This is a genomic window from Blautia sp. HCP3S3_G3 (genome assembly GCF_052063365.1).
Classification (GTDB): domain Bacteria; phylum Bacillota; class Clostridia; order Lachnospirales; family Lachnospiraceae; genus Blautia_A.
On sequence record NZ_JBQHXR010000001.1, the window covers coordinates 461,373 to 576,715 of the forward strand.

Genomic DNA, 115,343 nt, shown 5'->3' on the forward strand with positions numbered 1-115,343 from the left:
GCGGGAATCTGCATCAATGCTCCGGCTGAAGAAATGACATACGAACAGTGGCTGAAGGTCATCAATATTAACTTGAACGGTATTTTCCTGACAGATATTGCAGCAGGAAAATATATGCTGGAAAATGGCGGCGGTTCCATTATCAATACTGCTTCCATGTCTGCACATATCGTCAATGTACCGCAGCCGCAGTGTGCTTACAACGCTTCCAAGGCAGGCGTGATCCAGCTGACAAAATCCCTGGCAATTGAATGGGCAAAACGCGGTGTACGTGTAAACTGCATCAGCCCGGGATATATCGGAACAGAACTGACACTGAATTCTCCGTCTCTGAAACCGCTGATCGAGCAGTGGAATGCAATGGCACCTATGGGCCGTATGGGAAAACCGGAAGAACTGGAGTCCATCTGTGTATACCTTGCAGGAGACACCAGCAGCTTTACTACAGGATCTGACTTTGTAATTGACGGAGCATTTACCTGCTTCTGATAAGAGTAAGTCCTGAATCATAAAATGAAGAAAAAAGAGTCCGGAAAAAGATTCTGAAAAAATTCCGGAAAGAGAAATCTTTTTATTATCGTATATGTGACCTCTTTGATTATGGAGTGTATTACATATAAAGAAAGAGCCGATGCAAAAGCAGAAATTTTCTGCTGATGCATTGGCTCTTTCATTTCATGTGGCTGGTACATCGAACACGCTCTAGTTATTGTAATTGTTTTGCTGTACTTCAAACACGCTCTAGGAAAGAAGCTCCCGTACCATTTCCGGATCAAAGACAACTTTGGGCACATGATTGACTTCAATCTGATAAAGGGCGTTTGCTGCCATGTGTTCTGCGGCCTGTTCAAGATCACGGATACCGGATGTCTCTGCATAGATTTCAATCACTGTATCCAGTGCATCATCAGGAACCACACATTCTTCTTCTTTCAGACCCATACGTTTCAGGATTTTCGGAAGGGCAAATCTGGAAAAGATGATTTTCTTCTCCTCCGGTGTATAATCCGGGATTTCGATTACTGCAAAACGTGACATCAGAGGTGCGCTGATCTGACTCTTGTCATTGGCCGTTGCGATGGGATAGACTCCGAAGGTTGGAATCATACATTCCATATAATTATCGGTAAATCCAAGGTTGTCCAGAAGCGTCAGAAGAACGTCTGCAGGATTTCCATTTCCTTTACCGGAAGAGGCTTTGTCCAGTTCGTTGATGATAAAAACAAGATTGGATTCCCCTGCCATGGAAAAGGCTTCCATAATGATACCGGGTTTGGCATTGGCATAAATACGGGAGCTTCCGGTAAGCTGCTCCGGATCGTTGATGGAACTCATGTCAAGCGTAGTCCACGGAAGCTTCAGGATGCGCGCAACCGCGTAGGCAATCTGGGATTTTCCGGTTCCCGCTGGTCCTACCAGAAGAAGTCCGTAGGCGGGAAGGGTATGGGTACGGTTGATCTGAATAATGGTTTCGATGATGCGCTGTTTTACACGTTCCATTCCATAAAGTTCTTCGTCCAGGATCCGGCGTGCCTCCACCGGGTCAATGGATTCAAAATAGTCATTTTTCCACTGGATATTCATCATGATGGAAAGAGCTCGCTGTGCATGACGCCGTTCTTCCGGAGTTACTTCGTGGGAACGCGCAACTGCAAGATTTCTTCTTGCCCAGAGACGTACATTTTCGGGAAGGGTTTTTCCGGCACAGGTGATAAAGTCGGTGATACTCTGAAGACTTGTCAGTTTCATATCATCTCCAATTTCGTCCTGGTCGTCATCTTCGGCTTCTTCCGAAGGGGCACTGCTTGCCAGAAGCCGGTCGATCATATACTGAAGAAAACCGTCTTCTGCAGAAAGCTTGGTTCCGCCTCCAAAAGCGATTTCACGGATTTTGTATACGGCATATCCGTCCGGACGGTTGGCACCGGAGAGACGGACACTGATATGATTTTCGCCAATCCACTTGATCAGGCTGACAAAACGTGCGTCAAGCTGAAGAATGTCTGCACTGACAGTTCCTCCTTCCTCGTTGAATTCAAAGGCAGTCCGGCTGCCGGGATTGCTGAAAACACCGCAGGAATGGTGCTTCCATGGCTGAATATGGTTGTCCAGAATAAGGATCGGCTTTTCCGGTGAAGTGACAGAATCATTGGTTCGAAATGTCGTATAGGTACATATAGAATTATTTCTGTTGTCTGTTTTGGTATCAGGGGTGTTTCTGAAATCAAATACTGGCATAATTAGTATACTCCTTTGCTGTGATTGCCTGTACAGAGAATAACTGTTCCGGCGATGTGTGAATGATTGATCGATGTACTGGTCAGCTGTTATTCTTTGTGCCGGCTTATACAAGACTATCGGATACATCATACCATATTTCTCCATAATTGTGCATATTTTTATCACAAAAGTAAATGAGAGAATGTTTACACAAAAGAAAATAAGAGTATGTTTACAGAGAATATTATGTGAGGGTCATGCACGCAGGCAAGGGAATCCCGATGCAACGAAAAAACAGCAGAGAGTCTCTATTGTCATACGGGTGCCATTTCCTGTATAATTTACCGTGAAGTGAAAGAAGGAGTGAAAAGATCCATGTACGATTACATTACAACATACACAGGAATTCATTTTGTACCGACGAAACCCGAAATCAGTGCCATAAAGATTGAAGATATTGCACATGCCCTGTCTCTGATCTGCAGAGGCAACGGGCATGTGAAAACCTTTTTTTCCGTAGGGCAGCATTGTGTGAACTGTGCTCTAGAGGCAGAAAAACGGGGATATTCCAGACGTCTGATACTGGCGTGTCTTTTGCACGATGCCAGTGAAGCGTATATGTCTGACGTTCCAAGACCGTTTAAGCAGCATTTGAAAGATTATATTGCATCAGAAAACAGGCTTCTGGATATGATCTATACGAAATATCTGGGAGAACCTCTTACGGAAGAAGAACAGCATCAGCTGAAGGTGATTGATGATGACCTTCTTTATTATGATCTGAGAGAACTTCTGAATGAACCGTCAGAAGGGCCGGAACCAGAGCTGAAGATTTCTTTGTCTTATGATTTCAGACCATTTGAGGAAGTGGAGAATGAATATCTGAAATTGTTTTACAGATATTTTGAGGAAGCAGAGGACAAGCCGTCGGGAGAGGTATTTGCGGATGAGGAAAACCCGTCTGTTGACCGGGAGGGAGGCAGGGAATCATGAAATTTCTTCATTTATCAGATCTTCATATTGGAAAGCGATTGAATGAATTTTCCATGCTGGAAGACCAGAAATATATCTTATCGCAGATTCTGGAAATCCTTGACCGGGAGAATGCGGATGGTGTGATTTTGGCAGGAGATATTTATGACAAACCGATTCCTTCTGTGGAGGCAGTGCAGCTTTTTGACAGTTTCCTTACCAGACTTGCAGACCGAAAAGTGCCTGTTTTCGCTGTGAGCGGAAATCATGATTCTGTGGAAAGGGTATCTTTTGGCGCTCAGCTGATGGAAAACAGAGGGGTTTATATTTCCAGAGTTTACGATGGAACGTTAAAGAAAATAGAAATGAGCGATAAAAACGGAGAAGTGTGTATCTGGCTTCTTCCGTTTATCAAACCGTCTTCTGTCCGCCATGTGCTTGAAGAAGAGGAGATCTCGACCTATCAGGATGCGCTGAAAACTGTAATGGAGCATATTTCTGTGGATACAGACAAAAGAAATATCCTGGTTGCTCATCAGTTTGTGACAGGTGCCAGCCGGTGTGAATCGGAAGAAGTACTTGTGGGCGGAGTAGATCAGGTGGATGTGTCGCTGTTTGAAAAATTTGACTATGTAGCTCTTGGACATTTGCACACACCGCAGCATGTCGGAAGGGAAACCGTGCGCTATTGCGGGACTCCACTGAAATATTCTTTTTCAGAAACAGATCAGGAAAAGTCGGTGACGGTGGTGGAACTTGGACAAAAGGGCAGTATCGTGATACGGACGATTCCGCTTCATCCGATTCGGGATATGCGTAAAATACGCGGTACTTATCTTGAGGTGACAGAAAAGTCATTTTATGAGGGAACAAACACCAGAGATTATCTTCATATTACCTTGACAGACGAGGAAGACATTCCGGATGGAATGCAGAAACTGAGAATCATTTATCCGAATCTGATGAAACTGGAATATGATAACCGCAGAACCAGTGAAAACCGTTCCATTGAGGAAAACACAGCGGCTGTACAGAAAACAGAACTGGAGATTTTCGAGGAATTTTTTGAAATTCAGAATAATCAGCCGATGAGTGAACAGCAGCGTCTTCTGGTACAGCAGCTGATCCAGGAGATTCAGGAAGGACAGGAAAGGGGGAAGGATAACAGATGAAGCCGCAGAAACTGATTATCAGCGCGTTCGGTCCGTATGCGGACAAAACGGAAATTGATTTTGAAAAACTGGGGAATCACGGACTTTTTCTGATAACCGGAGATACGGGTGCGGGAAAAACAACCATATTTGATGCGATTGCTTTTGCATTGTATGGAGAAGCCAGCGGCGAGGTGCGGGAATCCGGGATGTTTCGCAGCAAATATGCGGATCCGCAGACCCCGACCTATGTGGAACTGCATTTTTTGTATCAGGGTAAATGCTATATTGTCAAACGAAATCCAGAGTATCAGAGACCAAAAGGGAGAGGAACCGGATTTACCCTCCAGAGAGGGGACGCGGAACTGATCTATCCGGATGAGAGGCAGCCGGTTACCAAATCCCGGGAAGTGACCAGAGCCGTTACGGAACTGATTGGACTGGATTATCAGCAGTTTACGCAGATCGCTATGATCGCGCAGGGAGATTTTCATAAACTGCTTCTTGCAGGAACTTCCCAGAGAAGCGAGATTTTTCGGCAGATTTTCCATACGGGACTTTTTCAGGAACTGCAGTACCGGTTAAAAGATGCAGAAAAAAAGAGCAGCAAAAATTATAGTGAGACCAGACGAAGCATCAGCCAGTATCTGAGCGGAATTTCCTGTGAAGAAGATTCCGTGTTTTATCAAGAACTGGAAGAGCTGAAAAAAACAGGCTTTGAGGGGACTGTGGTGCGCGGGCTTGCTCTGCTGGATTCGCTGCTTGGGGAAGAACAAAAGGCTTTGAAAGAGTTTGAAGCTGAACTGAATATGCTGGAGGAAAAAGTACAGGAAGAAGATCAGCTTCTGGGTAAGGCCAGGCAGAACCGGGAGCTTCATGAGGAACTGGAAAGATGCCAGAGAAAACTGGAGGCTCTGAAACCGGAACTGGAAAAAACAGAGAAAGCGAGAGAGGAAGCAGTGAGAGCTTCTTCGGTAATGGGAGAACTGGAGGAACAGATCCGGGTAGAAACAGAGAAACGGATGAGATACCGGAAACTGGAAGAAAGTATAGAAGCATCCGGAAAAAAAGAAGCCAGTGTGAATGTTCTTGCTCAGAAAAAAGAAAAAATCCGCGTTCAGAAACAGGAACAATCGGAAAAAACCGAACAGCAAAAAAAGACACTCGCATCTTATGGAAGTGTCGGTGAAGAAAAAGAACGTCTGAACTATCAGAAACAAAAACTGGAAAACTATGCAGAAGAAGTCCGCAGTGCAAAAACGCATCTGAAAGAAATGGAAAAGAAGCAGGAACAGCTGAAGGATATTCGGAAAAAAATTGCGGAATGCAGAAAAACCCGGGAAATTTTGCAGGCTGAAATTTTTGCACTGAAAAATGCAGGCGAGGAAGAAATTGAATATCGTCATCAGAAAGAAGAAACGGAGCATTATATCCGTAAATTCCGTACACTTGAAAAAGAGTGGAAAGGAGCTGACTCTGCACAGAAAAGGACGGAAGAAAAATTAAACGGTTTTTTGCGGGAGGAGAAAATTCTCCGGGAAAAATATCAGGAGCATCTGGCGGAAAAAGAAAAAATCGGAAATGTGCAGATTCGGCTGATGCAGACAGAAAAACAGTTGGAACTGCTCCATATACGGAGAAATGATCTTAAGAATCTGTCAGAAAGTCTGCAGTCTTTCTTTTTGCAGGAAACACAGTGCAGGCAGGTGCAGAGGGAATATGAACGTGTTTCTTCAGAGACAGAAAGGCTCAGGGAAGAGTATTACGGTCTGGAAAAACAATTTCTGGACGCACAGGCAGGGGTGCTGGCACAGCATCTGAAAGAAGGAGAACCGTGTCCGGTCTGTGGTGCGGTACACCATCCGTCTCCGGCCGGTCTGACCGGAACAGTTTTGAAAAAAGAGGAGCTTGATGCCAGAAAAAAACAGCTCTATACATCGGATGCCAGAATGCACAAATTAAGCAGTGAGGCTGGCAGCCGGAAAGAGCAGCTGAAAAAGATGAAAGAAGATCTGCTTCAGAAAGCAGGCGTATTCTGGAAGGATCCATGCTGGGAGAAAATAGAGACAGAACTGGAAACAGCAGCCCGGAAATTAGTGGAAGAAGAAAACAGTCTTCAGCAGGAAAAAAGCATAGAAGAACAGAACCTGAAGAGAGAGCAGGAACTGACAGCGATTCTGGAAGAGGAAGAGGCGAAGCAGAAAACACTTCAGGAAAATCTGCAAAATGTGAAACAGTCTATGGCTATTGCGGGAGAGCAGAAAAGAGAAAAAGAGGCACAGCTTAAGCAGACCGTTCTGGAATACGCGGGAAAATCGGAAAGTTTGCGTATGGTTAACGAAATGTCTGAAGATGAAAAAGGAAATCTGCAGCCAGGAGAATTACTGGAACGGATTCAGAAAAAACTGTCAGAAGAGATGGACGTCAGGGAGAAGCTTTTGCAGGAAGCGTGCAGAAGAAAACAGGAACTGGAGGACAAAAAGCGCAGACAGGAGCAGATGGAACAGGAGCAGGAGCAGCTGGATAGCAGAAGAGGGGTCGTTCAACGTGAGAATGATGACTTGTCAGGACGTTTGCGAATGATTGAAAAAAAGGTGGTGGAAGGAACATGGGAAATTTTAAAATCCGATACTTGCCTTCCAGAACTTTCAGAAGAAATACCATCGGAAAAATGGTGGAGATTTGTGGAAAAAGCAGACATGCTTGGGACAGAACAGTTGCAGAAAAACGCCGAAGAACTGGAAAATAACAGAAAAAAACTTGCCGAAAAGATGGCTCTGGAGGAACAGATTCCTGAAGGAGAACGGAAAATCAGCAGGATGGAAAAAGAAGTACAGGAAATCGATCTCACGCTTGCAGGACTGCAGATGGAAATCAAAAAAATGGCCGAAGAACAGGATCATTTGAAGCGGATACTTGGAGAAAGTACAAAAGAGGATATTGAGAGACGCATTATGCAGGCGGAAGTAGAGAAAAAACATCTTATGGAAACGCTGCAGGAAGCGGAAAATGCTTACCAGGAAAACAGGATGAAAGAAACGGAGCTTTGCTCTGCCGTAAGAACCTTGTCCGGACAGATTCGGGAAGTGAAAGAACTGGATGAGGAGGAAATTCAGGAACGAAAAAACAGATATCTGGAACGAAAACGGATCCTGACAGAAAAACGGACCGAAAAGTATGCTTCTATGGAGAATAACAGAAAAATCTATTATACAGTAAAAGACCGTCAGGAACAGCTGACCCTTGCAGAACAGGAATATGTCCGGATCAAAGCTCTGTCAGATACGGCAAACGGTTCACTCAGAGACAAAAGAAAGGTGGAACTGGAAACCTATGTACAGATCGCTTATCTGGATCGTATTTTAAGAAGGGCAAATCTTCGCCTTATGACCATGAGCAGCGGGCAGTATGAGCTGAAAAGACAGGAGGACGGAGAGGACAAGCGTGGAAAGGCGGGTCTGGAACTGAATGTCATTGATCATTACAATGGCTCGGAAAGAAGTGTAAAAACATTGTCCGGCGGAGAAACTTTTCAGGCGTCTCTGTCTCTTGCACTTGGATTATCAGATGAAATCCAGTCCAGTGCAGGAGGAATTCAGCTGGATTCCATGTTTGTGGATGAAGGCTTCGGTTCACTGGATGAGGAAGCACTTGATCAGGCAGTGAGAGCACTGGCAGAATTATCGGAAGGAAAACGTATGGTGGGAATCATTTCCCATGTGGCGGAATTGAAGGAAAGGATTGACCGAAAAATGATCGTCAGCAAGACACGCATGGTCGGAAGCTATGTTGTGATTGAATAAGTGATGAGGGGATTTTATGTCAAAAAGAGAAAGAAATCCTCGGACGAAATAAATTGACGGTTCTGTGGGACCTGCCTATAATGATATTACAACCGGAGAGATGATTTGATTGAAATACATAAGATACTGTTAATTTGGAATGACTGACAGAGAAAGACAGATTAGGTATGGATAAAAAAGAATCTCTCCGGTATTTTTATGCCCTTTTTTATATCTATTCTGTGAAAGGAAAGGATGGATGTTTCGTAAATTTATAACAAAATGTTTCAATAGTACATAATTTCGTAAAAAAATAACTTGACATATGTACCTTTATTAAATATAATTTTCTCATACATTACAAAAATGTTACGAAATATTATATAAAAGAAAAAGAAACGACAAAAATGCAGGGGATGAAGGATATGAGACCGAACAGGATTTTACAGAAAAAGAAAAAAAAGAATAATGACAGCCTTCGCAGTTTTGCGCTTCTGAGTCTGTGCGCAGTCGTAGCCATTGTACTGGCAGTCGGGTCAAAGCTTGTCTTTTATGGAGAGAGCAATCAGGTTTATGCAGCTGCTGAGAACGGGCAGAATACGACGGTATCTGTGTCAGACAGAGATGAATATGATCTGCCGACAGGAATTGCAGGCGTTGTATCCGGTGTACAGGATACACTTATGCCGGGGGCAACTGTGAACAGGATCGGAACATCCTGTGAACAGGTAATGGTGGGACAGCGTGTGCAGACAGTAGAAGAAAGAGTGACAGAACTGAATGTCAGTGAATCTATGGCATCGAAGGTAGATTATCTGGATTCAACAGCGATTTCTCTGGCCACCAGTGCCAAGATGATGACAGATGAGGATTATGAAAATCTTCTGCTCATCGTAGAAGCAGAAGCGGGAAGCGAAGATCTGGAAGGGCGCATCATGGTTGCCAATGTCATCATGAACCGTGTGAAAAATGAGGAATTTCCGAATAATATCACAGATGTGATCTTTGAATACAAGAATGGTGTACCGCAGTTTTCCCCCGTATATGACGGACGTATTTATGAGGTGACTGTATCGGATCTTACAAGAGAAGCGGTAAAACGGACACTGGAAGGTGTGGATTACTCGGAAGGGGCACTTTTCTTTATTCAGAAATGTGCAGCAGAGAAACAGAACGTTGCCTGGTTTGAGACAGAGCTGAAACGGCTGTTTAAACATGGGGTTCATGAATTTTATACATATCCGGAGGAAGCTTCTGAGAAATCTTCCGGAGGAAAAAAAGCAGAAAAAGAATCTGCCGGAACTGAAGAAACAGTTCAGATGGCTAAAAATGATATTTCGTGAGAATAAAAAGCTGCAGGAGGTTTTCCCGCAGCTTTTTGATTTTAGTATGGTATTTTGTGAAAGTTCATGTTATAATGGGGGCGCTTCACATGAGAAAAGATAAAAAGGATACTATAAAATAAAAGAAAGGCAGGAAAGATGATGCAGGTATTGTACAAAAGCACCAGAGGAAAGGAAGAGACAGTTACAGCTTCTATGGCAATCCTGAAGGGACTTTCTGAGGATGGAGGATTATTCGTGCCGGTTACCATTCCCAGGCTGGATGTTCCTGTGGAAAAACTGGCGCAGATGAATTATAAGGAAACGGCATATGAAGTCATGAGCCGTTTTCTGACAGACTTTACAGAAGAAGAACTGAAAAACTGTATTGACCATGCATATGATGAGAAGTTTGATACAGAAATGATCGCGCCGATTCATGAGGCAAATGGCGTGTATTTTCTGGAATTGTTCCATGGCGCAACGATTGCGTTCAAAGATATGGCATTATCCATTCTTCCGCATCTGATGACGACTGCAGCCAGAAAAAATAATGTAAAGAATGAAATCGTGATTCTTACAGCGACTTCCGGAGATACAGGAAAAGCTGCTCTGGCCGGATTTGCCGATGTGCCGGGAACAAGAATTGTTGTGTTTTATCCGAAACACGGTGTCAGCCCTATTCAGGAAAAGCAGATGGTAACGCAGAAGGGAGCCAACACCTGTGTCATTGGTATTACCGGCAATTTTGATGATGCCCAGACAGCAGTGAAGAAAATGTTTAACGATCAGGAGCTTGCTGCAGAACTGGATGCTTCCGGGTTCCAGTTTTCTTCTGCCAATTCCATTAATATCGGACGTCTTGTTCCGCAGGTGGTATACTATGTATATGCATACGCATCTCTGGTAAGAGACGGCAGAATCAAAGCCGGAGAAGAAATCAATGTAACGGTTCCTACCGGTAATTTTGGCAACATTCTGGCAGCATATTATGCAAAGCAGATGGGACTTCCGATCAATAAACTGATCTGTGCATCCAATGAAAATAAAGTTCTTTATGACTTTTTCCGTACAGGAACCTATGACAGAAAGAGAGACTTTATTCTTACCACCTCCCCATCCATGGATATTCTGATTTCCAGCAATCTGGAACGTCTGATCTATCGCATTGCAGGGGAAGATGCAGAGAAATGTTCCAGGCTGATGCAGGCACTGAGCCAGGGCGGGGAATATACAATCACAGAGGAAATGAAAGCGCAGCTTGGCGATTTTTACGGAAACTTCTGCAGTGAAGGAGAAACCAGGGAAGCTATCAGTGCAACTTATTATGGAAGCAATTATGTGATTGATACGCATACAGCTGTTGCTGCCGGTGTTTATCAGAAATATCTTCGTGAGACCGATGATCATACTCCGACGGTGATCGCATCTACCGCCAGCCCGTTCAAATTCCCGGGAAGCGTTGTAAGTGCAATCTCTGACAGATTCGAAGGACTGGATGACTTTGGCCTGGTAGATGCGCTGTCTGCTCTTTCCGGTGTAAAAGTACCGAAAGCAGTAGAAGAGATCCGTACAGCGCCTGTCCTTCATGACAAAGTTGTGGATGCACAGGATATGCCGGCTGCAGTGAAGGAATTCCTTGGTATCTGCGGCTGAAAACAAAAGACAACCAAAATGGTATGTTATCTGCAGAAAAACGCGGATTTTATACTGGAATGTTCATTTTGGAACAAAGTTATCATTGTGAAAGTATTGACATTTTTGACGCAAAATGTAATAATAAAGCATGATTAGCAACTACACACTAATTGAAGAAAAGAGGTTAAATGAAAGATGGCAGAAATTAATTTAAGCAAGTATGGCATTACCGGAACAACAGAAATCGTTCGTAATCCTTCTTACGAAGTGCTGTTTGAAGAAGAAACCAAAGCAGACCTTGAAGGCTTCGAAAAAGGTCAGGTAAGTGAACTTGGTGCAGTGAACGTTATGACCGGTATCTATACAGGACGTTCTCCTAAAGACAAATTCATCGTTATGGACGAAAACTCCAAAGATACTGTATGGTGGACTTCTGATGAATATAAGAACGATAACCATCCGGCATCTGAAGAAACCTGGGCAGCATTAAAAGAAATCGCACAGAAAGAACTTTCCAATAAAAAACTTTATGTTGTAGATGCATTCTGCGGTGCAAACAAAGATACTCGTATGGCAATCCGTTTCATCGTTGAAGTTGCATGGCAGGCACACTTTGTAGAGAACATGTTCATCATGCCTACAGAAGAAGAGCTTGAGAACTTCGAGCCTGATTTTGTTGTATACAATGCTTCCAAAGCAAAAGTTGAAAACTACAAAGAATTAGGTCTTAATTCTGAGACAGCAGTAGTATTCAACATCACAAGCCGTGAGCAGGTAATCATCAATACATGGTACGGCGGAGAAATGAAGAAAGGTATGTTCTCCATGATGAACTACTATCTGCCGCTGAAGGGCATCGCTTCCATGCACTGCTCCGCAAACACAGATATGAACGGTGAGAACACTGCAATCTTCTTTGGTCTTTCCGGAACAGGTAAGACTACACTTTCCACAGACCCGAAACGTCTTCTGATCGGTGATGACGAACACGGCTGGGATGACAACGGCGTATTTAACTTCGAAGGCGGATGCTACGCAAAAGTTATCAACCTTGACAAAGAATCTGAGCCGGATATCTACAATGCAATCAAACGCAACGCTCTTCTTGAGAACGTTACACTGGATGCAGAAGGCAAGATTGATTTTGCTGATAAGAGCGTAACAGAGAATACACGTGTATCCTACCCGATCAACCACATCGAGAAGATCGTTCGTCCGGTATCTTCCGCACCGGCTGCTAAGAACGTAATCTTCCTTTCTGCAGATGCTTTTGGTGTACTTCCTCCAGTATCTGTTCTGACACCTGAGCAGACACAGTATTACTTCCTGTCTGGTTTCACAGCTAAACTTGCAGGTACAGAGCGTGGTATTACCGAGCCTACACCTACTTTCTCCGCATGCTTTGGCCAGGCATTCCTGGAACTGCATCCGACCAAATATGCAGAAGAGCTTGTTAAGAGAATGGAACAGAGCGGAGCAAAAGCATATCTTGTTAATACAGGATGGAATGGAACAGGCAAACGTATCTCCATCAAAGATACCCGTGGTATCATCGATGCAATCCTGAATGGTGACATTCTCAATGCACCGACCAAGAAGATTCCATTCTTCAACTTCGAAGTTCCGACAGAACTTCCGGGTGTTGATCCTGCAATCCTTGACCCGCGTGACACTTATGCAGATGCTGCTGAGTGGGAAGCAAAAGCAAAAGACCTTGCAGAAAGATTCATCAAGAACTTTGCGAAATATGAAGGAAATGAAGCTGGTAAAGCATTAGTTCCGGCTGGTCCTCAGTTCTAATTGTTATTTCGGCTGTTTTGAGCAGAGAAATCCATAAAAATGATCGGGTGTGAGTATTCACACCCGATTATGGTATCATAAGAAAGTACTCTGCATTTTTCTGTGATACAAAAAATCCGGACAGGATTGCAGCAGTAATGGAATTACATAAATTTCCTCAACAGAAATCGCATTTTCTGTTGAAAAACGGCATATACTAGAGTATAATAAATTGTAGAAAATTCCTGGGATGTGCGAGGCCCCTTTTTATTTTGAACCTACATCGACATAAAGGGACTCCAACATCGCAGCTCGGATGTCAGACCTCTCGTCGTGGCAGGCAGAAGAGTTGTTGAGGACACCCACCTAGCATCAGCTAGGCGTCAAAGAGAAGGGAACGGCATTCTGGGATATAAGAAAAGGACAGCAGTGATGTCCGTTTTGCAGGAACAGGACCAGTCAGACGGTCCTTTCTTTTTATATAGAAACCTATTGGGAGGATGTAATTATGGTAACGGAGAGAGTATTTGGAGAACTCCACACAGGAGAAAATGTCAGAATCTTTCGCCTGGAGAATGAATCAGGTGCATATGCGGAAGTACTGCAGTATGGCGCAATTCTTGTAAAAGTCTGTGTACCGGATAAAGATGGAAAACTTACAGATGTGGTTCTCGGGTATGATGATATGCAGGGATATCTGAAGAACGGATGTTTTTTTGGTGCAACGATAGGAAGAAACGGAAATCGAATTGAAGGTGCGAAATTTTCTATTTACGGAAAGGAAGTTATTCTTGCCGAGAACGAAAATCGCAATAATCTTCACAGCGGTCCGGATGGCTTTGAGAAGAAATTGTGGAATATTGAACATGTGGATGAGGAAAAAAACAGTGTTACCTTTTTCCGGATCAGTCCTGACGGGGAGAACGGATTTCCGGGAGAGTTCCGTATTTCTGTGAAATATGAGTTTACAGATGAGAATGAACTTAAGATTACATACCAGGGTGTCAGTGACGAGACAACAGTGGCTAATCTGACCAATCATTCCTACTTTAACCTTTCCGGAGAGGGAAGCGGAGATGTTCTGGACCAGAATTTATGCATTCATGCAGAATTTTTTACCCCTGTACGGGACAGCCAGTCCATACCGACAGGAGAATATGCTCCTGTAGCAGGTACCCCGATGGATTTCACAAAAATGAAGCCGATCGGTCAGGATATTGAAGCGGATTATGACCAGCTGAAATTTACAGGCGGATTTGATCACAACTATGTAACCGATCATTATGCCGAAGGACAGAAGAGAATCATTGCAAGTGCTTATTCTCCGGCAACCGGTATTGCGATGGATGTGATTTCAGACTGTCCGTGCGTTCAGTTCTATGCCGGTAATTTTATTGAACAGGAGACAGGGAAAAACGGGCATATCTATGGAAAGAGAGACGGATTCTGTCTGGAGACTCAGGTAGAGCCCAATGCCGTAAATGCCCCGGCATTTCATTCTCCGATTCTGGAAGAAGGCGATACATACCGTTCAGATACATCCTACAAATTCTATATTCGATGACAGATGTTTCTGATTATAATAAAAAACAGCCATGTTTTCTGGTTCTTTTCATATAGTAGATATATGAAAAGAACCATTTTTATATCATAGGAGCGTGCGTGGGATTTTCCTGTGATATAGAAAAGTCCTCCGGGCAGGATTCTTTTCTGGCAATGTTTTCTCTGGCTTGTCACAAATAATGTTTCATGGTAAAATAAATTAGACATTCAGTGAAAGAAAGGTCAGAATAATGAATGAAAAAAAGGACAGGTCTCTGATTTCTCTGATGAGAGGCTTTATAGACCGGACAAGTGAAGATCATGTGGCGGCATATGCTGCACAGGCTGCGTTTTTTATGATCATGTCATTTATTCCGTTTATTATGTTCCTGACTGCAATGATAAAATATACACCTCTTACGTACAAAATGATGCGTCAGGCAATTATCAGCGTGATTCCACAGAACCTGCAGGAATTTATCATGGGAATTGTTGCAGAGGTATATGGAAGAAATATGACTGTTTATTCTGTTACGTCTGTTGCCGTTGCTGTCTGGTCGGCGGGGAAAGCACTGATGGCACTGATCAGCGGTCTGAACAGCATTTATCATGTTCATGAAACGCGAAACTGGCTGATTCGGAGAATTCAGGCTGCATTTTATACCCTGCTGTTTGCGATTGCATTGATCATCAGTTTGTTGCTTCTGGTATTGGGAAACAGGATTCAGATGGAACTTACCAAATATATACCGTTTCTTGGTGAATTGATTGCCCGGATCATCGGCGCAAGGACGTTGATTGTATTTGGTGTACTTTTTTGTATTTTTTTAATTTTGTACAAGGTGATGCCCAACCGGAAGGCTACTTTCAAGAGTCAGGTGCCGGGAGCTTTGATCTCTGCAATCGCATGGTCATTGTTTTCCTATTTTTTCTCGCTGTATTTTTCATTTTTTCCGGGATTCAGTAATATGTATGGCAGTCTGACTGCAGTTATTATGGTCATGATGTGGATGTACATCTGTATGAATATGCTTCTTTATGGTGCTGAGATCAATGCGTATTTTGAAAATCAGTTCCGTCAGGCTCAGAAATCGGTGCAGGATCTTCTGACAAGGGAAAGAAATAAAGAGAATAATCCAAATAAAATAGAACATAAAGAAAACAAATAACAGAAATACAACAAATAACAGAAATACAATATAGAAACGGGAAAAAACAACAAATAAAACGGAATGAATGATAAATTCAAAAATGAAACAGGAATAGTAAACTATTCGGTAATGAAAGGGATTAGTGTGTTTGCAAATTGCGGGAATGAATTTTCAGACACACTCTAATTAAGGTGATAAATAAATGGTGATATATATTATCAGACATGGTGTGACAGAATGGAATGCATTGAAAAAAGTACAGGGAATTGCGGATATCCCCCTTGCAGAGGAGGGAATCCTTCTTGCCAGGGAAACAGGGCGGGCTTTGAGGGATGTTCCTTTTGATCTCTGCTTTACCAGTCCCTTAAGCCGTGCACGCCGTACAGCGGAACTGGTTCTTGGAGAAAGATGTGCTTCTGTTCCGATTATGGAAGATCCGCGTATCCGGGAAATTAATTTCGGTGTGCTGGAAGGAACCCGTTTCAAAGACGAAAAAGGAAATGTGGTAAATGAGCAGATGGGGATTTTTTTTCAGGATCCGGAGCATTTTCAGAGACCAGAGAACGGAGAAAATATTCAGGATATCTGTGCACGCACAAGAGAATTCTGGCTGGAAAAAACAGGAGATCCGGCACTTCAGGATAAGACGATTCTGGTTGCTTCTCACGGCTGCGCCGTGCGGGCATTGCTTCGGAATGTATATCCGGAAGGAACGCCCTTCTGGAACGGTTCTGTGCCGCCCAACTGCGGAGTAAATATTGTTGAGGTAAAAAACGGAACTGCCAGATTTCTTGCACAGGACAGGGTATTCTGCAAATTACCGCCTTGTTCCACCGGAAATGGTATGATAACATAATAAGCAAAAGAAAACATTGAAATACCTGTAATGAGGAGGATGATCATGGGAAAAAAAGTAATTAACATCTTTTTATTTTTAGCAGTACTGGCAGGAGCCGTGGGGATGACTGTTTACGTGGGACAGGGAGCTGTAAGTATCATGATATACAACTTTGTGTTCCTTGGAATCATGGTAATCCTGTATCTTTCCGGCATGATCGGCGGAATGTTCCGTATGGGCGGGATTGCAGAAGCTCTGCGTAATGCAACAGAAGAATTGTCAGGTATTTTTAAGACCAATGGCAAAGTTGCTGCGGATAAACTTGTTCACCTGAATGATATTTTTAATCATACATATCTTGACGGCAAAATGGAGAATTTTACTGCCAGTGTTGTAAGAAGTGAAGAAGGTATCGGAGAGATTGAAGATTATCTGAATGAAGATGAGCTGGATAATCATATTCACAAACGTCTTCTGGAGATGATTCCGGATATCTTTACAAGTCTTGGTATCCTTGGAACATTTGTAGGTCTTGTCTGGGGCCTTAAGAATTTTCAGCCGAATGATTATGCAACCATGACCAGTTCTGTTGCCAGTCTGGTAGACGGTATCAAGGTGGCCTTTCTTACATCCATTTACGGAATTGCACTTTCTATTGTTTATACATTTGGTATGAAGAGTGAGTATTCTTCCATGACAGAAAGTCTGCAGGCATTTCTGGAAAAATTTCATTCCTGTGTCATGCCTACCGCAGAGAACGAGTCCAGAAACCTTCTGGTTGCCAGTCAGAAGAACCAGACTGCTGCCATGGAACAGATGGCGGAACAGTTTTCCGTACAGATGGCGGACAGCTTTGAGAAAGTGATCACGCCGACCTTTGTTAAAATGAATGAGTCTCTGGATATGCTTTCTACTTCTGTTCTTCGTTGTCAGCAGGACGCAGTAAAAGAAATTCTGGATACTTTCCTGAGAGAGATGAATGCCTCCTTCCATATGGAGTTTCAGGACTTTAATGAGTCCCTCGCAAGACTGAAAAATGTACAGAATGAAAATGCCGCCTATACAAGTGAATTATATCAGACCATGACGAAACAGCTTACGGAATCTTATGCGAAACAGGAAAAAATGGTGAAGGACCTGATGGAACAGATGAGCCGCAGTCAGGGAAAATACATGGATACAGCCAATCGTATCCTTCAGGAAAACAGAGAAATCCAGAAAATGCAGCAGGCAGATTACCAGCATATTGCGGAATATCTGAAAGATGCGGAGCGTTCTTCTGCGAAGTTCTGGGTTGCGTGCAATCAGACCATGCAGAAATATGTGGAAGCAGCTACACAGAGTACAGAGCGCATATCTTCGTTTAACGAATCCGGCAGTGATGTACTGAAGGCGAATAAACGTGTCGTAGAAGAATTTGATGCAAAAATGCAGGAATATGTGGCATATCAGAAAAAAGCTTATCAGACGATGGAACAGGTTCGCATGCTTCTTTCCGATATTACGATTGCCAAGAACAACAGAGAGATTTACCTGACAGCCGGCAGCCCAAATGGAGCGAATACGAATAGAGAGACTCTGGACAGAATGCAGAGCATGCTGGAAGAACAGAGTGAACGCCAGCAGGCTGCACTTGATGAGATGAATCAGAATATCCGGAATCTTTCCAAAACTGCTCAGAAGGGAAAATTCGGTTTGTTCAAATAAAAGGAGAAGCACATGAGGAAAAGAAAAAAATCAGAGAACAATGGATTTAATGTCTGGCGTTCCTATTCAGATATGATGGCAGGTATCATGCTTCTTTTTGTACTGATCATGTGCGTTACACTTTTTCAGGCGCAGAAAAGTTATGATGAAAGTATTAAGGAGCGGGATGAAAAGATTGCCATGCAGGAAGAGTATACACTGGAAATTCTGGCACAGCAGTCGGCTCTGGAAGAAAAAGAAGGTCAGCTGAAAGATCAGGACGAACAGCTGAAAACTCAGGATGAAAAACTGGAAGAGCAGAAGCTGCTCCTTGCAGAACTGGCAGCGAAACTGAAGGATCAGGAAGCAACTCTGACGCAGCAGCAGTCAGACCTGGATGAAAAAACAGCTCTTCTTGCGGATCAGCAGGCTCAGATCGATCAGATTATCGGTGTCAAGGCGGAAGTAGTAGAGTCTTTGAAAAATGAATTTTCCAAAAATAATGTCAATGTTGATATTGATCCCCAGACAGGTGCCCTGACACTGGATGCCAATGTTATGTTTGCATACGACGAGGCAGAACTCACAGATGAAGGCAAGGCAGCTCTGGAGGCCGTGCTCCCCATCTACTGCAAAGTCCTTCTGGAGGAGAAACATATGCCGTATCTGGCAGAAATTATCATTGACGGATATACCGATACAGATGGTGATTACAGTTATAATCTGGAACTTTCCCAGCGCCGTTCTCTGGCAGTGGCTCAGTATCTGCTGGATATCCAGTATGAGTTCCTGAATGACAGCCAGATTGAAAGTCTGGAAAATTATCTCACAGTCAATGGGCATTCTATGTCCAACCCGATTCTGGATGCAGAGGGAAATGTGGATAAAGATGCGTCACGTCGAGTTGAGGTAAAATTCCGTCTGAAAGATGACGAAATGATCGATGAATTGAATAAGATCATGACAGATGCGGAGACTGCAGACAGTGCAGAAAAGACAGAGAGTACAGCAAATGCAGACAGTGCAGAAAAAACAGAGAATGCGGCAAATGCAGACAGTGCAGAAAAGACAGATGACACAGCTGCTGCAGACAGTACAGAAAAAGCAGACAGTCAGCAGGCATCTTAGGAATGATTCGGAGATGATGCATCATGAATAAGAAAGGGAATAAAGGGACAATACTCCTGACAGTTGCTATCTGTCTGGTATTGGCCGGAGTTGTTGCTTTTTTTCTGATTGGAATCCGTCGTCTGGACAGAAATAATCAAAGGCTGGATGAGCAGTTTCTGCAGGAACAGGAAAAAACAAGAGAAACGATTGATAAGCTAAAAGAACAGGAAGCGGAACTGGATTCGGCTATCGCAGATATCAAGGGAGAAGATGCGGATCAGGAAATGAATGGGATCCGGGAATCTCAATCCGGTCAGGAAATGGAGAGTATAGAGGAAGCTGAACCTAATCAGGAAACGGGTGTGGTTCAGGAATCTGAATCCGGTCAGGAACAAAATGGGATACCGGAAGTAACTCCGACGCAGGAAACTCTTCTGGTCAGTATTCTGGATTGTCTTCAGGGAGAGACTCTGAAAGAATCCTCACTGTACATGGATAATCCGGGAATTTATTTTACAGCACAGCAGATTGTGGAAGGCGATGAAATCTATCAGCGGGCTAAGAGTCAAATAGATTCAGAGAACATTTCTCTGAGAGAACTTCGATATCTGAAAATGCCTTATTATAATACCAAAGGGGAAATTCAGGTCGGTGAAATGATTGTAAAAGCATCGATTTCCCAGGAAGTTCTCAGCGGCTGTCTGGAATTGTTCCAGGAAAAGAGGGGGATTTCCTCCATGAATCTGGATGCTCATATCTGGATTACAGAAGAGAAAGCTCAGGATATTCTTGATAAATTGACAGTTGAGTCGTAACACAAATAAGAATAGAAATATAAAAACAGAAATATAAAAACAGCCTGTTATCAGGCTGTTTTTATATTTGTGGTAACGATATTCTGTTACAGGAAAGTATTTTGCAGTTTCCTGTAATGCAGAAAGTTCCTCGGCAAGGATTTTTTTATGTAATTTCAGTTGATTTTTTTTAGTGCGTCTTCAGAAACGATTCTTTTTCTCACCGTCAGAAAGATGATTCCGGCCGTGGTGGCAGCGGTGATATCAGAAATCGGTTCCGCATAATAGATTCCCATAACCCCGAAAAATTTCGGAAGAATAATGGCAAGAGGGATCAGAAGAAAAACTTTCCTGAGCAGTGCAATGAACAGGGAAATTTTTGCCTGCCCGAGTCCCATGAAAGTAGTCTGGCATCCCATCTGAATACCAAAAATCCAGAAACCTGCCATAAAAATTGGCATTACCTTACAGACCAGAGAAATCAGCTCTTCGTTGGTGGTAAAGATTTTGGCAAAAATCATCGGGAAATTGACGGTGCAAAGACAGAATAGGGTAGCCACTGTAAAGGTAGTTGCTATGGTAAGCCGGTATGTCTTTTTGACACGGTCAAATTTGCGGGCACCGAAATTATAGCTGATAATGGGCTGGACACCCTGTGTAAATCCATTGATCGGAGTACCTGCAAGCTGCATAACACTCTGAAGAATTGTCATGGATCCCACATAGAGGTCGCCGCCGTAAGTCTGCAGTCCGCTGTTCAGTACAATGGTAATGGCACTTTCCGTTGCCTGCATGATAAAAGGTGAAATACCGAGAGACATGACACTGCGGATGATATTCCATTCCGGGCGGAGATTTTTGCGGCGGATACGGATGACAGATTTGGCGGAGCATAAAAAACGTACTACCCATACAGCGCTGCATGCCTGTGAAATAATGGTAGCCAGAGCTGCCCCCTGTACACCCAGTTTAAGGACGAAAATAAGTATGGGGTCAAGAATGATATTGATCACGGCTCCGATGAGAACCGAAAGCATTGCCGTTCTGGCCTGTCCCTGGGAAGAAATAAACATATTCAGCCCCAGTGCGAACTGCACAAAAATCGTACCAAAAAGGTAAATTGATATGTAATTGACTGCATAAGTAATTGTTTCGTCGCTGGCTCCGAACATGTAAAGAAGCGGACGTTTGAAAATGAGAAAGAAAATGGTCAGGATAACGGAAAAGCAGAAAAGAACGGCTGCTCCGTTTCCAAGTATTTTCTCCGCACGTTCCTTATCCTTTTTGCCGAGTGCAATGGCTGCGAGGGGAGCACCTCCGGCTCCGATAAAAGAGCTGAATGCGGAAATGATCATAATGATCGGAAAGGTAAGACCGACACCGGTGAGGGCAATATGGCCGATATCTGCAATATGGCCGATATACATACGGTCAACGATGTTGTATAGTACATTGATCAGCTGGGCGATGACGGATGGAATGGCAAGGCTCAGCATAAGTTTGGGAATCGGCATGGTTCCCAGCTTTTCATCCCGTGATTGCTGCATAGTATTCCTCCTGTGAAAATTAAGGAAAATATTTGGGCAAAAATGTCTGCCCTTCCTCTGTGCAGGTTTACATATAAGGTATATGCCAAAATTCTCATGCCGAAAGAAACCGGGAATGAATTTTGGCAAAGTTGCTTTGAACGGTGTAAACCGCAGTGAAAAAAGTATATCATGTATGGAAAATTTGGGCAAGACATTTCGGGAGAAGTGTGATATGATTACGTTGCTGTTTGTTGGAAATAACTCGCGAAGTGTGTTATTGTAAACTGAGTGAACAGCTGCATAATTGTACGATGAGTAATACAGAAGAACGGGAGTGGGAAAGACAAATGAAACGGACAGCATCTATCTGGATTGTGATTGCAGGAATTCTCTGGGGAATTATGGGGATTTTTGTTCGAAAACTGGAAACTTATGGATTTACTTCGCTTCAGATTGCTTCTATGCGTCTGATCGGAGGGGCGGTGATCTTTGTAATTGCAGCGGCAGTTTTTGACAGAGAAAAACTCCGAATCAGAATACGGGATATCGGGTTGTTTTTCGGTATGGGAGTCTGCAGTATCCTTCTTTTTACCGTGTGCTATTTTACAACGATTTCCATGGCATCTTTGTCTGTAGCGGCAATTTTGCTTTACACAGAACCGATCATGGTGATGATTATGTCGTTGTTTCTGTTCCATGAGAAACTTACAGCCAGAAAATATACCGCTCTTGTGCTGGCTTTTACAGGATGCATTCTTGTTACAGGTATCGGCGGAGATATGAAAGTATCCGCTCTTGCAGTTGGAACGGGACTTTTGTCAGGCTTCGGATACGGTCTATACAGCATTTTTGGCACCTATGCACTTCGGAAGTATCCGCCTTTGACAGCTACAACTTATGCATTTGTGTGCGGCGGTGCGGGAGCACTTTTTATCTGCAGACCTGCTGATATCGCTGCAAAAGTACAGAACTCCGGTGAAGCCGGAAAGGTAATACTGCTGATGTTTCTGATGGCATTTGTAACAGCAGTGCTGCCCTACCTGTTTTATACTGTGGGACTTGCTTCTGTCAGAGCAAGCTCTGCGGCTATCATGGCATCTGTGGAGCCGGTTGTTGCAACGATTGCGGGAGTACTGGTATTTCACGAAACAATGACAGGGCAATCTCTGGTGGGAATACTTCTGGTGCTCAGTGCGATTGTAATACTGAATATCAACCCCGGTTTACACAGACGAAAAAAGAAAGAATAATGAACCGATGATAAAAGAGTTTGTGTTACTGTTCGAAGAAGTTTATAAAACTTGCTGTAAAAAAATCTTGCATTAGGAAGAGTTCTATTGTATAATCATCTATGTTGTGAAAAAAGATGGTCCTCTGTTACAATTCATGTATTAAGAACATCCAGATAGAATAGGAGAGAATAAAATGAACGAAATTATCAGAAACATCGAAGCTGCTCAGTTAAAAGCAGAAGTACCGCAGTTCAACGTTGGTGATACTGTAAGAGTACACGCACTGATCAAAGAAGGAAACCGTGAACGTGTTCAGATTTTTGAAGGAACTGTTCTGAAGAAACAGGGCGGAAGCAACAGAGAAACTTTCACTGTAAGAAAGAGCTCCAATGGTGTTGGCGTTGAGAAAACATGGCCAATGCATTCTCCGCACGTTGTAAAAGTAGAAGTTATTCGTCATGGTAAAGTTCGCCGTGCAAAACTGAACTACTTAAGAGATCGCGTAGGTAAATCTGCAAAGGTTAAAGAGCGCGTAAGATAATGAAAATTTCACAGTGATAAAGAGCAGGGACAATAACTTACGCTATTGTCCCTCTTTTTCCTTTATCTTTTATTAGTCGAGGAAATTTCATATGGACTTAAAAAAATGGAAAAATAATCCCAAAATACAGGATGCCCGTGAAAAAATGGAAAACGGTAAAATCCGGGGAATCTTTCGTCTGATTTTTGAAATTGCAGTTACACTTGCCTTTGCTGCCCTGGTGGCAATTGCGATGTTTCAGTCGGTTACGATGCAGGAGAGTTCAATGGAACCCACACTTTCGGTTGGTGACCGTTTTTTTATCAATCGTGTTATTTATCGTGTATCTTCTCCGCAGAGAGGAGATATTATTGTATTTCGTACCAATGCCAGTGATGAGGCTGCACTGCATATCCGCCGTGTGATCGGTCTTCCGGGCGAGACGGTTCAGATTGTTGATGGACGTATTATGATCAATGGAGAGACCTATAAAGAAGGCAGAGATTTTCCAACGATCAGCAATGCAGGACTGGCCGCCAGTCCGATCACGCTTGAAGCGGGAGAATACTTTGTTCTTGGAGATAATCGGAACAACAGTGAGGACAGTCGGTATGGAGATATTGGAATAGTTAAGAAAAAATATATTTCCGGAAAATTATGGTTTACCTGTTATCCGGTGAAAAAAATCGGTTTTCTGGAAAGCTGACAGGAGAAGAATAAGATGAATGTACAATGGTATCCCGGTCATATGACCAAAGCAAGGAGACAGATGCAGGAAGACATCAAGCTGATCGATCTGATCATTGAGCTTGTGGATGCCCGCGTGCCTCTGTCCAGCCGTAATCCGGATATTGATGAACTGGGAAAAAATAAATCAAGACTGATTCTTTTGAATAAAGCGGATCTGGCGGATGAACGGCAGAATGAAGCCTGGAAGGAATATTTTCAGAAAAAGGGATTCTTTGTAGTCAAAGTAGATTCCCGATCCGGTTCCGGAATGAAAACAATTCAAAATGTCATTCAGGAAGCATGTAAGGAAAAAATTGAAAGAGACCGCAGACGCGGAATCAAAAACCGTCCCATCCGTGCCATGGTAGTGGGAATTCCAAATGTTGGAAAATCAACATTTATCAACACTTTTGCAGGAAAAGCCTGCGCTAAAACCGGCAATAAACCAGGCGTGACCAAGGGGAAACAGTGGATCCGTCTGAACAAAGGAGTAGAACTTCTGGATACACCGGGGATTCTCTGGCCGAAATTTGAGGATCAGGAAGTGGGCATTCGTCTTGCCTATATCGGCTCGATCAAGGATGATGTCCTGAATATGGAAGAACTCTCTCTGAGTCTTATTGAGTATCTTCGCGGAAACTATCAGGGCTGCCTGGAAAAACGCTATGGGATTTCCGAAGAAGGATCGACGCTTGAAATCATGGAGGCCATTGCCCGCGCCCGTGGCTGTCTGAAAAAGGGCGAAGAACTGGATTACGGGAAGACAGCCGGGATTCTGTTCGATGATTTCCGCAGCGGAAGACTTGGAAAAATTACTCTGGAGTGGACCTGACCGATTTTCACAGAATGGTCCGGCGCGGCAATGGGGTATGGAACAGATGGGAAAGGACTTCTCCGGGCTGCTGAATTTCTGGAAGAGTGATGTATTAGTTCAATTTTAAAATCATCACAGGAATGGGAGGATGATTGGGCCGGTTGTAGTATTCTGTTTTCAGAACAAGGTATTTTCTGGAATCCAGAGAAGAAAGCCAGTCCAGAACAGCATCCCGTTCTTCAAATCCGGAATCGCCTCCGCTGTAAATACACAGTGAGATCATCCCGCCTTTTTTCAGCAGAAGAAGAGAATCTTTAAGAGCCCGGATACTGGTATCACTTCTGGTCGCCAGTGCGTGGTCACCTCCGGGCAGATAACCGAGATTAAAAACAATACAGCTTACACTTTCATCGGGAACATAGTTTCTCATATTTGTATGAGAATCCAGAACAAGCCGGTAATTTGGCAGAGCCTGATGTGTTTCCAGCAGCTTTTTTGTATGTGTCAGGGCGGGCTCCTGAATATCAAAAGCCAGTACATTTCCTGTCTCTCCGCAGAGAGAACTCAAAAGCAGTGTATCATTGCCATTGCCCATGGTTGCGTCTATACAAAAATCCCCTTTTTTCACCTGTTCACGTATAAAACGTGAGCACCATTCTGTGATTTTATAATTATCCATAATCCATGACTCCTCCTGTATGTATTCGAGTGTGTCTGAAATTTCATTCCCGCCATCTGCACGCCCCGCTTTGCGGGAATTTTTTCGTTGTAATAGAAATTGAACTCTTTAAAAGTGATAGTAATACTATACGTTACAGTACGATTGTTTGCAATGAAAAAAGCAGTTTCTGATAAAATATTTGACACATTTTCGTTGTATAGAAATGAAGCACCGGTTTCATTGTATAGAAGCATCGGTTTCATTGTATCTTGACTTTCAAAAATAAACCCGTTATAATAATTGAGTATTTTGGAAATCGCCATTGCTTACCGGAGTGCGGTTTTCATGCGATCAGGACTGTGAAGGTGTGTAAGTAGTCTGCACAAGCGGTTTTCAGAGAGGGATCCGGATGCTGTGAGAATCCCAGCCGCCTGCCGATGAATTTCAGCATTGGAGTCTTCCGCGAAAACAGAATACACTGACTAAGCGGATGTAATTGCTGCATAAAAGCAAAACGAGTGTAGATATTCACCGGGAATATCTGAATTTGGGTGGTACCGCGGAGAAATTCGTCCCATAGCATATCGAAGTGCTATGGGATTTCTTTATGTCATGGAAGAGTGCTTTGCATTTTCTCATGACATAAATAAGCCCTCAGGGCAGGATTCTTTCTTAAAAAACAATAAGGAGACAGAGGAATGTTAAACGTTGAAGAAGTAAAAAAAGCCATTTCAGAAGACTTGAAATTAGCAGAAAACGAAGCACAGCTTTCTGAATTCTGGAAAAAATGCCTTGGAAAAGGCGGAACAATCCAGGGTCTGATGAATGGAATTAAAAAAGTAGCAAAAGAAGAGAAAAAAGCATACGGACAGACCGTCAATGAGATCAAAAACTGGGCACAGGGTCTGTATGATGAAAAAAAAGAAGAAATTGAAAAACAGGCATTATTAAGAAAATATGATAAAGAAACCATCGATGTAACACTTCCGGTAAAAATGAGACCGATGGGCAATCTTCATCCTCTTACAGCAGTAAAACACGAGATGATGAACGTGTTTGCAGGTATGGGATTTGAGATTTTTGAGGGACCGGAAATCGAAGACGATGATCATAACTTCACAAGACTGAACGTACTGAAAGATCATCCTTCCAGAGATATGCAGGATACTTTCTGGCTGACAGAAGATCTGCTTCTTCGTACACATACTTCACCGGGACAGATTCGTGTTATGGATGCACAGAAACCGCCGATTAAGGTTCTTGTACCAGGCAAGGTTTTCCGTTCTGATTCTGATGCCACACATTCTCCGATGTTCAGCCAGATGGAAGGACTTGTTGTAGACAAACATATTACACTCTGTGATCTTCAGGGTATGCTGGATGAATTTGTAAAGAACATGTTCTCTGATGCTGCAAAGACCAGACTGCGTCCGTCCTATTTCCCATTTACAGAACCGTCTGTAGAAGTAGACGTCAGCTGTTTTAAATGCGGCGGAAAAGGATGCTCCCTTTGCAAAGGTACCGGCTGGATCGAGGTTCTCGGCGGCGGTGTAGTAAACAATAAAGTGCTTGAAAACTGCGGGATTGATTCCAGCGAATATTCCGGACTTGCATTTGGTATCGGTATTGAGCGTATCGCAATGCTGAAATACGGAATCAATCATATGGGCAAACTTTTTGAAAATGATATTGACTTTTTGAAGCAGTTTAAAGCGTAATCGGAGGTGTCGGCATGAAAGTATTACTGAGTTGGTTAAAAGAATATGTAGATATTGATATTACCCCGAAGGAACTGGAAGAGAAGCTTTTTTCCACAGGCTTTGAAGTAGAGGGTGTTGAATATCTCGGAGAAAATATTGAGAAAATTTATGTAGGTGAAGTAACTTCTATTGAAAAATATGAAGGAACACATCTTTATATCTGTCATGTAAACTGTGGGGTACATGGTGAAGATCACCTGATCCTGACAGGTGCGGATAATGTCTTCCAGGGTGCAAAGGTTCCGGCCTGTCTCGTTGGCGCAAAGCTTCCGAACGGCATGGAAATCGCACCGAGAAAGATGAAAGATATGATGTCTTACGGCATGCTCTGTTCCGGAGAAGAACTTGGAATTTCCAAAGACTGGTATCCGGGAGCAGATGTCAACGGAATCATGATTCTTGACAAAGATGCTCCAGTTGGAGAAGATATCAAAACTTATCTGGGACTGGATGATTATGTATTTGACATTTCCATTACCGCGAACCGTCCGGACTGCCAGTCTGTACTCGGTATTGCCAGAGAAGTGGCTGCTTTCCTTGGAAAAGAAGTAAAAAATCCGGATATGTCCTATACAGAGGATGGAACCTCCAACCCGGATGTCAGTGTAGAAGTCATTGACAAGGATATCTGTCCGCGTTATCTGAGCCATTATATTTATGATGTAAAATATATGGAATCTCCTCTGTGGATGAAGAGAAGACTGATTGCAGTGGGACATAATGCTCTGAATGCAATCGTGGATATTACCAATTATGTACTGGTAGAAATCGGTCAGCCGATGCATGCATTTGACATGAATACACTGGAGGGTTCTTCCATCATTGTCAGAAGAGCGGAAAAAGGTGAGGAACTGGTAACTCTGGATGAGAAAAAACGTGTACTGGATACCAGCAATCTTCTGATCTGCGACAAAGTGAAAGGTGTCGGTCTTGCCGGAGTTATGGGCGGACTGAACAGTGAAATTACCGAGAATACGCAGGAAGTTTTATTTGAATCCGCCAAATTTATGAAGGATAACATCCGCAAAACGTCCAGAGGACTTGGACTTCAGTCTGACGCTGCAGCAAGATATGAAAAAGGTATCGATGAATATTCTGTAGAATGCGGTATGGCAAGAGCCTTGAATCTCGTTCAGACTCTTGGTGTGGCAAAAGTAAGCTCCACACATTATGATATTTCTGCAGGTGCATCCACAGAAAAGAGAATCATTAAAGTGGAAACTGCAAAAGTAAATTATGTACTGGGAATCGAAGTTCCGGAAGAAGAGATGGTCCGCATCCTTAAGAACCTTGCTTTTGATGTGGAACTTCAGGATGGCGTGATGACACTTGGTGTGCCGAGATATCGTGAAGATATTGAAGGATATCAGGACATCGCGGAAGAAGTTATCCGTGAATACGGTTATGATAAAGTAGTTCCTACTTTCCTTGGAGAGGCACTTGTAACAAACGGCGGTCTGAATGCGGCACAGAGCAAGGAACTCAGTGTGAAACAGTTCCTCTGCACGCAGGGATATTTTGAGATTCAGAGTATTGCCATGACTGCAGCAACAGAATTTGACCAGTTCCTGATCCCGGCAGATGCTCCGGAAAGAAATGTGGTACAGCTGTTAAACCCGATCACAGAAAACTTAAGCATTATGAGAACTCTCATGGCACCGGCTATGGTACGTGCTATCGAAAACAACATCAAAAATGGCCATGAGGAACTGAGATTCTTCGAGCTTGCCAACGTTTATATTCCGAAGGCACTTCCGCTTACAGAGCCGCCGATCGAAAGAAAAACCCTTTGTCTTGGTACCTGCGGTTCGGATGAAGATTTCTTTGAAATGAAGAAAACTCTGGAAAATCTGGCAGCCGCCAACGGACTGACCTTCACCTATCAGAAAGATGAAGTTCCATACCTTCATCCGGGAAGAACAGCCGGTGTTTACTGCAATGGAGAACTGATCGGTAAATTCGGACAGCTTCGTTATGAAATTGTAAACAACATGGCCATTGCAGAGGGCAAAAAGGCAGATACCAGAATTTTCATTGCGGAAATTAATTATGATGCACTTGCCGGTCAGTTTAAGAAAGAGATTAAATATACTCCGGAAACAGGCCTTGCTAAGAACAGCCGTGATATCTCCATGCTGATTTCCAGGAAATTTGACTGCGGAACCATCGTAAATGAGATCAAAGCGGCGGATCCGGTGATTACAGAGGTTACTCTGTTTGACCTCTTTGAGAGTGAAAAATTCGGATCTGACAAGAAGAGTATGGCATTTAAGATTCAGATGGAGTCTCCTGTTGCTGATGTAACAGATGAGATGGCAGGCGAAGTAGTAGAAAAAGTAGTGGCTCATCTTCGTGAAAAATTCGATGCCCAGATGAGAGCATAAAGACAGACCTGTGTAATAATGTAAACAGAAGATTGATTTAAAAAAAGTGCAGTTTGAGATCCTGTCTGAGATTTCATACTGCACTTTTTTGACAGTATTGAGATACACATATTTTGATGAATGATTTGCTGGAGAGTATTTGAAAATTCAGAATTGGCTTATCAATATAAAACAATCAGGTTCCCTTCTGACAGCTGCATAAAAATTAAAAAGAAATTTTGAGCCTGTGGCACAATAAGGTCAGTTGATAAATAACAGCATAAAAAAAACAGCATAAAAAAACAGGGGGTAACTGAGAATGAAAGATTACAGTATTGTATTGGAAAAAACAAAAATGATTGATGAGATGTTTCGGGATTTTTATCAGCGTAATAAGGAGATTTTATCTGTTTTTGTAGTAGGTTCGATGCATGAGCCTGAGAAATATATTCCGCGTCAGAATAATGACTATGATATCCGCATTTTGGTAGAGAAAGTCAGTCCTGAATTATTGCAGAAGGCAGAAGCATTTCAGAAAGAGATCTGCGAGAACCTGTGCGATGACGAAGTTCTTGTGGAATACAACAATCTGGTAGGACCTGTGAATCATTCGCTGTCAGAAGATAAATGCAATCTGCTGGTTCATTTACTGATTCATACCGTGGATGATCTCAGCCGTTTTTTGCCTGTGACACACCAGAGAAAGTATAGAAGATATCACAGAATCGTCTGTGGAGAGGATTATCTGAATAATCTTGAAGAGTATTATCAGCCCGAGTATCTCATCAGCAGTCACGAGGGAATTGAGTATTGCGTGGATATGCTGCAGAGACGTGTATATAAATATCTGATCTGGAATGAGCGTGATGGAGAGGTTTCTTTTGATTATATGGAAAATCCGGTAAGTGACGAACTGAAATATGAAATGATTTTTTACTCCGTGAAAAATATCGTATGGAACTTATATGAAACCTGTGTGATCGATAAAGGAGAAGAAGTAAGCGTACAGGCATATGCGCACTATCTGGCCGGTGATAATAAGGTATGGCATGATATTATGGATGCAGTTATGGCAAGAGATGAAATTGCACTTGAAAAAATGGGAGAGTCCATGAATCAGGAAACGATTGATATGTTGGAATATGTGAAAGAAATGATTGCGAAGGGAGCAGTTGTGTACAAAAACCCGAACACGGGTAAAAAACTGATTGCATAGACAGAAACTTTGATTTATAATATATACGCTTCAAATGAAAAAATAAAAAATGTTTCCTGCAGAACAAACAGAGGGTTTCTGTTCACTGATAATAGCCCGAGAGGTGTTCTGCGGGAAACTTGCTGTTTTGACAGGATCGGAAGGAGAAAGATTTCATGCTCAAGGGAAAAACAGTTCTTCTGGGAGTGACCGGAAGTATTGCCGCATATAAAATTGCAAATCTGGCAAGTGCACTGAAAAAACTGCACGCAGAAGTACACGTACTTATGACAAAGAATGCCGCAAATTTTATCACGCCTGTTACCTTTGAGTCTCTTACAGGAACGAAATGTCTGGTGGATACCTTTGACAGGAACTTCCAGTTTCAGGTAGAACACGTATCCATTGCCAAAAAAGCAGATGTAGTGCTGATCGCTCCGGCAAGCGCCAACGTGATCGGAAAGCTTGCCCATGGTATTGCGGACGACATGCTGACGACTACTGTTATGGCATGCAAATGTCATAAAATCATTTCTCCTGCTATGAATACCAATATGTTTGAAAATCCTGTCCTGCAGGATAATCTGAAAACGCTGGAGCATTATGGTTATGAGGTGATTCAGCCTGCAAGCGGATATCTGGCATGCGGAGATGTGGGAGCAGGAAAGATGCCTGAACCGGATGTACTTCTTCAGTATATCCTGAGAGAAATCGCTTATCCTAAGGATATGGCGGGCAAAAAAGTTCTTGTGACTGCAGGTCCTACGCAGGAGCCGATTGATCCGGTACGCTATATGACCAATCATTCTTCCGGCAAAATGGGCTATGCACTGGCGAGGATGGCTATGCTGCGAGGCGCGGAAGTGACTCTTGTGAGCGGACCGACAGCTCTGACACCGCCTCCGTTTGTGAAAACAGTTCCGGTTGTAACAGCCAGAGAGATGTTTGAAGCAGTGACATCTGTAAGCAGTGAGCAGGACATTATCATCAAAGCTGCGGCAGTGGCGGATTACCGTCCAAAGCAGGTCAGTGACCAGAAAGTAAAAAAACATGACGATGAATTGTCTGTTGAACTGGAGAGAACAGACGATATTCTGAAATATCTTGGAGAACACCGCAGACCAGGTCAGTTCCTGTGCGGCTTTTCCATGGAAACACAAAATATGATCGGTAATTCCAGGGCCAAACTTGAGAAAAAACATCTGGATATGGTGGCGGCTAATAATTTAAAAGTGCCGGGCGCCGGATTCCAGGGTGACACCAATGTACTGACCCTGATTACACAGGAGGAAGACGTATCACTCCCGCTTATGAGCAAGGAGGATGCAGCCTTAAAAATCCTGGATAAAATTCTTTCCCTCACAGAGGGTGGAGAAAGTAACCCGTAAACCTCAGGAAGCGGGTAAATAATCATTCATGCCCGCTGTTCCAACACCGTATTGTATCCCTTCGTGGAACGATAACAAGGAGGAAAAAACATGAAAACGAAACTGACAACAACACAGATCACAATGCTTGGCCTTATGGCTGCGGTCCTTTTGCTGATGGCGTACACGCCGCTGGGGTATCTGAATATCGGACCTCTGGCAATCACATTTAATATGATTCCGGTTGCAATCAGCGCGATTGTGTTAGGACCGGTCGGAGGCGCAGTTGCAGGCTCTATTTTTGGTCTTACCAGCTTTCTTCAGTGCATTGGTATTGGCGGAACAAGTGCCATGGGAGCGATGCTTTTCAGCATTAATCCGGTTCTTGCATTTATCCAGAGATTCGTACCGCGTTTTCTGGACGGACTGCTTCTGGGATATATTTTCAGAGGAATGAAGAAGAAAACAAATACCTATGTATCCTGTGCTGTGACTGGATTTTTCTCAGCATTTCTGAACACTTTGTTCTTTATGGGCGCACTTGTTCTTCTTTTTGGAAATACAGAATATGTGCAGGGGCTGATTGGCGGAAGAAATATTATTGTATTTGTATGTACCTTTGTTGGTGTGAATGCAATCTGTGAGATGATTTCCGCAACAGTACTTACAGGAGCGGTAGGAACTGCTCTGTCCAAGGCACATCTGATTCCGGCTTCTCAGATGACCGGAGAGAAAGCAGTTAAGGGCGCTTTGGAATAAAATTCTCAAAAATACCGGGAGTTGAATATATGATTTTAGCGATTGATATCGGAAATACCAATATTGTAGTGGGCTGTATTGATCAGGAAAAGACGTATTTTATTGAACGGCTTTCCACAGTCCGTACCAAAACGGAACTGGAATATGCCATAGATCTTAAGACTGTGCTGGATATTTATCATATAAAGAAGGCAGATATCGAGGGGTGTATCATTTCATCTGTTGTCCCTCAGATTACCAATGTTGTGATTAAGGCAGCGGAAAAAATCCTGAAAAAAGAAGTGATGGTCATTGGACCGGGATTGAAAACAGGCCTGAATATTATGCTGGATAATCCCAGTGAGATGGGAGCAGACCGGGTGGCAGATGCTGTGGCTGCGCTTTCTGAGTATCCGGTGCCGTTTGTCACGGTAGACATGGGAACGGCAACCACGTTTTCTGTTGTAGATTCCAAAAAACGTTATATCGGCGGAATGATCATGCCGGGAGTACGTGTTTCTCTGGATGCTCTGGTGGCACGTGCATCACAGCTTAGCGGAATCAGTATTGAAGAGCCCAAAAAGCTCATTGGAAAGAATACCATTGACTGTATGAAGAGTGGTATTCTCTATGGGAATGCTGCGGCAGTGGACGGTATCATCGACAGGATTGAAGAAGAACTGGGAGAGAAAGTAACAGTTATCGCGACCGGTGGAATGGCAAGAAAAATTGTTCCGCATTGTAAACGGGACATTATTCTGGATGAAGATCTGTTGCTGAAAGGACTTCTGGTAATCTACGAGAAAAACAAATAAGAAGCTGAATAATAAAAAGCAGCATTATAAGAAAAGTCAATAAGAAAAAATAAACAGGAGTTATGAGTGGAATCGCTCATAGCTTCTGTTTTTTATATTACCGGAAAGTGTTTCGCATTTTCCGGTAATATAAAAAGCCTTCCGGGAAGGATTCTTTCTCATCGATTCCCGAAGCGTTTCATTTTGTAATGATAATAAATAATGAACATCATTGCGGTCACGGTCCAAGTGAGGGGATAGGCGGCAATAATCATCTCAATGCATGGATTTTTCGGTACAGCGATAAACATCCACGCAACGCGGAGAAGACAGGTTCCGAACAGGGTAAGGAAAGTAGGAATCATCACATCACTGATTCCCCTGAGTGAACCTGAGAGTATTTCAATAAAAACGAAAATTACGTAGGTTGGTGTGATCAGCTTCAGCATATAGGCGCCAATCTGAACGACATTTGGGTCATCGGTAAAAATCCGGAACAGCGGTACACGGAACAGAATCAGGAAGGTACACATAAATACAGAGGAACACAGATCCATGACGAGACAGATACGGGTACTTTTGCGGATGCGGTCGCGTCTGCCTGCTCCATAATTCTGCCCTACAAAAGTCGTGATGGACATTCCGAAAGCACTGTTGATCATCCAGAATACCGCATCCAGTTTGCCGTATGCAGCCCATGCAGCAGTGGTGTCAGTGCCGAAAACATTGATGGCGGCCTGAATGATAATATTGGAAAGACTGTACATAACCGACTGAAATCCTCCGGGAAGACCGAGATAAAGCTGAGATTTCAGTACACGGCGGTGAATGCGGATTTTTTTGAGCTGCAGTTGATAGATGTCAGATGATCGCATCAGGGCAGATGTGACAAGAACTGCGCTGACAGCCTGGGCCAGAACTGTTGCAGCAGCAGCTCCTGCAATGCCCAGATGAAATCCCATAACCATAACAAGATCCAGAATAATGTTTAAAAAACAGCAGATGATCAGGTAATAAAGCGGACGTCTGGAATCTCCTGTGGCACGGAGAATTCCGGACCCTATATTGTAAATGAATATAAAAACAATGCCGGCGAAATAGATTCGAAGATAAACTTCCGAAGAAGCAATCAATTCCGGTGAGGTGTTCATCCATCGAAGCAGAACAGGAGAACACAGGATGCCAAGAATCATAAAAAAGACTCCGCCTGCAATGGAGAAAGCATATGCCGTATGAAGACTGTCGTTCAGGGTTTTGGTATCTCTGGCACCGTAATACTGGGAGACAATTACCCCTGCGCCGGTTGACAGACCTGTGAAAAAGCCAATGACCAGATTCGTGATCTGACCGGCAGAACCGCCGACGCTTGCCAGTGCTTCCTTGCCGACAAACCGTCCTACAATGACCATATCAATGGTATTATAAAACTGCTGGAAAAACGTACCAAGCAGAATGGGGAAGAAAAAGAACAGGAGCTGCTTCCAGATAACCCCTTCGGTGATCTGGTTTCCTGTGCTTATCTGTCGTTTCATGATAGATGCCTCCTGAAGTTGATATCATTTATTGCTGTTCATTGGTGTTATTCCGAGATTTATTCTGATATGGATCGGACAGACTCTCGGGATAGATAATCCGGCTGTTCCGGATAAAAAAATGCTTTCTGAAAATCATCAGGAACAGGAGCGGTAAAAAGCATGCGGTCTCCGGTCAGCGGATGGGTAAAGGAAAGCTGATAGGAGTGCAGCGGCTGTCTGCGGATCCGGTCATACACCGGATGATAAAGATAATCTCCCGGAAGAGGGTAGCCGAGGTGCTTCATATGTACACGAATCTGGTGTGTTCGGCCTGTTTCCAGATGAAGTTCCACTAAGGAACAGCCGTTTCCTACGGCAAGCCGTTCAAAATGAGTAACAGCGGATTCGCCTGACTCATAATTCACTTCCCGTTCAATGGTGGATCCCTCCACACGTGCGATAGGGGCGGAAACTGTTCCTCTTTCCGGTGGAATCCCTTCCACAAGTGCCAGATAAGTACGCCGGATCTGCCGGTTTCGCATCTGCCGGGAAAGAATGGCTGCGCTCAGGGCATTTTTTGCAAGAATCAATGCACCCGTGGTATCCCGGTCCAGCCGGTTGACACAGCGGTACACAAAGGATTCTCCTTTCTGCGCATAATAAAAAGCCACCCCGTTTGCCAGAGTATTTTCATAATTGCCAAGCGATGGATGAATCGGCATATTGGCGGGCTTGTTGATCACCAGAATGTCTTCGTCTTCGTAGAGGATGGAGAATTCCATCTGAATCGGGATGATTTTTGAGGAAGACTCCGTCTCCAGTATGCGGACCTGAAGCTGGTCACCGGTTTTCAGAAGACTGTGTCCGTATCCGCGCTGGCTGTTTAGAAGAATGGCATGTTTGTCGGCCTTCATCCCGGTCAGGATATGTCTGGAAAAACCTCTGCTTCGAAGAAAGGATAAAATTTCCGTTCCGGCATCTTTGTCTTCAATCTGATAATTAACGATTCTGTCCAACGAAAAGCCCCTCCTTTTTTTTCTCAGCTCATACTATAACAGATAAAACATTTTTCTTCAACGGATGAATATCATAGAGTTCAGAGGTTTGTTAATGTTAACTGAAAAAAGTAATTATTTATAGGATGGAAAAAGTGATTTTATACGAAGGAATCCCTCAATATAATTGACTTTTTTACAGGCAGAATATATAATAAGTAGCGGATTATAAGGAAACAGCATTCAGGAAGCAGGTGGAACTCCTGCACAAGTCCGTTACTGTAAAAGCCAGATACTGACTGTTGTTTTCCGGGACAGAAAATCCTGCGGCAACCGGGAGATTCTGGTGTTTTCTGGGGTTTTGTTGTCATGCAAAACTCTTTTTATATTACAGGAAAGTGCGACAAAAGGAGCAATGCCATGGGACATAAGACAGGGCTGGAGGACTGTTATGTTATCCGCAATCAGAAAAAAATGCGTTTTGGCTATACCACAGGTTCCTGTGCTGCAGCAGCCTGTAAGGGGGCTGTATCCATGCTTCTTGGCGGAGAAATGCTGAAAGAAGTGGAACTGATGACTCCGAAGGGAATTCTTCTTCATCTGGAACTTCTGGATGTAGAGAAAGACGGAGACAGTGTTTCCTGCGCGGTGCGCAAGGATGCCGGAGATGATCCGGATACGACCAATGGAATTCTCGTTTATGCAAAAGCAGAAAAAACGAAGGGGAATGATATCGTTGTTGACGGTGGAATCGGTGTTGGACGAGTGACCAGACCGGGACTTTCCCAGAAAGTCGGAGAAGCTGCCATTAATCCGGTTCCGAAAGCTATGATTCTTCGAAGTGCCCGGGAGGCGGCAGATCGTTTTGAATATGAAGGCGGCCTGAAAATCACCATTTCCGTCCCGGAAGGCACAGAAATTGCGAAAAAGACGTTTAATCCCAGGCTTGGAATCGTGGGCGGTATTTCCATCCTCGGTACGTCCGGAATTGTGGAACCGATGAGTGAAAAGGCTTTGGTGGAAAGTATTCGTGTGGAGATGAAACAGCATGTGGCACAGGGGGAAAAATACCTTCTGGTAACTCCCGGTAATTACGGTGCGGATTATCTTCGGGAACATATGGATCTTCCCTTTGAAAAAAACATCAAGTGCAGCAATTATGTGGGCGAGACCATTGACATGGCCATTGATATGGGGGTAAAGGGAATCCTTTTTGTTTCTCATATCGGTAAATTTGTAAAAGTGGCCGGCGGCATTATGAACACGCATTCCCACAGTGCGGACAGCCGTATGGAGATATTGTGTGCCAATGCCATTCGGGCAGGAGCAGATCTTAACTGTGCACGGGAAATCCTGGATGCCGGCACTACGGATGAGGCACTGGATATTCTTCAGGGGAATGAGATTCTTGTTCCGACTATGAAAAAAATTACGGAAAAAATTCAGTTTTATCTGAATCACCGGTCTTATGAGCAGATTCTTCTGGGAGCTGTGATCTTCAACAATACTTATGGTTATCTGGGACAGACACAGGATGCAGAAGAACTGATACGAAGATTATCTGACGGAAGTCAGAGAGAATGATAGATAGCAGCAGAGTATTTTTGAAAAAGGAGAAAAGAAATATGAGTGGAAAGTTATACGGAGTAGGTGTAGGTCCCGGAGATCCGGAGCTGCTTACGCTGAAAGCACTGAGACTGATTCGTGAAGCAGATGTGATCGCAGTACCGGGAAATGACCCGAAAGATAGTGTTGCATACAAGATTGTAAAGGGGGCATATCCGGAACTGGATGAAAAAGAGATTATGGCTGTTCCGATGCCTATGACAAAAGATAAAGACGCTCTGGAAAAGGCTCACGAGGAAGGTACTTCTATGATAGGCAGTGTACTGGAACAGGGACGGAATGTGGTATTTCTGACTCTCGGAGATCCAACGGTCTATTCCACTTATATTTATGTACACAAACGAATCTGTGGACTGGGCTATGAAACAGAAATTGTTTCCGGTATCCCGTCTTTCTGTGCAGTTGCAGCCAGGCTGAATATGAGTCTTGTGGAAAAGGCAGAGCCTCTGCATGTGATTCCTGCTTCTTATCAGATTGAAGAAGCACTGAAGCTTCCGGGAACCAAAGTCCTGATGAAAGCGGGCAAAAAAATGAAAGAAGTGAAGGACCGGATCAAAGAGCAGGGAGCGGATGGTGTCATGATCGAAAACTGCCAAATGCCGGATGAAAAGATTTACAGATCTGTGGAGGAGATTCCGGAAAATGCCGGATATTATTCCCTGATCATTGTTAAGGAGAATTGATGAAGAGAAACAATTCCTGAATCATAATATAAAAGAAGCGTAAGGAGAATGAACGATGGTACATTTTGTAGGAGCTGGTCCGGGAGCACCGGATCTTATCACAATCAGAGGAAAACAGTATCTGGAAGAAGCAGATGTGATTATTTATGCAGGATCTCTTGTAAATCCGAAGCTTCTGGAATACAGCAAAGACGTCTGCACAATCTATAACAGTGCAAAAATGACACTGGAGGAAGTTATTTCTGTAATTGAAAAGGCAGAGGCAGCAGGCAAAACAACCGTGCGTCTGCATACCGGTGACCCGTGTCTTTACGGTGCGATCCGTGAGCAGATGGATATTCTGGATGAAAAAGGAATCGCCTATGATTCCTGTCCGGGTGTCAGCTCTTTCTGCGGTGCGGCTGGGGCATTGAATCTGGAATATACGCTGCCGGATATTTCCCAGAGCGTGATTATCACCAGAATGGAAGGAAGAACACCGGTTCCTGCTAAAGAAAGTATTCAGTCTTTTGCAGCGCATCAGGCGACCATGGTAGTTTTTCTGAGCACCGGAATGCTGGAGGAACTGAGCCGCAGACTGATCGAAGGCGGCTATACCGCAGATACTCCTGCGGCAATCGTATACAAAGCCACCTGGGAAGATGAAAAGACGTTTGTCTGCACAGTAGGAACTCTTGCACAGACTGCAAAGGAAAACAATATTACCAAAACAGCACTGATGATTATCGGAGACGTGGTAAATGCGGCTCACTATGATCGTTCCAAGCTTTATGATCCTTCCTTTACGACGGAATTTCGTAAAGCAACCAAATAAGATTCAGAATGTCATTCAAATAATTAATAAAGAAGCAGAAAAATCAAAAATATCAATCAGAAGTAAGAAGCATAATCAGAAGTAACAAACATAAACAGAAGCAATGAGGTAGGATGGATATGAAAGCAGCAATTTTGTGCTTCAGCCTTACCGGCTATGAAACAGGAAGACGTCTGATGACTGGACTTCAGGAGATGGGATGGCAGGCAGCTCTGGATGCAAAAAGCAAATATCTGCCGGAATCCATTACGATTAGCCATCAGGCATGGACAGAACAGAAATTCCGGGAAGCGGATGCGGTGATTTTTGTGGGAGCATGCGGCATCGCTGTTCGCAGTATTGCACCGTTTGTAAAAAGTAAAAAGACTGATCCTGCCGTGCTGGTCATTGATGAATGCGGGAAATTTGTAATCTCTCTTTTATCCGGACACCTTGGGGGCGCCAATGAACTGGCTGTCAGAGCAGGTGAAATTCTGGAAGCACAGCCGGTAGTGACAACAGCTACAGATCTTCACGGCCGGTTTGCTGTGGATGTTTTTTCCAGAAAAAACGGGTGCAGTATCTTTCATATGAAAGCGGCAAAGGGAGTCTCTGCTGCGCTTCTTGCCGGCAGGCAGGTGGGATTTTACAGTGAATTTCCTTATGAAGGTGAGCTGCCGGAAGGACTGGTGCTCTGCGATATTCAGGAAGAATCAAAACCGGAGATCGGAATAGCAGTGACTGTTTACCGGAATGTGCTGCCTTTTGCATCTACTGTTCAGATTGTGCCGCGTGTGGTTACCATGGGCATTGGCTGTAAAAAGGACAAAGAACCGCAGGCTGTGCTGGAAACCGCTTCGGAAAGCCTGAAAACCTCGGGCATATACAGAGAGGCCATTTCTGCACTGGCAAGCGTGGATCTCAAAAAAGAAGAGCCTGCACTTCTTGCGCTCAGCGAAAAATGGCAGGTACCTTTTGAAACTTATTCCGGAGAAGAATTGCGTGCAGTTTCCGGAGAATTTACACCGTCTGACTTTGTCAAAAAGGTGACGGGAGTGGATAATGTATGTGAGAGAAGTGCGGTTCTTGCCAGCGGGCATGGCCATCTGATACAGAATAAAACATGCGGCTGCGGCGTGACAACAGCGATGGCAGTCCGGGATTGGAGGATTTGTTTTGAGTAAAATTTATGTGGCAGGCATCGGACCGGGGGCATACGACCAGATGACCGGAAAAGCAATCCGTGCCCTTGAAGAAAGTGATGTGATCATCGGATATACCGTTTATGTGGATCTGGTAAAGGAACATTTTGCAGATAAGGAATTTATGACCACTCCGATGAAAAAAGAAGTAGACCGCTGTATTCTGGCTTTTGAAGAAGCCAGAAAAGGCAAAAATGTATCCATGATCTGCAGCGGCGATGCAGGCGTTTATGGTATGGCTGGTCTGATGTACGAAATAGGAGAGGAATATCCGGAGGTAGAACTGGAAATTATTCCGGGTGTAACAGCAGCGACCGGCGGAGCGGCAGTTCTTGGCGCACCGCTCATTCACGATTTTTGTCTGATCAGTCTGAGCGATCTTCTGACTCCGTGGGAAAAAATCGAAGCCAGACTGCTTGGAGCATCTCAGGCGGATTTTGTGATCTGCCTTTATAATCCGTCCAGCCGCAAGCGCCATGACTATCTGCAGAAGGCCTGTGATCTTATGATGCAGTACAAATCACCGGATACCGTATGCGGAATTGTTGCCAATATCGCACGTGAAGGGGAAACCTCCAGAGTGATGACCCTGAAAGAACTGCGTGATACGCAGGTGGATATGTTTACGACGGTATTTATCGGAAATTCACAGACCAGAGAAATCAATGGAAAAATGGTCACACCAAGAGGCTATCGGAGATAACTATGTACAAAGTCATTGTTTTTGCAGGTACAACAGAAGGATATGATCTGTGCCGTTATCTGTCCAGAAATCAGATTCCGGTACTGGCTTGCGTGGCAACGGAGTATGGAAGCAGATCGGTGGAGGAAAATCCTTTTCTGAAGGTGCAGGCAGCCAGACTTACGCAGGAAGAGATGGAAAAGCTGTTTGAGGAAATCCGGCCGGAGATGGTGCTGGATGCAACCCATCCTTATGCTGCGGAAGTGACAAAAAATATACATACGGCATGTGAGAATGCAGGAATCGTTTATCAGCGCGTGCTGAGAGAAGAAGGAGACAGCGGAGACCAGGAAAACGCTGTTTATGTGGACAGTCCTGAGGCAGCAGTGGAATACCTGAAAAATACAGAAGGAAATATACTCCTTACGACAGGAAGTAAGGAACTGGGCAAATTTACCGCACTTCCGGGATATCAGGAGAGGCTCTATGCCAGAGTACTTTCCCTTCCGTCTGTGATGACAGCCTGTGCTTCCTACGGTCTGGAGGGAAAACATCTGATCGGGATGCAGGGACCGTTTTCCAGAGAACTGAATGCGGCGATGCTCCGGCAGTATGACTGCAGATATCTGGTAACCAAGGATTCCGGCAAGGCAGGCGGTTTTCTGGAAAAAGCGGAAGCTGCCATGGAATGTCAGGTACAGCTGGTGATTATCGGACGTCCTCTGCAGGAGAAAGGGCTTTCCCTGAAAGAATGCAGGAAAATGCTGGGAGAGCATTTCGGTATTCTGGAAAAACCTCAGGTAACGCTTCTTGGAATCGGAATGGGAAGCAGGGATACGCTGACTGTACAGGGACAGAGAGCACTGGAACGTGCGGATCTGCTCATTGGAGCAAGACGTATCGCAGATTCGGTGAAGCTTTCTCATCATCAGGTGCTTTATGAGTACCGGAGTGATGTGATCGCAGATTATATTCATTCCCATCCGGAGTTTGCACATGTAGTGGTGGCGCTTTCCGGGGATGTGGGATTTTACAGCGGAGCCAGAAAACTTCTTTCCCTGCTTGGGGAGGATACGGAAGTAATCTGCGGAATCTCGTCCGTGGTTTATTTTATGGCAAAAATCGGTTTATCCTGGGATGATGCCAAAATTGTCAGCGCACATGGAAGAAGCTGCAATCTGATTTCCCTGATTCGCTGCTTCCGCAAAGTATTTGCGATACTTGGAACCTCTGATGGGGTTTCACAGCTTGCGCGGAAACTGACAGATTACGGAATGGGAGATGTGATTCTCTATGTGGGAGAAAATCTTTCCTACAAAAATGAAAAAATATTTGCAGCTCCTGCAGCCAAACTGACAGAATATCAGGGAGATCCCTTAAGTGTAATCTGTGCTTACAACGAAAATTCTGTATCGCGTCTGGAAACACATGGGATTCCGGATGAAGAATTTATCCGCGGAAAAGCACCGATGACAAAAGAAGAAGTGAGGACGGTTTCACTTTCCAAACTGAAGCTTACCGAGGATTCCATCTGCTATGATGTAGGCGCAGGTACCGGTTCGGTATCTGTGGAGATGGCGCTGCGTGCACACCAGGGCATTGTTTATGCGATTGAAAAAAAGGAGGAGGCAGCAGAGCTTCTTCTTCAGAATAAAAAGAAATTTGCAGCAGATAATCTGGAAATCGTTCATGGAATGGCTCCGGATGCGCTGGAAAATCTGCCTGTACCGACACATGCGTTTATCGGAGGTTCGTCAGGAAATCTTCGCGAAATCCTGCAGGTACTGCTTGAGAAAAATGAGCATGTGCGTATTGTGATCAACTGTATTACTCTGGAAACGATTTCGGAAGCGCTCTCTGCAATTCGGGAATTCGCATTTGAGGAAACTGAAGTGGTACAGCTGGCTGCCTCACGGGCAAAGGAAATCGGGAGATATCATCTGATGATGGGGGAAAATCCGGTTTATATGATTACATGTCAGAAATAAGCAGAAAGAGAGGGGCTGCATGATGAAAATACCAAGGATTCTTCTGGCTGCGGGAGCAAGCGGAAGCGGAAAGACACTGATCACCTGCGGACTTTTGCAGGCACTGGTAAATCGTGGAAAAAAGGTTGCATCGTTTAAATGCGGCCCGGATTATATTGATCCCATGTTTCACAGCCGTGTGATCGGGACGAAATCACGAAATCTGGATACATTTTTTACAGATGGAGAAATGGTCAGATATCTGCTGACAGAGAATGCGTCAGACTGTGATATTGCAGTGATCGAAGGCGTGATGGGATTTTATGACGGTGTAGGCGGGATTACGGACAAAGCCAGCGCTTATGATCTTGCAGACACCACGGATACGCCGGTAATTTTTATTGTGAACAGCAGGGGAATGAGTATTTCCCTGGCCGCTTATGTGAAAGGATTCCTGGAATACCGGAAGAACAGTCATATTCAGGGAGTAATTTTGAATCAGATGTCCCCGATGCTTTATCCGAGAATGAAAAAGCTTTTGGAAGAAGAACTCGGTGTTCAGGTTCTGGGTTATGTGCCGAAGGTGGAGGACTGTGTGATCGAGAGCCGCCATCTGGGTCTGGTGCTTCCTGATGAAATTCCGGAGCTGAAAAGCCGTCTTGAAAAACTTGCAGGAGTTTTGGAAAAAACACTGGATATGGATGCGATTCTTGCTCTTGCTGAAAATGCAGCGCCAGTGCAATTAAAGGAACATTGTATTCATGACGCTGCAGAGAATAATGTATATGCCTGGCGCCTGCCGGAAAAAGTGCGCATAGGTGTGGCAGATGATGAGGCGTTCTGTTTCTTTTATGAGGATAATTTCCGGCTGCTTCGAAATATGGGGGCGGAACTGGTTTCTTTTTCTCCTATTCACGACCGAACACTTCCGGAAGACCTTGACGGAATACTGCTTTATGGCGGTTATCCGGAGCTGAACGGTTCGCTTCTTGAGCAGAACGAAACTATGCGGCAGGATGTTTCGCAGGCGATAAAACAGGGAATTCCCTGTATGGCGGAATGCGGCGGATTTATGTACCTTCATGAAGAAATGGAGGGAATGGACGGAAGGTTTTATCATATGGCAGGGGTGATTCCGGGAAAAGTATACCGCACACCAAAACTTTCCAGATTTGGTTATATTACACTGGAAAAAAATGATTCCCTTCCGGCTGCAGACTTTTTTGGAAATTCTGACCCGGGGAAAATTCCGGCACATGAATTTCATTATTTTGATTCAGAGAACTGCGGTTCTGCGCTTCATGCTTCTAAGCCGGCCAGCACAAGAGGATGGGACTGTATGCACAGCAGGGAACGGCTTCTGGCCGGATTCCCGCATCTGTATTATTATGGAAATCCCTGTGTACCGCAGACGTTTCTGAAGAAATGCCTGGAATATAAAAGGAGCAGAAAATGAAATATGGAATGATTGCCCTGGCAGCAGGGTTTCTTATAGATTTGATCGTGGGTGATCCGCGATGGCTTTATCATCCGGTCTGCCTGATCGGAAATCTGATCGCGCTTCTGGAAAAGCAAATTCGAAAGATTTTTCCGAAAACAGACAGGGGAGAACTGGCAGGCGGATGTCTGGAAGTGTTGCTTGTATGTCTGCTCAGCGGAGGAATTCCACTGGGGATTCTTGTGGTTTTATACAGAATCGCTCCCTGGCTGGGACTTGTTCTGGAAACCTTCTGGTGTTATCAGCTTCTTGCCACGAAATCTTTAAAGACAGAGAGCATGAAAGTGTATGACCGGCTGAAAAACGGCACCTTAGATGAGGCAAGGTATGCGGTTTCCATGATCGTGGGCCGTGATACACAATCCCTGACAGAAGAAGGTGTGACAAAGGCGGCAGTGGAAACGGTTGCGGAAAATACTTCCGACGGCATCATTGCCCCTATGCTTTATATGGCAATTGGCGGAGTACCGCTGATGTTTCTGTACAAAGGCATCAATACCATGGATTCCATGCTTGGATATAAGAATGAGAAATATCTGTATTTTGGCAGGTGTGCTGCGAAACTGGATGATGTGGTAAATTATATTCCATCAAGAATTTCCGGATGGCTGATGGTGGCGGCATCCTTTTTGACCGGAATGGATGGAAGAAATGCTGCGAAAATTTATCTCAGAGACAGACACAATCATGCAAGTCCCAATTCTGCACAGACAGAAGCGGTTATGGCAGGCGCGCTGGATGTGCAGCTTGCCGGAAATGCCTGGTATTTTGGGAAATTATATGAAAAACCAACCATCGGGGATCCCATCCGTCCGGTAGAAGTTGAGGATATCCGAAGAGCAAATCATCTTCTGTATGCTGCAGCAGTACTTGGAGTGCTGGTATTTCTGGCTGTACGGGGACTGTTTGCGTATATGATAGTGATGTGATATCTATGAGTAATGAATGTGATACATATAGGAAATGACAGAAGCATGTAACTGATTCGAAAGTTTAGTAATTTATGGGGCAGTTTCAGGTGATGAGAATGCTATGAAATATAACAGTAAAGAAAGTCTGACAGGAGTAACAATCATGCAGAAACATGTTCATGGAGGAAATATCTATCAATATGAAAATTGTCTGGATTTTTCTGCCAACTGCAATCCTCTGGGAACCCCGGAGAGTGTAAAAAAAGCGGCAGCGGAAAGTCTGGAACGGATATCGGAATATCCGAGAGTGGGCTGCGGTCCTCTTCGCAAAGCAATTGGAGAGTATGAGGGAATTGATGGAGAAAATATCCTCTGCGGAAATGGAGCGGCAGAAGTGATTTTTTCTCTATGCAGAGCAGTGAAGCCCCAAAATGCCCTTGTACCTGCACCGACGTTTGCAGAATATGAACAGGCATTGAGAAGTGTGGATTGCCGGGTGGAATACGGCTATCTGAAGGAGGAAGAGGGATTTTGCCTGAAAGATTCCTTTCTGGAGCTGATTCATGATTATCTGGAGATTCATGATCATCTGGATATGATATTTCTCTGTAATCCCAATAACCCTACCGGGGTTTTGACAGAGCGGGAAATTCTTCTGAAGATTCTGGAAATCTGCGTGCAGAAGAATATTCTGCTGGTGGTGGATGAATGTTTTCTGGATTTTGTCAGAGAACCCGAACGATATACATTGAAGTCACAGCTTGCATTGCATAAAAATCTTTTTATCCTGAAGGCATTTACCAAACGGTATGCCATGGCAGGTATTCGTCTCGGGTATGGTATGTGTGCAGACAGAGAACTCCTGGAGCGGATGGAGACCGTGACCCAGCCGTGGAATGTTTCCACAGTAGCACAGGAAGCCGGTATCGCCGCTTTAAAAGAACAGGAATATGTGGAGCGGGGAAGACAGTTGATTTTTCGGGAATCTGAGAAGCTGAAGAGACAGATGGAAGCGTTGGGACTGAAAGTATTTCCGTCACAGGCAAATTATCTGTTTTTTAAAGGCCCGACCGGTCTTTTTGACGACTGTGTCAGAGAGGGGATTCTGATTCGAAGCTGCAGCAATTATCCTGGTTTGGGTGAAGGTTATTACAGAATCGCGGTAAAACGTCCGGAAGAGAATACAAGGCTCATCATGACATTGGAAAAAATACTTTCCGGGAACTGATAAGCAGAATGAATATAAGAGCATTGATAAGCAGAAGAACGAAATAGGAAAGAAATTGATGAACAAAAGAAAAAACACAGATATTAGCGAACAGAAGTAAATTTTGCAGGGGAAATAAGAAACAGGAAGGAAGATGACAATGGCGAAGACAATTATGATTCAGGGAACCATGTCCAATGCAGGGAAAAGCCTCCTTGCTGCCGGGCTGTGCCGGATTTTTCATCAGGATGGTTATCGTGTGGCTCCTTTTAAATCTCAGAATATGGCGCTGAATTCCTTTATTACAGAGGAGGGGCTGGAGATGGGACGGGCACAGGTGATGCAGGCGGAAGCAGCAGGAATCACTCCGTCTGTTCTGATGAATCCCATTCTTTTAAAGCCGACAAATGATGTAGGTTCTCAGGTTATTGTAAACGGAGAAGTGTTGGGAACCATGAGTGCCAGGGATTATTTTAAATATAAGAAAAAACTGGTCCCGGATATTATGAAGGCTTTTCAGAAACTGTCTGAGGAGAATGATATCATTGTGATCGAAGGCGCCGGAAGCCCTGCGGAAATCAACTTAAAGGAAGAGGATATCGTAAACATGGGTATGGCAAAAATGGCCAAAGCACCGGTTCTTCTGGTGGGAGATATTGACCGCGGAGGTGTTTTTGCACAGCTTGTTGGTACGGTGGAGCTTCTGGAGGAAGAGGAACGTGCCATGGTAAAGGGCCTGATTATTAATAAATTCCGCGGTGACAAAACGATTCTGGATCCCGGTGTGGAAATGCTGGAACAGCGAAGCGGGATTCCGGTGGTCGGAGTGGCTCCTTATCTGCAGATCCAGGTGGAAGATGAGGACAGTCTGACAGAACGCTTTGACAGAAATCAGGAAGTGGGACAGATTGATATTGCTGTTGTACGTGTGCCGAGAATTTCCAATTTTACAGACTTTAATCCGCTGGAAAGTATCCCGGGAGTTTCCCTTCGTTACGTGAAACATGTCGGTGAACTTGGAAATCCGGATATGATCATTCTTCCGGGAACCAAAAATACCATGGATGACCTGAAATGGATGCGGGAGACCGGGATGGAAGCAGCCATTCTAAAAGAAGCAGCTGCCGGAAAAATGATTTTTGGTATCTGCGGCGGTTATCAGATGCTTGGAGAGACTCTGAGTGATCCATATGGCGTGGAAGCCGGCGGTTCCATGCGGGGAATGGGACTTCTTCCCATGGATACGGAATTCGCGAAAACGAAAACAAGGACAAGAGTTTCCGGTACTTTCTGTGCATTGGACGGAGATATGGAGGAATTTGACGGTGTTTCCCTGACCGGATATGAGATTCATATGGGAGAATCGGTTCTGAAAGAAGGAGCCGTACCATTCACTGTGATTAAAGATCAGGTGAGTGGAGAAGAAAAAACAGAAGGTGCATGCTGCAAAAACATCTGCGGTACTTATGTACACGGTGTATTTGACAGCGAGGGAGCTGCGGAAGCAATGATCCGTGTTCTTGGACGCAGAAAAGGCATTGATGTAAAGGATATGACAGGTGTGGATTTTGCCGCATTTAAAGAGACACAGTATGATATTCTGGCGGCAGAACTCCGGAAACATCTGGATATGGATAAGATTTATCAGATACTGGAGGAGGGAATCTGACATGAAAGTAGAATTGGAAAATGTAAAACCAATGGATATCGAAAAACGGAGCTTTCAGATTATTACAGAAGAGCTTGGAGATACACCGCTGACTCCGGGAACCGAACTGGTCGTGAAGCGCTGTATCCATACAAGTGCGGATTTTGATTATGCCAGAAATCTCTGTTTTTCTCCAAACGCAGTGGAAAAAGCCATGGAAGCCATCAAACAGGGAGCCTGTATTGTGACAGATACACAGATGGCAAAATCCGGAATCAATAAACGGGCGCTGGCACGTTACGGCGGCGAGGTGTATTGTTTTATGTCTGATGAAGATGTGGCGGAGATTGCCAGAAAAAATGGTACCACAAGAGCAACTGCCAGCATGGATAAGGCAGCTTTGCTGGATAAAAAGCTGATTTTTGCAATCGGAAATGCACCGACTGCGCTGGTACGCCTGTATGAACTGATCGAAGACGGAAAGCTGAATCCGGAACTGATCATCGGTGTGCCGGTAGGGTTTGTAAATGTGGTGCAGTCGAAGGAACTGATCATGGAAACAGAGGTTCCGTATATTGTGGCACGGGGAAGAAAAGGCGGCAGCAACATCGCAGCATGCATCTGCAATGCGCTGCTTTATATGATCGATAATAAGAGAGATTAGTGCAAAGAATACAAATGACCGACATGCGGATCGGCCTGAGTTTTTGTCGGGTCAGAGTGTGTTTGCTCTGTGTACGGGGAAGCGGCTGCAGACTTCATTCAGTAGTTTGCATGCCGGCAGAAAATCTTCCACGGGCATGGAGGAACAGGAAAGGATAACCGTCACTTCGTCTGTGGATTCCTTCAGAATCTGAATGCGCAGACCCTGTTCCCGGGCCTTTTCTTTTAGTTCTTTTCCGGTGAGAGAAACGGAAAGAGTGAGGGCAAGACTGGTACCTGCAGCACCGATCTGAATACGGCTGTCTTTTCCAAAGACCTCCTGAACAGCAGTCAGGAGCTGTTTGAGTTTGACGGAATACAATCGTTTCAGCTTTCGGGTCTGGGCAGCAAGGTGTCCGTCACGGATAAACTGGCAAAGAGCAATCTGTTCTGCTTTTGAGGCTGTCTGATTATAGCAGGCAGCTTTTTGCAGGTATGCATCCCGGAGAGATTCCGGAAGCACCATAAAGCTGATTCGGATAGAAGGCAGCAGAAGTCTGGAAAAAGATCCGATGTATACCACACCCTGTCCTCCTGCAAGACTGTGCAGGGACGGAGTTGGTTTCTGAAGATAGACAAATTCATTTTCAAAGTCATCTTCGATAATCAGACTGTCGTGTTCCGCGGCGTAGCGGATGAGTTCCAGCCTGCGGGAAATGGGCATGATCTCTCCCCATTTAGTCATATGGGCAGGGGAAACATATATGACGCCGCAGTCTTTGTTCCTGTAACGGACATCAAAACCGTAATCCCGGAATACTGTGCTGCCCTGGACAAAAGAAGGCGTCGGGAAAGACACTGTTTTTTTATCTTTCAGAAGCGGACAGAGAATATGCAGAAGACTCTGCACGCCGGCACCGACCACAATGTCGTCCGGACTGCACAGGACATTGCGCCGTTCTCTGATATAATCAGCCAGAGCCTGGCGGAAATCCGATTCCCCCTGCGGCTCTCCGTAGGAAAGAAGACGTTCATCCTGCCTCAGAGCACTTTTGATGTAGCGGCGCCACAGATCAAACCGGAAGCTTTCCCGGTCTGCACCGGAGGAAGAGAAATCATACCGGCAGGCAGAGGGATTTTCTGTATGGGGATTTCTGGCAGGATCCGGTCTGGAAGCAATATTGGTCACATAATAACCGCTCTGTGCTTTGGAAATGATATATCCGTCAGCGGCAAGTTGAAGATAGGCATTCTCAATGGTTGTGCGGCTGAGCTTCAGTTCCTGGGCGCATTTGCGAAGAGAAGGCATTTTACTTCCGGGAAGCAGTTTGTGATTCAGAATCAGACCGCGGTAATAATGATAGATTTCCATGTATAAATGTTCATTTCGGACAGTTTTATCTAATTTCAGACTCATGCAGAATCCCCTTTCAGAGAACATGTGATTACGGAAAACAGATACAGAAACGGACGCTTCCATCAGATTGATGAAAGCAAAGAACATGTTCTGTTTTTTTGCATTTTCCACTATTATAGGAATTATTATAGGAATTATGAAAAAGATTGTCAATGAAGATTGGAATTGACATTGTCTGACCGAATGATTATGATTGATATAGATAAGTAGTACAAAGGAGAACAATAGATTATGAGTATTTCCATGATCGGAGTTGATCACAGCAGAGCTCCCCTGGACATCCGGGCGCTTTTTGCTTTTTCCAAAAAGAATGCGGGAGAGGCGATGGAAAAGCTGAAGGAACAGAAGGGGATTCTTGGCTGTATTATTTTGTCCACCTGTAACCGTCTGGAAATCTGGGTGAGTACAGAGGATGATGCGGAGATTTCTCTGTATGACAGCCTGTGCAGGATGAAAGGCGTGGCAGAACAGGGCTATGAGCAGTATTTCGTGAAGAGAGAAGACAGGGAGGCCGCAGAGCATCTGTTTTATCTTGCCAGCGGACTGAAATCACAGATTCTGGGAGAAGACCAGATCCTTACGCAGGTGAAAGACGCGCTGAATCTTGCAAGAGAGCACTTCACTACAGATGGTGTTCTGGAAGTGCTGTTCCGTATGGCGGTGACAGCAGGTAAAAAAATCAAGACAGAGGTGCCCTTTGCCCATGGGAATCCGTCCGTGATCCATCAGGCAATTCGTTTTCTGGAGGAACAGGGATATTTTGTCAGAGACAAAGTCTGTCTTGTGATCGGCAACGGGGAAATGGGAAAAGTTGCTGCACAGACGCTGAAGGAATGCGGGGCGGACGTGACCGTGACTGTGCGACAGTATCGAAGCGGAATGGTGAATATTCCGGTGGGATGCAAGCGGATCAATTATGGGGATCGTATGGAATATCTTCCACAGTGTGACCTGGTAGTGAGTGCTACTGCCAGTCCGAATTTCACCCTTCGGGAAGAACTTTTTGAAGGAGTGCAGTGTAAGGAAAAACTGGTTTTGATTGATCTGGCTGTACCCCGTGATATTGAACCGTCTCTTGGGGAAAGAGAGGGAATGGTGCTTTATGATATGGACAGTTTCCACATGGAAGAGACACCGAAAGAGCTGGAGCAGAATCTGGAGGCGGCAGGTGCCATTGTGCGGGCACAGATGGATGAATTTTATATGTGGCTGGATGGTCGTGATGTGATTCCGCGGATTCAGGATATCCGGGAAGAAGCGGTACATGATCTGAATCTTCGGATCGCAAAAATACTGAAAAATACCCCTATGGAAGAATCAGACCGTGAAAAGCTGGAAGAAGCTGTGAGTACAGCTGCAGGCAAGGTTGTGACCAAGCTGATCTTCGGACTTCGGGACAATCTGAAGCAGGAGGCTTTTCTGGAATGTGTGGCAGGACTGGAGAGGATTTATGAAGAATAAAAGATATTTTCCCATGTTTGTGGATCTGTCTGATAAAAATATCGTAGTGGTCGGAGGCGGCAACATTGCAACAAGAAGAGTAAAAACGCTGCTTCAGTTTACAAGAAATGTTACTGCTGTGGCTCCCCGGATGACACCGGATCTCGTGGAACTTGGCAAGGCGGGAATGGTCACACTGCAGCAGCGTGCGGTAAAGCGCTCCGATTTTGCGGCAGCCTATATGGTGATCGCTGCGACCAATGATCACAAATTGAACGATGAGATTTACCGTATCTGCAAGGAAGAGGGAATCTATGTAAATATCGCGGATGATAAAGATAAATGCGATTTTTATTTTCCGGGAATTTTTATGCAGGACGAGCTGGTGGTGGGAATCACAGCCAGCGGATTGGATCATAAGAAGGCAAGAAGGGTGCGTGTTGCCATTGAACAGGCAATGACAGAAGCATCCGATGAGGATTGATATGAGAGAAAAAATTGTCATAGGAAGCCGCGAAAGTGCTCTGGCAGTCTGTCAGAGTGAAATGGTGCGGGATTATATCACAGAACATCATCCGGAACTTGACGTGGAAATTCTGACCATGAAGACGACCGGTGATAAGATTCTGGATAGGACATTGGATAAGGTTGGAGGCAAGGGGCTGTTTGTAAAGGAACTGGATCTGGCGCTTCTTGACGGAAGAAGCCGGCTTTCTGTCCACAGTCTGAAGGATATGCCGATGGAAGTGCCGGAGAAATTGCCTTTGCTGGCTTTTTCCAGAAGAGAAGATCCCAGGGATGTACTGGTTCTTCCGCAGGGGTGTAAGAAACTGGATCATTCCGGACCGATCGGCTGTTCCAGCTTGCGCCGGATCCTGCAGCTGAGGGAACTTTATCCGGACATGGAGGTAAAAAGTATCCGCGGAAATCTGCAGACAAGACTGCGCAAGCTGGATTCCGGAGAATATGCGGCACTGGTTCTGGCTGCGGCGGGACTGAAGCGTATGGGACTTTCAGATCGTATTTTCCGATATTTTACCCCGGATGAGATGATTCCCGCCGCCGGTCAGGGGATTCTTGCTGTGCAGGGAATTGAAGGAGAAGACTACGGATTTCTGGAAGGCTACTGCGATCAGGATGCATGGATTGCCGGAAGTGCGGAACGCGCTTTTGTAAAATATCTGAATGGAGGATGTTCTTCCCCTGTAGCTGCGTATGCAGAGGTGGAGGAAGGACATCTTTTTCTGAGAGGTTTATATTATCATGAATCAGACGGGTCCTGGAAGAAAGGAAGTATTCGCGGGAATGCAGCGGATGCCAAAGAACTGGGAGAAACTCTTGCCAGAAATCTTCGGGAATCCTGTCTGAAAGAACATAAAGGAGAAGTATGATGGGAGTTGGTAAGGTATGGCTGGTAGGTGCCGGACCTGGGGATATCGGCCTTTTTACTCTGAAGGGAATGGATGTGCTGAATCAGGCAGATGTGGTTGTTTATGACAGCCTTGTGGGACAGGGAGTTCTGTCAAAGGTGCCTGCTTCAGTGAAGCTGATCAATGTGGGGAAACGTGCAAGTCATCACACGATGCCGCAGGAAGAAATCAATAAAGTCCTTCTGGAAGAGACCCTGAAAGGGTATCGGGTAGTAAGACTGAAAGGAGGAGATCCGTTTCTTTTCGGCAGAGGCGGGGAAGAACTGGAGCTTCTGAAGGAACATGGAATTCCGTATGAGGTTGTTCCGGGTGTGACTTCTCCTCTGGCAGTGCCTGCTTATAATGGAATTCCTGTGACGCACAGAGATTTCTGCTCTTCTCTTCATATCATTACCGGTCATAAGAGAGCAGGACAGGAGTATGACATTGATTTTGAAGCGCTTGTCCGCACAAAGGGTACTCTGGTATTCCTGATGGGGGTCAGTGCGCTGGATGATATTATGCAGGGACTTTTGAAGGCCGGAATGGATCCTGATATGCCGGCAGCAATTCTGCAGAAAGGAACCACAGCGGATCAGAAGCGGATCGTTGCTACAGTTTCTGATCTGAAGAAAGAAGTGGAACGTCAGGGGATTGAGACACCTGCGATTATTGTAGTGGGGAAGGTCTGTACACTTGCGGATAAATTTGCCTGGTATGAAGATCTGCCTCTTGCCGGATGGAAGGTTCTGGTTACGAGGCCGAAAAATATGATTTCCCGGACGGCTGCCAGACTCCGTGAAAAAGGAGCAGAGGTTCTGGAACTTCCTGCGATCCGTACAGAGGCAGTAGAAGACAAAACCAGGATCCGGGCTGCTTTTGCCAGAATGGAAGAATATCAGTGGCTGGTATTTACCAGTCCCACAGGCGTGGAAGTGTTTTTCCGTGAAATGATGGAAGCTGGAAAAGATATCCGTTCACTTGGGAAAGTCAAGGTAGCCTCCATTGGAGAAGGTACCCGTAAAAAACTTGCGGAACATGGAATTTGTGCAGATCTGATGCCGGAAGTATATGACGGGGATTCCCTCGGGGAAGCTCTTGCGGCAGGGCTTGAGGGAACAGAGAAGATTCTTATTCCCCGTGCGGAAAAAGGCAACGAGAATCTTGTGAAGCTGCTCACGGACAAAGGTGCGGAGGTAGATGATATTCCTACCTATCAGACCATTTATGAAACCAGCGAGCTGATCGATGAAAGGAAAGAAATAGAGTCCGGGAATATTGACTGTGTGGTATTTACCAGTGTATCAACGGTGAAAGGCTTTGTGGAAGGCACCGGATGTGAAGATTATTCCGGTATCCGCGCTGCATGTATCGGAAAACAGACAAAGGCAGCAGCAGATGCATACGGTATGAAAACAGATATGGCAGAAAAAGCAACCATAGACAGTCTGATATCTCTGGTGATCCGCATGAAAGCGGAAGAAGAAAATAAGGAGCGATGAAAATGGAACTGATTCAGAGACCCAGAAGATTGAGAGGCAGTGAAACGCTGCGGAAAATGGTAAGAGAGACAAGAATGGATAAAGCCTCCCTGATTTATCCTCTGTTTGTAAAAGAAGGTACAGGTATTGAAGAAGAAATTCCTTCCATGGAAGGACAGTACCGTTACAGTGTGGACCGGCTGCCCTATGAACTGGAACGTCTGGCAAAGGCCGGAGTGAGCAGTGTGATGCTGTTCGGAATTCCGGATCATAAGGATGAAGTGGGAAGCGGTGCCTATGCACAGGATGGGATTGTGCAGCAGGCTCTCAGGGAAGCCAGGAAACAATTCCCGGACATGTATTATATTACCGATGTCTGCATGTGTGAATATACTTCGCATGGCCACTGCGGTGTTCTGTGCGGGCATGATGTGGATAACGATGCAACCCTGGACCTTCTGGCAAAAACCGCGCTTTCTCATGTGGAGGCAGGTGCTGATATGGTGGCACCTTCTGATATGATGGACGGGCGTGTGCGCGCGATTCGGGAATGTCTGGATATTCATGGGCATAAAAATACACCCATTATGTCCTATGCTGTAAAATATGCATCTGCCTTTTACGGACCATTCCGTGATGCTGCAGGCTCTGCCCCGTCTTTTGGAGACCGCAAAAGCTATCAGATGGATTTCCACAATCGAAGAGAGGGAATGAAAGAAGCTCTGACAGATATCGAAGAGGGTGCAGATATTATTATGGTAAAACCGGCCATGTCGTATCTGGATATTATTTCCGAAGTTACAAAGGCAACGAATGTTCCTGTTGCAGCATACAGTGTCAGCGGGGAATATGCCATGGTGAAAGCAGCAGCCAAAATGGGCTGGATTGATGAGGACAGAATTATCTGTGAGATGGCAGTGGGAACTTATCGTGCAGGAGCACAGATTTACATTACTTATTTTGCAAAAGAACTGGCAAGATTCATGGATGAAGGGAGAATCGGCTGATGACAAAATCAGAAAAATTATTTGAGCGTGCCGTTAAGAGAATCCCGGGCGGTGTGAACAGTCCGGTGCGTGCCTACGGTGCCATCGGTGAAGCACCGAGATTTATTGAGCGTGCAGACGGCTGTTATATTTACGATGTGGATGGAAATTGTTACATCGATTATATCGATTCCTGGGGACCGATGATTCTGGGGCATAATTTTCCTGAAATTCGTGAGAGTGTAGTGAAGGCCTGTGAAAACGGTCTGAGTTTCGGATGTGCCACAGAAATCGAAGTGGAAATGGCGGAATTTATCTGCGAAAGAATTCCTCATATCGATATGATCCGAATGGTGAATTCAGGTACAGAAGCAGTGATGAGTGCGGTTCGCGCTGCAAGAGGTTTTACCGGAAGAAATAAGATCATCAAGTTTGCAGGCTGTTATCATGGACACAGTGATGCCATGCTGGTAAGCGCAGGATCCGGTGTCATGACCAGCGGAGTGCCGGACAGCGCCGGAGTGCCGGCAGGCTGCACACAGGATACGATGACAGCTGTTTATAATGATCTGAAAAGTGTCCGCACCTTGATGGAACAGGCTGCGGGAGAGGTTGCTGCAGTGATCGTGGAACCGGTGGGCGCCAATATGGGTGTGGTTCCTCCGGCAGAAGGATTTCTGGAAGGACTTCGTACTCTTTGTGACGAAAACGGAGCGCTGCTTATTTTTGATGAAGTAATCACAGGTTTCCGCCTTGCATTTGGCGGTGCTGCAGAATATTTTGGAATCTGTCCGGATCTGGTTACTTACGGCAAGATCATTGGTGCGGGAATGCCGGTGGGAGCTTACGGCGGACGAAGAGAAATCATGGAAATGGTATCTCCGGTCGGAAAGGTATATCAGGCCGGAACCTTAAGCGGAAATCCCATTGCCATGGCAGCCGGACTTACCCAGCTGAAATATCTGTACAGCCATCCGGAAGTTTATACGAACCTTTCAGAAAAAGGCCGGCTTCTTTATGGAGGAATCAGAGATATTCTGAAAGAGAAAGGTATCCCATATCAGGTGAATGCCGTGGAATCTCTTGGCTGCATGTTCTTTACGCACCAGCCGGTAGTGGATTATACATCTGCAAAAACATCTGATACAAAAGCTTTTGCCGAATATTTCAAGGTAATGCTGAAAAATGGTATTCATATGGCACCGTCTCAGTTTGAAGCCATGTTCCTTTCCAATGCTCATACAGAGAAAGTGATCGGAGAAACTCTCGAAGCCATGAAGAAATGCCTGTAAGCATCAAATGGGAACAGAGCAGGAAGAACTGGAAAAAGAATCGGAAAAATCCGGGAAAACTGATGAATAATTGGAAAAGCGGAAAAGAACCGATTGAAGGAATTGCCGGATCAGGTTCAGATGCATCTGAGAAAATACATGGGATAAGGACAGAAATCTTGTTCTTGTGAAATCTTTGTGCTATAATGACAAAAGATATGAGCGGTTCGATACTGGTGCATCGTTTTTGAACTATTATTTACGAAAACATGTGCCGGATGAGGCAGGACAGTAGGAGGCGGTACTTATGGAGAATAAGAAATATGTAGCCTATGTAGGAACTTATACACATGGGAATAGTAAAGGTATCCATGTCTATGATGTAGATGTGGAAGATGGAACTTTGAAAGAACGTTCAGAGGTGGAAGTCAGCAATTCATCCCATACGGCAATATCCAAGAATGGAAGATTCCTTTATTCCATTGAAGATGAGGGCGTGGCTGTTTTTGAGAGAGATGAGAATGGTGATCTGACGCGCATTAACAGTGTAAATATTGACGGAATGCGCGGTTGTTTTCTTGCTACAGACGTAGATGGGAAATATCTGTATGTTGCCGGGTATCATGATGGTAAGGTAACAGTTGTACATACACACCGAGACGGAAGACTGGGAAGCCTGATGGATGGTGTTTTTCATAAAGGTCTCGGAAGTGTGGCAGAACGTAATTTCCGTCCGCATGTCAATTGCGTACGTCCGACACCGGATAACAAATATCTCTGTGCAGTAGATAACGGAATTGATCAGGTGAAAATTTACCGGATCAATAAGAGAAGACATAAACTGGAACTGGTTGATATTTTGAGATGCCCGCGTGAGAGCGGTCCGCGTATTATCCGTTTCAGCGCAGATGGACGTTTTGCATATCTTCTGTTTGAACTGAGTAATGAGATTAAGGTCTACAGTTATGACGGAAGCGGAAATACACCGGAATTTGAATTGCTTCAGAGTATTTCCACACTCAGGAAGGTCGATGATAAGGATGCGATCCATAATGCGGCTTCCGGTCTTGCACTGGCACCGGACGGTAAGCATCTGTTCTGTACTACAGCCGGTGAGAATACTGTTTCCATGTATGAGATCGATCAGGAGACAGGTCTTCTGGAAAAGAAGTTTACCCTTCCTATCAGCGGTGATTATCCGAAGGACCTTGTGATTTTCCCGGATAACCAGCATATTGCAATTGCCAATCATGCAAGCAATTCCATTACAACCTTTAAGGTGGATTATGAGAAGAATCTGATTGTTATGCACGGCAAACCACTGAAGGTGGAGACACCGAACAGTATCCATATCTGGCCGGTACCGGATTTGGAAAATCAGCCGGAAATACCGGACGATGGTGATTTTGAAGAGGATGATTACGAAGAATAACCGGAGTGATCCGGAATAGGAAAAACGGGGCATTGCCATTTTGGCAGCCCCGTTTTTTGACAACGAAAAAACTTTTTCCTGAAAAATAACAGAATTTTAATTTATAGTTCGGAATAGAATTCCTTCACACGATCCATTCGTGCGCTCATGTTGGAAAAAAGAGCGTCCACAATTGTCAGTGCACACATGGATTCCACAACAACCACTGCTCTTGGAACGATGATGGGGTCGTGGCGTCCGTGGATTTCCAGAGAAAGTTCTTCTCCTGCTGAGGAAACCGTCTGCTGCGGCTGGCTGATGGATGGGGTAGGCTTGATGGAGGCGCGGAGAATAATCTCGCTTCCGTCACTGATGCCGCCCATGATTCCTCCGGCATGATTGGAGGTTTTGGTGATGTTTCCGTCTTTCATACAGAAACCGTCATTATCCGTGGATCCGTTCAGAGAAGTGACAGCTGTACCATCACCGATCTCCACGGCTTTGACAGCTCCGATCGACATGACAGCCTGGGCAAGAATGGCATCCAGTTTGCCAAAGACCGGATCTCCAAGACCGGCAGGAACGCCTGTGATACGACATTCTACAACACCACCTGCGCTGTCCTTGCGGCTCATACAGTCCTCCAGGTAAGCGGCTGCTTTTGAGGCAGCTTCTGCGTCCGGCATATAAAAAGCGTTCCGGTTGATTTCTTCAGGGTCGATATGACTGATGGAAACAGATCCAATAGATTTACTGTATGTACAGAAACGGATTCCCAGTTCTCCGAGTATTTTGGAGGCAATTGCGCCTGCAGCTACACGGCCGATAGTTTCTCTTGCAGAAGAACGTCCGCCGCCGCGGTAATCACGGAAACCGTATTTCTGGTCAAAGGTATAATCCGCATGACCGGGACGGTAGGATGTGGCAATATTTCCATAATCTCTGGAACGCTGATCCGTGTTTCGCACCATAATAGAAATCGGGGTTCCGGTAGTTCTGCCCTCAAAAACGCCGGAGAGGATTTCTACAAGGTCGTCTTCTTTTCGCGCAGTGGTAAAACGGCTCTGTCCGGGTTTTCGCCGGTTCAGATATTTCTGAATGTCCTCTTCGCAGAGGGACAGTCCTGCAGGGCAGCCGTCAATGACCGCTCCCAGAGCTTTGCCGTGAGATTCCCCCCAGGTGGTTACGGTAAATGTATTTCCAAATGTTGATTTTCCCATAATAATCCTCGTCTTTCTGTAATATAGAAAATGCATGCGATTCCTGATTATTATAGCGAACTGTCAAAAATTTGTAAACCATAACCATTATAGGAACTGTAAAAAGTTTGTAAACCATAACCATTGTAATTGACAAAAAACTTCCGACTCTTTATAATGGAGAAAGAATTTTTTTGAATTTTGGCGGGGAAATAGATCGTGGAAGGGAAGTGAAATCGTGATACGGATGTTTAAGTCAATTGATGGAGCCATTCATCAGATTCAGGAACCGCAGGAAGGGTGCTGGATTGCGCTGACGAATCCTACGGCTACGGAAGTTTTTGAAATGTCAGAACGGTTTGATATAGAGGTTGATGATCTGCGAGCCCCTTTGGATGTGGAAGAACGTTCCCGTATTCAGGTGGAAGATACGTATACCCTGATTCTTGTGGATGTTCCGATGATTGAGGAACGTAACGATAAGGACTGGTATGGTACGATTCCACTGGGCATTATTGTGACAGACAAGATGATCTTCACAGTCTGCCTGGAAGATACTCAGGTACTTACGCGATTTATGGAAGGTCGTGTGCGCAATTTTTATACCTATATGAAGACTCGATTTATTTTGCAGATCCTTTATCGCAATGCCAGTATGTATCTGCGTTATCTGCGTATCATAGATAAGAAGAGTGAACAGGTGGAGGAGAAACTGCACCTTTCTCCCAGAAATCAGGAACTGATCGAACTTCTGGAGCTGGAGAAGTCTCTGGTATACTTTACGACATCCCTTCGTTCCAATGAAGCCGTACTGGAAAAACTGATGAAGATTGACAGCATTAAGAAGTATCCGGAAGATACGGAGCTGCTGGATGATGTTATCATTGAGAATACACAGGCAATTGAGATGGCGAATATTTACAGCGGAATTGTAAAGAGTATGATGGATGCGTTTGCATCTGTTATTTCCAATAATCTGAATGACGTCATGAAGGTTTTGTCTGTCATTACCATTGTGATGAGTATTCCTACCATTATCTTCAGTGCGTACGGAATGAACCTGAATGCAGCCGGAATGCCGTTTTCCTTTACACAGTGGGGATTTCTGATTATTATTCTGTTCTCGGTGGCACTCAGTATCATCGCTGCGATCGTACTTTCAAAGAAACGGTTTTTCTGAAAGTACCGGACATCTATCCTGAACGGACTGGTGAACTGCAGTCTGAATATGAATTCTGAACGGAACGGTGATCTGCTGTCCGAATGTGAATTTTGAACGGACTGTATGATTTGTGGTCCGGTTATCAATCATGAAGGAGATGAAGGATTTTTTATGAGATGGATTGACAAATTAGAAAGGAAATACGGCAGGTATGGAATTCCCAATCTGACCATGTATGTGGTGATCTGCTATGCAGTGGGATATCTTCTGATGTATATAAATCCGGCGATATTGAGTATGCTCAGTCTGGATGTATCGAAGATTCTGCACGGACAGATCTGGCGTCTGGTCACATGGGTCATTTATCCGCCGAGTTCCCAGAGCCTTCTTTGGTTCGTGATTTCCATTGCGTTCTTTTATTATCCAATCGGAACGGCACTGGAGCGTACCTGGGGATCATTCCGGTATACGCTGTATATTTTTTCCGGAATTCTGTTTACAGTGATCAGTGCATTTCTGCTGTACTTTATTACAGGCGGATATGTGAATATTCAAGGTTATACGGTAGCTCTCGGAGGAAGTATTTATTCCACTTATTACATCAGTATGTCGATTTTCCTGGCACTGGCAATTACTTATCCGGATATGAGAGTTCTTCTGATGTTTGTACTTCCGATCAAAATGAGTTGGATGGCTGTCTTTTATGTGGCTATGATTCTGTATGATATTTTTAATTATATCCGGAGCGGTATGTGGTTTATGGCTGTTCCGATCGTGGCTTCTCTTTTGAACTTTGTGATTTATTTCCTGAGTACACGGGATCTTTATCGTTACAATCCCAAAGAAATCCGCAGGAAACAGCAGTTCAGGAAGGCAGTTGCAGGCAGCCGGGTGAACTCCTCAGGAAATGGAGTGACCAAACATAAATGTGCGATATGCGGCAGAACAGAGCTGGATGATCCCAATCTGGAATTCCGTTTTTGCTCCAGATGTAATGGGAATTATGAATATTGTCAGGATCATCTGTTTACTCATGAGCATGTCAAATAATAAATTACACCGCAGCTGTGAGCGGCTACCCGAAACATCAGGTGTGGTATACGAGGAGAGAAAAGAATGAAAAAACAACCATTTGTTACACTGGAGAAGCTGCAGGAGATTACTGCAAAATATCCAACCCCGTTTCATCTTTACGATGAAAAAGGTATTCGTGAAAATGCAAAAGCATTAAAAGAGGCATTTTCATGGAATAAAGGATTTAAGGAGTTTTTTGCGGTAAAAGCGACTCCGAATCCATACCTGATCCAGATTTTAAGAGAATATGGCTGTGGATGTGACTGTTCTTCCATGACAGAACTGATGCTTTCCAAGGCGATTGGCTGCGAAGAGGGCGATGTGATGTTTTCTTCCAATGATACACCGGAAGAAGAATTCCATTATGCAAACGAGATCGGCGGTATTATCAATCTGGATGATATTACGCACATCGAATGCGTGGAAAAAGCAGTGGGATATATTCCGAAGACGATCAGTTGCCGTTATAATCCGGGTGGATTATTTAAGATCAGTAATGATATCATGGACAACCCTGGTGATGCCAAATATGGTATGACTACAGAACAGATTTTTGAGGCATTTCGTATCCTGAAAGCGAAGGGAGCAGAGGAATTCGGTATTCATGCCTTCCTTGCAAGCAATACGGTAACAAACGATTATTATCCGATGCTGGCAAAAGTCATGTTTGAACTTGCTGTAAAACTTCAGAAAGAAACCGGTGCACATATCAAATTTATTAATCTTTCCGGTGGTATCGGAATTGCATACAAACCGGATCAGACACCGAATGATATCCAAGCAATCGGGGAAGGTGTCCGCAAAGTTTATGAGGAAGTACTGGTTCCTGCAGGAATGGGAGATGTTGCGATTTATACCGAGCTTGGCCGCTTTATGATGGGACCGTACGGATGCCTTGTGACAAAAGCTATTCATGAAAAACACACACATAAGGAATACATCGGTGTGGATGCATGTGCAGTAAACCTGATGCGTCCGGCAATGTATGGCGCTTATCATCATATCACTGTGATGGGTAAGGAAGACCAGCCATGTGATCATATGTATGATGTAACAGGTTCTCTCTGTGAGAATAATGATAAATTTGCCATTGACCGTTATCTGCCGAAGGTAGACAAGGGTGATCTTCTGGTGATCCATGATACAGGTGCCCACGGTTTTGCTATGGGATATAACTACAACGGCAAGCTGAAATCCGCAGAGATTCTTCTTCATGAGGATGGCAGCTTTGAAATGATCCGCCGTGCAGAGACACCGAAAGATTATTTTGCGACATTCGATTGTTTTGATATTTATAATAAGATTGATTTTGATGCAAAATAAAAAGTTCTCCGGGGAGCAGTATACAGAGAAATCTCTGATGGCAGTTCCCCGGAGTTTTTATATCAATAGGAAAGTACTTTGCATTTTCCTATGATATAAAATTGCCTTCCGGACAGGATTCTTTCTCATGCTGTAGAAGAGTATTTTGTATTTCCTGTAATATCAGAAATAAAAATCAGCAGAGTTTTCTGGTAATATGGAGAAAGGAATTTCCAAACATGGTTTACAGTTGTTTTCTTAAAATACCGGTGTGAAAAAATGGAGAAAAAAATCTTTCATATAATTCTCTAAAATTCTTGCATTAAGAAGTAATTTGTGTTAATATATAATTCGTCCGTAAGGGTCAGCCGGCATGTCGGAATGGCAGACGAGGCAGACTCAAAATCTGTTGTAGGCAACTACGTGTGGGTTCAAGTCCCACTGCCGGCATTACTTAACCCCTGTAAACGTTTGATTTACGGGGGTTTTTGATACGCTGAATTCAAGGCGGTTAAATGGTAGTTATTTTAGAGCGTGTTTGAAAATTCATTCCCGTCATATGTACGCCCAACTTTGCAGGAAATTTGTCTCGCATTCGGTCAATATAGCCCGCTATGCCTCCCTCATTTGAGTCAAATTTCCCACAAATTGTGACGCACATCTGTCGGAAAGCAATTTTCAGACACGCTCTAAGATAAGCTTACAAGTGATTATAAAAGGCACCATCGGAGGAGAATGGAAATCCTTCGTTGGTGCTTTGTTTATATCTAAGCATAAAACAAAATATGTTTTGTTATATTCTAAATAATTATTATTTTGTGTTTTGAATAATGTTGTATTATATATAAAACACTGAAAACATAATAAAACGTTTGATTATTTACACATATTTATGTTGACAAATATATTATTTTTTATTTATACTATAGTTGTGAATAGTATATTTTCACAAAAATGATTGAGGGATGAGGTGATTCGAAAAATACAAAAAGGAGGAACAAATAATGGGATGAAAAACGTGTATGATTTAATCAGAAAAATGGGAGTTACATCGAAGTACAAGGGATATTGCTATGTGGCAGAAGCAATTAATATGGAAATGGCTACACGCCATGACTCTATGAAAATTACAAAAGATATTTATCCTTATCTGGCAAAGAAATTTAATTCGACACCTACCAATATTGAACATGATATTCGAACGGTGGTAAATATCTGCTGGGAAACAAATAAAAAAGAATTGGATAAAATTGCAGGATATACTTTGATCTATAAACCAACCAACAGTGAATTTATTGACATTTTAGCGTATTATCTTTCAGAAAAATCTTTTTGATGTTATGGATATGCTTTATGATATTATAAAAACGTATGGGTAGTTGAGTGATATGCTCTTCTGCCCTTTTTTATATTACAGGAAAGTGTTCCACATTTTCCTGTAATATAAAAAAGGGATAATTGTGGAATCTTTAAGACGGAATTGTTTATGAAAAGTTTATGATTTTTATTTAATAAGCATTGAAATTTTCTGGTAAAAATGATAAGGTACATTTCAAATAAACTATCGAAATACATTTTTTTGTATTTTGCCATAGATAATATGGAGGAAACAATATGAATCTAGGAGACAAGAAACCAGAAAAGAAACCATTGTATGTGTATTACATCATTGCCATTGTAGTGATTTTTCTGTTGAATTTCCTGGTGGTTCCCATGGTTCAGGAAGGCAGTATCATTACTACGGATTACAGCACGTTCCTGAATAATGTGGATCGGGGAAATGTGACAGATGTGACCGTTGACGGAGATTACATTTATTATGTAGCGAAGAAAGACGGCAAGCAGGTGGAATGCAGAACGGTTGCTATGGATGATCCGAATCTTGTGGAACGTCTGAGACAGGCAGGCGTTAATATGCAGGAAGCAGAGCCGGCGAGACAGTCCTTGTTTTTAAGTATCATTCTCAGTTATGTGATTCCAATCGCTATTTTTATCTTCCTTGGCCGCTGGCTGAGTAAGAAGATGATGAATTCCATGGGCGGGGACGGTCCTGGAGGAATGATGTCCTTTGGTAAGAGCAATGCCAAGGTATATGTAAAATCCACCAGCGGTATCAAATTTTCGGATGTTGCCGGTGAAGACGAAGCCAAAGAATTGCTGACAGAAATCGTGGATTATCTCCACAATCCTCATAAATATGCGGAAATCGGTGCTTCTATGCCGAAAGGAGCTCTTCTTGTAGGACCTCCCGGAACAGGTAAGACACTTCTTGCGAAGGCAGTTGCAGGAGAAGCGGAAGTTCCTTTCTTTTCGATTTCCGGTTCTGAATTTGTGGAAATGTTTGTAGGTATGGGTGCTGCTAAGGTACGTGACCTGTTCAAACAGGCGAACGAAAAGGCTCCCTGTATCGTATTTATTGATGAGATCGATACGATTGGTAAGAAGCGTGACGGTGGAGGCTTCAGCGGCAATGATGAGCGTGAACAGACATTGAATCAGCTTCTGACAGAGATGGATGGTTTTGACGGTTCCAAGGGTGTTGTAATCCTGGCAGCAACCAACCGTCCGGATTCCCTGGATCCGGCGCTGCTTCGTCCGGGCCGTTTTGACAGAAGAATTCCGGTAGAACTGCCGGATCTGCAGGGACGTGAGGAAATCCTTAAAGTTCATGCGAAGAAGATTAAAATCGCAGATTCTGTTCGCTTTGATGAGATTGCCAAGGCGGCAGCGGGGGCATCCGGTGCAGAACTTGCCAATATCGTTAATGAGGCAGCTCTTCGTGCTGTCCGTGACGGAAGAAAATTTGCAACTCAGGCAGACTTTGAAGAGAGTATTGAGGTAGTTATTGCCGGATATCAGAAGAAGAACCGTGTTCTTTCGAATAAAGAAAAATTGATTGTTGCATATCATGAGATCGGTCATGCTCTTGTGGCAGCCAAGCAGACAGATTCTGCACCGGTACACAAGATTACGATTATCCCACGTACATCCGGTGCTCTTGGATACACCATGCAGGTGGATGAAAAAGAACATTTCCTGATGTCCAAGGAGGAACTGGAGAATAAGATTGCAACCTTTACAGGGGGCCGTGCTGCGGAAGAGCTGATTTTCCATACGATCACCACAGGTGCTTCCAATGATATTGAGCAGGCGACCAAGATTGCAAGAGCAATGATTTCCAGATATGGTATGAGTGATGAATTTGACATGGTTGCCATGGAAAATGTAACCAATCCGTATCTCGGAGGCGATTCCAGTCTTGCATGTTCCTTTGAAACGCAGACAGTACTTGATAAAAAAGTGGTGGATCTGGTATCCAGACAGCATCAGAAAGCGCTGAAGATTCTTCAGGATAACATTGGTAAGCTCCATGAACTTGCGAAATATCTTTATGAGCATGAGACGATCACAGGAGAAGAATTTATGAAAATTCTGGAGGCTCCCATGCCGGAACTTCAGCAGAACCTCTGAGGAGAATAATCTCTGCTTCGAAAATGGAACCTGTATGAACAGGCAGTAAAAGGAATGAGGCAGTATGTTCATCAAGATTGAATGACATTGAAAAAAGTGATTTACGGATGTGAAAATGTCCGGAATCACTTTTTTTACGCCCCTTGTTTTTTGTTTCTTCTTCCGTTATAATCATGAAGAAGAATTGACGTTATTATGAACGGAGTAATGATCTGACCGGGAAAGGAGGCTGACAGGAGATGGATTGCCGTACAGCAGAAGAAATGGTAACACGTTACATTAATCATACACTGACGCTCGAAGAATTGGAAGAATTTCTGGAGCATCTGGAATCCTGCAGCTCCTGTTATGAGGAATTGGAGACCTATTTCATTGTTCATGAAGCGATGCTTCAGCTTGATGAGGATGAAGAAGATCCGATGCTTGATTTTAAACATCTTCTGGAACAGGATATCCGGAAGGAAAAGAGATACATATACAAGAAAAAGGTGACGAACGTTCTGTCAGCGATTCTTTTTGTGATACTGATCGGCGTAGTGACTTTCTTTTTTGTTTTTATAGTAACGCAGATCAGACAGTTTTTATAAAACCTGCGGGATTCAGGAGGAAAAATGAGCGATAAAATTTTATTGATAGACGGACACAGCATACTGAACAGGGCATTTTATGGACTCCCGGATCTGACAAATGCAGAAGGAAAACATACAGGAGCAGTGTATGGGTTTTTAAATATTCTTTTTCGCATTTTGGAAGAGGAGAAACCGGATTATCTTACCGTGGCATTTGATCTTCATGCACCGACATTCCGTCATAAACTTTATGACGCATACAAGGGAACGCGAAAAGCAATGCCGGAAGAACTGCGGGAACAGGTTCCTCTTATGAAGGAAATGCTGACAGCTATGGGAATCAAAATCGTGACAATGGAAGGATATGAAGCAGACGACCTTCTGGGTACGCTTGCACGAAGAAGTGAAGCCAAAGGAATGGATGTAACGATTCTTTCCGGTGACCGTGACCTTCTTCAGCTTGCTACAGAAAAAGTTATGATCCGACTTCCGAAAACGACCAAAGGAAAGACCGTGATCGAGGATTACCATGCGCAGCAGGTTTTGGAGAAATATCAGGTAACCCCGCCTCAGATCATTGAACTGAAAGCTCTTATGGGAGACAGTTCCGACAATATTCCCGGTATTCCCGGTGTGGGAGAAAAAACAGCGACGAAGATGGTAGTGGAATTCGGTTCTATTGAGAATGCCTATGCACATCTGGAAGAGGTCAAGCCGAATAAAGCGAGAGAATCTCTGCGTCTCCACTATGATATGGCATCTCTGAGTAAAACACTGGCAACTATCAATACGGACAGCCCGCTGGAGTTCTCTTATGAGGATGCCAGAATGGAAAATCTGTATACAAAAGAAGCCTACGAACTGTGCAGACAACTGGAATTTAAAAATCTTCTGGGAAGATTTGAAAAAGAATCCACAGCAGAAAATTCTCTGGAACAGGATTTCTTTATCTGTAATGATCTTTCCGGAGCGGAAGCTCTTTTTGAAAAAGCATCAGAGAAAGATGCTGTAGGTCTGGCTTTTATGGCGGATTATGAACGGGTCTATGGCGTGGGACTTTCTCTGGACAAAAAAGAAACGTATTATATACCGGTAGAAGGACTTCTCACAGGAGAGTATCTGTGTGGAAAAATCCAGTCACTTTCCAGAACCTCTGTCATTTGCGCAATGGATATGAAAGCTGTGCTGAAGCACGTTTCTATTGAGAAATCATCTATGGTTTTTGATGCGGGAGTAGGTGTTTATCTGCTGAATCCGCTGAAGTCCTCTTATACGTTTGACGATATTGCAAGAGAATATCTTGACGGACTCCTTCTGCCTACCAGAGAAGATCTTCTGGGCAAAACGGCGGTTTCCAGAGCATGGGAAGAAGGAATGGATGGTTTGATGAATCTTGCCTGTTATACAGCTTATACGGTTCTTGCATGCCGGGAACCGGTGACACAGGCACTGAAGGATACCGACATGTGGAAGGTATATGAAGAAATTGAAATCCCTCTGGTCTTTACATTGGATTCCATGGAAAAATGGGGAATCCGTGTCAAAGGGGAAGAACTAAAAGCCTATGGAGAAAAGTTGACAGTCCGTATCAGTGAGCTGGAAAAGCTGATCTATCAGCAGGCCGGAGAGGAATTTAATATAAATTCGCCAAAACAGCTGGGAGTGATTCTGTTTGAAAAGATGGGAATTCCGGGCGGCAAAAAGACAAAAACCGGTTATTCCACAGCTGCAGATATTCTGGAGAAGCTGGCACCGGATCATCCAATTGTCAATGATATTCTGGAATATCGTCAGCTTACCAAGCTGAAATCCACATATGCCGATGGGCTTGGAAATGTGATCGGAGAAGATGGCCGTATTCACTCTACATTTAATCAGACGATTACGGCAACCGGCAGGATCAGCAGTACAGAGCCGAATCTGCAGAATATTCCGGTTCGTATGGAATTAGGAAGACTGATTCGCAAAGTATTTGTGCCGGATGATGGTTTTGTTTTTGTGGATGCCGATTATTCGCAGATCGAGCTGCGTGTGCTGGCACACATGTCCGGAGACGAAAAACTCATTCAGGCATATAAAGAGGCACAGGATATTCACAGGCTGACGGCTTCTCAGGTGTTTCATGTGCCTTTTGATGAGGTGACTTCTCTTCAGCGAAGAAATGCGAAGGCTGTGAACTTTGGAATTGTTTATGGGATAAGTTCGTTCGGACTGAGCCAGGATCTGAGCATTACCAGAAAAGAAGCAGAACAGTATATTGAAAAATATTTTGAAACGTATCCGAGAATCAAGGGCTTTCTGGATAGTATGGTTCAGGAAGGCCGGGAAAAAGGTTATGTGACGACGATGTTTGGCAGGAGACGTCCGGTTCCGGAGCTGAAATCCAGCAATTTTATGCAGAGGTCATTCGGTGAGCGTGTGGCAATGAATTCTCCCATTCAGGGGACGGCAGCGGATATTATTAAGATTGCGATGAACCGTGTCCGTGCAAGAATGTCTCAGGAAGGCCTGGAGTCCAGACTGGTTCTTCAGGTTCATGATGAGCTTCTCATCGAAACGAAAAAGGAAGAACTGGCAGAAGTATCCTGTATTCTGGAAGAAGAAATGAAAGGTGCCGCGCATCTTGCCGTAGAACTGGAAGTTGATATGCACGAGGGTGCGAACTGGTACGAAGCGAAATAATAAAGAAGTATAAGGTTTAAAAGAATTACAAAACGTGAGAAAAGTATAAAAATCATAAGAATTACAGAATTTGAGAAAAGTACAAAAATATAAGAAATAGAAATTTGAGAGAAGTGAAAAAATCACAAGAAGCATAAATTTGAGAGAAATAGAAAAATCAAAAGAATTACCAAAAAAGAAGTATAAAATCAACAGAAATAAAAAACACAAATAAGAGTACAAAATGGAATCAGACAAATGAAAACAATTGGAATTACCGGCGGTGTAGGAGCCGGAAAAAGCACAGTCCTCAATTATATGGAATCGCATTTGGAGGCCTGTGTGCTTGAGGCAGATAAAATCGGTCATCTGGTGATGGAACCGGATGGCCCCTGCTACGATGAAATCATCGGGCTATTTGGAAAAGATGTTATAAAAAAAGATAAAACCATTGACCGGAAGAGGGTTTCCGATGTAGTATTCAGTAATGGGGAGATGCTTGCCAGACTGAACGGAATCATTCATCCGGCAGTGAAGAAATATATCCGCAGGCGTCTTGAAGAAGAGAGAGACCATGGCAGACAGCTTGCTGTTGTGGAGGCTGCTCTCCTTCTGGAAGATCATTATGAGGAATTCTGTGATGAAATCTGGTATGTCCATACAGATGCGGATATCCGTATCCAGAGACTGATGACTAGTCGCGGCTATACCAGAGAAAAGGCAGAGAGCATCATCCGCAATCAGGCAACGGAGGTTTTTTTTCGTTCACATGCGGATTATGTAGTAGAAAATAATGGTGATCTCTCTGTGACCTATGAACAGATCGAAGAAGGGATAAAACGAAATGAGACTTTGTAGTATTGCCAGCGGAAGCAGCGGGAACTGTATCTATGTGGGTTCGGACTGCGCCCATGTCCTTGTGGATGTTGGAATCAGCGGTAAAAGAATCGAACAGGGATTAAACAGCGTGGATCTGACGGGCAGGGATATTGATGCAATTCTGATCACACATGAACATTCAGATCATATCAAAAGCCTTGGAGTCATGGCGAGAAGATATGAGATTCCCATCTATACCACAGGCGGTACGGTAGATGCGATCGAACGGACAGGCGGACTTGGGAAGCTTCCGGAAGGGATTTTTCATGAGATCCGGGAAGACGAACCATTTCAGATCAAAGATCTTACCATCAATCCTTTTACAATCCCGCATGATGCCGCACAGCCGGTAGGCTATCGTCTGGAATGCGGAAATCAGTCTGTGGGAATTGCCACAGACCTTGGAAAATATAATGAATACATCATCGACCATCTTCAGAATCTGGATGCGCTGCTTCTGGAAGCCAATCACGATGTCCGGATGCTTCAGGTGGGAAAATATCCGTATTATCTGAAACAGAGAATCATGGGAGACCGGGGACATCTGTCCAACGAAAATGCAGGAAGACTTCTCTGCAGGCTTCTCCATGACAATATGAAGGCCATTTTCCTTGGCCATCTGAGCAAAGAGAATAATTATGAAGAGCTGGCATACGAAACAGTCTGCTCGGAAGTAACACTTGGCGATAACCCGTACAAGTCCCGGGATTTTAAAATCCAGGTGGCGAAGAGGGATTGCATATCAGAACTGATTACTGTATAGAAAGGAAAATACCATGAAGAAAACAATTATCACAGTAGTAGGAAATGACACCGTAGGAATCATTGCAAAAGTATGTACATATCTTGCTGAAAACAATGTAAACATTCTGGATATTTCCCAGACAATCGTTCAGGGCTACTTTAACATGATGATGGTTGCTGACACCAGCGCTTCAGAAAAAGATACCGGAACCATTTCCAAAGAACTTGGTGTGCTTGGAGATGAAATCGGAGTACTGATTCGCTGCCAGCATGAAGATATCTTTAACAAAATGCACAGAATCTGATGGCAGAGTGTGTCTGATCCGAGTGAGATCCGGCACGGTTTGAACGAGAGAATAATTCCGGGGAGAATGACTTATGATTAATATTTTCGAAGTAAATGAGACCAATAAGATGATCGAACAGGAAAATCTGGATGTGCGTACCATTACCATGGGCATCAGTCTTCTGGACTGTATTGACAGTGACCTGGAAACGATGAACCGCAAAATATACGATAAAATCACCACACGCGCCAGAGATCTGGTAAGCACTGGTGAAAAGATTTCTATGGAATATGGAATTCCGATTGTAAATAAACGTATTTCTGTAACACCCATCGGACTGATCGGAGGCGCAGCCTGTAAGAGTTCCGAAGATTTTGTTTCGATTGCCAGAACACTGGATGAAGCGGCCAAAAAAGTTGGCGTGAACTTTATCGGTGGCTACACCGCTCTTGTGAGCAAGGGGATGACCCCTGCGGAAGAATTGCTGATTCGTTCTATCCCGCAGGCGCTGGCTGTTACGGAACGTGTCTGCAGTTCTGTAAATGTAGGTTCCACCAAGACCGGCATTGATATGGATGCAGTGAAGGTTATGGGTGAAATTGTCCTGGAAACTGCAAAAGCAACCAGAGAGCAGGATTCTCTTGGCTGTGCAAAATTGGTAGTATTCTGCAATGCACCGGATGATAATCCTTTTATGGCAGGTGCTTTCCACGGTGTGACAGAAGCAGACTGTATTATCAACGTAGGTGTCAGTGGACCTGGTGTTGTAAAAACGGCTCTGAAAGAAGTAAGAGGGGCTGATTTTGAAACTCTTTGCGAGACAATCAAACGTACGGCATTTAAGGTGACACGTGTAGGTCAGCTTGTGGCACAGGAAGCGTCCAAACGTTTGAATGTTCCTTTTGGAATTGTAGACCTTTCTCTTGCACCTACTCCTGCCATTGGCGACAGTGTTGCGGAAATTCTTGAAGAAATCGGTCTTGAGAGAGTTGGCGCACCGGGAACTACAGCAGCGCTCGCACTTCTGAATGACCAGGTGAAAAAAGGCGGTGTTATGGCGGCAACTGCAGTCGGCGGTTTGAGCGGCGCCTTCATTCCTGTCAGTGAAGATCAGGGAATGATCGATGCGGTAAATGCAGGGGCACTTACCATTGAGAAGCTGGAAGCGATGACCTGTGTCTGCTCTGTAGGTCTTGATATGATTGCGATTCCGGGAGATACCAAAGCATCTACCATTGCCGGAATTATTGCAGATGAAGCAGCCATTGGTATGGTAAATCAGAAGACAACCGCTGTCCGTGTGATTCCTGTAATCGGCAAGGGCGTTGGAGAAACCGTGGAATTCGGCGGACTTCTCGGCTATGCACCGATCATGCCGGTGAACCAGTTCTCCTGTGATGCTTTTGTGGAGCGCGGCGGACGCATCCCGGCACCAATCCACAGCTTTAAGAACTGATAGAAAAGCCCTGAAGAAAAAAAGAAAAGTTCTGAAGAAATGGTTGACAAAGCAAATGCTCAGTGTTATACTTTACAACAATAAAGGATAAAACCGATGAGAAAGAGTAGTAAGCATTCAATGTAATGTCACAGAGAACTGCAGGCGGTGGGATTGCAGTACAGAGCAGAGTGCTGAATGGACTTTTGAGGGCGGATCTGAAGAGGCTGATATCTCATCCACAGTAGGAGCCGCCGGGAACCGAACCCGTTATCAATCAGGAACGTATGATAGTACGTGAGAAAGTGGGCGATACGCCAAGTTGAGTGGTACCGCGATAATAAGTAATTATTACCGTCTCAGATGAAGAATCTGGGACGGTTTTTTGTATTATAAGAAAAAGACTGTTACCGTTGACAGGAAATCTACGGAGAAGCGTGTTGCTGTGAACGGAGGGCAAAATAACAGTGTTCCACACTTTTTCTATAATGCAAAAACGTATACGGAGAAAAGCTCCGGCAGATTTCCGGAATACAAAAGCGTCCTGCAAAATCATCAGTTATCCTTTGAAACTAAACGGAGATGTCTGTCAGCACAGACATCACGAATCAAAAAGTCGATTGTTTTGCACTTCGTGCATTCACAATCGCCATCAGAAAAGGAGAAAAGACTATGAAAAAAAGAATTCTTGCATGTGCATCTGTAACTGTAATCGCATCTATGATGATGGCAAATACCGTTATGGCGGATGATTTTAAAGTAGGCATCTGTAATTATGTAGATGATGCATCTCTGAACCAGATTGTGGAAAATATTCAGAGCCGTCTGGCAGAGATCGGAGAAGAACAGGGCGTAACATTTGACATTTCTTATGACAACTGTAATGCAGACGCATCTGTTATGGATCAGATCATTTCTGATTTCCAGGCAGACGGAGTGGACCTGATGGTAGGTGTCGCAACTCCTGTGGCAATGCGTATGCAGGCAGCGACAGAAGGAACCGATACTCCGGTAGTATTTTCCGCTGTATCTGATCCGGAAGGTGCAGGAATCGTAGAATCTAATGATGCACCGGGAGCCAATATTACAGGAACTTCTGATTATCTGGATACAGCATCCATTATGAATCTGATTTTTGCAGCAGATCCGGATGCGGATAAAATCGGTCTTCTGTATGATGTGGGACAGGATGCCTCTACAGCAGCTATTGAAGCCGCACGGGCATATCTGGAAGAAAACGGAATAGAATATGTAGAGCGTACCGGAACGACGACAGATGAGGTCCAGCTTGCTGCTGAAGCGCTGGTTGCTGACGGAGTGGATGCTGTTTTTACACCGACAGACAATACGATCATGACAGCAGAGCTTTCCATTTACGAAACATTCATCAATGCAAAGATTCCTCATTATACCGGTGCAGATTCCTTTGCGCTGAACGGAGCATTTGTAGGATATGGTGTTGATTATGCAAACCTTGGCGCGGAAACAGCTGATATGGTTGCAGATATCCTGATCAACGGCGCAGACCCTGCAACAACACCTGTGAAAACCTTTGATAATGGTACTGCAACCGTAAATACGGAAACATGTGAAGGTCTTGGACTTGATTTTGAAACAGTTAAAAAAGCATTTGAGCCTCTCTGCACTCAGGTAAATGAAATTACAACTGCAGAAAGCTTTGATGAATTACAGTAAAAAATTATTAGATACCGGGAGGTAAGAATTGTGACACTGACAACTGCACTTGCGCTTGGGCAGACAGCCCTGAAGCTTGGTCTGATCTGTTCGCTGACAGTGCTGGCACTGTTTTTGAGTTATTCTATGTTAAATGTCTGTGACCTTTCCACTGACGGCTGCTTTACTCTGGGAGCCGCAGTGGGAGCCGCAGTTGCAATCAGCGGACATCCGTTTCTTTCTATTTTTGCAGCAATGCTGGCGGGTGTCTGTTCAGGATTTGTGACGGCATTTCTTCAGACGAAGCTGGGAGTGGAAAGCCTTCTGGCCGGAATCATTGTGAATACCGGACTGTATTCCATTAATATTGCTGTGATGGGCGGCTCGTCTTTATTGAATATGAATAAGACGACAACAGTATTCAGTATGATGAAGGAAGCTCTTTCCAGTACACCGTTCGCTGCACAGACAGAGTTGATCATCGGACTGATTGCAGTCATCTGTGTTGTAGCATTTCTGGTATTCTTCCTGAAGACGCGCCTGGGTCTTGCAATCCGGGCAACAGGAAATAATGCGGATATGGTAAAATCTTCTTCTATTAACCCGGTATTTACAACAATTGTGGGTCTGTGTATTGCAAACTCATTTACTGCGCTTTCCGGATGTCTGCTGGCTCAGTCGCAGAAATCCGTGGATATTAATATCGGTCAGGGTATGGTAACGATTGCGCTGGCATCACTGCTGATCGGAGGCACTGTTATGGGACGGGGCGGAATTTTGAAAAGAGCGGTTGGCATGGTGCTTGGTGCTGTGATTTTCCGTCTGGTATATACCATTGCACTTCGTTTCAATATGCCGGCATTTATGCTGAAACTGGTATCTTCGATCATTGTTGTACTGGCGATTTCCGGGCCGTATCTGAAGAGCCAGTGGCCGCAGATCAGACGAAGACTGACGCATAAGAAGGGAGGGATTTGAGTTATGCTGAAACTGAATCATATCTCAAAAACTTTTAATCCCGGGACAGTCAATGAAAAAGTTGCGGTCAAAGACCTTTCCCTTCATCTGAAAAAAGGTGATTTTGCTACAATTATCGGTTCCAATGGAGCAGGAAAGTCCACGCTGTTTAATGCAATCTGCGGAGATTTTCTGACAGATTCCGGTTCTGTAGTACTGGATGGTGTGGATATTACATTTCAGCCGCAGCATGTCCGGGCCAAAAGCATCGGACGTTTGTATCAGGATCCCATGCGCGGAAGTGCACCGGGAATGAGTATTGAAGAAAATCTTGCTCTTGCGGCAGGTTCCGGTGGATGGCTTTCTCATATATCAAAGGCAGACAAAGAAAGATTCCGGGAACAGCTGGCACTTCTTGATATCGGATTGGAAAACCGGATGAGCCAGCCGGTAGGACTTCTGTCCGGCGGACAGCGACAGGCGCTGACGCTTCTGATGTCTACCATGGATCCGCCGAAGCTTCTTCTTCTGGATGAACATACGGCTGCTCTGGATCCGGCAACAGCGGAAAAAGTACTGAATATGACGAAGAGAATTGTGGAGGAGAATCATCTGACTTGTCTGATGATCACACATAATATGCACTCTGCTTTGGAACTTGGAAATCGTACACTGATGATGGATTCCGGAAATATCGTACTGGATATCAGCGGTAAAGAACGTGAGGGACTGACTGTAGACGGTCTTCTGGAAAAGTTCAATGCCGGCGCAGGTAAGGAACTGGATAACGACAGAATTCTTCTTTCCAAAAAGAAATAGCAGCAAAGTTGTGATATAAAAAATGTAATATAAAAAGCTGTAATATAAAAAAGCCCGTCAGAGAATGATGACGGGCTTTTGATGTTCATGAATAAAGGACGTGTGGCTTTTGGCTGAAAGAAGGGTTTCATAGATATTGGAGGCAAAAACAGTTTCTTCTAATGTCTGAAATGTCTTTTTTGGTAAAAGCTGTGCGGCATCAGCGGTTTTGGTAAGCAAAGGGATGGTGCCCTCTTTTTTTATGGCGGAAAGGAGAGGAGCCGCGCTTTTGCGGAATCCGAGTACCCGGGCATAACCCGGAGAATCCGGGACAGTCCGGATGTGAAGTACAATATGGAGAAGCGCGCGCTGGATTCTTGTCTGGGTCAGTTCCTTTGTTTTCAGAAGAGCGGCAAATTGCAGAAAACTGGAATACTGATTGCGCAGACGGATTATGCGGGAAGCCAGTTCCGGTGAAACATCCAGATACTGAGAGAGGCTTTCCTTTGTTTCTGAAAAGAGACAATAGGCAAGCAGCAGGTTTAGGTCTTCCTCAAAGATAATCCGATTTTTTGCGACTGAAGAATTCAGTACTTCCAGTGAGGACTCCGGCAGAAGCCCCTGGAAATCAGTGGAATGGTGTTTCTTCAGGGCTGCGCGGATGCCGGATGCGGAAGGTGCGCTTTCCGGTGAGAGATTCTGCTCGTGATATCCTGCTCCGATACGCTTCAAGGTAACTGGCTGTATGCGGCTTTTTCTGCCAAGAAGAGCTTTGCAGTATTCGATTCCTAGAATGTTATTCGGTTCCGAAAGAAAATGGTTATAAGAATCCGGATCCGTTGTAATACCATAGGGAAGAGCACAGGAAGCAAGAGCCTGGCTTCTTGCTGCAGGGAAAGTCGTACCGGTTCTGAGCGCTGCTTTTAACCGGATTTTGTATTCTTCCGGTTCTTCTGTGAGAAGTTCGGCTGTTTTTAAGAATATAGGAATTTCTCCTTCTTCACTTCCAAAACAAAGATAATCTGTGACACCGATTCCGTCCAGAATGTCTACACCGCACCGGGCAAATAATTCCGCACTGGCGGTTGCGCAGGAGACAGGAAGCTCCAGAACCAGATCGACACCACAGCGAAGTGCTGCTTCGGCCCGTGCGTGTTTGGGAAGAAGGGCAGGTGTTCCGCGCTGTACAAAATCACCGCTCATTACGGCAATGATATAATCTGCTCCGAGCTGTTCGCGAATAAAAGAAATCTGTCGCTGATGTCCCTGGTGAAAAGGATTGTATTCTGCAATGATTCCAGCTGTCTTCATAAAACCTCCTGAAAGAAATCTAACGTGTCTGTACGGGACTTTTACGGAAATGTCTGCTGACGCAGACATCACTTATAAATAAAAGTTGATTGCTGACTGGGACTTTTATTGAAAATTGCACTTCAAAAAATACGATTCTGTGGCATATTCTACCATGGAAAAGCTTGAAATACAAGGAGTCTGGGGTTATAATAAAACCAGCTACGAAAAATGAAAGGAGCCATTTAATCATGGGATTTATTGATGTACTGAAAGACAGAGCAAGAGCTAGTGTAAAAACAATTGTTCTTCCGGAGACAGAAGATATGAGAACTCTGGATGCAACAGAGAAAATTTTAAAAGAAGGAATTGCAAAAGTAGTTCTCATTGGTAACGAAGAGACCGTTAAGAAGAGCGCTGCAGAAGGCGGCTATGATATTTCCGGAGCACAGATCGTGGATCCTGCTACATCTGAGAAAACTCAGAGCTACATTGACAAATTAGTAGAATTACGTCAGAAAAAAGGCATGACACCGGAACAGGCAAAGGAAATTCTTCTGAACCAGTATTTATACTACGGTGTTATGATGGTAAAAATGGGCGATGCGGACGGTATGGTTTCCGGTGCATGCCATTCTACAGCTGATACATTAAGACCATGTCTCCAGATTCTGAAGACCAAACCGGGTACCAAACTTGTATCCGCATTCTTCCTGATCGTTGTTCCGGATTGCGAATATGGCGCAAACGGTGCATTTGTATTTGGTGATTCCGGTCTTGTTCAGAACCCGAATCCGGAAGAACTGGCAGCTATCGCAGCTTCCTCCGCAGAATCTTTCCAGCTTCTTGTACAGGAAGAGCCGGTTGTTGCTATGCTTTCCCATTCCACCAAGGGCAGTGCAAAACACGCAGATGTAGACAAAGTTGTAGAAGCTACCAGAATCGCAAAAGAAGAACATCCGGAACTGAAACTGGACGGCGAATTCCAGCTTGACGCTGCAATCGTACCAAGCGTAGGTGCATCCAAAGCTCCTGGCAGTGATGTTGCAGGAAAAGCCAACGTTCTGATCTTCCCGGATCTTGATGCAGGAAATATCGGATACAAACTTGCTCAGCGTCTTGCAAAAGCAGAAGCATACGGACCTGTTACCCAGGGTATCGCAAAACCGGTCAACGACCTTTCCCGTGGATGCTCTGCAGATGATATTGTTGGTGTTGTTGCGATCACAGCAGTACAGTGCCAGGCACAGGACAAATAATTCAGTAATAAAATAATAGGAGAGTAAAAACATGAATGTATTGGTAATTAACTGTGGAAGTTCTTCCCTGAAATATCAGCTTATCAATTCCGATACAGAGGCTGTTCTTGCAAAAGGTCTCTGTGAAAGAATCGGTATCGACGGCAGACTTGTATATCAGAAGACAGGCTGTGACAAAGAAATCACAGAAGCTGCAATGCCGACACATAAAGAAGCAATTCAGATGGTTCTGGATGCTCTGACCAATGAGAAGACAGGCGCAATTGCAAGTCTTGCAGAAGTAAATGCAATCGGACATCGTGTCGTACACGGCGGCGAGAAATTCGCTTCCTCTGCTGTTATCACAGATGAAATGATCGCAGCAGTAGAAGAGTGCAACGATCTTGCTCCTCTTCACAATCCGGCTAACCTGATCGGTATCCGTGTATGTGCAGAACTGATGCCGGGCGTACCGCAGGTTGGAGTATTTGATACTGCTTTCCATCAGACAATGCCGGCCAAAGCATATCTGTACGGACTTCCGATTGAATACTACAAGAAATATAAAGTAAGAAGATATGGCTTCCACGGAACTTCTCACAGCTTTGTATCCAAACGTGCCATCGAGTTCCTTGGTCTTGACAAAGATAACTCTAAAGTAATTGTATGCCACCTTGGAAACGGTTCCTCCATCAGTGCAGTGAAGAACGGCAAATGTGTCGATACAACGATGGGTCTGACTCCTCTGGAAGGTGTTGTTATGGGAACCCGTTCCGGTAACATTGACCCGGCAATCATGGAATATATTGCGAAGAAAGAGAACCTGGATATTACAGGTGTTATGAACGTTCTGAACAAGAAATCCGGTCTGCAGGGTATGACAGGCGTGTCCAGCGATATGCGTGACATTGACGCAGCAATCGAAGCAGGCAATGAAGATGCAAAAAATGCATTTGATGTTCTCTGCTATGGTATCGCTAAATTTGTTGGCGGTTATGTGGCAGCTATGAACGGCGTTGATGCAATCGTATTTACCGCAGGTATCGGTGAAAATGCAGGAAACGTTCGTGAGACTGTCTGCTCTTATCTTGGATATCTGGGAATTTCCATCGACGCAGAAGCAAACAGCAAACGCGGCGAGGAAATGGTAATCTCTACAGCGGATTCCAAAGTAAAAGTTGCAGTAATCCCGACCAACGAAGAACTTGCCATCTGCAGAGAAACTGTAGCACTTGTTTAATTTTTCAGAATCTTAATGATTCAGAAGTTAATTCTGAGTTTACCATGCAGAAAGCAGTCAGCGTTTTTCTGCAGGCTGCAATACATCAGGAGGTGCGCCAGATGTTGGCGCACCTTTTGTGTAACGGAAGTTTTATGATTCGTGATGTCTGCATAAGCAGATATTTCCGATTAGATAAAAATATTTCACTTATACAAAGAAAAATATTCCGTTCAGATAAAGAAAAATATTCGTTGACAAATACTGGTGAGATATGTATAATTTATTAGGTGTGGATAGGAGATAATTATGCAGATACATTTATCAGAAATTTCATCCTGCGATGGGAAATGTGTCCAGCACTCTGTTGAACTGGAGATGGATACGATTACCTTCCAGTCGGGAAGCTTTCCGATTCTTCATAAGAATCCGATAGAGCTTACCATTACAAATACAGGCAAGAAAGTTCTTGAACTTGATGGCTCAGGTGAGATTACCGTTGGTATTCCCTGTGACAGATGCCTGGAAGATGTGGCTGTCAGCATCCCTCTTTCTTTTAAGAGGAAGCTTGATATGAAGCTTACGGATGAAGATCGGATTCATGATTTGGATGAGAAAAGCTATCTCACAGGTATGGACCTGGATGTGGACCGGCTGGTCTATCTTGAGGTACTGATGAGCTGGCCTTTGAAGGTCTTGTGTAAAGAAGACTGCAAAGGATTATGCAGCCGGTGTGGGAAAAACCTCAACTACGGTCCCTGCGATTGCGTAGAGGAACCCAAGGATCCCCGCATGGCAGCTATCAGTGATATATTTAGTAAATTTAAGGAGGTGTAACATATGTCCATCTGTCCAAAGAATAAATCATCTAAAGCAAGACGCGATAAGAGAAGAGCAAACTGGAAAATGAGTGCTCCGAACTTAGTAAAATGCAGCAAATGTGGTGCGCTGATGATGCCTCACAGAGTTTGCAAAGCTTGCGGAAGCTACAACAAGAAAGAAATCATTAAAGTAGAAGACTAATAATGATGTGAAAAAAGCTCCTGACAGGAGCTTTTTTTGTATATATAAAAGAAGAAACATTTTATATGTGAAAAACAAAATCAGAAGCTTTTTATATGTATAATAATAAAGACAGGAACTTTTTGCAGGAAGAAATATAAAACAACAGGAACTTTTTGAGTAACCACAGAGACCTTTTGCGTAAAGAACTTTCATACAAAGAGTTCCTTTTCATGTTCGGAAACATCATAAAATAGTACATATGAATCGAAAAAAAGAAGAAGCGGCATTTTTGGCTTTTGTTATAAAATGATATTAGGCAAAAACAATGTATCATTTTTAGGAGGGAATGCCATGATTATTATTGGGGAAAAACTGAACGGTTCTATTCCGTCAGTTGCCAAAGCCATTGCTGAGAAGGATGCGGACCTGATCAGAGAAAGAGCCAGAATGCAGGCAGAAGCGGGAGCCACATTTCTGGATGTTTGTGCGTCTGTGGAAGAGGACGTAGAAGTAGAAACCCTGAAATGGATGATCAATCTTGTACAGGAAGTGACAGACACACCGATCTGTGTGGACAGTCCAAGTGCCAGATCCTGTGTTGCAGCGATTCCATTCTGCAAACGTCCGGGGCTTATCAATTCTGTTTCTCTCGAAGGCGACAAAATTGACACCATTTTCCCGGTAATCGCGGATACAGACTGGGAATGTGTGGCGCTTCTGTGTGATAATGACGGAATTCCGGATTCTGTAGAACGCCGTATGAAAGTTTTCCACGGAATTATGGAAAAAGCGAAAGAATATAACATTGCGCCGAGCAGATTACATATTGATCCACTGGTTGTAACTTTATCCACAGATCAGACAGCACTGACCGTATTTGCAGACTGCTGCCGTCAGATCAAGGCAGAATATCCGGAAATTCACATTACCAGCGGACTTTCCAATATCTCATTCGGACTTCCTGTGAGAAAGAATATCAACCAGGCATTTATGGTTCTTGCCATGAATGCAGGAATGGACAGTGCAATTGTGGATCCGACCAATAAGAATATGATTGGTATGATCTACGCAACCAATGCGCTTCTGGAACAGGATGAATATTGTCTCAAATATATCGATAAATTTACAGCAAAAGCTGCAGAAGAAGTGGAGACTGCTGCTCCGGCGACTCCTGCAGATGAAAAAATGATGGCTGTTTTCAAAGCAACCCAGGATGGAAAAAATAAAGAAATCGGCCGTTGTGTGCAGGAAGCCATTGATGCCGGATGTGATCCTACGGCAATCCTCAATGACGGTATGATTGGGGCCATGGCGGTAGTTGGTGAAAACTTCAAGAAAGAGATTATTTTTGTACCTCAGATGCTGGCTGCAGCACGTGCCATGAAAGCAGGTGTTGAAGTTTTGAAGCCATATCTTGCAACAGGAGAGGCAGGAAGTGCAGGAACCATTATTCTTGGAACGGTTGCAGGAGATCTTCATGATATCGGTAAAAATCTGGTAGGTATGATGTTTGAGAGTGCCGGATTTGAGGTGATCGATCTTGGTGTGGACGTACCGATTGAACGTTTTATCGAAGTAGTAAAAGAGCACAAAGAAGCTACGATCGTAGCACTTTCCGCTCTTCTGACAACAACCATGCCATCTCTTCGAGATACGGTTGCGGCACTTTTGAAACAGCCATTCCGCAATCGGATCAAAATTATGGTCGGCGGTGCGCCGATCAGCCAGGAATTTGCAGATGAGATCGGAGCAGATGCTTATACAGAGGACGCTGCATCTGCTGCAGAGAAGGCAAAAGAATATGCGGAATCCGGTTTCTGCGCGAGAGCGGCTGCGGGAGAATTTGACGGAGCAGATAATGGTGAAGAAGCTGTAACAGAAGAAAAAGTTCAGAAGGCAGATGAAGGAAAAACAGAGACAGAAGCTGAAGGAAAAGAACAGAAGAAAGATGAAATAAAAGCAGCATTGAAATTTGATAAAGCTTCTGTTGATATCAGTTCTGTCCGTCTGCCGGGACCGGAAGAGGGATACAAGACCGACTGGGAAGGAACAAAAGAGAAATTCCGCAATTACTGGGATCACAAAAATACCGGAAGACCGCTGATGTGCGTGATTGCAAGAAGACCGGAAGTAGAATCATTATCTGATGGAACACCGGTAGAGGGCGGTTATCTGGACCAGATCTGCCAGGGCAAATATTATAATCTTCCGGAAGAACTGAAATGGAAAGATATGGAAGACAAATATCAGAATGCAGAGCGCATTGTGGCACGTTATCGCTATTTCTGTGAGACCCATGCATTTCTGGGAGAAAGCTTCCCGAATCTGAATATTGACTTTGGCCCGGGATCGCTGGCTTCTTATCTTGGTTCTGAAATTGGATTCAAAGAAGATACGGTGTGGTTCAACAAATGTCTGGACAGTTGGGACGGAGTGCCGAAGCTGACCTTTGATCCGGAAAATAAATGGTTCAAAAAACACATTCAGCTTGCAAAGGATTGCCAGGCACTTGCAGGAGATGATTTCTATGTGGATATGCCTGACCTGATGGAAAATATCGATGTTCTGGCATCTCTTCGCGGGGCACAGGATACTCTTTTCGACCTTCTGGATGAACCGGAAAAAGTTGGTGAGAGAATCCAGGAAGTGACAGACCTTTACTTTGAGTACTATGATCGTTTTTATGACATCATCAAAGATGAGGAGGGCGGCAATGCCTATACCGTATTCCAGATCTGGGGACCTGGAAAGACTGTGAAGCTGCAGTGTGACTTTTCTGCTATGATGTCTCCGGAAGATTTCCGTACTTATATCCAGCCGTCACTCCGTACTCAGGCGGAAAAAGTGGATCACGTGCTTTATCATCTGGACGGACCGGCTGCAATCAAGCATATGGATGCATTGATGGAAATTGACGGAATCGACGCTCTTCAGTGGACCAGTGGTGATGCAGGTCCTGACGGAACACTTCCGGACTGGGATGTGATTTATGATAAGGCAATTGCTGCCGGCAAATCCATCTGGGTAAAAGTTTACTCAGGAGAATTTGAAGACTGGATCCGAAACGTAGACCGTATTGTCAAAAAATATGGTTCTCACAGTCTGTTCCTTCTGTTCCCGGAAATGTCCATGGAGCAGGCCGTATACCTTCTGGACTATGCGGATAAGAATTGGAGCGATGTCAAAGGAACCTATGTGGAATCCCTTGGAAGATAAGCAGTTTCTTCAGTAGAGAAAGCTGCAGGATGGCGAGTTCTGTTTTTCTGCTGTTCACTGGAAAGAAGGAGTGAATGGCAGAGACAGGAATTGTATCCTGCAGCTTTTCTGTATGATACCGGAATGTGTATAGATCCTTCTACAGGTGAAAGATCTTTGCATTTTTTGGATCGCTGAAATTCGACAGATGACAGGTTTCATAAATTGCCACATAAGATATTTTCTGGTATAATCCTTAAGGAAAGTATCAGATTCAAAGCAGAAGCGTAAAATTTGTTTGAGCATTCATCCGTTGAATTTTTATTTATGGTTTCACATATCGGAATAGCGGTGTCTGAAGCAATTTTCAAACATGCTCTAAGACAGGGATTGCTTTGAAGTGATACAGGGAATGAGTGAAAGACGAGGACACAGCATGAAACTTGTAAGAGATAATATACAGCTGGACAAAAATTTCCCTTTTCAGATATCCCGGGTGATTTTGAATCATGAAAACAGTCATCCGGATACCTTTCACTGGCACAGCTATTTTGAGATTACCTATGTTCAGAAGGGACAGGGCAATTACTTTGTAAACGGTCAGGAATATGAGATGGACGAGGGTGATATCATTATTTTTAACAATGTGGAACCGCACGGATGGAACCTGGTGGGGGATGATATGCATCTTCTGGTTATGATTTTTTCTCCGGAATTTGTAGCAGAAAAACTGAGCGTTTTTGACTCGGAATATCTGAAGCCTTTTGTAGAAAGAGGAAGCAATTTCAAAAACCGGATCGGCAGGGAGGAACCGGTAAGCCATGAGATCCGCAAGGCTATCCGGGAGATCTATCAGGAGTGGGAAGAACAGAGAGAAGGTTATCCTCTGATGATCAAAGCTAATATTCTGCGTATTCTTACGATGTTGATACGTGCTTATCAGGATGAGTCGAAATCCGATGAAATGCTGAAAGAAAAGAAAAATGCCATGAAACGGCTGGAGCAGGCTTTTTCCTATATTGACGAGCATTATTGTGAAAAAATTACATTGGAAGAAGTGGCTGCTTCTGTTTATATGAGCTCCAATTATTTTTCTACGTACTTTCGAAAGGTAACCAGTATCAGTTTCAGCGAGTATGTAACCCGTCTCAGAATCAGACATGCCAGGGAACTTCTTCGTGATCAGGAGAAAAGTGTGACAGAAGCTGCACTGGAGTGCGGTTTCAATAATATATCGAATTTTTACCGCCTGTACAAAAAACATGTGGGAAAACCGCCAAGAGATCATAAAAATCAGAAAAGTGAAAATAGTATAAAAACTGTCGAAGAAATACCATAGACAAAGGATAAGCCCTGATGCTAGGATATTGATAATAATATTCCGGTTCAGGGCTTTTTAGGAGTTATTTGTTATGCTGCAGGGAAAAATACAGCAGAAAAGGCGGAACCGGAAAAGAAAACGAGAGGAAGAGAAATATGAAAAAGACAGACAGGTACGTAGAATTTACAGCGAATCATATGAATTGCCGCCTGATCCCGGTGACAGAAGAAATCATCCGCTGTATTTTTTCCAGAAAAGACATTTGTCAGGATGCAGAGTCCCTGATAATCGAAAAAAAAGAGTATGATCTGGTATCCTTTGAGGCAGAAGAGCGCAGCGACTCCATTATTATAAAAACATCAGCAGTGCAGGCAAATGTAGATCTGAAGACAGGTGCGATCACCTGGAAACGTCCGGATGGAACACTCTGGCTTCAGGAAACCGGCAAAGATCTGTCGGAAATTGACGTGATCCGGTATACGACCGGCGGAGAGAAACCGGTGATCAATCGTGTCAAAACCGTAGATGGGGAACGGAATTTTATCCTGAATCTGAAAGAGCAGGTGGATCGCAAAGCTTATCGTGCTAGGCTTTTTTTCCAGTGGAAAGAGGATGAGGATATCCACGGACTCGGCCAGGCGGAAGAAGGAATTTATAATTACAGAGGGCATAATCAGTATCTGTATCAGCATAATATGCGTATTCCGATGCCGATTCTGACTTCTACAGAAGGATATGGCATTCTGGTGGACTGCTGCTCGCTTATGACATACAATGATGATGGAAAACATTCGTATCTTTTTCTGGATACTGTGAACCAGCTGGATTATTATTTCCTGGGCGGAGGAACGATGGATGGCGTGATTCATGATTATCGTTTCCTTACCGGAAAAGCACAGATGCTTCCGAAGTGGGCATATGGTTATGTACAGTCCAAAGAACAGTACTATTCTGCACGGGAACTGGCGGATATTGTGAAGCATTACCGTGAGATCAATGTTCCTCTGGACTGTGTGGTACAGGACTGGAATTCCTGGGATCCGGGCAACTGGGGAGAAAAACTGCTGGATAAATCTCGTTACGGAGATTTGAAAGAGCGCATGCAGGAAATCCACGATATGCATGCCCATTCCATGGTATCTGTATGGCCGAATATGAATTCCGGAGGAAAAAATCATCAGGAATTTCTGGATGCAGGATACCTTTTGTATGATTATGCAACCTATGACGCATTTAATGAAAAAGCCCGTGAAATGTACTGGAAGCAGGCAAAAGAAGAATTGTTTGACGGTGGATTTGATTCCTGGTGGTGTGATTCTACGGAACCGTTCTCCGGCCCTGACTGGAATGGAGAAGTGAAGAGAGAACCGTGGGAGAGATATGCGTTGGTAGGAGGAGAACATAAGAAATATCTGGATCCTGCAAAAGCCAATGCCTTTGCGCTGATGCATGCAAAAGGAATCTACGAAAACCAGAGAAAAGACTGTGAAGAAAAGCGTGTGCTGAATCTGACACGTTCCGGATATGCTTCCGGACAGAAATATGCAGCGATGCTCTGGTCAGGAGATACCTGTGCAACCTGGGAGAATTTTAAGATTCAGATCGTTGAAGGACTGAATATGGGGATGAGCGGTTATCCATATTGGACACTGGATATCGGTGCATTTTTTACCGTGAAAGAGAAATGGCAGAATCGCGGATGCGGATGCAATACCGATTCTACCCCGAAATGGTTCTGGCAGGGAGATTATGAAGAAGGTGTCAACGATAAGGGATACTGTGAACTGTATACCCGCTGGCTTCAGATGGGAACGTTCCTTCCCATGTTCCGTTCTCACGGTACGGATACACCGAGAGAAATCTGGAATTTTGGCAAAAAGGGCACCATGTTTTATGATGCAGTCGAAAAATCCATCAATCTGCGTTATCATCTGATGCCGTATATTTATTCTCTGGCAGCAGATGTGCATTTTGGGGATGCCACAATGATGCGAAGCCTGGTGTTTGATTTCCCGCAGGATAAAGAGGCAAGAAAAATAGAAAATGAGTTCCTGTTTGGCAGATCTCTTCTGATCTGCGCAGTTACAGAGCCTATGTATTATGACCGGGAAAGCAGAGAACTGAACCGTGATACGAAATGGAACTGTTATCTGCCCAAAGGCTGCGGATGGTATGATTACTGGACAAATACGAGATATGAGGGAGGTCAGTACATCACCGTGGATGCACCGATTGACAGAATCCCTGTATTTGTCAGAGAAGGCTCTGTTCTGCCGACAGTAGAAGGCATTCAGTATGCGTCCCAGAAGCCGGAAAATCCAATGAAGATGACGGTATATCCGGGTGCGGATGGCGAATTTACCCTGTATGAAGATGAAGGAAATAACTATGGTTTTGAGCAGGGTGCCTATGCCACAACTGTATTCCGCTGGGATGATCACAATCAGAAACTGACCGTGGATCCCAGACAGGGAAGTTATCCGGGTATGGAAGAACTGTGCTATACAGTTGAGATTATAAAATAAGAAAAAGAATCTGGCCGAAACTGGTTTGATCAGTTTCGGCCGGATTTTATGAAGCGTTTCCACGGAACTCAAAGGGACTGAGCCCTGTCTGTTTTTTGAAGATTCTGCTGAAATATCCCTGATCATGATAGCCGACCATTTCACCGATTTCCCGGATGGACAGTTCCGGATTGTGAAGGAGCATCCGCTGCGCATGAGAAATCCGGAGATTGGTAATATATTTGCTCGGTGTCTGCTCATAGACCTGACAGAAAATTTTTGTCAGATAACTGGGACTGTAATTCATGATATTGGCGATCAGGTTCAGATTAACGTCCTGAGCATAATTCTCTACAAGAAAATCTTTCAGAAGAGCTGCAATCTGTGGGGGAGTCATTCGCGCGGTATCATTGTGAAAGACTTCCTCATAGCTTGCTTTGGTGATCTGGAACTCCTTTTTGATTTTCAGGAGAACATTGGAAAGTTCTTCCGGGTCGACCGGTTTCAGCAGATAGTCTGTAACTTTCAGGGCAATGGCACTCCGGGCATATTCAAAATCAGAAAAACCGCTTGTGATCACAAATTTGGTAAGAGGGAATTGTTCGCGAACCTTTGTGAGCAGAGTAATTCCATCCATGACCGGCATGCGGATATCCGTAATTACCACATCCGGATTGCTTTTCTGTATGATCTCGTAAGCCTGGCTGCCGGTCTGAGCCTGGCCGATTACTTCAAATTCCCCGTCAGCTTTCTGAATTTTCTGAACAAGATTGTTCAGCAGAAGTTCCTCGTCCTCCGCAACTACTACTGTGTATTTCATTGGCATTGCTTTCCCTCCGCGTGTTGTTGAGATAGCGGCCGATGGACACGATTCCATGACCTTTCTCTGTGTTTCCATAGTTAAAAATGAAGTGCTCTCCGCAAAACAGTCTCCATCTGAGATAAACATTTAAGGTACCGAGTCCGTTGATCTTCAGATCGGGCAGACCGGGTGTCTGTATCGCTTTTTCAATATTTCCTGATATTTTCTGAATGGCTTCCGGGGTGAAGCCGGTACCGGAATCTTCGACTTCAATGACCCAGTAATCTTCTGTCTGATATCCCCGTACCGTAATCTTCCAGGGCGGCTGACAGTCTGTTCCGTATTTAATGGCATTTTCCACGATAGGCTGTATGATCAGTTTGGGAACCTTTTCCTGCTGCAGCTCTTCCGGTACCTCAATACTGTAATTGAGACTGGTCTGATATCGTACTTTCATGCAGTACAGATATTTCTGCACATAATCCAGTTCCTCCCTGAGAGTGACGATCGTGGTTCCGGTGTTAGTGATATACCGCATAATATTAGAAAGATTTCTGCACATTTTTACCACAACGTCTGTATCACCGTTTTCCGCAAGAACAATGATGCTGGACAGGGTGTTATAATAAAAATGCGGATTAATCTGTGACTGCAGCGCAAGAGAACGTGATTTGATCTCCTGTTCCTTGGCTTCCATCAGCTGATTCATAGAATCCTTCATACTGTCGCTCATGATCTGAAAAGCCTGATAAAGTTCTTCCAGCTCATTGACAGAGACCGGGTAGGACGTGGCTTTTTCTTTGCCCAGAGTATCCAGTTCCAGTCTCTGGATGATATGCTTCAGATGCTTGATCGGGCGTACGATGGAACGTGACAGCCGATAAGAGATAAAAGCGGATATCATCAGGAGGAGGGCAACAACTCCCAGGAGAATTTCCAGAAGATGATACACCGGTGAGAGAATCATGGATTCCGGCATGACAGTCATATAGGTGAAGCCTGTATAACTGGAAAAATCGGATGCTGCATATTCCTTTTTGCCGGTAAGAGGACTGGAAAAGGGAGCGCCTGTTTCCAGCGTATTAGCCAGTGGATAATAGTTTTCAATGAGAGAAGCAGTTTCCTGGTCAATTTCATAGGGGTAGATCAGAAAACCTTCTTTATCAAAGATATAAATACTGGCTGCGTCTTTTTTGTTCTTTTTTTCGTAGGAGATTACGCTTTTAAAAATGGATTTGCACTGTTTGACAGTTTCTATGGCGCCTACGGAACGTCCATATTGGTTATTGAAGGAACGATACAGGGAAAGGAACCATTGTTTGTATTTATTAGACTTGGAGTATCGATCTGTTTCATAAGGATGTGAGATGATTTTTACTCCATGAAGTGCACGTGCCTGCTCAATCCATTCGATTTCGTCGGTTCCTGCGGACTTTACCATAGTGGTCAGGCCTGCCTGCAGGACATGACCGGAAGTATCGTACAGATTCATCTGGTCGGCTTTCCATTCTGTTCCGGAAAGAGCAATGAACAAATCTGTCATTTCTTCCAGCATATCCATGGATATGTTCAGGTCAAAGGACTGGTCCAGAATGGATTTGGAAATATTTGTATAGTTGATATTTACGGATACATTATCCAGTGCCTCGATTTCCGAATCTACCTGAGTGAGAAAACTGGAGTTCAGCGTATTCATTGCCTGGATCTTGCTGTCTGTAAGCTGGCGTGACACAAATACATAAAAAAAGACAGCAAATGAAAAAAGCACCAGGCATGCGACCGTAATATATGCAAGAAAGAGCTTGGTCTGAAGTTTTTTCTGTTTTAGTTTCAATATGGAAGCCTCCCTGATATATCGTGACTGGGATGATTCTGCCCTGAAAACGTGAAAAAATGAGAACTTCGTGTATCGGGATTTTTCAGCGGCAGATTCTGTGTATCTATATGACAGTATACCATATAAATACAAAAATCACAAATACAATCCGAAGGGAATTGGATAAAATGACTGAAAAATTCATATTCTACTTGTGCATATAGTATAAGTGCAGAAAAATAATTCCTGTATTATGTGAAAAAAGTACAAAAACATGATGCGATAATCCATGGATTAAAGCCGGCTGCTCTGGTAAACTTACCTCATAAGCAAGAACGGCAAGTAAAGCTGAATAAGGAGGAAAATAATATGAAGAGAAGAGCTTTATCAATGATGTTGGCTGCTGCTATGGTGGCTTCTATGACAGCAGGAATGGCTGTGACTGTTTCCGCAGAAGAGAACACAGATTTTGCAGGGGAAGAACTGAGCATCCTTGTATCTGCAGGATGGATGGACAACCGTTATGATGCAACAATCGAACGTTTTGAAGATACTTACGATGTAACAGTAGACCTTCAGACCATTCCGGCTGACCAGTATTCCGATCTTCTGCAGTCCAAACTGGCTACCGATTCCTGTACTGATATTTTCTGGATCCAGTCAAATCCATTTGCAATCAAATCGGTAATTGTTGATCCGGAAAAATATTGTATCGATTTTACAGGCGCTGAATGGGAATCCAAGATTCCGGAAGCACGTATTGATGCATGTAAATGCGATGACAAATTATACGGTCTTCAGATCTGGCACAACTCTCCGGAGTATGTAATGGTTTATAACAAGACATTATTTGAAGAGAACGGATGGGAAGTACCGACTACCTATGAGGAACTGAAGACTTTATGCGGACAGATTGCAGAAACAGGAATTACCCCGTGGTTTATGCCTGGTGCAGACGGATGGCAGCATCAGCTTGCATTCTTCCAGATCGGCGGCTGCTACGAAGAAGCTCAGCCTGGTTTATATGATGCACTGAACAGCAATACCGCAACTTTTGCTGATAATGAAAAGATGCTGGAAGTTCTTGGACAGTTTAAAGAACTGTCTGATGCAGGATATTTCGGAGAAGACTGGATCGGAACAGACAGCACCAATATGGTAAATGAGTTTGGTGACAGAAACTGTGCAATGGCACTGGCAAACTCCAGCTTTATTAAACAGATTGTGGAAGAAACAGGTACATCAGATGAATTTGGTTTATTCCTTGAGCCTCTTGGAGATAATACCTGGTTCCCGGCAAGCCCGGCTGGTCCGACAATGTTTGGCTACAATGGAAGCGAACATCCGGAACTTGTAAAAGAATTCTTCAATTTTGTAACAACAACCGAAAGTTTACAGGAAATTCTTGACAATTCACGTTCCTTCACCAACCTTCATGTAAATGATGATGCTCTGGAACAGCACTGGCTGCCGGAAGAAGAGGAATTTATGGCAAGTATTCCTGAAGAAAAAATGTCCGTTTCCGTACTTCAGAACGGAACCAAATATACCAATGATTACTGGATGAACTTCGGACAGGATATGGTTTCCTACTGCCTGGGTGAAATGGAAGCAAATGATGTTCTGATAAATATGGACACCAATCGTGCAGAAGCTGCAAAAACTGTAGGCGATGAAGCATGGAACTAAGAATCGTGAAGAACAGATTCTTCGAATAACGAATAAGAAAAAATGACGGATGGTGCGGAGGAGTTTTCCTTCGCACTGTTCATTGTAGGAAAGAGCATCGCATTTTTCAATGACAGAAAAGTGTGAGAGAATATTTGAGGCAGTGGTCCGAAAGAAAAGGATTGCTGTATGTGAAAAGATAAGGAGGTATTTCAGTGAATAAAAAGAAGATATACCCGCAGTGGTTCCTGATCGCACCGCTTCTGCTTTATGTGGTATTTTTCCTGCTTCCCAGCTTTATGGGTGTAGGATATTCCTTTACGGACTGGAATTCCAGAAGTGTGCTGAACGGAACACATTTTGTGGGGCTTCAGAACTATATTGAAATTTTTACATCAGACAGAAACTATATGGATGGTATTGGACATACACTGATGTTTACTGTTGTTTCCAATATTGTGAAGCTGATCCCGGCACTTCTGATCGCAATTATGCTGCAGGAAGGTCTGAGAGGACAGGGATTTTATCGTACAGTGATGTATCTTCCATCCATTCTTCCATTTGTGATCATCGGTCTGATTTTCAAGTCGATTCTGAATTACAATACAGGTCTTCTGAATGCTGTTTTTGAAGTTCTGCATATGGATTTTCTGAAACAGAAATGGCTGTCTGATCTGAATGTGGTATGGAAATCCATTGTCGGTGTGGATGCATGGAGAGGTATCGGTTATGTTATGACCATTTTCCTGGCAGGTCTGAATACCATTCCCAGATCCTATTATGAAGCTGCACAGATCGATGGTGCAAACTTCTGGCAGAGACTGCGTTATGTGACACTTCCCATGCTGACCGGTTCGATTATGATCAATCTTGTATTTGGTATTACTTATGGTCTGAAAGTATTCGATATTGTTTACGTTCTGACTAACGGTGGTCCGGGACATGCGACAGAAGTCATGACAACCTATGCATTCCAGCTGTATTCCAAAGGGCAATATGGCATGTCCACAGCATTGAACAGTATCCTTCTTCTGATTACAGCAGTTGTAGGTGTATTGATTGTCAGAACACTTGGTAAACAGGAGGTGCAGCAATGACGAAGAGAAGAATTCAGACAGTTCTGAAACATGCAGTATGTATTTTCTTAAGCCTTCTGGTTCTGGTACCGTTTTATATGGTGTTGATCAATTCATTCAAGTCAAAATCAGAGGCTGCAAGAATGAGCCTGGCACTTCCGACAGAGTGGTATTTTAATAACTACCTGGAGGTTATTGACAAGGGAAATCTGATTCAGGGATTTCTCAACAGTTTGTCTTATGCCCTGATTTCCACCGGGCTGGGGGTTGTCCTCTGTGCAATGGCAGCCTTTGTGTTGTGCCGTAAACGGACAAAATTAAATGTATTTATTTATTATTTTATTCTCTGCGGATTGTTTTTCCCGGTAAACTATGTAACACTGGTTCGTGTCCTTACCGGATTTCATCTGAATGATACACGTATTGGTATTATTACGGTATTTACCAGTTCCATGATTCCATTCTGTGTATTTACAATCCGTAACTTTGTAACATCCGTTCCTGTAGAACTGGATGAAGCTGCGGTAATCGACGGGGCAGGTCCGGTGAGCCTGTTTTTCCGGATTATCATGCCGCTTCTGAAACCGACTATGGTGACCTGCTTTATCCTGCAGTTTATGGGTGTATGGAGTGATTTCCTGACACCATTGTATCTGTCAAGCAAGAGCAAACTGTTTCCGATGACAATGGCTGTTTATCAGTTCTTCGGAAAGAATAAGAGTTACTGGAATTATATTTTTGCAGATATTGTACTGACCTGTATTCCTGTTATTATTGTTTATATGATTGGACAGAAATATATTATCGGTGGTATGACATCGGGTGCAGTGAAAGAATAAGAAAGAATCCTGTTTTGCAGGATTCTCCGTCTCCGGGGATTGCTGTTTGCAGTCTCCGGATTTTTTTGCCATTTTCTGTCGAACGATTATCAGGGGAAAACAGAAAAATGCATTGACTTTTTCTGTTATGAACGTTAAGATAAAACCATCTCAAAAATTTCTGATATTCATCTTGCTGTTTCTGAAAGTTCTTTCAAAAATTCGCATGGTCTGATATCATTCAATCATTTATTTTTCTATTTACCAGAAGAGAAAACCTGTCTTTTTATGATTCCTTTTTTATTGATTGTAAAATAAAAACCAGAATCCCGATTTCAGGAAAATTGTTTTGTATTCCGTAATGCCTGTATGCAGGCGAATATTCAATATTTCTGAAAAGGAGGGGTATTTCTGGATAAAAAATACTGCAGACGTTCTCCGCCGGAGAAGTTTTTGGCTGACGTTTCAAACAAAATATTCTGATACAGGGAGCGGCAATGAAATTTTTTCGATGGATGATCAGCGGGCTTGAAGGAATTGTGATCTTCTTAGGGTTCGGGCTGTTGTTGCTTCGCATGGCGGGAATATGTCCTTACAGTGTATTGTCGGGGTCTATGGCTCCGGAAATTCCTGCCGGCGGAATGGTCTTTACAGATACAAACAACAGAGAACCGGAGGTTGGTGATGTGATTACATATAAGCTTCAGGATATTACAGTCACACATCGGGTCGTTCGGATTGAGGATGGCTTTTATGTGACAAAAGGAGATGCCAATCAGGGAGTTGACGCAGTTTCGGTTCTTCCTTCCCATGTTGTGGGAACGGTCTGTTTTTCTTTGCCTTATTTAGGTTATGTCGTTTCTTATCTTCAGAACAGGAGCATTGCGGTATGGATCATTATGATAAGTCTTCTGTTCTTTCTCACAGGAATCAGGCCCGTATTTCTAAATAATAAGAGAAAAGGAGAGCGCTGAAAAAAGCGCGGGAAATCATATGAAAATTAAAAAAACAGTAATCAGAACAGCAGTAGTCTGCTGTGCGGCAGCAGCAATCGCAGCAGGTGGAACCATAGCATATCTGACAGATTATGACAGAACAGTTAATGAATTTACAGTCGGGAAAGTGGATATCGAACTGGAAGAACCAAACTGGAAACCGGAGGATAATACAAAAATAGAACCCACCCAGCAGATCCGCAAGGACCCTCAGGTGAAGAACGCCGGAGTGAATGATGCTTTTGTTTACCTTGAGGTTTCCATTCCAACGGCAGATGTGATTACCGCAGATGCCTCCGGAAACCGGATTGACAGAAAGAATACGGAACTGTTCACTTTTACGAAAAAAGCAGACTGGACACAGCTGGAGGCAAAGACAGTCGGTACCAACAGAGTTTATACGTTTGCATATAATAAAGTGTTAAAGCCGGGACAGACGACAACCACGCTTTTTGATACGGTGACCTTTGCCAATGTGATAGAAGGCCAGATCGATACCAGACAGTTTGATATTCCGGTGAATGCCTATGCGATTCAGACAGTCAATACCGGCGGAGACGGAGGGACTGTTGTACAGCAGGCAACAGAAGCATATAAGAAATATGTGCAGCAGAATAATGGACAGACCGGCGGGGTGACAAAATGATCAGACAGAAAATACCGGTTTCTCTATGTGCAGCGGTGCTGACCGGGATCTTATGTATTGGCGGGACATTTTCCTATTTTTCTGATTATTCTTTGCAGAAAAACAGAGTAGCCATCGGAAAAAATGAAACGCATATCGAAGAGCATTTTCCGGAACCTTCTCCTCCGGGTGATCAGGAGTATACGGAATATCCGAAGAAGGTATGGGTAAAAAATACTTCGGCAGCAGAAAATGGATTTAATGTGGACTGCTATGTACGGGTATCCGTGTCGTATTCCAATTATGATATTGCCAGAGGTGTGACTCTTATCGGGCTGGACATCGTAAATTGGAAATATAACAGTGAAGATGGCTATTATTATTACAAAACCTTTTTGAAGGAGGGACAGTCCACGACACCTCTGTTTACCGGATTTTCCATAGACAGAGGAAAAATCGATACACTTTATCTGGATAAAATCAGCGAGTTCCATATCGATGTGTATGAAGAATCTGTGGAAGCAGGTGAATTTACGGATTATCAGACCGCATGGAACTTTTATCTCAGTCCTGTCTCTGTTTAGGAAGGAGGAACACTGTTTTGCGAATACGGAAAAAGAAATGGGGCATATGTGCGGCAGTTCTGCTGGTATTATGTGTATCCGCGACGTATGGGTATTTTTCGGATATTGTAACAGTGAAGAATCAGATTGCTGTTGGAGATGTAAATATCATTCTGAAAGAATATGAACAAACATCCGGTGTCGAGAGTCCTTATACAAATCCCAAAACAGTTTTTCCGGGGGATGTGGTATCAAAAATCCCCCGGATCACCAACGAGGCGCAGCCCTGTTGGATCAGAGCCCAAATTTCTTATATGAATGACCGGGAGGAACTGGAAGGGCTGTCAGATGACAGGATTCAGGGGATTTCGGAACAGTGGGTGAAACAGGGAGATTATTATTACTATACGGATATCCTTGATTATGGAGAAACCGTAACTCTTTTTCATTCTCTGGAAATTCCGGAAGAGTGGACAGAAGTCCATGCTTCTCAGAATCTGACGGTGGAGATTCAGGCTGATGCGATTCAGGCTGCAAATTTCCAACCGGATTTCGACGCCATGTCTCCGTGGGGAAATCAGGAGATAGAACTTTGTATTCATGAAGAAAACGGGATGGTCACTTCCACAGATCACCATGTGGAATTATCGGTGGAATTCAACGGCAGTGCACATAAGCTTCTGGCAGTGCCGGATGATTTTTTCTCCAATTTCGGGACGGCTATGCCGGGGGACGTGTTCAAAGATTCTGCAGATATTCAAAATACCACAGAGCGTCCTGCGGAAATCTTTTTTCATACGGGAATTGTGTGCCAGAGAGAAGACCGCATGGATTTGCTGCGGAAACTTCAGCTGATGATTGCCATGGATGGAAAGGTGATTTATTCCGGCAATCTTCTTGCAGAAGAATTGCAGGAAGAGATTTCTCTCGGGATTTTTCAGCCGGGAGAAGGAGGAGTTCTGGATTTTACAGTGTCTGTGCCTGCAGAATTGAACAACGCTTATGCGCTTCGTGATGCGGCTGTAAAATGGTATTTTTCTGTGTATGAGGATGATACAGAACCGTCTGCGACACCAGAACCGGATCTGCAGCAGAATACATCTGATCCGGGCACCGGAAGTACAGGAACCGGGAATGCAAAACCGGTAAAAACCGCAGATGAAACGCAGGTTCTTCGTCTTCTGATCATGGCTATCGTATCCATATTGACTGGGACAACACTTCTGATCATCAGGAAAGGAGATGTTCGTCGATGAAAAGAAAAATGGGGTGCTTCCTTCTGGCAGCGTTGGTGTCGGCATCGCCCGTGTTTGGCTCCATGCCTGCAGCAGAATCAGAAATTGTGGAATTTGAACCGGTTCAGACAGTGACTGAAGCTGGTGGGGAGGAAGAAACTGCGGAAAATGCTGCAGAGAATAGCGGAGAATCTGGAAAGAATGCTGGAAATTCCGGGGAGAATTCCATAGAGTCCGGGGAGAATTCCATAGAGTCCGAGGAGAATTCCGGCGGAACGTCCATTGATGTGGAAGAAACACAGGATTCCTTTGAAAATGAAGAATTTCCGGATGACTATGAGTTTGTTCTGTTTACTGAAGAAAATGCCGGATTGCTTCAGACAGAAGGAGCAGATGATCCGCTTATAGAAGGGATAGAGGAAGGAGAAATGATTGCTCTGGCTCCTGTGCTCAATACAGCTCTGACAAGCGCGGCCACTGTGAGTGCTTTGTCGGATGAAGGTATCAGTCTTGCAGCGGAAACCAGTAAATTTACCATGACGCGGGGCGATTATCTGAATATGGATGAAGTCTGGATTTATGACGGCAATCATAGTACCCATCTTGGTACCTCCTACCGGGAAATCAAATACACGGATGATGAGGGCGTATCTCACAAAGCGCCGGTCTATTGTCTGAATGCAAGCAAAAAAGGACCGATGACTCCCTCCATGACTCTGAAAGATGAGGCAATCAAAGCACTGACAAATTCATCTATCAGGAAAATCCTGTACTATGGATATGGAGGCCCCGCAGATATCTGTGATACTTATGATCCCACCTGCAACCATTGTGACTGGTCAAAGATGGCAAACCGGTATGTGCTGACCCATAATGCACTCAGCAAAATTTATTCCGGTGATGTGGGCGGAGCGACAGCAGCGGAGTGTGAGCATGTAGGATTGAACAGATGGATTACAAAACTGACTTCATTGGCAATTCCCAATGTGAAAGATGTCAAATTCAGCGGGAAGGATATTAACGGAGATACGGTTTCTGTAAAAGACATGAAAGGAAATCTGACCTATTACAGGAATGTTCCGGATTCTTTGAACTGGAGCGGGATGACCAAAGGAATTCAGATTTCTTCTGTTTATTCCCTGATGGCCAGTCAGGCAAAGAATGGTATCAAATTTACCAGAGGTTCAACAGATACCTGGGTGATGGGGTACTGGACAAGCTCTTCTGATTATTCTGAGAGGGGTCTGAGCAATCCCAGGGTGCTGGCAAAAGGCAAAAGCGTGACATTATATAAAGGTGCCAGAATCCGTTTCGCTTTTCCCTATAACATGACAGCTTCCAAAAAATTCAGTTATACAGCTGTTTTAAAACCGGTACAGTATATCTGCATCAATGGAGATATCCAGATGAACGGGAGCGATTATCAGAATCTGGGCACTTATTATTATGAAGGTGCCAGAGAGACATTATCTCTGACCTTTGTTCCTTCGCCAAGTGGAACGGTTGTGCTGGAGAAGAGCGCGGATCATGATCCGGATGAAAAGATTGAAGGTGCCGGTTATCAGCTGAGAGCTGCAGAAAATATTGTTTCTAACGGGGTAACGATTTATAAAAAAGATGAAAGAGTTACCGGTGGATATACAGATGAGAACGGGAAACTTACCTTTCTTTATATTCCAACAGGCAATTATTATCTGATGGAAACGAGCATCAAATCAGGGACGGAAGCCGAGAATTATCTGCTCGATTCGGCAAAGCATCCTGTAACTGTAAAGCAGAATGCAACGGTATCTGTAAGTGTGAGCGAGATTCCCGATTCCTATGGAAAAGTGTCCATTAAGAAAGTAATTGCCGATACGGAACTGATTTTGTCGGACGCAGTATTTACCCTGTATTCCTGGAGCAAAAACAGCAATTCCTATACGAATGGTGTCAATCTTTCTTATAATGCTTCTTTGAAACGTTATGAATCGGATATCATCCGGTATACATCAGACAATCAGGGAAAATTTCTTGTAAGAGAGACACAGAATCCAAGTGGTTTTACAGGGATATTCAGCCGGGAATTTTCACTTTCCAAAATGGGCCAGGAAGAGCTGTTTGAATTTACAGCTGAAAATGAAGTCAGTCCGAGACGGATAGAACTTGTGAAACTGGATTCTGTAACAAAAAATAATTTGTCGGATGCGGAGTTTACGGTTTATTCATGGGACAATGCAGTGGGAGCTTATGAGTCCATTGGGACGCTTTTGACTTATGATGCGGCGACTGGCAGATACTATAGTGAAATCCTGGATATTACAGACAAAAATACGGGGCGGTATAAAATTGTGGAGACAAGAGTGCCGGAAGGATATACCGGAAGTTTTCAGCAGGAGATCAATCTGATGGAGGAAAATCCGAAGCTTCAGTTTACTGTGGAGAATACGCCGGTCGTCTATCCGAAAGGGCGGATCAAAATCAGAAAAACTGCTTCTGAAACAGGTACGATTCTGAAAGATGCGGAATTTACGGTGTATCAGTACCAGAAAAATACCGGGAAATACGAAAATACGCTGGGAGACCGTGCTAAAATTGTTTACGATGAAAACAGTGGTCTTTATTGTTCTAAAGACTTGTCTATCACACCCCAAAATGAGGGGAAATTCAAAGTGGTGGAAACAAAAGCACCTTCGGGTTATATCGGATCCTGGGAAAAGGAATTTGTCCTGACAGAGTCCCGGCCGGAACCGGATATCTTTGAAGCAGTCAATGAACCGGACAGGCCGCCGCTTGGAGAAATATCCATCATCAAAAAGATCAAAGAAAATGAGATAATCTGGGCACATGGGGATCCGGTGTTCCGCTTTATTGTGGAAGGAACGGATACAAAGGGCAATGTTCGGAAATATGAGAATTATATCTGCTTTTCTCAGGATGGATATACGGTGGATGAGAATGGATATGCCACATTGGAGATTACCTTCAAAAACATTCCGGCAGGGTCTTATCGTGTTTCTGAAAAACAGGTTCTGTATTATTATCTGGAAAATGTCATAGCAAACACATCTAACGTTACGGTTACGAAAAATGCTTCGCCGTCTTATGGGACACTTCCTGTCAAAATCGCGTATGGAAATGTCACTCTGACAGCTGTAAATAACCGTGCGTCTCTTACCTTTATCAACCGAAAAGCCAGGTATGACCGTTATCTTCACAACGATGTGTTAAAGAATACCATACCTTTGTCATGATGTAGTGAAAATTTCATATCGGTATTTTTAAACGAAGCAGAAATCCCTGACTGAAAAGATGGAATACTGGCTGTTATCGATGGAAAGACATGATAACAGCCGGTATTTTTTTCATTGAGCGTCTATAGGACTTATGATATAATAAGAAGTTGATTTGACGGATTATAGGAAATGAGGTAAAACCCGTATGAATATTCTAAATATAGAACATATCAGCAAAGTTTATGGAGATAAAGTGATTTTTGACGATGTTTCCTATGGCATGAGTCAGGGAGAAAAAATCGGTGTGATCGGAATTAACGGAACTGGAAAAACAACCCTTCTTCGTATCATTGCAGGATTGGAGATGCCGGATGAAGGACAGGTAATTATGCAGAATGGACTGAGGGTGACGTATCTTCCTCAGCATCCGCAGTTTCCTGAGGGGGCAACGGTACTTTCCTACGTGACAGACGGAAATCAGGAAGAAAGCTGGAATCCGGAAACAGATGCGAAAACAGTACTGAATCGTCTGGGGATTACCAACCATGAGGAAGAGGTGGAGCACCTGTCCGGCGGTCAGAAGAAAAGAGTTGCCCTTGCGCGAATGCTGGTCAATCCGGCAGATGTGCTGATTCTGGACGAGCCTACCAACCATCTGGATAATGAGATGGCGTCCTGGCTGGAAGATTTTCTGAACCGGTTCCGCGGTTCTGTGATCATGGTTACTCATGACCGTTATTTTCTGGATCGTGTGACAAATAAAATTCTGGAGATCAGTCACGGAAAACTGTATGCCTATGAGGCAAATTATTCCAAATTTCTGGAATTGAAAGCAGAACGGGAAGAGATGGAACTTGCTTCTGAGAGAAAAAGACAGAGTGTGCTTCGCATGGAACTGGAATGGGCCAAACGCGGATGCCGTGCCAGAAGTACCAAGCAGCGTGCCAGACTGGAGCGGCTGGAAGCACTGAAAAACGGTACAGCCCCGGTTCGTGACCAGAGCGTGGAAATTGATTCTGTAGAGACTCGTATGGGAAAAAAGACAATTGAGCTGCATCATATTTCCAAGAGCTTTGGAACGAAGGTTTGTGTTCGTGATTTTGATTATATCGTGCTGAAAAATCAGCGGCTGGGGATTATCGGACCGAACGGCTGCGGGAAGTCTACACTGTTAAAAATGATTGCGGGAATCATGAAGCCGGATTCCGGAGAGATAGAAATCGGAGAAACCATAAAAATCGGATACTTTTCTCAGGAAATTGAAGATATGAATACCAGTGAACGGGTAATTGATTATATCCGTGATGTTGCGGAATACATTCCGACAAAGGAAGGACTGGTAAGTGCAGCAAAGCTTCTGGAGCGATTTCTGTTTGATTCTGCCATGCAGTACGCACCGATTTCCAAGCTTTCCGGTGGTGAGAAGAAACGTCTGTATCTTCTGAAAGTACTTGCTGCTGCGCCGAATGTGCTTCTTCTGGATGAGATCACCAATGATATTGATATCCCGACACTGACCATACTGGAGGATTACCTGGATTCTTTTGCCGGTATTGTGATTGCAGTATCTCATGACCGGTATTTCCTGGATAATCTTGCGGAACGCATTTTTGAGTTTGACAGAGAGGGAAATCTGACACAGTATGAGGGCGGTTATACAGATTATCTGGAAGCGAAAAAGAGAAAAGAGGGAATGGATCCGGACATTTCTGCAAAAACAGGAGCTGCAAAACCGGAAGACAAACCGCGTACTTCCGGAAAAGACTGGAAACAGAACCAGAATCGTCCTGTGAAGCTGAAATTTACTTTTAAAGAACAGCGGGAATTTGAAACCATTGATGATGAAATCGCTGCTCTGGAAGAGAAAATTTCTTCTCTGGAAGAGGAAATCATGAAGAATGCCACAAACTCCGGAAAGCTGAATGAGCTGACGAAAAAGAAAGAGGAAGCGGAAGCTGCGCTGGAAGAAAAAATGGACCGCTGGGTTTATCTGAATGATCTTGCAGAAAAAATTGAGGCACAGAAAAAATAAAAGAGATTTAGAGACAAAAGGAGATTTGTATGAAAAAGAGTCCGCTGACCACGCTGTGTTACGTGGAGAAAAATGATGCATATCTGATGCTGCACCGTATCTCGAAAAAAAATGATGTGAATAAAGATAAGTGGATCGGAATCGGAGGACACTTTGAGGAGGGAGAAAGTCCGGAAGAATGTATGCTGAGAGAAGCATATGAGGAAACAGGTCTGACACTTACTTCCTACCGGTTCCGCGGAATTGTTACATTTACCCAGGAAGGATATGGAACAGAATATATGTGTCTGTATACAGCGGATGGTTTTACAGGAACTTTAAAAGAATGCGACGAGGGAGCCCTGGAATGGGTACCGAAGAAAGATCTTCCCAAACTGGAAATGTGGGTCGGGGATCTGATTTTTTTCAAACTTCTTTGGGACAATGCGCCGTTTTTTTCATTGAAGCTGACCTACCGGGGAGATGTACTGACAGAGGCTGTTCTGGACGGAAGAGAGCTGAAGCTTCCCATAGAGCCGCAAAGTTTCTGGCAATCTATTGACTTTTATAAGGATTATTTAGTATGATTATTGTTCGAACATAGAAATATTAATTGCTACATGTAAAAATAAGTTATGGATAATATAAAGAAATCAGGAGGTTTACCTATGGCAGGAATTGTAAGAGTTGTAGTAGATGCAATGGGTGGAGACAATGCCCCGGTGGAACCGGTAAAGGGTGCTGTGGAAGCCGTAAAAGAAAGAAAGGAGATTCACGTACTCCTTACGGGACAGAAAGATGTGATTGAAAAAGAACTGGCAAAATATCCGGACTATCCAAAGGATCAGATCGAGATCGTTCCGGCATCCGAAGTGATTGAGACCGCGGAACCGCCGGTAAATGCAATCCGTAAGAAAAAGGATTCTTCCATTGTAGTGGGATTGAATATGGTGAAGAAAAAAGAAGCGGATGCCTTTGTTTCTTCCGGAAGTACCGGTGCGGTACTGGTAGGAGGACAGGTAATCGTGGGAAGAAGCAAAGGTGTGGAGAGACCGCCTCTTGCGCCGCTGCTTCCGACTCTGGAGGGCGTTTCTCTTCTGATCGACTGCGGAGCAAATGTAGATGCCCGTCCGTCTCATCTGGTTCAGTTTGCGAAAATGGGTTCCATTTATATGGAGCATGTGGTAGGAATCAAAAATCCGAAAGTCGCCATTGTCAACAATGGTGCGGAAGAAGAAAAAGGAAATGCTCTTGTAAAAGAAACCTTCCCTCTCTTGAAAGCATGTAAAGATATTAATTTTATCGGAAGTATTGAAGCAAGAGAGATTCCCATGGGCTATGCGGATGTCATTGTATGTGAAGCTTTTGTGGGAAATGTGATTCTGAAACTCTATGAAGGCGTGGGCGCTGCCATGATGAAAAAAATCAAGGGCGGAATGATGAAAAATCTTCGCAGCAAGATTGGCGCCCTGTTGGTAAAACCTGCACTGAAAGAGACACTGAAAGATTTTGATGCCAGTGAATATGGCGGAGCTCCGCTTCTGGGACTGAAGGGACTTGTGGTCAAAACCCATGGAAGTGCAAAAGCAATCGAAATCCGTCATGCGATTTTCCAGTGTGAACAGTTTACCCAGCAGCAGATCAATGCAAAAATTGCAGAGCGCATCCTTGCTGCAAAAGAAGATACTGCAAAAACTCCTGAACAGGAGGCTTAAAAGTGGAACTGGAAAAGCTGAAACGAATTATCGCGGAAGTAATGAATATAGAAGTGGAATCTATTACGGAAGATACTTCGTTTGTGGATGATCTTGGTGCGGATTCTCTGGATATTTTTCAGATTATTATGGGAATGGAAGAAGAGTACGACATTGAGATCGACAGTGATACCGTGGATGGCATTCTGACGGTGAGAGGTGCAGTGGAAGCCATTCGCCGGATTACGGGAAAAACCGGATTTATGGACTGATAAATCTAGGAAATACTGAAAATGCAGACAATAACGAAGTAAAAGTAAAAACAAAAAAAGCGAAAACACAGAAAACCAAAACACAAAAACAGCATAATACCAAAACACAGAAAACATGCCGCGGGCAATTTGGAAAATTCGAATGTCCGCGGTCAAATGGATCGGAGTGAGAGAATTTGAATAAAAAAATGCAGGAACTGGAACAGAAAATCCATTATACGTTCCAGAGTAAAAGCCTTTTGGAGCAGGCTCTGACCCACAGCTCCTATGCAAACGAAAAAAAACTGGGAAAACTCGGATGCAACGAGCGTCTGGAATTTCTCGGAGATGCAGTGCTCGAAGTGGTGAGCAGTGAATTTCTTTATCATAAATTTCCTTCCGTTCCGGAAGGCGAACTGACAAAAAAACGTGCGAGTCTTGTCTGCGAACCAAGCCTTGCTTTCTGCGCAAGAGAATTTGGACTGCAGGAATATCTTCTTCTGGGAAAGGGAGAGGACATGACCGGCGGAAGACAGAGAGATTCCATCGTGTCAGATGCTACGGAAGCACTTCTTGGTGCCATTTATCTGGATGGTGGTTTTGCTAGCGCAAAGGAGTTCGTACTGAATTTTATTCTGAATGATATCGAGCATAAACAGCTCTTTTATGATAGCAAGACCATCTTACAGGAAATTGTTCAGGAAGGCAGCAATCAGTCTTCTGTGGAATATACCCTGTTAAAAGAAGAAGGACCGGATCACAATAAAAGCTTTACAGTCAGTGCTTCCATTGGCGGTGTCCAGATGGGCGTTGGTACGGGACATACCAAAAAAGCTGCAGAACAGGCGGCTGCCTATGAGACAATCCGTAAGATGAAATCAGCAGGTGGGATATGTATTTAAAAAACATCGAAGTACACGGGTTCAAGTCTTTTGCACAGAAAATCAATTTTGAATTCCATAACGGAATTACCGGCATTGTGGGACCGAATGGCAGCGGTAAAAGTAATGTTGGTGATGCGGTTCGCTGGGTGCTTGGAGAGCAGAGTGCCAAACAGCTCCGAGGGGGCAATATGCAGGACGTTATTTTCTCGGGAACAGAAACCAGAAAGCCTCTGAGCTTTGCTTCAGTGGCAATCACCCTTGACAACAGCGATCATAAACTTCCGGTGGATTACAATGAAGTAACGATTACGAGAAGGCTTTACCGTTCCGGTGAGAGTGAGTATCTGATCAACGGAAGTGCCTGCCGTCTCAAAGATATTAATGAAATGTTTTACGATACCGGTATCGGTAAGGAAGGGTATTCCATTATCGGTCAGGGTCAGATTGACAAAATCTTAAGCGGAAAGCCGGAAGAACGCCGGGAGCTTTTTGATGAGGCAGCTGGAATCGTAAAATTTAAACGACGCAAAAATACCACGATCAAGAAACTGGAGGAAGAACGCCAGAATCTTGTGCGTGTAACAGATATTCTGAGTGAGCTTACCAAACAGCTGGGACCTTTGGAGAAACAGTCAGAAACGGCAAAGATTTTTCTTGCCAAGAGAGATGTGTTAAGAGAACTGGATGTCAATCTGTTTCTCACCGATCATGAATATACAGGAAAAGCACTGGAAGAACTGGACATAAAGAGTCATGCTGCCCAGGAAGAACTGGAAGAAACCCAGGCATCTTTTGAAAAGACAAAAGTAGAATATGAAAAACTGGAAGAAGCACTGGAAGAACTGAATTCCAGAATGGACGCCCTGCGGGAGGAATCCCAGCAGAATATCCTGCAGTCCCAGCAGTATGAAGGGCAGATCAATGTTCTGGAGGAGCAGATTTCCTCAGGACATCAGACAGACCAGCATTACCGGAGCCGAATGACGGCTATCGAAGAAGACCTGAAAAAAAGAGAAAACGCAAAAGCAGAACTGGAACAGGAAAAATCAGAATTGCGTGCAGCTCTGAAAGAAATCCGTCAGAGGTTAAAAACAGGAGAGGAACATCTGGAAACGATTCAGGTGAATGCGCAGGAATGCAGCGCTTCTGTGGAAGAAGGCAAAAACGAGATCATTGAGATTCTCAACAGCCGGTCTACCATTAAGGGAAAGGCACAGCGCTTTGATACCATGATGGAACAGATGGATATCAGGCGGGCGGAAATCAACCAGAGAATTCTTCGTTTGAAGACGGAAGAGGATGAACTGAAAACAGCCCGCGAAAAAGCGCAGACGGAATATAATGGAATCAGTTCCATGATTCAGTCCATGAATGAGGAATGTGTCCGTCTGGATGGAGAAGTACAGAATCTGCAGGCTGAACTGAAAAAGCAGAACGCACAGATGGAAATCGGTCAGACAGCCTATCACAGAGAAGAATCCAGACTGGAATCTCTGAAAAACATTACAGAGAGGTACGAAGGTTACGGCAACAGTATCCGCCGTGTTATGGAGCAGAAAGACCGCGTAAAAGGCATCAAAGGTGTTGTAGCAGATCTGATTCAGGTCAACAAAGACTATGAGATTGCAATTGAAACAGCCCTTGGCGGAAGTATTCAGAACATTGTTACAGACAATGAACAGACTGCCAAGCAGATGATTGAATTTCTGAAAAAAAACCGTTATGGACGGGCAACGTTTCTTCCGCTGAGCAGTGTCAGCTTCCGTGGAGATTTTCAGCAGAAGGATGCTCTCAGGGAAAAGGGCGTCATTGGTGTGGCAAGTGATCTTGTAAGTACATCCAGTGAGTATACAGGTCTTGTGAAATATCTTCTGGGCCGCGTTCTGGTCGTGGATCATATCGACAATGCCATTGCCATTGCGAGAAAATACCGGCACAGTCTGCGTATGGTTACTGTGGAGGGAGAATCCTTCAGTCCGGGCGGTTCCATGACAGGTGGTGCTTTTAAAAATAACAGTAATCTTCTGGGAAGACGCCGTGAGATTGAGGAACTGGAACAAAGTGTAAAGGCACTCAGAAAAGATATGGATGAGATGCAAAAGTCCATTGATGCCAACCGGAGCCGGAGAAATGTGATCCGGGACACCATTGCAGAGTTTCAGGAGAAACTTCGCAGCCAGTATGTAGCGCAGAATACAGCCAAGCTGAATCTGGAACAGTTTACTGAAAAAGAAAAAGAAATCAGAAACAGTTATGCTCAGATTGAGCGGGAGCGTGCGGAGCTGAGACGTCAGGTAGATGAAATCAAAGAGGATAACAGCCATATTACTGAGGAACTGGAAGCTTCACAGAAAGATGAAGCGGAACTGAAAGAATTTATCGAGAGCAAACAGAAGGAGCTGGATGAACTCCATGAAGAGGAAACCCAAAAGAGCAGGGAACTGGAATCCATCCGTCTGGAAACCTCTTCCATGGAACAGAAATCAGATTTTGCGCAGGAAAATCTGAACCGACTGGTGCTGGAAATGCAGGAACTTCAGGAAGAAAAAGAAGGCATAGAGCAGCTTCTCCTGGAAGGCAGTGTGGAAATGGCAAAAAAAGAGCAGGCAATCGGAGAACTGAAGTCTGCTATTGCCGCATGCAGGGAAAAAGAGAAGCAGGACACTGACCAGATGGAGCAGTGGCAAAAAGAAAAAGAAGAAAAAAATGCAAGCCACAAAGCGTTCTTTGAAAAAAGGGATGAACTGTCCGGGCATATCAGCCTTCTGGACAGAGAGTGTTTCCGTCTGAAGAGCCAGATCGAAAAACTGGAAGAACATATGGAATCCCAGATTAATTATTTGTGGCAGGAATATGAGATTACTCCGAATAATGCACTGCAGTATCGAAAGGAAGAGCTGAATGACCGCGATGCCATGAAAAAGCAGATTGCGGTGATCAAAGATGAAATCCGTAAACTTGGCACAGTTAATGTGAATGCCATTGAAGATTATAAAAATCTTCTGGAACGTCATACCTTCCTTTCGGGACAGTATAATGACCTGGTTAAGGCGGAGGAGACACTGGAAGGAATTATTCAGGAACTGGATGAAGGTATGAGACGGCAGTTTACAGAAAAATTCCGAGATATCCAGAGAGAGTTTGACAAGGCTTTCAAAGAGCTTTTCGGTGGAGGAAAGGGTACACTGGAACTGGCAGAAGATGAGGATATTCTTGAAGCGGGAATTAAGATCATTTCCCAGCCGCCGGGCAAAAAACTGCAGAACATGATGCAGCTTTCCGGTGGAGAGAAGGCGCTGACAGCGATCGCCCTTCTTTTTGCCATTCAGAATCTGAAACCGTCACCGTTCTGTCTTCTGGATGAGATTGAAGCAGCACTGGATGATTCCAATGTAGGCCGTTTTGCCTCATATCTTCAGAAGTTGACGAAAAACACACAGTTTATTATAATAACACATAGACGCGGTACCATGAATGCTGCTGACAGACTTTATGGTATCACCATGCAGGAAAAAGGTGTTTCCACGCTTGTCTCCGTAGATCTTGTTGAGAATCAGCTGAGCAAATAGGGAACGCTGTTACGAGGAGGAAGCATATGGCAGAAGAAAAGAAAGGTTTTTTTAAACGTCTGGTAAGCGGACTTACCAAGACCAGAGATAATATTGTAGCCGGTTTTGATTCGATCTTCAGCGGCTATTCCAGTATTGATGATGATTTTTATGAGGAACTGGAAGAAATTCTCATCATGGGAGACATTGGAATCAATGCGACCTCTTCCATACTGGAACATCTGAAGGAACAGGTGGCGGAGAAGCATATCCGTGATCCGAAAGAATGCAAGGATCTGCTGATCAACAGTATCAAAGAGCAGATGAGAGTGGACAGTACCGAATATGAATTTGAAAACAGGAAATCTGTGATTCTGGTAATCGGTGTCAATGGCGTGGGCAAGACGACTTCCGTAGGAAAACTTGCCGGCAAACTGAAAGATCAGGGAAAGAAAGTGATTCTCGCAGCTGCAGATACTTTCCGTGCGGCAGCAGGAGAACAGCTTACCCAGTGGGCCAACCGCGCAGGGGTGGAGATTATCGGCGGTCAGTCCGGAGCTGATCCGGCATCTGTGGTATTTGATGCAGTTGCTGCTGCAAAAGCCAGAAATGCGGATGTCCTGATCTGTGATACAGCAGGACGTCTTCACAACAAAAAGAATTTGATGGAAGAATTGCGCAAAATCTACAGAATCCTGGAGAGAGAATATCCGGAAGCGTATCTGGAAACCCTTGTTGTTCTGGATGGAACGACCGGACAGAATGCACTTGTGCAGGCAAAACAGTTTGCAGAAGTGGCAAATGTAACAGGAATTATTCTGACGAAGCTGGATGGAACAGCCAAAGGCGGTATTGCGGTTGCCATTCAGTCTGAACTGGATATTCCGGTAAAATACATCGGTGTGGGAGAAAGCATTGAGGACCTTCAGAAATTCGACGCAGATGCATTTGTGGATGCGCTGTTCAACCGCGCGGCAGACGAGTAGTACAGAATGCTGTACAAATATACCAAACCAAAGAAACATGTCAGGAGGAACAGACTTAGAATGCTTACATTAGAGAGCTTTGAAGAGGCATCAGAAATTGTAAAAAAAGTGACACAGGAGACAAAACTGATCAAGAGCAGTTACTTTAGTGATCTTACTGGAAATAAAGTGTTTTTTAAGCCGGAAAATATGCAGCGTACCGGTGCCTATAAGGTTCGCGGCGCCTATTATAAAATCAGCACGCTTTCTGAGGAAGAAAGAGCAAAAGGATTGATTGCCGCATCTGCAGGAAATCATGCACAGGGAGTTGCCTATGCTGCACACAAATTTGGCGTAAAAGCGGTGATCGTTATGCCGACCACCACTCCTTTGATCAAGGTGGAAAGAACCAAAAGTTATGGTGCAGAAGTAATCCTGAAGGGGGATGTATATGACGAGGCATGTGCATATGCCATGGAACTTGCGGAACAAGAAGGTTACACCTTTATCCATCCGTTTGATGATCTGGCGGTAGCAACCGGTCAGGGTACGATTGCCATGGAAATCATTCAGGAACTGCCTCTGGTGGATTACATTCTGGTTCCGGTAGGAGGGGGCGGTCTGGCCACCGGTGTATCTACCCTTGCAAAACTTTTGAACCCTCATATTAAAGTGATCGGTGTAGAACCGGCTGGAGCAGCATGTTTAAGAGCTTCTCTGAATAAGGGAGAAGTAGTGACACTTCCTCATATCAATACCATTGCGGATGGTACTGCGGTGCAGACTCCGGGAGAAAAAATTTTCCCGTATCTTCAGGAAAATCTGGATGATGTGATCACGGTAGAGGATGATGAACTGATCGTAGCTTTCCTGGATATGGTTGAGAACCACAAGATGATTGTAGAGAATTCCGGACTTCTGACGGTTGCGGCTCTTCGCCATCTGGATTTTCGGAATAAAAAGGTGGTATCCATATTAAGCGGCGGAAATATGGATGTGATCACCATGTCTTCCGTTGTACAGCATGGCCTGATTCAGCGTGACAGAATCTTCACTGTTTCTGTACTGATTCCGGACAAAGCAGGTGAGCTTGTCCGTGTGGCTACGATCATTGCAGAGAAACAGGGAAATGTCATTAAACTGGATCATAATCAGTTTGTCAGCACCAATCGAAATGCAGCAGTGGAACTGAAAATCACGATGGAGGCTTACGGAACCGAACATAAGAACGAAATCGTCAGAGCACTGGAAGATGCAGGCTGCAGACCACGTGTGATCCGCGCAAGTCTGTGATTGTAAGTTTGTGTAAAAACAGATCGTGTTTGAAAATACATTCCTGATATCTGTACATTTTGCTTTACGGTATATTTGCCCTCATAGAGAGCTGAAAAATCAGAAAGTAAGAAAAGACCAGACCGGAAAATTTCCGACCTGGTCTTTTTCATGGAGCAACGAATTATTTTACTTCAATCAGTTCATATTCATCGGTGCCAATGCCGATTTTCTTTGCATGTTCGATACAGGATCTCCAGTTGGTGGATGGAGAAACGGCACCGAAATGGTCATGGCCTTCATGGTCTGCTTCTGCAAGAAGAGAATTGGCATTGATTGGCTGTGCATTGACTGCATCTGCGCAGGCAATGTCAAGAGCAACCGGATCAAAGGAAGCGAAGAATCCGACATCCGGTACGATAGCAGCATCGTTTTCTGCATGGCAGTCACAGTACGGAGAAACATCGATCACAAGACTGATATGAAAATTCGGGCGTCCGTCGATAACTGCCTTGGAATATTCGGCAATTTTGCAGTTGAGTACATCATTGGACTCATCAGATGCGGGAAGTACGGCATCTTTTGGACAGACACCGATGCATCTGCCGCAGCCTACGCATTTGTCATGGTCAATGGAAGCTTTTTTGTCTGTGAAATAAGGTGCATCGTGGGCGCAGATCTTTTCGCAGCGATGGCATCCGATACAGAGTTCGCGGTCAATATGCGGTTTGCCGGCACTGTGCATTTCCATTTTTCCTGCACGGGAACCACATCCCATACCGATATTTTTCAGAGCGCCGCCAAAGCCGGTCGCTTCATGTCCTTTGAAATGGGAAAGGGAAATGAAGATATCCGCATCCATGACAGCACGTCCGATTTTTGCTTCTGTTACATATTCGCCGCCTTCTACAGGAACATATTCCTCGTCTGTTCCCTTCAGTCCGTCTGCAATAAGTACATGACATCCGGTAGAAAAAGGAGAAAATCCATTGGTATATGCAGTGTCCAGATGATCCAGAGCATTCTTGCGTCCGCCGACATAGAGGGTGTTGCAGTCTGTCAGAAATGGTTTGCCGCCAAGTTCTTTTACAATGTCAGCAACAACTTTTGCATAATTGGGACGGAGAAATGCCAGGTTGCCAGGTTCGCCGAAATGAATTTTGATGGCAGTATATTTGCCTTCAAAATCAATCTGATCGATACCGGCTTTCAGAATGAGGCGTCTTAATTTATCCAGAAGACCATCATTAAAACCGGTACGCATATTGGTATAATAAACCTTTGCTTTTTCCATAGTAGAACCCTCCCTGTTTGATTAAATTGCTAAGAAGAATCATACACGAAATCCGCAATTTTATCAAGCTGTTTCATAAAAGGTTTTATATTATTATCCGGGATCTGTTACTGTTCATTTTTTCGCAGTAACATAGGATGGTTCATGACGTACCGTAAATGGAAAAATACTTGATTTTACCAAACGGCTGGGTTATATTGAAAAGGGATGTATCCGTATCGGGTATATTTATTTTTTGATGTACCGGGTAATGAGATATGAATAACTGCATCTAACTAACGAATTATGTAATTTTTGAAATGGAGGAAAACATATGGCTTCAAATTCGTCTATGGTTACAAATTCAATTGAGGATTACAATAAAGCATATAAAGCAGGAAAGAAAGAATATCAGTCCCGGCTGATGCGAGGAGAGCTGCCAACACTGGCGGTACTGGATGAAATCCTTCCGCCGAAAGGCAGTTATTCCGAAATTCCTCTTGGACTAGTACAGATACCGGCAGATCAGATCGTGGGAACCAGAACCGGCGGAAGAAGCAGTGCCTTTGCATCCAACTTCATGCCGATTCTGCGTTCCAATACAGAATTTGCGTCTAAATGGAAAAGTCTTTGTACCAGTCATCAGAATGAGGGGATTCGTGATCCGATCAAAGTTTATGAATATATGAATAAATTTTATGTGGAAGAGGGCAATAAGCGCGTCAGCGTGCTGAAATACTTTGATGCGGTTGCCATTCCCGGGTATGTTACCAGAATCCTTCCCCCGAGAACCACGGAAAAAGAAAACAGAATCTATTATGAATTTGTAGATTTTTACAGTCTCTCAGGAATTAACTATATCTGGTTTTCCAAGCTTGGCAGTTTTGCGAAGCTTCAGGCAGCAGTAGGAAAGGCTCCTGGTGAAATGTGGACGGATGATGACAAACTGAATTTCAGTTCTGTCTATAACCGTTTTGCCGCAGAATTTGAGGCAAAAGGCGGAAAGAAACTGAGTATTACCACGGGCGATGCATTTCTGGCCTTTATTGGAGTTTACGGTTATGATTCTCTGGCAGACAAGACAACCAATGAGCTGAAAGATCTGGTGCTTAAGAGCTGGGAGGAATACACTTTGAGACAGGAAGAGGATGAGATCGATCTGAAGATGAATCCGACAGAAGAAAAGGCGCCTCTTCTGAACCGGCTTCTTCCGCTCAGCTCACAGAAATTGAAGATTGCATTTATTTATGAGAAAACACCGGAATCTTCTGCATGGACGTATGCTCATGAACTTGGAAGACTTCATCTGGAGCAGACCTTCCCGGACGAGGTAAATACCGTTTACTATGACAGCGTGACTAGGGATAATGTAGAAGAGGTGATCGGAGAGGCGATTACTTCCGGGTGCAACATTGTGTTCACGACAACGCCGATACAGGTACAGGCCAGTGTCAAAGCAGCCATTGCGCATCCCAATGTAAAAATCCTGAACTGTTCTCTGAATACTTCGCACCGATATATCCGTAACTATTATGCGCGTATGCATGAAGCGAAATTCCTGATGGGGGCGATTGCAGGTGCCATGACGGAAAATGACCGTCTGGGTTATCTGGCAGATTATCCGATTCTTGGCTCCATTGCCAATATCAATGCGTTTGCCCTGGGTGCCAAAATGATCAATCCGAGAGCAAAAGTTTATCTGGAATGGACCTCCAAAAAAGGAATCAATGCCATGGAGAATCTGAAGAAGAATCAGGTTTCGATCATTTCCGGCAAGGATATGGTGATTCCGGAAGAAGCATCCAGATTTTTCGGACTTTACAGCGTGGAATATGAACAGAAAGAAAAGGATGACAGTGCAGAAGAAAACCGGAACTTACCGGATGACAGTGCGAAAGATGCAGAAATGAAAGTGCGGAATCTGGCAATGCCTGTATGGCATTGGGGTAAATTCTATGAACGACTGATCCGTACGATCATGGATGGAACATGGAAATATGACGATAATACAGCGGCAAAGAAAGCAATTAATTACTGGTGGGGAATGTCCGCAGGTGTCATTGATGTCATCTGTTCCCAGAATCTTCCGATCGGTACCAAGCGTCTTGTGGATCTTTTGAAAAGTACGATTCTTTCCGGAGAATTCAATCCGTTTTCAGGTGTTCTGTATTCACAGAA

92 protein-coding genes, 1 tRNA gene, 1 other RNA gene, 2 pseudogenes and 1 other annotated feature (2 of these 97 cut by a window edge) are annotated in these 115,343 nt (G+C 44.1%); of the genes and pseudogenes, 82 read left to right on the top strand and 14 right to left on the bottom strand.

The annotated features are described in order from the left end of the window. On the top strand, positions 1 to 489 hold the 3' portion of the coding sequence (locus ACTNEW_RS02105) for an SDR family oxidoreductase (RefSeq protein ID WP_441057298.1). 288 nt of this gene lie to the left of the window's left edge; 489 of the gene's 777 nt are visible here — the last part of the coding sequence; the start codon falls outside the window, past its left edge; the stop codon is at positions 487 to 489. Positions 490 to 741: 252 nt separating this feature from the next. On the opposite strand, the gene ACTNEW_RS02110 is transcribed toward ACTNEW_RS02105, so the two are convergent. Then, on the bottom strand, positions 742 to 2,238 hold the full coding sequence (locus ACTNEW_RS02110) for an AAA family ATPase (protein WP_441057300.1): 1,497 nt from the start codon (positions 2,236 to 2,238) through the stop codon (positions 742 to 744). A gap of 357 nt (positions 2,239 to 2,595) precedes the next feature. On the opposite strand from ACTNEW_RS02110, the gene ACTNEW_RS02115 reads away from it, so the two are divergent. The 13 genes from ACTNEW_RS02115 to ACTNEW_RS02175 all read left to right on the top strand — a co-directional run bounded on the left by ACTNEW_RS02115 (position 2,596) and on the right by ACTNEW_RS02175 (position 20,006). Continuing rightward, positions 2,596 to 3,213 (top strand): hypothetical protein, encoded by a 618-nt coding sequence (locus ACTNEW_RS02115; RefSeq protein ID WP_441057302.1) that lies wholly within the window; start codon positions 2,596 to 2,598, stop codon positions 3,211 to 3,213. Next, positions 3,210 to 4,364 (top strand): exonuclease SbcCD subunit D, encoded by a 1,155-nt coding sequence (locus tag ACTNEW_RS02120; protein ID WP_441057304.1) that lies wholly within the window; start codon positions 3,210 to 3,212, stop codon positions 4,362 to 4,364. Before ACTNEW_RS02115 ends, ACTNEW_RS02120 begins: the two co-directional genes overlap by 4 nt. Then, a complete protein-coding gene (locus tag ACTNEW_RS02125; protein ID WP_441057308.1) occupies positions 4,361 to 8,146 on the top strand; it encodes an AAA family ATPase in 3,786 nt (1,261 codons plus the stop codon). Before ACTNEW_RS02120 ends, ACTNEW_RS02125 begins: the two co-directional genes overlap by 4 nt. Before the next feature lie 404 nt (positions 8,147 to 8,550). After that, a complete protein-coding gene (locus tag ACTNEW_RS02130) occupies positions 8,551 to 9,468 on the top strand; it encodes a cell wall hydrolase (RefSeq protein ID WP_441057310.1) in 918 nt (305 codons plus the stop codon). A 141-nt stretch (positions 9,469 to 9,609) separates the two neighbouring features. Further along, positions 9,610 to 11,103 carry a threonine synthase gene (thrC, locus tag ACTNEW_RS02135; protein WP_441058092.1) on the top strand — a complete coding sequence of 498 codons (1,494 nt, stop codon included), beginning with the start codon at positions 9,610 to 9,612 and terminating at the stop codon, positions 11,101 to 11,103. Positions 11,104 to 11,280: 177 nt separating this feature from the next. Continuing rightward, entirely contained in the window at positions 11,281 to 12,885 is a 1,605-nt protein-coding gene (pckA, locus tag ACTNEW_RS02140) for a phosphoenolpyruvate carboxykinase (ATP) (protein ID WP_441057312.1), read from the top strand. 218 nt (positions 12,886 to 13,103) lie between these two features. Then, positions 13,104 to 13,280: non-coding RNA, 6S RNA (gene ssrS, locus ACTNEW_RS02145), on the top strand. 89 nt (positions 13,281 to 13,369) lie between these two features. Beyond that, positions 13,370 to 14,428, top strand: a complete 1,059-nt coding sequence (locus ACTNEW_RS02150) for an aldose epimerase family protein (RefSeq protein ID WP_441058094.1) — start codon at positions 13,370 to 13,372, stop codon at positions 14,426 to 14,428. Between the two features lie 229 nt (positions 14,429 to 14,657). Next, positions 14,658 to 15,575, top strand: coding sequence for a YihY/virulence factor BrkB family protein (locus tag ACTNEW_RS02155; RefSeq protein ID WP_441057314.1), 918 nt, complete (start codon positions 14,658 to 14,660; stop codon positions 15,573 to 15,575). 184 nt (positions 15,576 to 15,759) lie between these two features. Continuing rightward, entirely contained in the window at positions 15,760 to 16,413 is a 654-nt protein-coding gene (locus ACTNEW_RS02160; protein WP_441057316.1) for a histidine phosphatase family protein, read from the top strand. A 45-nt stretch (positions 16,414 to 16,458) separates the two neighbouring features. Continuing rightward, the gene (locus ACTNEW_RS02165; RefSeq protein WP_441057318.1) at positions 16,459 to 18,102 is read left to right on the top strand and encodes a MotA/TolQ/ExbB proton channel family protein; all 1,644 of its coding nucleotides are present in this window, start codon (positions 16,459 to 16,461) and stop codon (positions 18,100 to 18,102) included. Between the two features lie 12 nt (positions 18,103 to 18,114). After that, the gene (locus ACTNEW_RS02170; protein ID WP_441057320.1) at positions 18,115 to 19,209 is read left to right on the top strand and encodes an OmpA family protein; all 1,095 of its coding nucleotides are present in this window, start codon (positions 18,115 to 18,117) and stop codon (positions 19,207 to 19,209) included. A gap of 23 nt (positions 19,210 to 19,232) precedes the next feature. Further along, entirely contained in the window at positions 19,233 to 20,006 is a 774-nt protein-coding gene (locus tag ACTNEW_RS02175) for a hypothetical protein (protein ID WP_441057321.1), read from the top strand. 155 nt (positions 20,007 to 20,161) lie between these two features. Here the strand turns inward: ACTNEW_RS02175 and ACTNEW_RS02180 are convergent, their stop codons facing one another. After that, positions 20,162 to 21,532: an MATE family efflux transporter gene (locus ACTNEW_RS02180; protein ID WP_441057323.1), complete on the bottom strand. Its 1,371-nt coding sequence runs from the start codon at positions 21,530 to 21,532 to the stop codon at positions 20,162 to 20,164. A 329-nt stretch (positions 21,533 to 21,861) separates the two neighbouring features. Between ACTNEW_RS02180 and ACTNEW_RS02185 the strand changes: the two genes are divergently transcribed. The 4 genes from ACTNEW_RS02185 to ylqF all read left to right on the top strand — a co-directional run bounded on the left by ACTNEW_RS02185 (position 21,862) and on the right by ylqF (position 24,827). Then, positions 21,862 to 22,764 carry a DMT family transporter gene (locus ACTNEW_RS02185; protein ID WP_441057325.1) on the top strand — a complete coding sequence of 301 codons (903 nt, stop codon included), beginning with the start codon at positions 21,862 to 21,864 and terminating at the stop codon, positions 22,762 to 22,764. 175 nt (positions 22,765 to 22,939) lie between these two features. After that, positions 22,940 to 23,287 (top strand): 50S ribosomal protein L19, encoded by a 348-nt coding sequence (rplS, locus tag ACTNEW_RS02190; protein WP_441057327.1) that lies wholly within the window; start codon positions 22,940 to 22,942, stop codon positions 23,285 to 23,287. Between the two features lie 91 nt (positions 23,288 to 23,378). Further along, positions 23,379 to 23,972 carry a signal peptidase I gene (lepB, locus tag ACTNEW_RS02195; protein ID WP_441057329.1) on the top strand — a complete coding sequence of 198 codons (594 nt, stop codon included), beginning with the start codon at positions 23,379 to 23,381 and terminating at the stop codon, positions 23,970 to 23,972. Between the two features lie 15 nt (positions 23,973 to 23,987). Further along, on the top strand, positions 23,988 to 24,827 hold the full coding sequence (gene ylqF / locus ACTNEW_RS02200) for a ribosome biogenesis GTPase YlqF (protein ID WP_441057331.1): 840 nt from the start codon (positions 23,988 to 23,990) through the stop codon (positions 24,825 to 24,827). Positions 24,828 to 24,921: 94 nt separating this feature from the next. On the opposite strand, the gene ACTNEW_RS02205 is transcribed toward ylqF, so the two are convergent. Further along, positions 24,922 to 25,488 carry a tRNA (mnm(5)s(2)U34)-methyltransferase gene (locus ACTNEW_RS02205; RefSeq protein ID WP_441057333.1) on the bottom strand — a complete coding sequence of 189 codons (567 nt, stop codon included), beginning with the start codon at positions 25,486 to 25,488 and terminating at the stop codon, positions 24,922 to 24,924. Then, positions 25,434 to 25,793 carry a DUF6783 domain-containing protein gene (locus tag ACTNEW_RS02210; RefSeq protein ID WP_441057335.1) on the bottom strand — a complete coding sequence of 120 codons (360 nt, stop codon included), beginning with the start codon at positions 25,791 to 25,793 and terminating at the stop codon, positions 25,434 to 25,436. Before ACTNEW_RS02210 ends, ACTNEW_RS02205 begins: the two co-directional genes overlap by 55 nt. 375 nt (positions 25,794 to 26,168) lie before the next feature. Here ACTNEW_RS02210 and pheS point away from each other — a divergent pair, with 375 nt between their 5' ends. From pheS to ACTNEW_RS02240, 6 genes are all read left to right on the top strand, one after another. After that, on the top strand, positions 26,169 to 27,188 hold the full coding sequence (pheS, locus tag ACTNEW_RS02215; RefSeq protein WP_441057337.1) for a phenylalanine--tRNA ligase subunit alpha: 1,020 nt from the start codon (positions 26,169 to 26,171) through the stop codon (positions 27,186 to 27,188). 14 nt (positions 27,189 to 27,202) lie between these two features. Then, the gene (gene pheT / locus ACTNEW_RS02220) at positions 27,203 to 29,614 is read left to right on the top strand and encodes a phenylalanine--tRNA ligase subunit beta (protein ID WP_441057339.1); all 2,412 of its coding nucleotides are present in this window, start codon (positions 27,203 to 27,205) and stop codon (positions 29,612 to 29,614) included. Between the two features lie 298 nt (positions 29,615 to 29,912). Continuing rightward, on the top strand, positions 29,913 to 30,809 hold the full coding sequence (locus ACTNEW_RS02225) for a hypothetical protein (protein ID WP_441057341.1): 897 nt from the start codon (positions 29,913 to 29,915) through the stop codon (positions 30,807 to 30,809). A 155-nt stretch (positions 30,810 to 30,964) separates the two neighbouring features. Then, positions 30,965 to 32,176: a bifunctional phosphopantothenoylcysteine decarboxylase/phosphopantothenate--cysteine ligase CoaBC gene (gene coaBC / locus ACTNEW_RS02230; protein ID WP_441057342.1), complete on the top strand. Its 1,212-nt coding sequence runs from the start codon at positions 30,965 to 30,967 to the stop codon at positions 32,174 to 32,176. Positions 32,177 to 32,266: 90 nt separating this feature from the next. After that, a complete protein-coding gene (locus ACTNEW_RS02235; protein WP_441057344.1) occupies positions 32,267 to 32,914 on the top strand; it encodes an ECF transporter S component in 648 nt (215 codons plus the stop codon). Positions 32,915 to 32,943: 29 nt separating this feature from the next. Next, positions 32,944 to 33,708: a type III pantothenate kinase gene (locus tag ACTNEW_RS02240; protein ID WP_441057346.1), complete on the top strand. Its 765-nt coding sequence runs from the start codon at positions 32,944 to 32,946 to the stop codon at positions 33,706 to 33,708. Positions 33,709 to 33,866: 158 nt separating this feature from the next. Here ACTNEW_RS02240 and ACTNEW_RS02245 read toward each other — a convergent pair whose 3' ends face one another. Together ACTNEW_RS02245 and ACTNEW_RS02250 are read right to left on the bottom strand one after the other, a co-directional pair. Continuing rightward, positions 33,867 to 35,219 carry an MATE family efflux transporter gene (locus ACTNEW_RS02245; protein WP_441057348.1) on the bottom strand — a complete coding sequence of 451 codons (1,353 nt, stop codon included), beginning with the start codon at positions 35,217 to 35,219 and terminating at the stop codon, positions 33,867 to 33,869. 59 nt (positions 35,220 to 35,278) lie between these two features. Continuing rightward, a complete protein-coding gene (locus ACTNEW_RS02250) occupies positions 35,279 to 36,217 on the bottom strand; it encodes an RluA family pseudouridine synthase (protein ID WP_441057350.1) in 939 nt (312 codons plus the stop codon). Positions 36,218 to 36,616: 399 nt separating this feature from the next. Here ACTNEW_RS02250 and cbiD point away from each other — a divergent pair, with 399 nt between their 5' ends. The 11 genes from cbiD to ACTNEW_RS02305 all read left to right on the top strand — a co-directional run bounded on the left by cbiD (position 36,617) and on the right by ACTNEW_RS02305 (position 49,077). After that, positions 36,617 to 37,780: a cobalt-precorrin-5B (C(1))-methyltransferase CbiD gene (cbiD, locus tag ACTNEW_RS02255; RefSeq protein ID WP_441057352.1), complete on the top strand. Its 1,164-nt coding sequence runs from the start codon at positions 36,617 to 36,619 to the stop codon at positions 37,778 to 37,780. 41 nt (positions 37,781 to 37,821) lie between these two features. Continuing rightward, positions 37,822 to 38,505, top strand: coding sequence for a precorrin-2 C(20)-methyltransferase (gene cobI, locus ACTNEW_RS02260; protein ID WP_441057354.1), 684 nt, complete (start codon positions 37,822 to 37,824; stop codon positions 38,503 to 38,505). A 55-nt stretch (positions 38,506 to 38,560) separates the two neighbouring features. Then, positions 38,561 to 39,319 carry a precorrin-4 C(11)-methyltransferase gene (cobM, locus tag ACTNEW_RS02265; RefSeq protein WP_441057355.1) on the top strand — a complete coding sequence of 253 codons (759 nt, stop codon included), beginning with the start codon at positions 38,561 to 38,563 and terminating at the stop codon, positions 39,317 to 39,319. A 119-nt stretch (positions 39,320 to 39,438) separates the two neighbouring features. Then, on the top strand, positions 39,439 to 40,482 hold the full coding sequence (locus ACTNEW_RS02270; protein WP_441057357.1) for a cobalt-precorrin 5A hydrolase: 1,044 nt from the start codon (positions 39,439 to 39,441) through the stop codon (positions 40,480 to 40,482). Continuing rightward, a complete protein-coding gene (gene cobJ / locus ACTNEW_RS02275) occupies positions 40,475 to 41,203 on the top strand; it encodes a precorrin-3B C(17)-methyltransferase (RefSeq protein ID WP_441057359.1) in 729 nt (242 codons plus the stop codon). The genes ACTNEW_RS02270 and cobJ overlap by 8 nt, the downstream gene beginning before the upstream one ends. 2 nt (positions 41,204 to 41,205) lie before the next feature. Continuing rightward, positions 41,206 to 43,170: a precorrin-6A reductase gene (gene cobK / locus ACTNEW_RS02280; protein ID WP_441057361.1), complete on the top strand. Its 1,965-nt coding sequence runs from the start codon at positions 41,206 to 41,208 to the stop codon at positions 43,168 to 43,170. Positions 43,171 to 43,192: 22 nt separating this feature from the next. Next, entirely contained in the window at positions 43,193 to 44,605 is a 1,413-nt protein-coding gene (locus ACTNEW_RS02285; RefSeq protein ID WP_441058096.1) for a cobyrinate a,c-diamide synthase, read from the top strand. After that, complete coding sequence (cbiB, locus tag ACTNEW_RS02290) at positions 44,602 to 45,576, top strand: adenosylcobinamide-phosphate synthase CbiB (protein WP_441057363.1); 975 nt, start codon at positions 44,602 to 44,604, stop codon at positions 45,574 to 45,576. Before ACTNEW_RS02285 ends, cbiB begins: the two co-directional genes overlap by 4 nt. A gap of 145 nt (positions 45,577 to 45,721) precedes the next feature. Continuing rightward, positions 45,722 to 46,786: a threonine-phosphate decarboxylase CobD gene (gene cobD, locus ACTNEW_RS02295; RefSeq protein WP_441058098.1), complete on the top strand. Its 1,065-nt coding sequence runs from the start codon at positions 45,722 to 45,724 to the stop codon at positions 46,784 to 46,786. 139 nt (positions 46,787 to 46,925) lie between these two features. Next, positions 46,926 to 48,434 (top strand): cobyric acid synthase, encoded by a 1,509-nt coding sequence (locus tag ACTNEW_RS02300; protein WP_441057365.1) that lies wholly within the window; start codon positions 46,926 to 46,928, stop codon positions 48,432 to 48,434. Position 48,435: 1 nt separating this feature from the next. Next, positions 48,436 to 49,077, top strand: a complete 642-nt coding sequence (locus ACTNEW_RS02305; RefSeq protein WP_441057367.1) for a precorrin-8X methylmutase — start codon at positions 48,436 to 48,438, stop codon at positions 49,075 to 49,077. A 51-nt stretch (positions 49,078 to 49,128) separates the two neighbouring features. Here the strand turns inward: ACTNEW_RS02305 and pdxR are convergent, their stop codons facing one another. After that, the gene (gene pdxR, locus ACTNEW_RS02310) at positions 49,129 to 50,472 is read right to left on the bottom strand and encodes a MocR-like pyridoxine biosynthesis transcription factor PdxR (protein WP_441057369.1); all 1,344 of its coding nucleotides are present in this window, start codon (positions 50,470 to 50,472) and stop codon (positions 49,129 to 49,131) included. A 231-nt stretch (positions 50,473 to 50,703) separates the two neighbouring features. On the opposite strand from pdxR, the gene hemA reads away from it, so the two are divergent. The 7 genes from hemA (at position 50,704) to ACTNEW_RS02345 (ending at position 58,491) form a co-directional block, all read left to right on the top strand. Next, a complete protein-coding gene (gene hemA, locus ACTNEW_RS02315) occupies positions 50,704 to 51,933 on the top strand; it encodes a glutamyl-tRNA reductase (RefSeq protein ID WP_441057371.1) in 1,230 nt (409 codons plus the stop codon). Continuing rightward, positions 51,923 to 52,396, top strand: coding sequence for a precorrin-2 dehydrogenase/sirohydrochlorin ferrochelatase family protein (locus ACTNEW_RS02320; RefSeq protein ID WP_441057373.1), 474 nt, complete (start codon positions 51,923 to 51,925; stop codon positions 52,394 to 52,396). The genes hemA and ACTNEW_RS02320 overlap by 11 nt, the downstream gene beginning before the upstream one ends. A 1-nt stretch (position 52,397) precedes the next feature. Continuing rightward, positions 52,398 to 53,303 carry a hydroxymethylbilane synthase gene (gene hemC / locus ACTNEW_RS02325; RefSeq protein ID WP_441057375.1) on the top strand — a complete coding sequence of 302 codons (906 nt, stop codon included), beginning with the start codon at positions 52,398 to 52,400 and terminating at the stop codon, positions 53,301 to 53,303. After that, positions 53,303 to 54,823, top strand: coding sequence for a uroporphyrinogen-III C-methyltransferase (gene cobA, locus ACTNEW_RS02330; protein ID WP_441057377.1), 1,521 nt, complete (start codon positions 53,303 to 53,305; stop codon positions 54,821 to 54,823). The genes hemC and cobA overlap by 1 nt, the downstream gene beginning before the upstream one ends. Before the next feature lie 2 nt (positions 54,824 to 54,825). Next, a complete protein-coding gene (gene hemB, locus ACTNEW_RS02335; RefSeq protein WP_441057379.1) occupies positions 54,826 to 55,809 on the top strand; it encodes a porphobilinogen synthase in 984 nt (327 codons plus the stop codon). Continuing rightward, complete coding sequence (hemL, locus tag ACTNEW_RS02340) at positions 55,809 to 57,080, top strand: glutamate-1-semialdehyde 2,1-aminomutase (RefSeq protein ID WP_441057381.1); 1,272 nt, start codon at positions 55,809 to 55,811, stop codon at positions 57,078 to 57,080. The genes hemB and hemL overlap by 1 nt, the downstream gene beginning before the upstream one ends. Positions 57,081 to 57,366: 286 nt before the next feature. Further along, positions 57,367 to 58,491, top strand: coding sequence for a lactonase family protein (locus ACTNEW_RS02345; protein ID WP_441057383.1), 1,125 nt, complete (start codon positions 57,367 to 57,369; stop codon positions 58,489 to 58,491). Between the two features lie 101 nt (positions 58,492 to 58,592). Here ACTNEW_RS02345 and aroC read toward each other — a convergent pair whose 3' ends face one another. After that, a complete protein-coding gene (aroC, locus tag ACTNEW_RS02350) occupies positions 58,593 to 59,690 on the bottom strand; it encodes a chorismate synthase (protein ID WP_441057384.1) in 1,098 nt (365 codons plus the stop codon). Positions 59,691 to 59,907: 217 nt separating this feature from the next. On the opposite strand from aroC, the gene ACTNEW_RS02355 reads away from it, so the two are divergent. From ACTNEW_RS02355 to ACTNEW_RS02370, 4 genes are all read left to right on the top strand, one after another. Continuing rightward, on the top strand, positions 59,908 to 60,849 hold the full coding sequence (locus tag ACTNEW_RS02355; RefSeq protein WP_441057386.1) for a magnesium transporter CorA family protein: 942 nt from the start codon (positions 59,908 to 59,910) through the stop codon (positions 60,847 to 60,849). A 153-nt stretch (positions 60,850 to 61,002) separates the two neighbouring features. Beyond that, the gene (locus tag ACTNEW_RS02360; protein WP_441057388.1) at positions 61,003 to 61,881 is read left to right on the top strand and encodes a hypothetical protein; all 879 of its coding nucleotides are present in this window, start codon (positions 61,003 to 61,005) and stop codon (positions 61,879 to 61,881) included. Positions 61,882 to 61,947: 66 nt separating this feature from the next. Continuing rightward, entirely contained in the window at positions 61,948 to 63,228 is a 1,281-nt protein-coding gene (locus ACTNEW_RS02365) for a diaminopimelate decarboxylase family protein (RefSeq protein ID WP_441057390.1), read from the top strand. Between the two features lie 346 nt (positions 63,229 to 63,574). After that, positions 63,575 to 63,657 (top strand) — tRNA-Leu (locus tag ACTNEW_RS02370). A 61-nt stretch (positions 63,658 to 63,718) separates the two neighbouring features. Here the strand turns inward: ACTNEW_RS02370 and ACTNEW_RS02375 are convergent. After that, positions 63,719 to 63,829: pseudogene (locus tag ACTNEW_RS02375) on the bottom strand (DUF6783 domain-containing protein); the annotation flags it as partial. Between ACTNEW_RS02375 and ACTNEW_RS02380 the strand changes: the two are divergent. From ACTNEW_RS02380 to ACTNEW_RS02435, 12 genes and pseudogenes are all read left to right on the top strand, one after another. Then, a pseudogene (locus ACTNEW_RS02380) lies at positions 63,806 to 64,015 on the top strand (DUF6783 domain-containing protein); the annotation flags it as partial. The pseudogenes ACTNEW_RS02375 and ACTNEW_RS02380 overlap by 24 nt on opposite strands. Positions 64,016 to 64,216: 201 nt before the next feature. Further along, positions 64,217 to 64,543 carry a sporulation initiation factor Spo0A C-terminal domain-containing protein gene (locus tag ACTNEW_RS02385; protein WP_441057392.1) on the top strand — a complete coding sequence of 109 codons (327 nt, stop codon included), beginning with the start codon at positions 64,217 to 64,219 and terminating at the stop codon, positions 64,541 to 64,543. Between the two features lie 278 nt (positions 64,544 to 64,821). Next, a complete protein-coding gene (ftsH, locus tag ACTNEW_RS02390) occupies positions 64,822 to 66,678 on the top strand; it encodes an ATP-dependent zinc metalloprotease FtsH (protein ID WP_441057394.1) in 1,857 nt (618 codons plus the stop codon). A 239-nt stretch (positions 66,679 to 66,917) separates the two neighbouring features. Further along, a complete protein-coding gene (locus ACTNEW_RS02395) occupies positions 66,918 to 67,265 on the top strand; it encodes a zf-HC2 domain-containing protein (RefSeq protein ID WP_441057396.1) in 348 nt (115 codons plus the stop codon). Between the two features lie 24 nt (positions 67,266 to 67,289). Continuing rightward, positions 67,290 to 69,929: a DNA polymerase I gene (polA, locus tag ACTNEW_RS02400; protein WP_441057398.1), complete on the top strand. Its 2,640-nt coding sequence runs from the start codon at positions 67,290 to 67,292 to the stop codon at positions 69,927 to 69,929. A 237-nt stretch (positions 69,930 to 70,166) separates the two neighbouring features. Continuing rightward, the gene (gene coaE, locus ACTNEW_RS02405; protein ID WP_441057400.1) at positions 70,167 to 70,766 is read left to right on the top strand and encodes a dephospho-CoA kinase; all 600 of its coding nucleotides are present in this window, start codon (positions 70,167 to 70,169) and stop codon (positions 70,764 to 70,766) included. Continuing rightward, positions 70,753 to 71,550: an MBL fold metallo-hydrolase gene (locus ACTNEW_RS02410; RefSeq protein ID WP_441057402.1), complete on the top strand. Its 798-nt coding sequence runs from the start codon at positions 70,753 to 70,755 to the stop codon at positions 71,548 to 71,550. Before coaE ends, ACTNEW_RS02410 begins: the two co-directional genes overlap by 14 nt. Positions 71,551 to 71,563: 13 nt before the next feature. After that, positions 71,564 to 71,836: an ACT domain-containing protein gene (locus ACTNEW_RS02415; protein WP_441057404.1), complete on the top strand. Its 273-nt coding sequence runs from the start codon at positions 71,564 to 71,566 to the stop codon at positions 71,834 to 71,836. 73 nt (positions 71,837 to 71,909) lie between these two features. Further along, positions 71,910 to 73,274, top strand: coding sequence for a PFL family protein (locus ACTNEW_RS02420; protein WP_441057406.1), 1,365 nt, complete (start codon positions 71,910 to 71,912; stop codon positions 73,272 to 73,274). 87 nt (positions 73,275 to 73,361) lie between these two features. Continuing rightward, positions 73,362 to 73,618 (top strand) — a binding site (T-box leader). Between the two features lie 307 nt (positions 73,619 to 73,925). After that, positions 73,926 to 74,948, top strand: a complete 1,023-nt coding sequence (locus ACTNEW_RS02425) for an ABC transporter substrate-binding protein (RefSeq protein WP_441057408.1) — start codon at positions 73,926 to 73,928, stop codon at positions 74,946 to 74,948. A gap of 30 nt (positions 74,949 to 74,978) precedes the next feature. After that, positions 74,979 to 75,905, top strand: a complete 927-nt coding sequence (locus ACTNEW_RS02430) for an ABC transporter permease (protein ID WP_441057410.1) — start codon at positions 74,979 to 74,981, stop codon at positions 75,903 to 75,905. 3 nt (positions 75,906 to 75,908) lie between these two features. Then, positions 75,909 to 76,703, top strand: a complete 795-nt coding sequence (locus ACTNEW_RS02435) for an ABC transporter ATP-binding protein (protein ID WP_441057412.1) — start codon at positions 75,909 to 75,911, stop codon at positions 76,701 to 76,703. Positions 76,704 to 76,760: 57 nt separating this feature from the next. On the opposite strand, the gene ACTNEW_RS02440 is transcribed toward ACTNEW_RS02435, so the two are convergent. Beyond that, positions 76,761 to 77,993 (bottom strand): tRNA(Met) cytidine acetate ligase, encoded by a 1,233-nt coding sequence (locus ACTNEW_RS02440; protein WP_441057414.1) that lies wholly within the window; start codon positions 77,991 to 77,993, stop codon positions 76,761 to 76,763. A 230-nt stretch (positions 77,994 to 78,223) separates the two neighbouring features. Between ACTNEW_RS02440 and pta the strand changes: the two genes are divergently transcribed. From pta to ACTNEW_RS02475, 7 genes are all read left to right on the top strand, one after another. Further along, the gene (pta, locus tag ACTNEW_RS02445) at positions 78,224 to 79,231 is read left to right on the top strand and encodes a phosphate acetyltransferase (RefSeq protein WP_441057416.1); all 1,008 of its coding nucleotides are present in this window, start codon (positions 78,224 to 78,226) and stop codon (positions 79,229 to 79,231) included. Between the two features lie 31 nt (positions 79,232 to 79,262). Beyond that, entirely contained in the window at positions 79,263 to 80,450 is a 1,188-nt protein-coding gene (locus ACTNEW_RS02450; protein ID WP_441057418.1) for an acetate/propionate family kinase, read from the top strand. A 288-nt stretch (positions 80,451 to 80,738) separates the two neighbouring features. Beyond that, complete coding sequence (locus ACTNEW_RS02455; protein WP_441057420.1) at positions 80,739 to 81,266, top strand: YceD family protein; 528 nt, start codon at positions 80,739 to 80,741, stop codon at positions 81,264 to 81,266. Between the two features lie 3 nt (positions 81,267 to 81,269). Then, complete coding sequence (gene rpmF, locus ACTNEW_RS02460; protein WP_118509587.1) at positions 81,270 to 81,452, top strand: 50S ribosomal protein L32; 183 nt, start codon at positions 81,270 to 81,272, stop codon at positions 81,450 to 81,452. A 333-nt stretch (positions 81,453 to 81,785) separates the two neighbouring features. Further along, positions 81,786 to 84,650, top strand: a complete 2,865-nt coding sequence (locus tag ACTNEW_RS02465) for a cobalamin-dependent protein (protein ID WP_441057422.1) — start codon at positions 81,786 to 81,788, stop codon at positions 84,648 to 84,650. 415 nt (positions 84,651 to 85,065) lie between these two features. Then, positions 85,066 to 85,968 (top strand): AraC family transcriptional regulator, encoded by a 903-nt coding sequence (locus tag ACTNEW_RS02470; RefSeq protein WP_441057424.1) that lies wholly within the window; start codon positions 85,066 to 85,068, stop codon positions 85,966 to 85,968. A gap of 137 nt (positions 85,969 to 86,105) precedes the next feature. Continuing rightward, the gene (locus ACTNEW_RS02475) at positions 86,106 to 88,475 is read left to right on the top strand and encodes a TIM-barrel domain-containing protein (RefSeq protein WP_441057426.1); all 2,370 of its coding nucleotides are present in this window, start codon (positions 86,106 to 86,108) and stop codon (positions 88,473 to 88,475) included. Positions 88,476 to 88,521: 46 nt separating this feature from the next. Here ACTNEW_RS02475 and ACTNEW_RS02480 read toward each other — a convergent pair whose 3' ends face one another. Together ACTNEW_RS02480 and ACTNEW_RS02485 are read right to left on the bottom strand one after the other, a co-directional pair. Then, positions 88,522 to 89,280: a response regulator transcription factor gene (locus ACTNEW_RS02480; RefSeq protein WP_441057428.1), complete on the bottom strand. Its 759-nt coding sequence runs from the start codon at positions 89,278 to 89,280 to the stop codon at positions 88,522 to 88,524. Then, positions 89,198 to 91,090 carry a sensor histidine kinase gene (locus tag ACTNEW_RS02485; protein ID WP_441057430.1) on the bottom strand — a complete coding sequence of 631 codons (1,893 nt, stop codon included), beginning with the start codon at positions 91,088 to 91,090 and terminating at the stop codon, positions 89,198 to 89,200. Before ACTNEW_RS02485 ends, ACTNEW_RS02480 begins: the two co-directional genes overlap by 83 nt. 351 nt (positions 91,091 to 91,441) lie before the next feature. On the opposite strand from ACTNEW_RS02485, the gene ACTNEW_RS02490 reads away from it, so the two are divergent. The 16 genes from ACTNEW_RS02490 (at position 91,442) to ilvA (ending at position 111,913) form a co-directional block, all read left to right on the top strand. Then, complete coding sequence (locus ACTNEW_RS02490) at positions 91,442 to 92,761, top strand: ABC transporter substrate-binding protein (protein WP_441057432.1); 1,320 nt, start codon at positions 91,442 to 91,444, stop codon at positions 92,759 to 92,761. Between the two features lie 194 nt (positions 92,762 to 92,955). Continuing rightward, entirely contained in the window at positions 92,956 to 93,837 is an 882-nt protein-coding gene (locus tag ACTNEW_RS02495) for a carbohydrate ABC transporter permease (RefSeq protein ID WP_441057433.1), read from the top strand. Next, positions 93,834 to 94,655, top strand: coding sequence for a carbohydrate ABC transporter permease (locus tag ACTNEW_RS02500; RefSeq protein ID WP_441057435.1), 822 nt, complete (start codon positions 93,834 to 93,836; stop codon positions 94,653 to 94,655). Before ACTNEW_RS02495 ends, ACTNEW_RS02500 begins: the two co-directional genes overlap by 4 nt. A gap of 476 nt (positions 94,656 to 95,131) precedes the next feature. Further along, complete coding sequence (locus ACTNEW_RS02505) at positions 95,132 to 95,608, top strand: signal peptidase I (RefSeq protein ID WP_441057437.1); 477 nt, start codon at positions 95,132 to 95,134, stop codon at positions 95,606 to 95,608. A gap of 19 nt (positions 95,609 to 95,627) precedes the next feature. Further along, a complete protein-coding gene (locus ACTNEW_RS02510) occupies positions 95,628 to 96,275 on the top strand; it encodes a TasA family protein (protein WP_441057439.1) in 648 nt (215 codons plus the stop codon). Further along, positions 96,272 to 96,838 (top strand): hypothetical protein, encoded by a 567-nt coding sequence (locus ACTNEW_RS02515; RefSeq protein WP_441057441.1) that lies wholly within the window; start codon positions 96,272 to 96,274, stop codon positions 96,836 to 96,838. The genes ACTNEW_RS02510 and ACTNEW_RS02515 overlap by 4 nt, the downstream gene beginning before the upstream one ends. A 17-nt stretch (positions 96,839 to 96,855) precedes the next feature. After that, positions 96,856 to 98,073: a SipW-dependent-type signal peptide-containing protein gene (locus tag ACTNEW_RS02520; RefSeq protein ID WP_441057443.1), complete on the top strand. Its 1,218-nt coding sequence runs from the start codon at positions 96,856 to 96,858 to the stop codon at positions 98,071 to 98,073. Beyond that, complete coding sequence (locus ACTNEW_RS02525) at positions 98,070 to 101,285, top strand: SpaA isopeptide-forming pilin-related protein (RefSeq protein ID WP_441057445.1); 3,216 nt, start codon at positions 98,070 to 98,072, stop codon at positions 101,283 to 101,285. The genes ACTNEW_RS02520 and ACTNEW_RS02525 overlap by 4 nt, the downstream gene beginning before the upstream one ends. Positions 101,286 to 101,472: 187 nt before the next feature. Beyond that, the gene (locus ACTNEW_RS02530) at positions 101,473 to 103,299 is read left to right on the top strand and encodes an ABC-F family ATP-binding cassette domain-containing protein (protein WP_441057447.1); all 1,827 of its coding nucleotides are present in this window, start codon (positions 101,473 to 101,475) and stop codon (positions 103,297 to 103,299) included. Between the two features lie 29 nt (positions 103,300 to 103,328). Beyond that, positions 103,329 to 103,865 (top strand): NUDIX hydrolase, encoded by a 537-nt coding sequence (locus ACTNEW_RS02535; RefSeq protein WP_441057449.1) that lies wholly within the window; start codon positions 103,329 to 103,331, stop codon positions 103,863 to 103,865. 81 nt (positions 103,866 to 103,946) lie between these two features. Further along, complete coding sequence (gene plsX, locus ACTNEW_RS02540; RefSeq protein ID WP_441057451.1) at positions 103,947 to 104,993, top strand: phosphate acyltransferase PlsX; 1,047 nt, start codon at positions 103,947 to 103,949, stop codon at positions 104,991 to 104,993. 2 nt (positions 104,994 to 104,995) lie between these two features. Further along, the gene (acpP, locus tag ACTNEW_RS02545) at positions 104,996 to 105,244 is read left to right on the top strand and encodes an acyl carrier protein (RefSeq protein ID WP_441057453.1); all 249 of its coding nucleotides are present in this window, start codon (positions 104,996 to 104,998) and stop codon (positions 105,242 to 105,244) included. Positions 105,245 to 105,420: 176 nt separating this feature from the next. Continuing rightward, on the top strand, positions 105,421 to 106,125 hold the full coding sequence (gene rnc, locus ACTNEW_RS02550) for a ribonuclease III (RefSeq protein ID WP_441057455.1): 705 nt from the start codon (positions 105,421 to 105,423) through the stop codon (positions 106,123 to 106,125). Next, positions 106,116 to 109,676: a chromosome segregation protein SMC gene (gene smc / locus ACTNEW_RS02555; protein WP_441057457.1), complete on the top strand. Its 3,561-nt coding sequence runs from the start codon at positions 106,116 to 106,118 to the stop codon at positions 109,674 to 109,676. Before rnc ends, smc begins: the two co-directional genes overlap by 10 nt. A 26-nt stretch (positions 109,677 to 109,702) precedes the next feature. Continuing rightward, complete coding sequence (gene ftsY, locus ACTNEW_RS02560; RefSeq protein WP_441057460.1) at positions 109,703 to 110,641, top strand: signal recognition particle-docking protein FtsY; 939 nt, start codon at positions 109,703 to 109,705, stop codon at positions 110,639 to 110,641. Between the two features lie 60 nt (positions 110,642 to 110,701). Continuing rightward, entirely contained in the window at positions 110,702 to 111,913 is a 1,212-nt protein-coding gene (gene ilvA, locus ACTNEW_RS02565) for a threonine ammonia-lyase (RefSeq protein WP_441057463.1), read from the top strand. On the opposite strand, the gene ACTNEW_RS02570 is transcribed toward ilvA, so the two are convergent. Both ACTNEW_RS02570 and ACTNEW_RS02575 read right to left on the bottom strand, forming a co-directional pair. Continuing rightward, the gene (locus tag ACTNEW_RS02570; RefSeq protein ID WP_441057466.1) at positions 111,829 to 112,065 is read right to left on the bottom strand and encodes a DUF6783 domain-containing protein; all 237 of its coding nucleotides are present in this window, start codon (positions 112,063 to 112,065) and stop codon (positions 111,829 to 111,831) included. The genes ilvA and ACTNEW_RS02570 overlap by 85 nt on opposite strands. Positions 112,066 to 112,076: 11 nt before the next feature. Next, the gene (locus tag ACTNEW_RS02575; protein ID WP_441057469.1) at positions 112,077 to 113,186 is read right to left on the bottom strand and encodes a DUF362 domain-containing protein; all 1,110 of its coding nucleotides are present in this window, start codon (positions 113,184 to 113,186) and stop codon (positions 112,077 to 112,079) included. A 313-nt stretch (positions 113,187 to 113,499) separates the two neighbouring features. Between ACTNEW_RS02575 and ACTNEW_RS02580 the strand changes: the two genes are divergently transcribed. Further along, on the top strand, positions 113,500 to 115,343 hold the 5' portion of the coding sequence (locus tag ACTNEW_RS02580) for a BMP family ABC transporter substrate-binding protein (protein WP_441057472.1). It continues 172 nt past the right edge of the window; only the first 1,844 of its 2,016 coding nucleotides appear in the window; the start codon lies at positions 113,500 to 113,502; its stop codon lies off the right edge, out of view.

Coding starts and splice junctions, on each gene's coding strand:
- ACTNEW_RS02110 (WP_441057300.1), bottom strand. CDS start 2,238: ATGCCAGTATTTGATTTCAGAAACACCCCTGATACCAAAACAGACAAC.
- ACTNEW_RS02115 (WP_441057302.1), top strand. CDS start 2,596: ATGTACGATTACATTACAACATACACAGGAATTCATTTTGTACCGACG.
- ACTNEW_RS02120 (WP_441057304.1), top strand. CDS start 3,210: ATGAAATTTCTTCATTTATCAGATCTTCATATTGGAAAGCGATTGAAT.
- ACTNEW_RS02125 (WP_441057308.1), top strand. CDS start 4,361: ATGAAGCCGCAGAAACTGATTATCAGCGCGTTCGGTCCGTATGCGGAC.
- ACTNEW_RS02130 (WP_441057310.1), top strand. CDS start 8,551: ATGAGACCGAACAGGATTTTACAGAAAAAGAAAAAAAAGAATAATGAC.
- thrC (WP_441058092.1), top strand. CDS start 9,610: ATGCAGGTATTGTACAAAAGCACCAGAGGAAAGGAAGAGACAGTTACA.
- pckA (WP_441057312.1), top strand. CDS start 11,281: ATGGCAGAAATTAATTTAAGCAAGTATGGCATTACCGGAACAACAGAA.
- ACTNEW_RS02155 (WP_441057314.1), top strand. CDS start 14,658: ATGAATGAAAAAAAGGACAGGTCTCTGATTTCTCTGATGAGAGGCTTT.
- ACTNEW_RS02160 (WP_441057316.1), top strand. CDS start 15,760: ATGGTGATATATATTATCAGACATGGTGTGACAGAATGGAATGCATTG.
- ACTNEW_RS02165 (WP_441057318.1), top strand. CDS start 16,459: ATGGGAAAAAAAGTAATTAACATCTTTTTATTTTTAGCAGTACTGGCA.
- ACTNEW_RS02170 (WP_441057320.1), top strand. CDS start 18,115: ATGAGGAAAAGAAAAAAATCAGAGAACAATGGATTTAATGTCTGGCGT.
- ACTNEW_RS02175 (WP_441057321.1), top strand. CDS start 19,233: ATGAATAAGAAAGGGAATAAAGGGACAATACTCCTGACAGTTGCTATC.
- ACTNEW_RS02180 (WP_441057323.1), bottom strand. CDS start 21,532: ATGCAGCAATCACGGGATGAAAAGCTGGGAACCATGCCGATTCCCAAA.
- ACTNEW_RS02185 (WP_441057325.1), top strand. CDS start 21,862: ATGAAACGGACAGCATCTATCTGGATTGTGATTGCAGGAATTCTCTGG.
- rplS (WP_441057327.1), top strand. CDS start 22,940: ATGAACGAAATTATCAGAAACATCGAAGCTGCTCAGTTAAAAGCAGAA.
- lepB (WP_441057329.1), top strand. CDS start 23,379: ATGGACTTAAAAAAATGGAAAAATAATCCCAAAATACAGGATGCCCGT.
- ylqF (WP_441057331.1), top strand. CDS start 23,988: ATGAATGTACAATGGTATCCCGGTCATATGACCAAAGCAAGGAGACAG.
- ACTNEW_RS02205 (WP_441057333.1), bottom strand. CDS start 25,488: ATGGATAATTATAAAATCACAGAATGGTGCTCACGTTTTATACGTGAA.
- ACTNEW_RS02210 (WP_441057335.1), bottom strand. CDS start 25,793: ATGGCGATTTCCAAAATACTCAATTATTATAACGGGTTTATTTTTGAA.
- pheS (WP_441057337.1), top strand. CDS start 26,169: ATGTTAAACGTTGAAGAAGTAAAAAAAGCCATTTCAGAAGACTTGAAA.
- pheT (WP_441057339.1), top strand. CDS start 27,203: ATGAAAGTATTACTGAGTTGGTTAAAAGAATATGTAGATATTGATATT.
- ACTNEW_RS02225 (WP_441057341.1), top strand. CDS start 29,913: ATGAAAGATTACAGTATTGTATTGGAAAAAACAAAAATGATTGATGAG.
- coaBC (WP_441057342.1), top strand. CDS start 30,965: ATGCTCAAGGGAAAAACAGTTCTTCTGGGAGTGACCGGAAGTATTGCC.
- ACTNEW_RS02235 (WP_441057344.1), top strand. CDS start 32,267: ATGAAAACGAAACTGACAACAACACAGATCACAATGCTTGGCCTTATG.
- ACTNEW_RS02240 (WP_441057346.1), top strand. CDS start 32,944: ATGATTTTAGCGATTGATATCGGAAATACCAATATTGTAGTGGGCTGT.
- ACTNEW_RS02245 (WP_441057348.1), bottom strand. CDS start 35,219: ATGAAACGACAGATAAGCACAGGAAACCAGATCACCGAAGGGGTTATC.
- cbiD (WP_441057352.1), top strand. CDS start 36,617: ATGGGACATAAGACAGGGCTGGAGGACTGTTATGTTATCCGCAATCAG.
- cobI (WP_441057354.1), top strand. CDS start 37,822: ATGAGTGGAAAGTTATACGGAGTAGGTGTAGGTCCCGGAGATCCGGAG.
- cobM (WP_441057355.1), top strand. CDS start 38,561: ATGGTACATTTTGTAGGAGCTGGTCCGGGAGCACCGGATCTTATCACA.
- ACTNEW_RS02270 (WP_441057357.1), top strand. CDS start 39,439: ATGAAAGCAGCAATTTTGTGCTTCAGCCTTACCGGCTATGAAACAGGA.
- cobK (WP_441057361.1), top strand. CDS start 41,206: ATGTACAAAGTCATTGTTTTTGCAGGTACAACAGAAGGATATGATCTG.
- ACTNEW_RS02285 (WP_441058096.1), top strand. CDS start 43,193: ATGAAAATACCAAGGATTCTTCTGGCTGCGGGAGCAAGCGGAAGCGGA.
- cbiB (WP_441057363.1), top strand. CDS start 44,602: ATGAAATATGGAATGATTGCCCTGGCAGCAGGGTTTCTTATAGATTTG.
- cobD (WP_441058098.1), top strand. CDS start 45,722: ATGCAGAAACATGTTCATGGAGGAAATATCTATCAATATGAAAATTGT.
- ACTNEW_RS02300 (WP_441057365.1), top strand. CDS start 46,926: ATGGCGAAGACAATTATGATTCAGGGAACCATGTCCAATGCAGGGAAA.
- ACTNEW_RS02305 (WP_441057367.1), top strand. CDS start 48,436: ATGAAAGTAGAATTGGAAAATGTAAAACCAATGGATATCGAAAAACGG.
- pdxR (WP_441057369.1), bottom strand. CDS start 50,472: ATGAGTCTGAAATTAGATAAAACTGTCCGAAATGAACATTTATACATG.
- hemA (WP_441057371.1), top strand. CDS start 50,704: ATGAGTATTTCCATGATCGGAGTTGATCACAGCAGAGCTCCCCTGGAC.
- ACTNEW_RS02320 (WP_441057373.1), top strand. CDS start 51,923: ATGAAGAATAAAAGATATTTTCCCATGTTTGTGGATCTGTCTGATAAA.
- hemC (WP_441057375.1), top strand. CDS start 52,398: ATGAGAGAAAAAATTGTCATAGGAAGCCGCGAAAGTGCTCTGGCAGTC.
- cobA (WP_441057377.1), top strand. CDS start 53,303: ATGGGAGTTGGTAAGGTATGGCTGGTAGGTGCCGGACCTGGGGATATC.
- hemB (WP_441057379.1), top strand. CDS start 54,826: ATGGAACTGATTCAGAGACCCAGAAGATTGAGAGGCAGTGAAACGCTG.
- hemL (WP_441057381.1), top strand. CDS start 55,809: ATGACAAAATCAGAAAAATTATTTGAGCGTGCCGTTAAGAGAATCCCG.
- ACTNEW_RS02345 (WP_441057383.1), top strand. CDS start 57,367: ATGGAGAATAAGAAATATGTAGCCTATGTAGGAACTTATACACATGGG.
- aroC (WP_441057384.1), bottom strand. CDS start 59,690: ATGGGAAAATCAACATTTGGAAATACATTTACCGTAACCACCTGGGGG.
- ACTNEW_RS02360 (WP_441057388.1), top strand. CDS start 61,003: ATGAGATGGATTGACAAATTAGAAAGGAAATACGGCAGGTATGGAATT.
- ACTNEW_RS02365 (WP_441057390.1), top strand. CDS start 61,948: ATGAAAAAACAACCATTTGTTACACTGGAGAAGCTGCAGGAGATTACT.
- ACTNEW_RS02385 (WP_441057392.1), top strand. CDS start 64,217: ATGAAAAACGTGTATGATTTAATCAGAAAAATGGGAGTTACATCGAAG.
- ftsH (WP_441057394.1), top strand. CDS start 64,822: ATGAATCTAGGAGACAAGAAACCAGAAAAGAAACCATTGTATGTGTAT.
- ACTNEW_RS02395 (WP_441057396.1), top strand. CDS start 66,918: ATGGATTGCCGTACAGCAGAAGAAATGGTAACACGTTACATTAATCAT.
- polA (WP_441057398.1), top strand. CDS start 67,290: ATGAGCGATAAAATTTTATTGATAGACGGACACAGCATACTGAACAGG.
- coaE (WP_441057400.1), top strand. CDS start 70,167: ATGAAAACAATTGGAATTACCGGCGGTGTAGGAGCCGGAAAAAGCACA.
- ACTNEW_RS02410 (WP_441057402.1), top strand. CDS start 70,753: ATGAGACTTTGTAGTATTGCCAGCGGAAGCAGCGGGAACTGTATCTAT.
- ACTNEW_RS02415 (WP_441057404.1), top strand. CDS start 71,564: ATGAAGAAAACAATTATCACAGTAGTAGGAAATGACACCGTAGGAATC.
- ACTNEW_RS02420 (WP_441057406.1), top strand. CDS start 71,910: ATGATTAATATTTTCGAAGTAAATGAGACCAATAAGATGATCGAACAG.
- ACTNEW_RS02425 (WP_441057408.1), top strand. CDS start 73,926: ATGAAAAAAAGAATTCTTGCATGTGCATCTGTAACTGTAATCGCATCT.
- ACTNEW_RS02435 (WP_441057412.1), top strand. CDS start 75,909: ATGCTGAAACTGAATCATATCTCAAAAACTTTTAATCCCGGGACAGTC.
- ACTNEW_RS02440 (WP_441057414.1), bottom strand. CDS start 77,993: ATGAAGACAGCTGGAATCATTGCAGAATACAATCCTTTTCACCAGGGA.
- pta (WP_441057416.1), top strand. CDS start 78,224: ATGGGATTTATTGATGTACTGAAAGACAGAGCAAGAGCTAGTGTAAAA.
- ACTNEW_RS02450 (WP_441057418.1), top strand. CDS start 79,263: ATGAATGTATTGGTAATTAACTGTGGAAGTTCTTCCCTGAAATATCAG.
- ACTNEW_RS02455 (WP_441057420.1), top strand. CDS start 80,739: ATGCAGATACATTTATCAGAAATTTCATCCTGCGATGGGAAATGTGTC.
- rpmF (WP_118509587.1), top strand. CDS start 81,270: ATGTCCATCTGTCCAAAGAATAAATCATCTAAAGCAAGACGCGATAAG.
- ACTNEW_RS02465 (WP_441057422.1), top strand. CDS start 81,786: ATGATTATTATTGGGGAAAAACTGAACGGTTCTATTCCGTCAGTTGCC.
- ACTNEW_RS02470 (WP_441057424.1), top strand. CDS start 85,066: ATGAAACTTGTAAGAGATAATATACAGCTGGACAAAAATTTCCCTTTT.
- ACTNEW_RS02475 (WP_441057426.1), top strand. CDS start 86,106: ATGAAAAAGACAGACAGGTACGTAGAATTTACAGCGAATCATATGAAT.
- ACTNEW_RS02480 (WP_441057428.1), bottom strand. CDS start 89,280: ATGCCAATGAAATACACAGTAGTAGTTGCGGAGGACGAGGAACTTCTG.
- ACTNEW_RS02490 (WP_441057432.1), top strand. CDS start 91,442: ATGAAGAGAAGAGCTTTATCAATGATGTTGGCTGCTGCTATGGTGGCT.
- ACTNEW_RS02500 (WP_441057435.1), top strand. CDS start 93,834: ATGACGAAGAGAAGAATTCAGACAGTTCTGAAACATGCAGTATGTATT.
- ACTNEW_RS02505 (WP_441057437.1), top strand. CDS start 95,132: ATGAAATTTTTTCGATGGATGATCAGCGGGCTTGAAGGAATTGTGATC.
- ACTNEW_RS02510 (WP_441057439.1), top strand. CDS start 95,628: ATGAAAATTAAAAAAACAGTAATCAGAACAGCAGTAGTCTGCTGTGCG.
- ACTNEW_RS02515 (WP_441057441.1), top strand. CDS start 96,272: ATGATCAGACAGAAAATACCGGTTTCTCTATGTGCAGCGGTGCTGACC.
- ACTNEW_RS02525 (WP_441057445.1), top strand. CDS start 98,070: ATGAAAAGAAAAATGGGGTGCTTCCTTCTGGCAGCGTTGGTGTCGGCA.
- ACTNEW_RS02530 (WP_441057447.1), top strand. CDS start 101,473: ATGAATATTCTAAATATAGAACATATCAGCAAAGTTTATGGAGATAAA.
- ACTNEW_RS02535 (WP_441057449.1), top strand. CDS start 103,329: ATGAAAAAGAGTCCGCTGACCACGCTGTGTTACGTGGAGAAAAATGAT.
- plsX (WP_441057451.1), top strand. CDS start 103,947: ATGGCAGGAATTGTAAGAGTTGTAGTAGATGCAATGGGTGGAGACAAT.
- smc (WP_441057457.1), top strand. CDS start 106,116: ATGTATTTAAAAAACATCGAAGTACACGGGTTCAAGTCTTTTGCACAG.
- ftsY (WP_441057460.1), top strand. CDS start 109,703: ATGGCAGAAGAAAAGAAAGGTTTTTTTAAACGTCTGGTAAGCGGACTT.
- ilvA (WP_441057463.1), top strand. CDS start 110,702: ATGCTTACATTAGAGAGCTTTGAAGAGGCATCAGAAATTGTAAAAAAA.
- ACTNEW_RS02570 (WP_441057466.1), bottom strand. CDS start 112,065: ATGAAAAAGACCAGGTCGGAAATTTTCCGGTCTGGTCTTTTCTTACTT.
- ACTNEW_RS02575 (WP_441057469.1), bottom strand. CDS start 113,186: ATGGAAAAAGCAAAGGTTTATTATACCAATATGCGTACCGGTTTTAAT.